At 69.0% G+C, this 101,883-nt stretch carries 89 protein-coding genes and 13 pseudogenes; 63 read left to right on the top strand and 39 right to left on the bottom strand.

What is annotated here, in order from left to right:
* From EOT10_RS42415 to EOT10_RS38160, 3 pseudogenes are all read right to left on the bottom strand, one after another.
* A pseudogene (locus EOT10_RS42415) lies at window positions 1-319 on the bottom strand (transposase); the annotation flags it as partial.
* 96 nt (window positions 320-415) lie between these two features.
* Window positions 416-654: pseudogene (locus EOT10_RS42965) on the bottom strand (IS982 family transposase); the annotation flags it as partial.
* 70 nt (window positions 655-724) lie between these two features.
* Window positions 725-1,471, bottom strand: a pseudogene (locus EOT10_RS38160) (zinc-binding dehydrogenase); the annotation flags it as partial.
* Between the two features lie 86 nt (window positions 1,472-1,557).
* Here EOT10_RS38160 and EOT10_RS38155 point away from each other — a divergent pair.
* From EOT10_RS38155 to EOT10_RS38115, 10 genes are all read left to right on the top strand, one after another.
* Window positions 1,558-1,851, top strand: a complete 294-nt coding sequence (locus tag EOT10_RS38155) for a hypothetical protein (protein ID WP_127832967.1) — start codon at window positions 1,558-1,560, stop codon at window positions 1,849-1,851.
* Between the two features lie 238 nt (window positions 1,852-2,089).
* Complete coding sequence (locus tag EOT10_RS38150) at window positions 2,090-3,247, top strand: mandelate racemase/muconate lactonizing enzyme family protein (RefSeq protein ID WP_127832966.1); 1,158 nt, start codon at window positions 2,090-2,092, stop codon at window positions 3,245-3,247.
* Window positions 3,244-4,248 carry a zinc-dependent alcohol dehydrogenase gene (locus tag EOT10_RS38145; protein ID WP_127832965.1) on the top strand — a complete coding sequence of 335 codons (1,005 nt, stop codon included), beginning with the start codon at window positions 3,244-3,246 and terminating at the stop codon, window positions 4,246-4,248. The genes EOT10_RS38150 and EOT10_RS38145 overlap by 4 nt, the downstream gene beginning before the upstream one ends.
* Before the next feature lie 93 nt (window positions 4,249-4,341).
* Window positions 4,342-5,310, top strand: a complete 969-nt coding sequence (locus EOT10_RS38140) for a hypothetical protein (protein ID WP_127832964.1) — start codon at window positions 4,342-4,344, stop codon at window positions 5,308-5,310.
* Window positions 5,311-5,430: 120 nt separating this feature from the next.
* Entirely contained in the window at window positions 5,431-6,540 is a 1,110-nt protein-coding gene (gene chvE, locus EOT10_RS38135; protein WP_127832963.1) for a multiple monosaccharide ABC transporter substrate-binding protein, read from the top strand.
* 42 nt (window positions 6,541-6,582) lie between these two features.
* Window positions 6,583-8,133, top strand: a complete 1,551-nt coding sequence (gene mmsA / locus EOT10_RS38130; RefSeq protein WP_127832962.1) for a multiple monosaccharide ABC transporter ATP-binding protein — start codon at window positions 6,583-6,585, stop codon at window positions 8,131-8,133.
* The gene (gene mmsB, locus EOT10_RS38125) at window positions 8,130-9,377 is read left to right on the top strand and encodes a multiple monosaccharide ABC transporter permease (RefSeq protein ID WP_127832961.1); all 1,248 of its coding nucleotides are present in this window, start codon (window positions 8,130-8,132) and stop codon (window positions 9,375-9,377) included. The genes mmsA and mmsB overlap by 4 nt, the downstream gene beginning before the upstream one ends.
* A 54-nt stretch (window positions 9,378-9,431) precedes the next feature.
* Window positions 9,432-10,595, top strand: coding sequence for an aldose epimerase family protein (locus tag EOT10_RS38120; protein ID WP_127832960.1), 1,164 nt, complete (start codon window positions 9,432-9,434; stop codon window positions 10,593-10,595).
* 171 nt (window positions 10,596-10,766) lie between these two features.
* Entirely contained in the window at window positions 10,767-10,964 is a 198-nt protein-coding gene (locus EOT10_RS43325) for a helix-turn-helix domain-containing protein (protein ID WP_223281462.1), read from the top strand.
* Complete coding sequence (locus EOT10_RS38115; RefSeq protein ID WP_223281461.1) at window positions 10,901-11,989, top strand: RNA-guided endonuclease InsQ/TnpB family protein; 1,089 nt, start codon at window positions 10,901-10,903, stop codon at window positions 11,987-11,989. The genes EOT10_RS43325 and EOT10_RS38115 overlap by 64 nt, the downstream gene beginning before the upstream one ends.
* A gap of 59 nt (window positions 11,990-12,048) precedes the next feature.
* On the opposite strand, the gene EOT10_RS38110 is transcribed toward EOT10_RS38115, so the two are convergent.
* Window positions 12,049-12,891, bottom strand: a complete 843-nt coding sequence (locus tag EOT10_RS38110; protein WP_127832959.1) for an SMP-30/gluconolactonase/LRE family protein — start codon at window positions 12,889-12,891, stop codon at window positions 12,049-12,051.
* Complete coding sequence (locus EOT10_RS38105) at window positions 12,888-13,661, bottom strand: IclR family transcriptional regulator (RefSeq protein ID WP_127832958.1); 774 nt, start codon at window positions 13,659-13,661, stop codon at window positions 12,888-12,890. The genes EOT10_RS38110 and EOT10_RS38105 overlap by 4 nt, the downstream gene beginning before the upstream one ends.
* Before the next feature lie 353 nt (window positions 13,662-14,014).
* On the opposite strand from EOT10_RS38105, the pseudogene EOT10_RS38100 reads away from it, so the two are divergent.
* The 3 genes and pseudogenes from EOT10_RS38100 to mptB form a co-directional block, all read left to right on the top strand.
* Window positions 14,015-14,302, top strand: a pseudogene (locus EOT10_RS38100) (SOS response-associated peptidase family protein); the annotation flags it as partial.
* Between the two features lie 155 nt (window positions 14,303-14,457).
* A complete protein-coding gene (locus EOT10_RS42405) occupies window positions 14,458-14,742 on the top strand; it encodes a hypothetical protein (RefSeq protein WP_223281460.1) in 285 nt (94 codons plus the stop codon).
* A 541-nt stretch (window positions 14,743-15,283) separates the two neighbouring features.
* Window positions 15,284-16,735: a polyprenol phosphomannose-dependent alpha 1,6 mannosyltransferase MptB gene (gene mptB / locus EOT10_RS38090; RefSeq protein ID WP_127832957.1), complete on the top strand. Its 1,452-nt coding sequence runs from the start codon at window positions 15,284-15,286 to the stop codon at window positions 16,733-16,735.
* On the opposite strand, the gene EOT10_RS38085 is transcribed toward mptB, so the two are convergent.
* Window positions 16,635-17,690 (bottom strand): lysylphosphatidylglycerol synthase domain-containing protein, encoded by a 1,056-nt coding sequence (locus tag EOT10_RS38085; protein WP_127832956.1) that lies wholly within the window; start codon window positions 17,688-17,690, stop codon window positions 16,635-16,637. The genes mptB and EOT10_RS38085 overlap by 101 nt on opposite strands.
* Window positions 17,687-18,502 carry a PIG-L deacetylase family protein gene (locus EOT10_RS38080; RefSeq protein WP_127832955.1) on the bottom strand — a complete coding sequence of 272 codons (816 nt, stop codon included), beginning with the start codon at window positions 18,500-18,502 and terminating at the stop codon, window positions 17,687-17,689. The genes EOT10_RS38085 and EOT10_RS38080 overlap by 4 nt, the downstream gene beginning before the upstream one ends.
* A gap of 51 nt (window positions 18,503-18,553) precedes the next feature.
* On the opposite strand from EOT10_RS38080, the gene EOT10_RS38075 reads away from it, so the two are divergent.
* Window positions 18,554-19,666, top strand: coding sequence for a glycosyltransferase family 4 protein (locus tag EOT10_RS38075; RefSeq protein WP_189492645.1), 1,113 nt, complete (start codon window positions 18,554-18,556; stop codon window positions 19,664-19,666).
* A gap of 429 nt (window positions 19,667-20,095) precedes the next feature.
* Here EOT10_RS38075 and EOT10_RS38070 read toward each other — a convergent pair.
* The 3 genes and pseudogenes from EOT10_RS38070 to EOT10_RS38060 form a co-directional block, all read right to left on the bottom strand.
* A pseudogene (locus EOT10_RS38070) lies at window positions 20,096-21,267 on the bottom strand (YVTN family beta-propeller repeat protein).
* A pseudogene (locus tag EOT10_RS42400) lies at window positions 21,267-21,395 on the bottom strand (polysaccharide deacetylase family protein); the annotation flags it as partial. The pseudogenes EOT10_RS42400 and EOT10_RS38070, both read right to left, overlap by 1 nt.
* 515 nt (window positions 21,396-21,910) lie before the next feature.
* Entirely contained in the window at window positions 21,911-22,360 is a 450-nt protein-coding gene (locus EOT10_RS38060; protein WP_127832953.1) for a hypothetical protein, read from the bottom strand.
* Between the two features lie 662 nt (window positions 22,361-23,022).
* Here EOT10_RS38060 and EOT10_RS42395 point away from each other — a divergent pair.
* Window positions 23,023-23,250 (top strand): hypothetical protein, encoded by a 228-nt coding sequence (locus tag EOT10_RS42395; RefSeq protein ID WP_223281459.1) that lies wholly within the window; start codon window positions 23,023-23,025, stop codon window positions 23,248-23,250.
* Here the strand turns inward: EOT10_RS42395 and EOT10_RS43385 are convergent.
* The 4 genes and pseudogenes from EOT10_RS43385 to EOT10_RS38045 all read right to left on the bottom strand — a co-directional run bounded on the left by EOT10_RS43385 (window position 23,166) and on the right by EOT10_RS38045 (window position 26,900).
* Window positions 23,166-23,417 carry a hypothetical protein gene (locus EOT10_RS43385; protein WP_488803557.1) on the bottom strand — a complete coding sequence of 84 codons (252 nt, stop codon included), beginning with the start codon at window positions 23,415-23,417 and terminating at the stop codon, window positions 23,166-23,168. The two genes, EOT10_RS42395 and EOT10_RS43385, sit on opposite strands and share 85 nt — an antisense overlap.
* Before the next feature lie 34 nt (window positions 23,418-23,451).
* A pseudogene (locus tag EOT10_RS43320) lies at window positions 23,452-23,628 on the bottom strand (IS256 family transposase); the annotation flags it as partial.
* Window positions 23,629-23,944: 316 nt separating this feature from the next.
* Window positions 23,945-25,117 (bottom strand): ricin-type beta-trefoil lectin domain protein, encoded by a 1,173-nt coding sequence (locus EOT10_RS38050; protein ID WP_189492641.1) that lies wholly within the window; start codon window positions 25,115-25,117, stop codon window positions 23,945-23,947.
* Window positions 25,118-25,421: 304 nt separating this feature from the next.
* Window positions 25,422-26,900, bottom strand: a complete 1,479-nt coding sequence (locus tag EOT10_RS38045; RefSeq protein ID WP_223281458.1) for a DUF6056 family protein — start codon at window positions 26,898-26,900, stop codon at window positions 25,422-25,424.
* A 271-nt stretch (window positions 26,901-27,171) separates the two neighbouring features.
* Here EOT10_RS38045 and EOT10_RS38040 point away from each other — a divergent pair, with 271 nt between their 5' ends.
* Window positions 27,172-28,638, top strand: coding sequence for a glycosyltransferase (locus EOT10_RS38040; RefSeq protein WP_127832951.1), 1,467 nt, complete (start codon window positions 27,172-27,174; stop codon window positions 28,636-28,638).
* 132 nt (window positions 28,639-28,770) lie between these two features.
* On the opposite strand, the gene EOT10_RS38035 is transcribed toward EOT10_RS38040, so the two are convergent.
* Window positions 28,771-29,541 (bottom strand): DinB family protein, encoded by a 771-nt coding sequence (locus EOT10_RS38035; RefSeq protein ID WP_223281457.1) that lies wholly within the window; start codon window positions 29,539-29,541, stop codon window positions 28,771-28,773.
* 308 nt (window positions 29,542-29,849) lie between these two features.
* On the opposite strand from EOT10_RS38035, the pseudogene EOT10_RS38030 reads away from it, so the two are divergent.
* Window positions 29,850-30,356: pseudogene (locus tag EOT10_RS38030) on the top strand (IS701 family transposase); the annotation flags it as partial.
* A 509-nt stretch (window positions 30,357-30,865) separates the two neighbouring features.
* Here the strand turns inward: EOT10_RS38030 and EOT10_RS38020 are convergent.
* Window positions 30,866-31,147, bottom strand: a complete 282-nt coding sequence (locus EOT10_RS38020) for a hypothetical protein (RefSeq protein ID WP_127832949.1) — start codon at window positions 31,145-31,147, stop codon at window positions 30,866-30,868.
* Window positions 31,148-32,145: 998 nt separating this feature from the next.
* Here EOT10_RS38020 and EOT10_RS38010 point away from each other — a divergent pair.
* Both EOT10_RS38010 and EOT10_RS38005 read left to right on the top strand, forming a co-directional pair.
* Complete coding sequence (locus EOT10_RS38010; protein WP_127832948.1) at window positions 32,146-32,334, top strand: DUF6381 family protein; 189 nt, start codon at window positions 32,146-32,148, stop codon at window positions 32,332-32,334.
* A 640-nt stretch (window positions 32,335-32,974) separates the two neighbouring features.
* Window positions 32,975-33,178 carry a hypothetical protein gene (locus EOT10_RS38005; protein ID WP_127832947.1) on the top strand — a complete coding sequence of 68 codons (204 nt, stop codon included), beginning with the start codon at window positions 32,975-32,977 and terminating at the stop codon, window positions 33,176-33,178.
* A 291-nt stretch (window positions 33,179-33,469) separates the two neighbouring features.
* Here EOT10_RS38005 and EOT10_RS38000 read toward each other — a convergent pair whose 3' ends face one another.
* From EOT10_RS38000 to EOT10_RS37990, 3 genes are all read right to left on the bottom strand, one after another.
* Complete coding sequence (locus EOT10_RS38000; RefSeq protein WP_127832946.1) at window positions 33,470-36,178, bottom strand: M4 family metallopeptidase; 2,709 nt, start codon at window positions 36,176-36,178, stop codon at window positions 33,470-33,472.
* Between the two features lie 142 nt (window positions 36,179-36,320).
* Window positions 36,321-37,361, bottom strand: coding sequence for a helix-turn-helix domain-containing protein (locus EOT10_RS37995; RefSeq protein ID WP_127832945.1), 1,041 nt, complete (start codon window positions 37,359-37,361; stop codon window positions 36,321-36,323).
* 33 nt (window positions 37,362-37,394) lie between these two features.
* Window positions 37,395-37,610, bottom strand: coding sequence for an EF-hand domain-containing protein (locus EOT10_RS37990; protein WP_127832944.1), 216 nt, complete (start codon window positions 37,608-37,610; stop codon window positions 37,395-37,397).
* A 420-nt stretch (window positions 37,611-38,030) separates the two neighbouring features.
* On the opposite strand from EOT10_RS37990, the gene EOT10_RS37985 reads away from it, so the two are divergent.
* Window positions 38,031-39,173 carry a replication-relaxation family protein gene (locus EOT10_RS37985; protein ID WP_223281456.1) on the top strand — a complete coding sequence of 381 codons (1,143 nt, stop codon included), beginning with the start codon at window positions 38,031-38,033 and terminating at the stop codon, window positions 39,171-39,173.
* 45 nt (window positions 39,174-39,218) lie between these two features.
* The gene (locus tag EOT10_RS42390; protein ID WP_223281455.1) at window positions 39,219-39,467 is read left to right on the top strand and encodes a hypothetical protein; all 249 of its coding nucleotides are present in this window, start codon (window positions 39,219-39,221) and stop codon (window positions 39,465-39,467) included.
* A 246-nt stretch (window positions 39,468-39,713) separates the two neighbouring features.
* On the opposite strand, the gene EOT10_RS37980 is transcribed toward EOT10_RS42390, so the two are convergent.
* Together EOT10_RS37980 and EOT10_RS37975 are read right to left on the bottom strand one after the other, a co-directional pair.
* Window positions 39,714-40,766 carry a serine hydrolase domain-containing protein gene (locus EOT10_RS37980; protein ID WP_223281454.1) on the bottom strand — a complete coding sequence of 351 codons (1,053 nt, stop codon included), beginning with the start codon at window positions 40,764-40,766 and terminating at the stop codon, window positions 39,714-39,716.
* Window positions 40,767-41,000: 234 nt separating this feature from the next.
* A complete protein-coding gene (locus EOT10_RS37975) occupies window positions 41,001-41,633 on the bottom strand; it encodes a TetR/AcrR family transcriptional regulator (protein ID WP_127832942.1) in 633 nt (210 codons plus the stop codon).
* A 142-nt stretch (window positions 41,634-41,775) separates the two neighbouring features.
* Here EOT10_RS37975 and EOT10_RS37970 point away from each other — a divergent pair, with 142 nt between their 5' ends.
* Genes EOT10_RS37970 through EOT10_RS41560 form a run of 5 tightly spaced genes read left to right on the top strand, consistent with a single transcriptional unit; the run spans window position 41,776 to window position 46,356 of the window.
* Complete coding sequence (locus EOT10_RS37970; RefSeq protein WP_127832941.1) at window positions 41,776-43,332, top strand: acyl-CoA synthetase; 1,557 nt, start codon at window positions 41,776-41,778, stop codon at window positions 43,330-43,332.
* A gap of 58 nt (window positions 43,333-43,390) precedes the next feature.
* Window positions 43,391-44,566 (top strand): acyl-CoA dehydrogenase family protein, encoded by a 1,176-nt coding sequence (locus EOT10_RS37965; RefSeq protein ID WP_127832940.1) that lies wholly within the window; start codon window positions 43,391-43,393, stop codon window positions 44,564-44,566.
* A 45-nt stretch (window positions 44,567-44,611) separates the two neighbouring features.
* Window positions 44,612-45,964, top strand: coding sequence for an MFS transporter (locus EOT10_RS37960; RefSeq protein WP_127832939.1), 1,353 nt, complete (start codon window positions 44,612-44,614; stop codon window positions 45,962-45,964).
* Window positions 45,965-45,991: 27 nt separating this feature from the next.
* The gene (locus EOT10_RS37955; RefSeq protein WP_127832938.1) at window positions 45,992-46,213 is read left to right on the top strand and encodes a hypothetical protein; all 222 of its coding nucleotides are present in this window, start codon (window positions 45,992-45,994) and stop codon (window positions 46,211-46,213) included.
* Entirely contained in the window at window positions 46,207-46,356 is a 150-nt protein-coding gene (locus EOT10_RS41560; protein WP_189492638.1) for a hypothetical protein, read from the top strand. Before EOT10_RS37955 ends, EOT10_RS41560 begins: the two co-directional genes overlap by 7 nt.
* 112 nt (window positions 46,357-46,468) lie before the next feature.
* Here the strand turns inward: EOT10_RS41560 and EOT10_RS42960 are convergent, their stop codons facing one another.
* Entirely contained in the window at window positions 46,469-46,954 is a 486-nt protein-coding gene (locus EOT10_RS42960; protein WP_317617388.1) for a hypothetical protein, read from the bottom strand.
* 813 nt (window positions 46,955-47,767) lie between these two features.
* Between EOT10_RS42960 and EOT10_RS37940 the strand changes: the two genes are divergently transcribed.
* The 7 genes from EOT10_RS37940 (at window position 47,768) to EOT10_RS42380 (ending at window position 54,848) form a co-directional block, all read left to right on the top strand.
* The gene (locus EOT10_RS37940) at window positions 47,768-48,448 is read left to right on the top strand and encodes a response regulator (protein WP_127832937.1); all 681 of its coding nucleotides are present in this window, start codon (window positions 47,768-47,770) and stop codon (window positions 48,446-48,448) included.
* Window positions 48,449-49,433: 985 nt separating this feature from the next.
* Window positions 49,434-49,928 (top strand): hypothetical protein, encoded by a 495-nt coding sequence (locus EOT10_RS37930; RefSeq protein WP_189492635.1) that lies wholly within the window; start codon window positions 49,434-49,436, stop codon window positions 49,926-49,928.
* 694 nt (window positions 49,929-50,622) lie between these two features.
* Window positions 50,623-52,443, top strand: coding sequence for a glycoside hydrolase family 15 protein (locus EOT10_RS37920; protein ID WP_223281453.1), 1,821 nt, complete (start codon window positions 50,623-50,625; stop codon window positions 52,441-52,443).
* Window positions 52,444-52,975: 532 nt separating this feature from the next.
* Entirely contained in the window at window positions 52,976-53,467 is a 492-nt protein-coding gene (locus EOT10_RS37915) for a DUF2975 domain-containing protein (RefSeq protein ID WP_127832935.1), read from the top strand.
* Entirely contained in the window at window positions 53,467-53,688 is a 222-nt protein-coding gene (locus EOT10_RS37910; RefSeq protein WP_127832934.1) for a helix-turn-helix domain-containing protein, read from the top strand. Before EOT10_RS37915 ends, EOT10_RS37910 begins: the two co-directional genes overlap by 1 nt.
* A 3-nt stretch (window positions 53,689-53,691) precedes the next feature.
* Complete coding sequence (locus EOT10_RS42385; RefSeq protein ID WP_223281452.1) at window positions 53,692-54,279, top strand: transposase family protein; 588 nt, start codon at window positions 53,692-53,694, stop codon at window positions 54,277-54,279.
* Complete coding sequence (locus tag EOT10_RS42380) at window positions 54,219-54,848, top strand: ISAs1 family transposase (RefSeq protein ID WP_223281451.1); 630 nt, start codon at window positions 54,219-54,221, stop codon at window positions 54,846-54,848. Before EOT10_RS42385 ends, EOT10_RS42380 begins: the two co-directional genes overlap by 61 nt.
* A 159-nt stretch (window positions 54,849-55,007) precedes the next feature.
* Here EOT10_RS42380 and EOT10_RS37900 read toward each other — a convergent pair whose 3' ends face one another.
* The 4 genes from EOT10_RS37900 to EOT10_RS37885 form a co-directional block, all read right to left on the bottom strand.
* Window positions 55,008-56,267 (bottom strand): glycoside hydrolase family 5 protein, encoded by a 1,260-nt coding sequence (locus tag EOT10_RS37900; RefSeq protein WP_127832933.1) that lies wholly within the window; start codon window positions 56,265-56,267, stop codon window positions 55,008-55,010.
* Window positions 56,264-56,605, bottom strand: coding sequence for a response regulator transcription factor (locus tag EOT10_RS37895; protein ID WP_127832932.1), 342 nt, complete (start codon window positions 56,603-56,605; stop codon window positions 56,264-56,266). The genes EOT10_RS37900 and EOT10_RS37895 overlap by 4 nt, the downstream gene beginning before the upstream one ends.
* A gap of 288 nt (window positions 56,606-56,893) precedes the next feature.
* Window positions 56,894-57,886 (bottom strand): glycoside hydrolase family 6 protein, encoded by a 993-nt coding sequence (locus EOT10_RS37890; protein ID WP_223281450.1) that lies wholly within the window; start codon window positions 57,884-57,886, stop codon window positions 56,894-56,896.
* A 164-nt stretch (window positions 57,887-58,050) separates the two neighbouring features.
* Entirely contained in the window at window positions 58,051-59,205 is a 1,155-nt protein-coding gene (locus tag EOT10_RS37885) for a S8 family serine peptidase (protein ID WP_223281449.1), read from the bottom strand.
* 709 nt (window positions 59,206-59,914) lie between these two features.
* On the opposite strand from EOT10_RS37885, the gene EOT10_RS42375 reads away from it, so the two are divergent.
* The 10 genes from EOT10_RS42375 to EOT10_RS37835 all read left to right on the top strand — a co-directional run bounded on the left by EOT10_RS42375 (window position 59,915) and on the right by EOT10_RS37835 (window position 69,464).
* Window positions 59,915-60,277: a GtrA family protein gene (locus tag EOT10_RS42375; RefSeq protein WP_223281448.1), complete on the top strand. Its 363-nt coding sequence runs from the start codon at window positions 59,915-59,917 to the stop codon at window positions 60,275-60,277.
* Window positions 60,271-61,566: a glycosyltransferase gene (locus EOT10_RS37875; protein WP_127832930.1), complete on the top strand. Its 1,296-nt coding sequence runs from the start codon at window positions 60,271-60,273 to the stop codon at window positions 61,564-61,566. The genes EOT10_RS42375 and EOT10_RS37875 overlap by 7 nt, the downstream gene beginning before the upstream one ends.
* Window positions 61,556-63,232 (top strand): ArnT family glycosyltransferase, encoded by a 1,677-nt coding sequence (locus EOT10_RS37870; RefSeq protein WP_189492632.1) that lies wholly within the window; start codon window positions 61,556-61,558, stop codon window positions 63,230-63,232. The genes EOT10_RS37875 and EOT10_RS37870 overlap by 11 nt, the downstream gene beginning before the upstream one ends.
* Before the next feature lie 24 nt (window positions 63,233-63,256).
* Entirely contained in the window at window positions 63,257-64,867 is a 1,611-nt protein-coding gene (locus tag EOT10_RS37865; protein ID WP_189492629.1) for a hypothetical protein, read from the top strand.
* 64 nt (window positions 64,868-64,931) lie between these two features.
* Complete coding sequence (locus tag EOT10_RS37860) at window positions 64,932-65,369, top strand: hypothetical protein (RefSeq protein WP_127832929.1); 438 nt, start codon at window positions 64,932-64,934, stop codon at window positions 65,367-65,369.
* Window positions 65,366-67,252, top strand: coding sequence for a PAS domain S-box protein (locus EOT10_RS37855; protein WP_127832928.1), 1,887 nt, complete (start codon window positions 65,366-65,368; stop codon window positions 67,250-67,252). Before EOT10_RS37860 ends, EOT10_RS37855 begins: the two co-directional genes overlap by 4 nt.
* Complete coding sequence (locus tag EOT10_RS37850; protein ID WP_127832927.1) at window positions 67,249-67,950, top strand: response regulator; 702 nt, start codon at window positions 67,249-67,251, stop codon at window positions 67,948-67,950. Before EOT10_RS37855 ends, EOT10_RS37850 begins: the two co-directional genes overlap by 4 nt.
* Window positions 67,951-68,231: 281 nt before the next feature.
* Window positions 68,232-68,621 (top strand): RNA polymerase sigma factor, encoded by a 390-nt coding sequence (locus tag EOT10_RS37845; RefSeq protein ID WP_262985470.1) that lies wholly within the window; start codon window positions 68,232-68,234, stop codon window positions 68,619-68,621.
* Window positions 68,618-68,920 carry an anti-sigma factor family protein gene (locus EOT10_RS37840; protein ID WP_223281446.1) on the top strand — a complete coding sequence of 101 codons (303 nt, stop codon included), beginning with the start codon at window positions 68,618-68,620 and terminating at the stop codon, window positions 68,918-68,920. Before EOT10_RS37845 ends, EOT10_RS37840 begins: the two co-directional genes overlap by 4 nt.
* Before the next feature lie 223 nt (window positions 68,921-69,143).
* Window positions 69,144-69,464 (top strand): zf-HC2 domain-containing protein, encoded by a 321-nt coding sequence (locus EOT10_RS37835; protein WP_127832925.1) that lies wholly within the window; start codon window positions 69,144-69,146, stop codon window positions 69,462-69,464.
* A gap of 131 nt (window positions 69,465-69,595) precedes the next feature.
* Here the strand turns inward: EOT10_RS37835 and EOT10_RS37830 are convergent, their stop codons facing one another.
* Window positions 69,596-70,336, bottom strand: a complete 741-nt coding sequence (locus EOT10_RS37830; RefSeq protein WP_127832971.1) for a phosphatidate cytidylyltransferase — start codon at window positions 70,334-70,336, stop codon at window positions 69,596-69,598.
* Between the two features lie 86 nt (window positions 70,337-70,422).
* On the bottom strand, window positions 70,423-72,186 hold the full coding sequence (locus EOT10_RS37825; RefSeq protein WP_127832924.1) for a pyridoxal phosphate-dependent aminotransferase: 1,764 nt from the start codon (window positions 72,184-72,186) through the stop codon (window positions 70,423-70,425).
* A gap of 350 nt (window positions 72,187-72,536) precedes the next feature.
* On the opposite strand from EOT10_RS37825, the gene EOT10_RS37820 reads away from it, so the two are divergent.
* Window positions 72,537-73,115, top strand: coding sequence for a TetR/AcrR family transcriptional regulator (locus tag EOT10_RS37820; RefSeq protein WP_127832923.1), 579 nt, complete (start codon window positions 72,537-72,539; stop codon window positions 73,113-73,115).
* A 202-nt stretch (window positions 73,116-73,317) separates the two neighbouring features.
* A complete protein-coding gene (locus EOT10_RS43315; RefSeq protein ID WP_223281445.1) occupies window positions 73,318-73,470 on the top strand; it encodes an MBL fold metallo-hydrolase in 153 nt (50 codons plus the stop codon).
* A 318-nt stretch (window positions 73,471-73,788) separates the two neighbouring features.
* Here EOT10_RS43315 and EOT10_RS43310 read toward each other — a convergent pair whose 3' ends face one another.
* A complete protein-coding gene (locus tag EOT10_RS43310) occupies window positions 73,789-73,884 on the bottom strand; it encodes a putative leader peptide (protein ID WP_431313365.1) in 96 nt (31 codons plus the stop codon).
* Between the two features lie 253 nt (window positions 73,885-74,137).
* Here EOT10_RS43310 and EOT10_RS37805 point away from each other — a divergent pair.
* The 3 genes and pseudogenes from EOT10_RS37805 to EOT10_RS37795 form a co-directional block, all read left to right on the top strand.
* Window positions 74,138-74,419, top strand: a pseudogene (locus EOT10_RS37805) (GmrSD restriction endonuclease domain-containing protein); the annotation flags it as partial.
* Window positions 74,420-74,595: 176 nt separating this feature from the next.
* Entirely contained in the window at window positions 74,596-75,201 is a 606-nt protein-coding gene (locus EOT10_RS37800) for a dihydrofolate reductase family protein (protein ID WP_127832921.1), read from the top strand.
* 496 nt (window positions 75,202-75,697) lie between these two features.
* On the top strand, window positions 75,698-76,363 hold the full coding sequence (locus tag EOT10_RS37795) for a hypothetical protein (protein WP_223281444.1): 666 nt from the start codon (window positions 75,698-75,700) through the stop codon (window positions 76,361-76,363).
* 206 nt (window positions 76,364-76,569) lie between these two features.
* Here the strand turns inward: EOT10_RS37795 and EOT10_RS37790 are convergent, their stop codons facing one another.
* Window positions 76,570-77,238: a class I SAM-dependent methyltransferase gene (locus EOT10_RS37790; protein ID WP_127832920.1), complete on the bottom strand. Its 669-nt coding sequence runs from the start codon at window positions 77,236-77,238 to the stop codon at window positions 76,570-76,572.
* A gap of 426 nt (window positions 77,239-77,664) precedes the next feature.
* A pseudogene (locus EOT10_RS37785) lies at window positions 77,665-77,904 on the bottom strand (GNAT family N-acetyltransferase); the annotation flags it as partial.
* Window positions 77,905-78,094: 190 nt separating this feature from the next.
* Between EOT10_RS37785 and EOT10_RS37780 the strand changes: the two are divergent.
* Window positions 78,095-78,397, top strand: a complete 303-nt coding sequence (locus tag EOT10_RS37780) for a hypothetical protein (RefSeq protein WP_127832919.1) — start codon at window positions 78,095-78,097, stop codon at window positions 78,395-78,397.
* Window positions 78,398-78,466: 69 nt separating this feature from the next.
* Entirely contained in the window at window positions 78,467-78,598 is a 132-nt protein-coding gene (locus EOT10_RS42730; RefSeq protein WP_262985468.1) for a hypothetical protein, read from the top strand.
* On the opposite strand, the gene EOT10_RS37770 is transcribed toward EOT10_RS42730, so the two are convergent.
* Genes EOT10_RS37770 through EOT10_RS37760 form a run of 3 tightly spaced genes read right to left on the bottom strand, consistent with a single transcriptional unit; the run spans window position 78,577 to window position 82,332 of the window.
* Complete coding sequence (locus EOT10_RS37770) at window positions 78,577-79,584, bottom strand: 1-aminocyclopropane-1-carboxylate deaminase (protein ID WP_127832918.1); 1,008 nt, start codon at window positions 79,582-79,584, stop codon at window positions 78,577-78,579. The genes EOT10_RS42730 and EOT10_RS37770 overlap by 22 nt on opposite strands.
* A 37-nt stretch (window positions 79,585-79,621) precedes the next feature.
* Window positions 79,622-80,911, bottom strand: coding sequence for an MFS transporter (locus tag EOT10_RS37765; RefSeq protein WP_127832917.1), 1,290 nt, complete (start codon window positions 80,909-80,911; stop codon window positions 79,622-79,624).
* Complete coding sequence (locus EOT10_RS37760) at window positions 80,908-82,332, bottom strand: M20 family metallopeptidase (protein ID WP_127832916.1); 1,425 nt, start codon at window positions 82,330-82,332, stop codon at window positions 80,908-80,910. Before EOT10_RS37760 ends, EOT10_RS37765 begins: the two co-directional genes overlap by 4 nt.
* 136 nt (window positions 82,333-82,468) lie before the next feature.
* Here EOT10_RS37760 and EOT10_RS37755 point away from each other — a divergent pair, with 136 nt between their 5' ends.
* The gene (locus EOT10_RS37755; protein ID WP_189492626.1) at window positions 82,469-83,368 is read left to right on the top strand and encodes a LysR family transcriptional regulator; all 900 of its coding nucleotides are present in this window, start codon (window positions 82,469-82,471) and stop codon (window positions 83,366-83,368) included.
* A gap of 498 nt (window positions 83,369-83,866) precedes the next feature.
* Here EOT10_RS37755 and EOT10_RS37750 read toward each other — a convergent pair whose 3' ends face one another.
* Window positions 83,867-84,628 carry an IclR family transcriptional regulator gene (locus tag EOT10_RS37750; protein ID WP_127832914.1) on the bottom strand — a complete coding sequence of 254 codons (762 nt, stop codon included), beginning with the start codon at window positions 84,626-84,628 and terminating at the stop codon, window positions 83,867-83,869.
* Between the two features lie 65 nt (window positions 84,629-84,693).
* On the opposite strand from EOT10_RS37750, the gene EOT10_RS37745 reads away from it, so the two are divergent.
* The 5 genes and pseudogenes from EOT10_RS37745 to EOT10_RS37720 form a co-directional block, all read left to right on the top strand.
* Window positions 84,694-85,728: a 2-dehydro-3-deoxygalactonokinase gene (locus EOT10_RS37745; RefSeq protein ID WP_127832913.1), complete on the top strand. Its 1,035-nt coding sequence runs from the start codon at window positions 84,694-84,696 to the stop codon at window positions 85,726-85,728.
* Window positions 85,725-86,411 (top strand): 2-dehydro-3-deoxy-6-phosphogalactonate aldolase, encoded by a 687-nt coding sequence (locus EOT10_RS37740; protein WP_127832912.1) that lies wholly within the window; start codon window positions 85,725-85,727, stop codon window positions 86,409-86,411. Before EOT10_RS37745 ends, EOT10_RS37740 begins: the two co-directional genes overlap by 4 nt.
* Window positions 86,408-87,556, top strand: a complete 1,149-nt coding sequence (gene dgoD / locus EOT10_RS37735; RefSeq protein WP_127832911.1) for a galactonate dehydratase — start codon at window positions 86,408-86,410, stop codon at window positions 87,554-87,556. The genes EOT10_RS37740 and dgoD overlap by 4 nt, the downstream gene beginning before the upstream one ends.
* A 7-nt stretch (window positions 87,557-87,563) precedes the next feature.
* Complete coding sequence (locus tag EOT10_RS37730) at window positions 87,564-88,937, top strand: MFS transporter (protein WP_127832910.1); 1,374 nt, start codon at window positions 87,564-87,566, stop codon at window positions 88,935-88,937.
* 602 nt (window positions 88,938-89,539) lie between these two features.
* A pseudogene (locus tag EOT10_RS37720) lies at window positions 89,540-89,755 on the top strand (integrase core domain-containing protein); the annotation flags it as partial.
* A 333-nt stretch (window positions 89,756-90,088) separates the two neighbouring features.
* Here the strand turns inward: EOT10_RS37720 and EOT10_RS42955 are convergent.
* Window positions 90,089-92,008: a DUF742 domain-containing protein gene (locus tag EOT10_RS42955; protein ID WP_317617387.1), complete on the bottom strand. Its 1,920-nt coding sequence runs from the start codon at window positions 92,006-92,008 to the stop codon at window positions 90,089-90,091.
* A gap of 205 nt (window positions 92,009-92,213) precedes the next feature.
* Here EOT10_RS42955 and EOT10_RS37705 point away from each other — a divergent pair, with 205 nt between their 5' ends.
* The 3 genes from EOT10_RS37705 to EOT10_RS37695 all read left to right on the top strand — a co-directional run bounded on the left by EOT10_RS37705 (window position 92,214) and on the right by EOT10_RS37695 (window position 94,295).
* The gene (locus tag EOT10_RS37705; RefSeq protein WP_127832908.1) at window positions 92,214-92,396 is read left to right on the top strand and encodes a hypothetical protein; all 183 of its coding nucleotides are present in this window, start codon (window positions 92,214-92,216) and stop codon (window positions 92,394-92,396) included.
* Window positions 92,397-92,517: 121 nt separating this feature from the next.
* Window positions 92,518-93,078: a hypothetical protein gene (locus EOT10_RS37700; protein WP_127832907.1), complete on the top strand. Its 561-nt coding sequence runs from the start codon at window positions 92,518-92,520 to the stop codon at window positions 93,076-93,078.
* Between the two features lie 389 nt (window positions 93,079-93,467).
* On the top strand, window positions 93,468-94,295 hold the full coding sequence (locus EOT10_RS37695) for a pentapeptide repeat-containing protein (protein ID WP_189492623.1): 828 nt from the start codon (window positions 93,468-93,470) through the stop codon (window positions 94,293-94,295).
* 306 nt (window positions 94,296-94,601) lie between these two features.
* Here EOT10_RS37695 and EOT10_RS41550 read toward each other — a convergent pair whose 3' ends face one another.
* A complete protein-coding gene (locus tag EOT10_RS41550; RefSeq protein WP_189492621.1) occupies window positions 94,602-94,769 on the bottom strand; it encodes a hypothetical protein in 168 nt (55 codons plus the stop codon).
* Between the two features lie 572 nt (window positions 94,770-95,341).
* Here EOT10_RS41550 and EOT10_RS37690 point away from each other — a divergent pair.
* The 3 genes and pseudogenes from EOT10_RS37690 to EOT10_RS37680 all read left to right on the top strand — a co-directional run.
* Window positions 95,342-95,777, top strand: a pseudogene (locus tag EOT10_RS37690) (transposase); the annotation flags it as partial.
* Between the two features lie 167 nt (window positions 95,778-95,944).
* On the top strand, window positions 95,945-96,313 hold the full coding sequence (locus EOT10_RS37685) for a CU044_2847 family protein (RefSeq protein ID WP_127832905.1): 369 nt from the start codon (window positions 95,945-95,947) through the stop codon (window positions 96,311-96,313).
* 104 nt (window positions 96,314-96,417) lie between these two features.
* Window positions 96,418-100,521 carry an nSTAND1 domain-containing NTPase gene (locus tag EOT10_RS37680; protein WP_189492618.1) on the top strand — a complete coding sequence of 1,368 codons (4,104 nt, stop codon included), beginning with the start codon at window positions 96,418-96,420 and terminating at the stop codon, window positions 100,519-100,521.
* Between the two features lie 325 nt (window positions 100,522-100,846).
* On the opposite strand, the pseudogene EOT10_RS37675 reads toward EOT10_RS37680, so the two are convergent.
* Window positions 100,847-101,035: pseudogene (locus tag EOT10_RS37675) on the bottom strand (helicase associated domain-containing protein); the annotation flags it as partial.
* Between the two features lie 219 nt (window positions 101,036-101,254).
* On the opposite strand from EOT10_RS37675, the gene EOT10_RS41545 reads away from it, so the two are divergent.
* Window positions 101,255-101,419 (top strand): hypothetical protein, encoded by a 165-nt coding sequence (locus EOT10_RS41545; protein ID WP_189492615.1) that lies wholly within the window; start codon window positions 101,255-101,257, stop codon window positions 101,417-101,419.
* A gap of 189 nt (window positions 101,420-101,608) precedes the next feature.
* Here EOT10_RS41545 and EOT10_RS37670 read toward each other — a convergent pair whose 3' ends face one another.
* Complete coding sequence (locus tag EOT10_RS37670; RefSeq protein WP_127832903.1) at window positions 101,609-101,812, bottom strand: DUF6207 family protein; 204 nt, start codon at window positions 101,810-101,812, stop codon at window positions 101,609-101,611.
* Window positions 101,813-101,883: the final 71 nt, after the last annotated feature.

Genomic DNA, 101,883 nt, shown 5'->3' with positions numbered 1-101,883 from the left:
CCGCCCGCGACCAGTCCAGCTGGTTCTTCGACCGCAGTTCCTTCAGCAGCACCGCGTGCAGTTGGTCCCACACGCCGGCCTCGTTCCACGCGGCCAGACGCCGCCAGCAGGTCATGCCTGATCCGAACCCCAACTCCTGTGGCAGTTACTCCCATTGGATGCCGGTGTGCAGCACGAACAGGATCCCGCACAACGCTTGCCGGTCCGGTACCCGCGGTCGGCCCTCGACCAGCTTCCGACCTGGCTTGGGCAGTAACGGCTCGATGAGCGACCACAGTTCGTCCGACACGATCCAGGGCCGCGACTGACGTTTCCCCATGAACAGACCAACGACCCGACAAGCCAACAGCCACATGATCAACAGCTTTTGTTAGAGCCAGTAAGTGCTGTCCGAAGTCGTGAGTGTAGCCACGGACTGCTTGGGCAGGTAGGGGAACAGGTACCGCAGGTGGGCATGAGCGTGCCGCAGCCACCGCGCTTCAAAGGTGAAGCCGAGCATGGCCTGCATCATCGCCAGGGTCACCAACTCGGCATCGCTGAGCTGCGGGCAATGCCCACGGCTGGCCGCCGTGGCCCGAGACGCGGCGAACCCTTCAACAGATCATCGGTCTTCACGTAGAGCGCGGTTGCGAGGGAGTCCAAGTCTGTCTTCACGCACCGACATTGGACTCCCTCGCCTCGACTGCGCAGGGGATCGCGGTAATCCCGGCGTGGATACCTTCGACTACGGTGTCAGCACGATCCTCCCGAAGACCTCACCCGCGGCCATCTTCTGGTGCGCCAGCACGGCTTTGTCCAGTGGCAGCACCTCGTGCACCACTGTTTCGATCTCGCCGCGATTGGCTGCGGCGAACTGCTCGCTGCGCACGGCACGCAAGTCGGCTTGGGCGACGGTGGCTGCGCTGAAAGCGGCGAAGGACATCGACTTCTGGAACGCCGCCATGATCTTCGTGCCGAAGTCCGCGGGCGGCTGGCCTGCGACAGCGCCCACGGCCACCATGCGGCCGTTGGGGTTGAGCCTGTCGAAGAACGACGGCATGTCCTTGCCGGCCACAATGTCGATGATGACGTCATAGCCCACTGGAGCCTCCTTCCCTCCGTGGCCGGAGCGATCCAGCACGTGGGTCGCGCCGAGACAGCGCAGTCGCTCGCCGCGCTCGGCCGACGATGTCGTGACCGCCACCGCGGCGGCACCACCGCGAGCCGCGAGTTGCACTGCCATGATCCCGATGCTGCCGGCCGCGCCACGCACCAAGACCGTCTCCCAGGGAGCGAAATGGGCGTGGCGAAGCCCGAAGTGGGCCACCGCACCGGCACTGCCGAGCGTCACCGCGGCGACGGCGGACAGGCTGCTGGGCAAGGGAAGGATCTGCTCGATCGGCGCGACGGCCTGTTCGACGTAGCCTCCGCGGGTGGCGAGGTGGCGGGCACCGATCGCGTGCGTGCAGCTAGCCCCGGCACCCGCCGCTACCTCCCGTTCGAGGTCCTCGACACCGTCTTCACGAGCTGGGCATCACACTCGTCGACTCCATCGCCGACAACGCGGCCTGCGCCCGCGTGATCACCGGCACCCCCGTTGCCTTTCATCCGGCCTGGGACCTGAGAGCCGAACAGATCACGACGACGGCCGACGGAGCAGTGGCCGCGATGGGGCAGGGACGCGACATCCTCGGTGACCCGCTCAAGGCCCTGGTCTGGCTGACGCACCGCCTGCCCGCCCAGGACATCGCTCTTCGGGCCGAAGGCATCGTCCTGGCCGGCTCGGTCCACGCCAGCCTCCCGCTCACCCCAGGCACCGACTTCTGCGCAACCTCCACTCGGCTTCCCGGCGTCCTGCTGCGGGTCCTTTGACCTGCCGTACACACCGGGACCACACCCAGTTGTGCAGGGAATGTCGTGTTCCGGCGCGCCGCGCAAGCGATTCGGCGTGCCACGCGCGAGAGGAGCAGCGGCATGCCGCCAAAGTCCATCGAGGGCGGTTCCGTTCGACCCATTGACACCCCAGGGGCGACATCCTTACTGTCACGCCAGCTTTTCGAACGGGTGACGAAATTTCGAACAGGACCGAAGAGCACAGGGGGCAACTGCCGTGCGCATCACGGGAATCAGCACACACGTGGTCGGGACGCCTTGGCGCAATCTGACCTACGTCCAGGTGCACACCGACGAAGGGCTCACGGGAGTCGGCGAGACCCGGATGCTGGGCCACACCGACGCACTGATCGGCTATCTGCGGGAGGCGGAGGCCCATCACATTCTCGGCTCCGACCCGTTCGCTGTCGAGGACCTCGTCCGCCGTATGAAGTACGGCGACTACGGGCGGGCCGGCGAGATCGTCATGTCCGGCATCGCCGTCATCGAGATGGCCTGCTGGGACATCAAGGGCAAGGCCCTCGGCGTACCGGTGTGGCAGCTGCTGGGCGGGAAGGTGACCGACAAGGTCAAGGCCTACGCCAACGGCTGGTACACCACCGAGCGCACCCCGGAGGCGTACCACAAGGCCGCCCAGGGGGTGATCGAGCGCGGCTACAAGGCCCTCAAGATCGACCCCTTCGGGACCGGTCACTTCGAGCTGGACCACGAGCAGAGCCTGTATGCCGTCTCCCTCATCGAGGCCGTGCGGGACGCGATCGGCCCCGAGGCCGAGCTGATGCTGGAGATGCACGGCCGCTTCTCCCCGGCCACCGCCGTTCGTCTGGCCCGCGAGCTCGCGCCCTTCAAGCCCGCCTGGCTGGAGGAGCCGGTCCCGCCGGAGAACCTGAAGGCCCTGGAGAAGGTGGCCGCCAAGGTCGACATCCCGGTGGCGACCGGTGAGCGCATCCACGACCGGATCGAGTTCCGCGAGCTCTTCGAGAGCCAGGCGGTGGACATCATCCAGCCCGACGTCGGCCACATCGGCGGCATCTGGGAGACGCGGAAGCTGGCCGCCACCGCCGAGGCGCACTACGTGCTCGTCGCGCCGCACAACGTCGGCGGGCCCGTCCTCACCGCCGCCTCCCTCCAAGTCGGCTTCGCCTCCCCGAACTTCAAGATCCTTGAGCACTTCAACGACTTCGCGGACGCAGAGATCAAGAAGGTCGTGAAGGGGGCACCGCAGGTCGTCGACGGGTACTTCCAGCTCTCCGAGGCGCCCGGACTCGGCGTCGAGCTTGACACCGACGCGGCGGCCGAATTCCCCCAGCAGCAGGCCCGGTTCGACCTGTGGGCGGACGGCTGGGAGCAGCGCAAGCCGAAGGGCACGCAGTGAGCACGGCCGTCGTCATCGAGGGGCCGGGCGAGCACCGGATCATCGCGCACGAGCCGACGGCTCCGGCCGCCGGTGAGGCCCTGGTCCGCGTCCACGCGGCGGGCATCTGCGGCAGCGACCGCGAGGTCTACCAGGGCAACCGGCCCGATGGGTACGTCCGTTACCCGCTGACGCCCGGCCACGAGTGGTCCGGGACCGTCGAGGAGGTCGGCGCCGGTGTGCCCGCGGCGCTCGTCGGCCGTAAGGTCGTCGGCGAGGGCTTTCGCAGCTGCCAGGTCTGCGACCGCTGCCACGCGGGCGAGACGACGTTGTGCACGGCGGGATACGAGGAGACCGGATTCACCCGGCCGGGCGCGATGGCCGCCACGCTGACGCTTCCGGCGCGGCTCCTCCATGTCCTGCCGGACGACGCCGACCTGACGGCCGCCGCCCTCCTCGAACCGGGCGCCTGCATCGCGGCCGCCGCGCTGAAGGCGAACGCCCGGCCGGGCGAGCGTGTGGCCGTCGTGGGCACCGGCACGCTCGGGATGTTCGCGGTCCAGTTCCTCAGGGCGGGCTCTCCGGCCGAGCTGCTCGTGGTCGGCACCCGCCCGGACCGGGCCGCACTGTCGCGGGAGTTCGGCGCCACCGACTTCCGTACGAAGGACCAGGAGCTCCCTGACGACTTCGACGTGGTGATCGAAACCGCCGGGTCGGCCTCGGCGGCCCGTACCGCGGCCTCGCTGCTGCGGCGCGGCGGGCGTCTGGTACTCACCGGTATCCCCGCGCCGGGCGCCGAAGGGCTCGACCCCACCGATCTCGTCGTACGGCAGCTGGAGGTGCACACCGTGTTCGGGGCGCCGCCGAAGGCCTGGGCGCACACGGTGCGGGTGTTCGGCGCCGGGTTGCTGGACCCGTTGCCCCTGGTCACGCACGAGCTGCCGCTCGCCGAGTTCCCCGAGGCCATCGCACTGGTGGGGTCCGGCGATCCGAAGGTCGGCAAAGTCCTCCTCCGCCCCTGATCAGTACGCCGGTACGAAGACTCCTGACGCTTCGTACCGGCGTATACCCAAAGTCACGAACCTTGTCCGAAATATCGAACGTGAAGGACAGCTGTGACCGACGCTCCCCCTACGGCAGCCCGCCGACCCGGTCAGCAGGCGCTCGCCGCGCTCGGCCTGGGCGCGCCCGATCCCTCTCCCGCCGACGCCTCGCCGCACACCTTCCCGGGCGGCGGCCGCTGGCGCACCGAAGTGCCGTCCGTCGAAGGGCCCGAGGCCCTGGCCGTGGTCCTGAAGGAGTCCTCGCGGCTCGATGTGCCGATCCACCGGGTCAGCCAGGGCAGCGGTGTGTGGATGCTGACCGACGCCGAGATCACCGAGATGGTCGAGGCCACCGGTGAGCGCGACATCGAGCTCTGCCTGTTCACCGGCCCGCGCGGCACCTGGGACATCGGCGCCTCCGTACGTACCGACTCACGCGGCGGCGGGCTGCGCGCCCGCGGCCACGACGCGGTGGCCGGCTGTGCCGAAGACGCTGTCCGGGCAACGGAGCTGGGCGTCAAGTGTCTGCTCGTCGCCGACGAGGGCGTGCTGTGGGCCCTGCACCGGGCGCGTGAGGCCGGCATCATCCCGCCGGACACGACCCTGAAGGTCTCCGCACTGATCGGGCCTGTCAACCCGGCCTCGTACGCCGTGTACGAACACCTCGGCGCCGACTCGCTCAACGTGCCGAGCGATCTGACGCTCGATCACCTCACCGAGATCCGGCGAGTCTCCGCCGCCCCCATGGACATGTACATCGAGGCCCCCGACGACCTCGGCGGCTATGTCCGGATGTACGAGGTCGCCGAGCTGATCCGGCGCGGCGCACCGCTCTACCTGAAGTTCGGCCTGTCCAAGGCGCCCGCGATCTACCCGTACGGGCACCATCTGCGCGACGTGACGCTGGCGACCGCCCGGGAGCGGGTGCGGCGCGGCCGGCTCGCCCTGGACCTGCTCGCGCGGCACGGAGCGGACGGCGAGATGGCACCGCTCGGCTCGCGGCTGCCGGGTGCGCTCAAGCGGTTCGCCACCTCCTCATAACGCTCCGGACAAACCCCCGAACACGTCACAAAAGTCGATGTCGCCGCACACAATCCCCCACCTCTTTGCCGGTCGCCCCTCGCGAGACCGAGCCCCGCACACACATCAAGGATGATGATCATGCGTAATCGCAGAGCAGCCCTCGCCGCCATAACCGCAGCCGCCTCCCTCGCCCTCACCTTGTCCGCCTGCGGCCAGAGCGGCTCGGGCGGCAGCAAGGAGAAGTCGGGCAGCGCCAAGGGCGGCACCATCGGCATCGCGATGCCCACCAAGTCCTCGGAGCGCTGGATCAACGACGGCAACAACGTCGTCAAGAACCTCCAGGCCAAGGGGTACAAGACCAAGCTCGTCTACGGCGAGGACGACCCGAGCACTCAGGTCTCGCAGATCGAGAACCTGATCACCCAGGGCGTCAAGGGCCTGATCATCGCGGCCATCGACAACAAGTCCCTCAACAACGTCCTCCGGGAAGCCGCCTCCGCGAAGATCCCCGTCATCGCCTACGACCGGCTGATCCTCGGCACCAAGAACGTCGACTACTACGCCTCGTTCGACAACGAGAAGGTCGGCGTGCTGCAGGGTACGTACATCGCGCACAAGCTCGGTCTGGACAGCGGCAAGAAGGGCCCGTTCAACATCGAGCTGTTCGCCGGGTCGAACGACGACAACAACACCAAGTACTTCTTCGGCGGCGCGATGAGCGTGCTGCAGCCGTACATCGACAAGAAGGAGCTGGTGGTCAAGTCCGGGCAGACCCAGCTCAACCAGGTCACCACCCTGCGCTGGGACGGCGCCACCGCGCAGAAGCGCATGGAGGACATCCTCACCTCCACGTACTCGAGCGCCAAGGTCGACGCGGTGCTCTCGCCGTACGACGGCATCTCGATCGGCATCCTCGCCGCCCTGAAGTCGGACGGTTACGGCTCCTCCGGCAAGCCGCTGCCCGTCATCACCGGCCAGGACGCCGAACTCGCCTCGGTGAAGTCGATCATCTCCGGCCAGCAGACACAGACCGTCTACAAGGACACCCGCAAGCTGGCCGACGTCGCCGCGACCATGGTCGACGATTCCCTCAACGGCAAGAAGCCGCAGGTCAACGACACCAAGACCTACAACAACGGCACCAAGGTCGTCCCCGCCATGCTGCTGCAGCCGGTGAGCGTGGACAAGACCAACTACGAGGACGTGCTGGTCAAGGGCGGCTACTACACCGACGCCCAGCTCAAGTAACCGCCGCAGCCCACCGACCGCAACCGACTGGAAGGCACGACCATGGCGGGACCCGTCCTGGAAATGCGCTCGATCGTCAAGACCTTTCCCGGCGTCAAGGCGCTGTCGGACGTCACTCTGACCGTCCGTCAGGGCGAGGTCCACGCCATCTGCGGCGAGAACGGCGCCGGCAAGTCCACCTTGATGAAGGTGCTCTCCGGCGTCCATCCGCACGGCACCTACGAGGGAGAGGTCCTCTTCGAAGAAGAGGAATGCCGCTTCAAGGACATCCGGGCGAGCGAGAACAACGGCATCGTCATCATCCACCAGGAGCTGGCCCTGGTGCCGTACCTCTCCATCGCGGAGAACATCTTCCTCGGCAACGAACACGCCACGCGCGGGTTCATCAACTGGAACGACACCCTCAAGCACGCCACCGAGCTGCTGCGCCGGGTGGGCCTCGACGAGCACCCCGAGACCCGCGTCACCGACATCGGCGTGGGCAAGCAGCAGCTGGTGGAGATCGCGAAGGCGCTGTCGAAGTCGGTGAAGCTCCTCATCCTGGACGAGCCGACGGCAGCACTGAACGACGAGGACAGCGGCAAACTCCTCGACCTGATCCTGGAGTTGAAGAACCAGGGCCTCACCTCGATCATCATCTCCCACAAGCTCAACGAGATCCGCAAGGTCGCCGACTCGGTGACGATCCTCCGCGACGGGAGGTCGATCGAGACGCTCGACGTGAAGGCGGCGGAGACCACCGAGGAACGGATCATCTCCGGGATGGTCGGCCGCGACCTCGACCACCGCTTCCCCGAGCGCACCCCGCACGACGGGGAGCCGGACGCGGCCCCGGCCCTGGAGATCCGCAACTGGACGGTGCACCACCCGATCGACCGGCAGCGCAAGGTCGTCGACGACGTCTCGATCAACGTGCGGCGCGGCGAGATCGTCGGCATCGCGGGGCTGATGGGCGCCGGCCGCACCGAACTCGCGATGAGCGTCTTCGGCCGCACCTACGGCCGGTACGCGGCGGGCACGGTACTCAAGGACGGCACGGAGATCCGTACGAAGTCCGTCGCCGAGGTGGTCGGGCACGGCATCGCGTACGTCACCGAGGACCGCAAGCACTACGGCCTCAACCTCATCGACACCATCAACCGCAACATCTCGCTGACCGCGCTGCACAGGGTCGCCAAGCGGGGCGTGGTCGACGAGCACGCGGAGCGGCAGGTCTCCGAGGGTTTCCGCAAGTCCATGAACATCAAGGCGCCGACCGTCTTCGAGCCGGTCGGCAAGCTGTCCGGCGGCAACCAGCAGAAGGTCGTACTCAGCAAGTGGATCTTCGCGGGTCCCGACGTGCTGATCCTGGACGAGCCCACCCGCGGCATCGACGTGGGCGCCAAGTACGAGATCTACACGGTCATCGACCAGCTGGCCGCCCAGGGCAAGGCGGTCGTCTTCATCTCCTCCGAGCTGCCCGAGCTGCTGGGCATGTGCGACCGCATCTACACGATGGCAGCGGGACGGCTGACCGGTGAGGTGCCGCGGGCCGAGGCCACGCAGGAAGTTCTGATGCGCCAGATGACCAAGGACAAAGAGGTAACCCGATGAGCACGGATGTAACCGCCAAGAGTCCGGCCCCCGCGCCACCGGACGGAAGCGGATCGGCCGCAGGCGGCGGGGGCCTGCTCCAGCTGATGCTGAACGGCCTGCGCCGCAACATGCGGCAGTACGGCATGCTGATCGCGCTCGGCCTGATCGTCGTCCTCTTCCAGATCTGGACCGGCGGGGACCTGCTGCTGCCGCGCAACGTCTCCAACCTGGTGCTGCAGAACAGCTACATCCTGATCCTCGCGATCGGCATGATGCTGGTGATCATCGCCGGGCACATCGACCTGTCGGTCGGCTCGCTGACGGCGTTCGTGGGCGCGTTCGCCGCCGTACTGACCGTCAGTCACCATGTCGCCTGGCCCATCGCCCTGGTGCTGTGCCTGCTGGTGGGCGCGGTGGCGGGCTCGGTGCAAGGGTTCCTGATCGCGTATCTGGGCATACCATCGTTCATCGTCACCCTGGCCGGGATGCTCCTCTTCCGCGGTCTGACGGAGATCCTGCTCAAAGGACAGACCCTCGGCCCGTTCCCCAACGGGCTGCAGAAGATGGGCAACGGCTTCCTGCCCGAGGTCGGCCCGAACACGAACTACCACAACCTCACACTGCTCCTCGGCATCGTGCTCATGGTCGCCGTGGTGTGGCAGGAGGTACGGGCCCGGCGCCGGCAGCAGGAGTTCACGCTCGCGGTCCTGCCCGCGCGGCTGTTCGCGCTGAAGCTCGTCGCGCTGGTCGCCGCGATCCTCACCCTCACGATGCTGCTCGCCAGCTACAACGGCGCCCCGATCGTCCTGATCATCCTCGGTGTCCTGGTGGTCGGCTACGGCTACGTGATGCGCAACGCGGTCTTCGGCCGCCACATCTACGCGATCGGCGGCAACCTGCCGGCCGCGAAGCTGTCCGGCGTCAAGGACAAGCGGGTCACCTTCCAGGTGTTCCTGAACATGGGCGTGCTCGCGGCCCTGGCAGGTCTGGTGGTCGCCGCCCGTCTGAACGCGGCCTCGCCGAAAGCGGGAGTGAATTTCGAACTCGAGGCGATCGCCTCGTCGTTCATCGGTGGCGCGTCCATGAGCGGCGGTGTCGGCACCGTCCTCGGCGCGATCATCGGCGGTCTCGTCCTCGGTGTGCTGAACAACGGCATGAACCTCCTCAGCGTCGGCACCGACTGGCAGCAGGTCATCAAGGGCCTGGCCCTGCTGGTGGCGGTCGGCTTCGACGTGTGGAACAAGCGCAAGTCCGGTTCGTAAGTCAGATCGGGCCCCGCCGGAAAGGCGGGGCCCCTCCTTTTGCAGGAGCCGCTCATGGAACTGAACAGACGTACGGTCATTGCAGGCGCCGCAGCCGCTGGCCTCGCCGCGACCACCCTCGGCACGGGCACGGCACAGGCGGGCACCTCGGCCCCGGAAGGCAGGAAGCCGGCGAAGGAGCTCTTCGGCACGCTCGCCGACGGCACCAAGGTCTACCGCTGGTCGCTGGAGAACGGCGGCACCCGATTGAAGGTGCTGTCCTACGGCGGCATCATCCAGTCCCTGGAGATCCCGGACCGGCACGGCCGGTACGCCAACGTCTCCCTCGGCTACGACAACCTCGACGCGTACATCAAGGGGACCACCTTCTTCGGCGCCACCATCGGCCGCTACGGCAACCGCATCGCCAAGGGCCAGTTCACCCTCGACGGCAAGAAGTACCAACTGTCCGTCAACGACGGCGCGAACAGCCTGCACGGCGGCGCCAAGGGCTTCAACACCAAGGTGTGGGACGTCGAACCGTTCGCCGCCGGCTCCGACGTCGGCCTGCACCTGTACTACACCAGCATCGACGGCGAGATGGGCTACCCCGGCACCCTGAAGACGAAGGTCACCTTCACGCTGAACAGGCACGGCGACTGGCGCATCGACTACGAGGCCACCACCGACAAGCCCACCGTGGTCAACCTCACCAACCACACGTACTACAACCTCGCGGGCGAGGGCAGCGGCAGCATCTACGACCACGAACTCCGGCTGGCGGCAGGCCGGTTCACCCCGACCGACTCGGGCCTGATCCCCACCGGCGAGCTGGCGAAGGTCAAGGGCACCCCCTTCGACTTCTCCCACCCCAAGCCGATCGGACGTGACATCCGCATCGGCCATCCGCAACTGGTCACCGCCAAGGGCTACGACCACAACTTCGTGCTCGACAAGGGCATGACCGCGAAGCCCGAGCACGTGGTGACGCTGCGCGACCCCGGCTCCGGCCGCACCCTGAAGATCTTCACCGACCAGCCCGGCGTGCAGTTCTACTCGGGCAACTTCCTGGACGGCACCCTGGTCGGCCCGTCCGGCCACACCTACCGGCAGGGCGACGGACTGGCCCTGGAGACCCAGCACTTCCCGGACTCGCCGAACGAGCCGTCGTTCCCGTCGACGGTGCTGCGGCCGGGGCAGACGTACCGCACGACCACGGTGCACACGTTCGACTGCTGAACAGCTGGAACCTGGGCAAGTACATCAGTGACCGGAATTCTTGAGCGCAGGCCCCTCCCTTCGGGGAGGGGTTGGCTCATCCTCGTGCCGGAGCCGCGCAGCGGCGGAGTTCGCTGCGTTGTCAGTGGCGGGCACTATGTTGATCACATCAGTTGGAGGGGGGTGTTTCTCATGCTGTCGGGCCGCAGGTATCGGCTTGAGTTGACGGCCGAACAGGCGGAGATGTGCGAGGAGTTCGGCAACGTCTGTCGGTCGGTGTGGAACACCGGCCTCCATCAGCGCCGGGAGTACCGGCGCCGTGGGGCGTGGATGAACTCGCGCCGCAGTGCGCCGAGCTGGCCGAGGCCAAGCGGGAACACCCCTGGTTGAAGGCCGCGCCGTCGCACGCGCTTCAGCAGACACTCAAGGATTTAGACCGGGCGTGCCGGGATCACGGCACCTTCAAGGTGCGGTGGAGGTCGAAGGTGCGTTGGTCGCCTTCGTTCCGGTTTCCCGATGCCAAGCAGATCAGCGTGGAGCGCTTGGGCCGTAAGTGGGGCCGGGCGAAGCTGCCGAAGCTGGGCTGGGTCCGCTTCCGCTGGTCGCGCCCCCTGGGGGGTGAGATCCGGTCCGCGACCGTGTCGAAGAAGTCCGGGCACTGGTTTGTGTCGTTCCTCGTGGACGACCAGGCCGTCACACCCGAGAAGCATGCGATGCCCGGCACAGCGGTCGGGATCGACCGGGGCGTCAAGGTTGCGGCGGTCACCTCCGACGGCGACTTCCACGACCGGGAGTTCATCACCGCCGATCAGGCTGGACGGTACCGGCGGCTTCAGCAGCAGTTCGCCCGCACCAAGAAGGGCAGCGCCAACCGGTCCAAGACCCGGGCGGCGATGAACCGGATCATGGGCCGGGTCACGGACCGGCGTGGCCACTTCTGTGCCCAGACCGCTTCCCGGATCGTCGCGAAGAACGCTCTGGTGGTGCTGGAAGACCTGCGGATCAAGAACATGTCCGCGTCCGCCTCGGGCACGATCGAGGCGCCGGGTTCCCGCGTCGTCGCTCAGAAACGGGGCCTGAACAGGGCCGTCCTCGACAAGGGATGGCACCGCCTCGAACTCGCCCTCGTGGGCGCCGCCCGGTACACGGGCACGACCGTGGTGAAGGTCAATCCCGCGTACACGTCGCAAAGGTGTTCCGCCTGCGGCTTCGCCTGCGAAGAAAACCGAGAGAGCCAATCGGTCTTCGTGTGCAAAGCCGAAGGCTGCGGACACACCGCACACGCCGACGTGAACGCGGCCGTCAACATCAAACACGCGGGCGGGCAGCCCGTGTCAGCCTGTGGAGACCTCGGCGCCAGCGGGTCCGCGAAGCAGGAACCCGTAAGCCGGGCGACCGGCCGAACCCCCTCATAGGGGAAGCCCCCTCCCTTCAGGAGGGGGAGGAAGTCAATTCGCACGTGCGGAGGATCGGGCTAACCGCCGAACACGGGCTGCGGCAGCCCCTTCCCGGCGTTGGGCAGCACCAGTACCGAGCCGGAGAGCGGGTGAGGCGCCTCCAGGCCCGTACGGGCTGTCGTGATGTACAGGTCGGCCAGTTCCGCTCCGCCGAAGGCGCAGGCCGTGGGGCGGCGCACGGGGAGCTCCACGACCCGGTCCAGCGCGCCCGACGGGGCGTAGCGGCGGACCGCACCGCCGTCCCACAGCGCGACCCACACACAGCCGTCGGCGTCGACGGTGAGCCCGTCCGGGAAGCCTGCGGCTTCATCCACAACCGCCAACACCCTTCTGTTGACGGGCAGTTGGTCATCGCCCACATCGAAGACGTCGATCCGCCGGGTCGGCGTGTCGATGTAGTACATCAGCCGGCCGTCGGGACTCCAGCCGGTGCCGTTGCTCACCGTCACGTCGGCGAGGAAGGTGTGGGCGGTGCCGTCGGGCGCGAACCGGGTCAGCGTGCCGCCGCCCGGTGCCTCGTCGTAGCGCATGGTGCCGGCCCAGAGCGCGCCGTCGGGTGCGACAGCCGCGTCGTTGCCCCGGCGGCCCGGGGCGACCTCCCGGTGCAGCCAGCGGAAGCCGTCCGCGCCGTAAAGCCCCACGCCGTCACGGAGGTTGACCACCAGGCCGCCGCCCTCGCGGGGTTTCGCCGCGCCCACGTGCTGCTCGGTGGTCATGACCGTACGGCGTCCGGAGCCGGGATCGTACGTGTGGACCCGCGAGCCCAGGATGTCCACCCAGATCAGCCGCTGGGCGGCAGTGTCCCACGTGGGCCCCTCCCCGAGCGCAGCCTCCGCGCGGACGGCCACGTCAAGAGTCATCCCACGCTCCGGTGGCCCAGCCGCTCCGACAGCTCGGCGGCACCCTTGGCGGCGAGCTGCTCCAGCTCCCCGCGCCGCTCGTCGCTCCAGCGGATCATCGGCACGGAGATGGACAGCGCAGCGACGACCTGTCCGGTGCGGTCGCGCACCGGGGCGGCGACGCAGCTGACGTCCGGGTTGGACTCGCGGCACTCCACGGCGATGCCGCGGCGGCGGATCTCTGCGAGGGCCTCGCGCAGGGCGGACGGTTCGGTGATGCTGTTCGGGGTCATCGCGACCAGCTCCGCGCTGTCGGGGATGCGCGAGGTCAGCTCTGGCTCGGGGAGCGAGGCAAGCAGCATCTTGCCGACGGAGGTGCAGTGGGCGGGCAGCCGGCGCCCGGCGGCGGACACCATGCGCACCGCGTGAGTGGAGTCCACCTTCGCGATGTAGATGACGTCGGTGCCCTCCAGGATCGCCACGTGTACGGTCTCGTCGCAGGTCACGGCAACGGAGCGGGCGACCTGCTGGCCCTCGGCAGCGAGGTCCAGCTGCTCGGCGTACCGGCTGCCGAGTTGGTACGGGCGGACGCCGAGCCGGTAACGGCCCGGCTGGCCCGGCACCTGGACGATGTAGGAACGAGCGGTGAGCGTGGTGACCAGCTCGTGCACCGTCGTGCGCGGCAACTGTAGCTTGCGCAAGATATCGGGGGCTGAGAGCGTCCCGTCCCCGTCGAGGAAAAGCTCGAGAATGTCGAGAGCTCGGGTCACGGCAGGTACGAGTCGTCCCACAACCGACCCCCTCCCTTGTGTTCGAAATTTCAACAGTTGATCGGCATGGCGAACACAGGCTACTCACAGTGCTCTTGGACGGGCAATGGGTGTGCGTTGCCGTATGTATCTCCGTGGCGAGCGGTGACTAACGTCGTCGGCCTCTGCGGTCGCCGAGTTTCCCGGCCTCCGTGCCGCTGCCCGACCGCAGGCTTGCTTCGCACCCTGACCAGCTGGGTTTTCGTTCGTGGGAACGCTGGTGCCCGGCCGCTGTCATGCCCCGAAGCCGGCGGGCTCATGGGACCTGAGGGTTCGCCTGTCAGGAACCCACTGGTGGGGTGTGGGTTCTGGGGTGGGGAGGCACATGGTGTCGGCTGTACGAATACTGGCGCAACCCGGAGGTCCAGCGGGACGACAACCCTGCGGCCTGGTTGATGACCTGCACCATCCTCACCACCGAGGCCACCGACGCGGCCGGCCGCGTGCATCCCCGTATGCCGCTTTCCCTCACGGTGGACCACTACGACGCGTGGCTCGACCCTCACCACCAAGACCCGGACGAATTGCGGACGCTGCCCACCCAGCCCGCCGGCGGGCATCTGGACGCCCGGCCGGTCTCCCCGGCCGTCAACAACGTCCGCAACAACAGCCCTCAGCTCCTAGTACTCCAGCCGGACTTCTCCATTACCGCTGGTCAACGGCTTGAGTGTGGGGAGTGTAGCGGGGTGGGGATGACTGCCGGACGGTCTTGGCGGACCGTCCCGCGAACGTGTGCCCACGCCGCATGTAGTGGCAGTGGGTTGAGCAGCCCATAGGCGTGGTCAATGACGTGCCCACGAGCGCCTGGGGCGATGAACTTGAGAAGCTCTTCCTGCGGGTCGGGGCCTGCTTCGGCCGGGTGGAACCCCGACGCCGGATGCGGGACTACGTGCGTGGACTGCTGGTGATGGTGCTCTTTGAGCTACAACATCCGCTTGGCCATGACGCCCAGTGCTCGCCACAGCTCATCCGCTGGCACCGTGCCGTCGTGCACCATCCGGTCGAGGGCCGCCCGCACAACGGCCGCCGTCTCCACCGGCAGATCCCGCACTCCGAAAACTGATCCAGCGGTGCCGACCCCACCCTGGTCGCCTCCCCGGACGCTGCGTCGAAACAGCCATCCTCCAGCTCCGACAGGTGCCGCTCGAACACATCGAGAATCACACCGAGCGCCGTCGCGCTGTTCCCGATCTTGTATGCAGCCCGGGACGTCTCCAGCGCATCAAGCACCGGCTCGTACTGCGCAAGTCCCGCCACCCCCGCTCATCGGCCGTCGCTGTCGAGCGCGCCGCGTCGAACGCCGCTTCCGCCCGCTTCAGCTCGTCGGGCAGGAACATGAGGCTCGTACTGGGGCGCGTCCCAGGTGCCACCATGACCCGCAACGAAGCTCCTCGACTACCTGGTTGGTCTCGACAATCACCAGTCGTAGCCGAGGAGCTTCGTCACGTCCGGCGGAACACGGCACGGGCGCGGCCGGGGCCGCGCGGCGGGCGGGCGCCTGAGTAACGGCACGCTGCGCGCATAGGCGCCGATGTCAGGCCATTCGTAACGGACACAGAGGAAACTGTGCGAGATCTCGGGGCGATCTTCCTTACGCTCACTCCGTGACGATCAATGCTCCGGGCTGGCTGCTGCTCGGCACCGCGGGCTCCGTGCTGGTCGCGGCCGGCAGCTGGGGAGCCGGGGCGCTGCCGCTGGGCGTTCCTGACGGGGTGTGGGGACGACCCGGCCAGGTGGAGATGCTGCTGGGCTTCGGTCTCTCGTACGCCGGCCTGGTGCTGCTGGTGGCCGGGTGGTGGTGGCTGGGCCGCCTCCTGCGCGACGGGGCCGAGGTGAGCCGCGGGCAGCAGCGGGCCGCCCTCGTGTGCTGGTCACTGCCGTTGCTTCCGTGCCCGCTGCTCTTCAGCAGCGACGCCTACAGCTATGTCGCCGAGGGCGCGTTGGCGGCACGCGGGTGGGATGTGTACCGGCTGGGCCCGGATGCGCTGGGCGGGGCGCTGTCGGCCAATGTGCCCGGGGTGTGGCACGACACCCCGGCTCCGTACGGGCCGGTGTTCGTCGCCGCCGCACGCGCGGTGGTGACCGTGACGGGCGAGGGCCACGTGGTGGCGGCTACGGTGGGGATGCGGTTGCTGGCGATGGCCGGACTGGCATTGGCGGTCGTAGCGGTGCTGCGGCTGGCGGCCGACATCGGTGGGGCGGGGGCCCGCGAAGCGGCGGGGGCGCTGTGGGCCACCGCCCTCAGCCCGCTGGTGCTGCTGCACTTGGTGGGCGGTGCGCACAACGACGCGCTGATGCTCGGCGCGATGATGGCGGGCTTCGTGGCGTTCCGCCGGGACCGGTGGGTGACGGGCACCATCCTGCTGACGACGGCGGTTCTGATCAAGGCGCCGGCCGGGGTGGCGCTGCTGTGCGCCGCAGTGGCGGCGGTAGCGGGCCGGACCGGCTGGGCGCGCCGGGCCCGGCTGGTGGCCGGGATCCTTGTGGTGGCCGCCGGCGTAGGTCTGCTGGAAGTGCTCCTGTGCGGACAGGGCTTCGGGTGGGTGCGCACGCTCGGCACCCCCGCCTCCGTGCCGGCGATGCTTTCGCCGAGCACGGACGTGGGCGCGCTGCTGGATTGGCTGGCCTCGGCGGCCGGCTGGCGGGCCGGAACGGGGACGTTGATGGCCGCGGCACGGGCGGCCGGCCTGCTGGCTGGTGCGGTGGCCGTGGCCCACTGGGCGCGGCGGGCCCCCCGGACGGGAGCCGAGTACGCCGCGGGAATGTCGCTGCTCACGGTCGTGGTGTGCGCGCCGGCGGTACAGGTGTGGTACTTGCTGTGGGGCCTGGTGCCGCTGGCTGCGGTGGGGTGGCGGACGTTGGGGCACCCGGTCGCGAAGACCGCGACCATGGCGACGTTCCTCGTCGTGATGCCGATCGGTTTGGGCCCCACCTGGCCGTCCGCGCTCGCCGCCGTCACAGGTGGGCTGGCGGCTCTGACGGGTCTCGCGGTGTGGTGGCTGCTGCGGGGCGGCGGGCGCGCCGCCCTTCGTGCAGCAGGAAGAAGGCTCCGGTGAGACAACCCAGAGGGATCTCCAGCAGGTGGGTGAAGGCGGCGTACAGCAGCATGCTCGAGGCCACGGCGGCGGGCGCTCCGCCGAGGGCGACGAGGGCGAACGCGGCTGCGCTCTCGGTGATCCCGATGCCGCCGGGCGTGATGCCGATCTGGGTGAGCAGTCTGCTGGCGGCGAAGACCGCCACCGCCGGCCCGAGTCCGCTACCGGCACCCGTCACCCACAGGCAGGCCAGGAAGAGCAGACCTTGCGCAGTCAGCGTCCCCGCCATCCCACCCACCAGGCGCGGCCACGACCGCAGCCACACCTCACGGCAGTCACGGCGGCACCGCCGCGCGAACCTGCGCATCCGCACCACGGCCCTGGCCACGGACCCCCGGAACAGCCGTGGGGGAGTACGGCGTCTGACGGCCCGTCGGAGCGGCTGCCGGAGCAACCAGAGGCCGCCGCCGGCCAGGCACGCCACCGGCAGCGCGGCGCCGGCGACCCAGCCGGTGCCCGGTACGGACAGCCCGGCCAGCACCAGCACCCCGGCGACGGAGACCACCAGCCGGGCCAGGACGTTGCAGACCCCGGTCACGACGATGCACGCGGCGACGGCCCGCGGCGGGTGCCCCCAGCGACGCGTCATGGAGTAGGTGACGGCCACCCCGGCCGCACCTCCTGCGGGCAGGAGGTTGCTGACGGCGCTCCCCGTGCAGTTCAGCACCAGCGCCCGGGAGCGGGTGAGGCCCGGCAGCGAGGCGCTGAGGACGTACGTGTAGGCCCACAGGCACACGCCCGCCAGGGCGCCGAGGATCGCGAGGTGGGAGCCGTCGATCTGTCCGAGGCTGGCTCTGACCGCCGACCACTGTGTGCCCGCGGCCCGCGGCACGGCGAGTACCAGCAGGGCGGTCCCCGCAGCCGCCGAGGCGAGGCCCAGCAGCCGTGGCACGGAGGGCCGACGGGGCGTCATCATGCCCGGTTCCCACCGTCGTTGAACGCCGCCAGGGGGTGGTGCAGGCGGGTGCCCGGCGGGAGGCCCCGCTGGATGTACCACTCCGTGCCCAGCACTTGGCGGAACACCGGAGCGGGCAGACGGCGCAGCGCGGCAAGGGTCCGTACGGAGTCGCCGCCGCCCGCCTGGCTCACGTGGGCGGCCATGCTGGCGCGTTTGGCGGCCCAATGCTGCCCGACCCGCACCCTGTGCGTGATCTGCGCACGGGGTGCGTAGGCGCGGTGGAAGGCGTCGCGGTCGAAGCCGGGCGGGAGGCGGTGGATCCAGGAGGCCCACCGGATCCCGCGCAACAGCAGGTCGCGGTCGACGGTCGCCTCCAAGACCACGGGGGTCCCGGCGAGGCGGGCCGCCCGGTAACCGACGCGGTGGACCTGCACATGGTCGGGGTGGCCGTATCCGCCGGCCGGGTCGTAGACCGTCAGGACGGCGGCGCGCTCCCCGGCCAGCAGGTCCGCGAGGCGCCCTGCCGCCTCGTCGGCGTCCGCCGCGGCGAACGACCCCTCGGGGGGCGGGGAACCGTGCCCGGAGTCGCCGTAGCCGAGGAATACCACCCGGGCGCAGCCCAGGAGCCGTGCCGACGCACGGGCCTCCGCGCGGCGCAGGCCGCCCAGTCCCCGGGCGAGGTGCTCCGGCGCCGCGAGGCCCCCCTCCCCGGCGGTCGCCAGCACGAGTACCACTCGGTGGCCCTCGGTGGCCAGCCTCGCCATCGTTCCGGCGGTCAGCAGCGCCTCATCGTCCGGATGGGCGTGAAAGAACACACACGTATGAGTCATCACCAGGTGCCCTCCCGTCAAAGGACCGGGATAAATCGGAATGTATTAGGCATGATTCTGCACATCTCGGACTGCTTCGCGCCGCGCACCGGGGGCATTGAGAGCCAGGTCGTCGCCTTGGCGGAAGCGCAGCACCGGTCCGGGCAGGACATCGCAGTGGCGACCGCCACGCCTGCCGCCGGCCAGGGGAAGGAGCCATGGCCGTACCCCGTGTACAGGATCACCGCACGCATCCCGTACCAGCTGCCTGTCCACCCGAGGGCCGGGCGGGAACTGGACCGGCTGTTGACCGGCCTCGCGCCGCGGGCCGTCCACGTGCACGTGGGTGCGGTGTCGCCGTTCGCCTGGTCGGCGCTGGCCTGCGTCCGACGCTTGCGGATCCCGGCGGTGGTGACGGTGCACAGCACCTGGGGCCCCGTGGTGCGCACCCTCTACCGCTGCCTTTGGCGGACGGCGAACGGGCCGTCCGCCCCGCTCGCCGTGACGGCTGTCAGCCGGTTGGCCGCCGGGCTGATGGGCCAGGCCCTGCCGCACCTGACGCCGCTGGTGGTCCCCAACGGCATCGACCCCGGCCTGTGGCGCGGCCCGGCACGAGACAGCCGCCACGACGACCGCGTCCATGTCGTCTCGGTCGGCCGGCTCGTCCCCCGCAAGCAGCCGATGGAACTGCTGGCGGCTCTGCGGTCGGCGCAGCCGCGGCTGGCGACCCGCAACGTGGCGCTGCGCGCGACGGTCGCCGGGGACGGGCAGTGCATGGCGGCCATGCGCCGCTATGTGCACCGGCACGACATGGCCGACTGGGTGCGTCTCGCGGGCCGGATCGACCCGGGCGAGGTACGGCGGCTGCTGGCCGACGCCGACCTGTTCATCAACGCCTCGAACCACGAGGCGTTCGGCATCGCCGCCCTGGAGGCCCGTACCAGTGGAGTGCCGATCCTGGCGCGCGCCCACACGGGCGTCGCCGACTTCGTCCGGCACAACCGCGAGGGGGTGCTGTGCCGCGCCTCGACGTCCGCGCTCTCCGACGACTTGGTTTGGCTGGCCCGCACCCCCGGCGCCCGCCGCCGCATGGCGGACCACAACCGGGAGACCCTGCCGACCCCCTGCACCTGGCCCGTGGTCACCGGCGCGTTCGCCCACTGCTACGACGCGGTCGCCCCCTGACCCTGTTCCGGGACGCGGCGGGAAACCCCCAAGGCCGCCAGGGTTGGGACAACGCGCCGGGTCAAGGCCCCAACTTCCTGCCGGCGCACACAGTTCCAGCAGCTGGTGCCATTCGCGGCCGCTGCGGGCCGGGCCGGTCCACCGGACCAGAACCCGCTGTCGGCCAACCGATCGTGCAGCGCGCCCGCCATCATGTCGATGGCCAGCTCCGCATCCCGATCCCCTCCGCGTGCTGAGCGAGCCCCACCGGCTCCGACGAGCACACCGCCACCTCGGGCCGCGCCTTCGGGAACGTCGCGTATGAGCGGCGCTCCTCGTGCGGCTTGCACACCACCAGCACCGCCTTCGGCACGATCCCCACCGGACACGGCCGCAGCTCGGATCGTGGTGTGGTGCATCTGGTGGTAGTCCCGGATCAGCGCCCGTGCATCAGCGGAAGATGCCTGTGTGACCCAGCGAGTAGCGGCCCGGCTGCGGATAGACCGCGAGGCCTTGCGGGCCCCTGCCCACGCTGATGCGGGCGAGCTGTTCGCCGGTGGCGGTGTCGATGGCGTACATCTCGGAGTTGTAGCGGCCGGACAGCCACAGGACCCTGCCGTCCGTGGAGACGCCGCCCATGTCGGGGCTGCCGCCGTTCGGCAGGCGCCACTTCTTGGTCAGCCAGTCCTCCTTGAAGTCGAACACGGAGATGGTGCCCTCGCCCCGGTTGGAGATGTACATCTCGCGGGAGGCACGGCTGACGTAGAGGCCGTGCGCGCCCTTTCCGGTGGGCAGGAGGGACGGTTTGGAGAAGGTGTCGCCGTCTAGGACCCACATGCCGTCGGCCATAATGTCGGCGATGTAGAACTTCTTGCCGTCCGGGGAGATCTTCACGTCCTGCGGCATGACACCGTGCAGGGGCAGCTTCTGATGGCCGATCACCGCCATCTTCTCGGTGTCGACCTTGAGCAGCTCGCCGCTGAACTCGCAGGAGACGATGAAGTAGCGGCCGTCCATGGAGAAGTCGGCATGGTTGACGCCGTGACAGCTGACCGGGACAGCCTTGACCACCTTCATGGTGTGGGCGTCGCGGAAGACCAGCTGCCGGTCGTTGGAGGCCATCACGACCGCGTACTTGCCGTCCGGCGTGAAGTACAGGTTGTACGGGTCATGCACGGCGACCGGCTTGCCCGCCTCGCCGGTCCTCGGGCCGATGGGAGTGAGCGAGTTGCCCCGGTCGTCGTTGACCCACAGCGTCTTCAGGTCCCAGGACGGCACTATGTGCTGAGGCTGCCTGCCGACCGGGATCGACTTGATGACCTTGTACGTCTTCGGGTCGATGACTGACACGGTGTCGGAGTTGGTGTTGGGGACGTACACGCGGGACGGGTAGTCTTTGACCGCCGGCGAGAGCTGGTTCGGGCGGTCGGCCGCGTAGAGGTCGTTCGGGTCGAGCACAGGCGGCATGCCCCTCAGGACCCGGATCTTCTGCTGCTGGGCGGGGTTGAGGGGGTCCTGGAGGCGAGGGCCTCGTCCTTGTGTGGGATTGCGCTGCTGCAGCCGGCGAGTGCGGCGAGGACGGTGCCGGTAATCAGTAGGCGGGCGACGGTCGTGGGATGCATCAGCTCAGCAGCTCCCTGGTGGTCACCGCGCGCAAACCTCGTCGGTCGAGTTGGCGGAGGAAGTCGGGTAGGGCGGCGGCCGTATCCGCGTACCCGAAGTGGATGTTCACAACGGATCCGTTGCGGATCTGTAGGCGATGGAGCCGCCTGGGGACAGGCGGCGGCGAACGCACCGGCCATCGCGAGTCCCGCGCGCAGCGCCGAGCGACGGTCGGACACCGCACACGCGCTGCCCGTCAGGTGGGAGGGACGGGCGTGCTACCCCTGACAAGCTAAGGGCGGACCGACAGAAAAATCGGTCAATTGATTTGGAGAGTGTGCAGGGCCGCAAGGACGGGTGACGAACTCCCCCGGCCCACAGACCCCTTACGGCCATGGTTCCGTGAACGTGCCCGCACCCGAGAGACCTGACCACCAGGCTGGTCTACTGGACGATGGCAGACGCGCCGCAACGGCCGTTCTGCCGTCGGCAGCGAGGATGCGCCGGCCCCGCTCAATCGCCTGGAAGCGTGCAGGCCACGCGACCGGCCGCTCCGACCCGTGCTACGCGCGGGAGTGGGAGCGGCCGGAGATCGCGGGCGCGCGCCGGGCGGCCCTCTACCTGCTGCGGGTCTGCGGTTGTGTGCTGCGGCCCCGGCCTCGGTCAGGACACCTTGATGGACACCGTGGGGGAGTGCGTCGTGCCCGACGTCGAGACCCGGACGTGCTGCGTGCCCTTGGTGCTGAACTTGTGGGTCAGCCTGTAGGTGTGACTCTTGGTCACTGTGGTGCTCGAGCCCAGGGTGGTCCACTTGCCGTTGTGCTGCTTCTGCAGAACCAGCTTCGTGCCGGACTTCAACCCCTTGGTCCGACCGGTGAACGTGACGCTCTGCCCAGCCTTGACGGACGTGTGGTTGGCCTTGATCGTGATCGAGGCCTTGGTCTTCGGCGTCTTGCTGTGCGTGGCGCTCGGCGTCGTCTTGCTGTGCGTGGCGCTCGGCGTCGGCGCGTTGCCGGCGGCGAAGGCTCCGGCCGATCCGGCCGATATCAGCCCGGCGGACAGAGCGCCCGCGGCCAGCGCACGGACACAGCGGCTGCGGAAAGTGGTAGGCACGGTGGTCTCCCGTAGGTTGACGGATTTCCCCCTGCAGCGCGTACGGCCCACAGGGCCGATCACGCACCCCCACAGGCTCGCCCAGGATCGTCCGCGCGGCGACTCGGAAGTGGTCAGAATCGCTTCAGAGAGGGACCTGTTTGACGCAAAGCCGCAGCTCACCCGGGCGGGAGGCCAGTGACTTTTTCTTACCTTGCTTTTTTCGCTTCCCGCTGGCGCTCGCCTCCGTCACGAGGACACGTGTCAGAAGTCGCGCACCAGCCAGGTCGAGGGCGGGGTGGCCATCTGCCGGGCTTGCCTTGAAGGAGCTCGCCCACCAGGAGATCGGCGCGGGGCCTCTGGAGACGTTCGCGGACCGTCCTGAACGTGCGACCAGGGCTGCTGTCAGCTCAGTACCGTGTCCACTTCACCAGCCAGGTGATGGTGGCGAGCGTGGTAGCGATCGCAACGAGCTACTCGCATCGCCGAGTTCGCGTCCGATTTGCGATGCAGCCTGCGGCCCACGCCCACACCGCGACGGCAAGAGCGTGGCATGGCCACGGGCAACGAGATCTCCCGCCAGCACCTGCTCCGCCGGGGCCTCGTCCTGGGGTACGCCACGCTGGACTGGAACGTGGTGGGCATCGTGGTGTCGGCCATCGCCGCGGTCTCCGCCCCGCTCCATGGCGCCGGCCGGCTTCGGTCTGGACTCCCTGATCGAGATCGGCGCGTCGACCGTGGTGATCTGGAAGCTCTCCGGCACGGGCGGAGCCCGCCAGCGCCGGGCCCTGCGCCTGATCGGCGTCGGCTTCGTCCTGCTCGGCCTCTACCTGCTCGTGCAGTCCACTCTCGTGCTGGTTTCTGGCTTCCACCCGCACCACTCGGCTCTCGGTATCGCCTGGACCGCGTGACTGCTGCCGTAATGTTCACCCTGGCAGCGTGCAAGGCCCGCGAGAACGGTCTGGACAAGCAGGATGGTGGAGAATCCGGCGACACCGACCACGACGGCGGTGGCGGCGATCCGGTAGCGGGGACTGTTGGCCGCCGCCGGGAGCAGGGAACGGCGGTTGGTGAGCACCAGCAGGTAGACCAGCACGATCGGGCTGATCAGGCCCTGCAGAACCTGGGCGCCGATATCCGAGATGCTCGATCATCTCCGCCTCGAGCGCGCCCTCCAGAACCAGTTTCACCAGCCGCTTGAGCAGCCCATTCTCCCCGACCAGATTCAGGCCCTCGCTGCGCGCCCTGTTCACCAGCTGCACGGCCAGCTCCCGGTCCGCCTCGGTCAGTCTCGCCAACTCGGCACCCTTGCGTACGGTGTTCGAACTGTCGCGGGACCGCTCGTCCTTGCCGCCCATCCGTGATCCTTCCCGGCGATGAGCACAGCTCACGCCAGACCAGTCACACCGGGGCATGCGCAAACTTCAGGACGGTCCCCGCACACATCCAGCGTCGCGGTCCCAGCGGGCGCCTTGCGCCCGGGTGAGGAACGGGGTCCTGCGTGTGCGGCCGGCGATCGGGCGAGGCAGGAGCTGGGGCGGTGCCGAATGGCGGACCGGCGGATCCAGCCGGATCGCACACCGTGCGGCCTGTACCGCCGGCGGGTCACGGCCGCCAGAGCCAGGAGTTCTCCGGTGCCGCGGGCAGGCACGGCCCGAGGTGGAGACGGGGCACGCGCCGTGCCGGGTCATCCTGGATCAGACATCGATCGCCCGAAACCAGTTGTCCGCCGGAAGCCATCCGCCACCGCTGGTCGGGGGCGTTGCTGTCGCACGGCGAGACATGCGGAAACGACGCGGCGGCCAGGCAGCTTCCGTGAGCCGTTCGGGACTGCCACTGGCCCGCGGCAGAGCGGTGCCAGAACTGTGGGGCCCTGCCGTCGCAGCGTGCGGTCCGCACGGCGCGTTCTGCGGTCCCCGGCTGCTTGTTCGTCACCTCGAGGCAGAGCTCCGGGGTGCCCGTCGCGGAGATGAGGGTGCCGGGGCGGGCATGTTGCTGGGGGCGGGGGTACTGCCGGTGCATCCAGTGCCGGTATGTGGCGGTGATGGAGTGGGTTGCGCTGCAGTGCGGGCCAGGACAGCGCACCGTGCGCAGGTACGTCTCGAAGATCTGTTGTTTGGCCCGGGCCTGCTCCGGTGCGAGGTTCTCCGGCAGGAGCGACATGGGGTATCCGCGGTAGGCGATGATGCCGCCGCGCAGTTGCAGAGGGAAGCCCGCCATCCGGAAGTACCGCGCGGTCACTCCGTGGTCGCTGTGGTCCGCGCCTTGTGTACCTGCGTGGCCGAAGAAAGCATTGTCGAAGTCCAGGGTACGAATGCGCTCGGTCTTCCACCGCCTGGCCAGGCCGGCGATCGTTGCGATGAGAGATCGTTCCGTGTACTGGCTGGAGGAGTTGACTGCGGTGATGCTGGAGATTTCTCCACGGAAAAGTTTCAGGAGGCTCTCGTGCCGGTCGGTGGAGCTTCCTTTCCCCGTAGGAAGCCCGTCGGGCAGACGGAAGAATGACAGCCGGATCTCGGGTCGTTCACGCAGGGAGAAGGAGGTGATGTGGTGACCATCGACCGTGAGGGTCCGGGTGACCGTGCGCTGCCCGGTCCCCGCCATGGCCGCATAGGCGGCGATCATGCCGAGTTCGCGGCTCCTCGCGTAGGGGCTTCGGTTGTAGGGGTGCCCGCCGTCCCCCGAGGTCAGGTAGACCACGTCGAGGGGGCATCCGGCAGTGATGAGCTCCTGAATCTGGGGATTGATAAAGAGGAGGTCATCGTCCTCGTGAGCCACGCCGATCATTTCTCGCATACAGGAGTGCGACGGCTTTTCGTACCCGTTGTGCCGGGGAGCCGATCCGGAGTGGAGGGCTTTTTCGGGCGGCTGGAGGGGCAGCGTACCGAGAAGGGCTGCCACTGCGACGAGAAGGAGACAAAAGACGGCCACGGAAAAGGGAGTTGGTGCGGAGATTCTGCTCTGCTTCCCAGGGCTTTTGCTCACGTGTCGTACCTCCCCGGCCGCGGGTTCCGCCGTCGTCTCCGGTTACCCACAAGGACGCTGGGATGTGGGGCCTCCCGTTCACCCGTTCCCCGTCCGTTCAAGGCTTGCCGGCCGCATTGGTGATGTCCTGGACCCCGTAGTAACGGGCTACGCAGTACGCCGGCCACTTCTTGTGACCATCGTGGCCGAACGGCTCGGTCATCTTGCTGATGGGAAGCACCCGATACGGAATCACCCGGGCCCCCGCCGCGGCCTGGGCCCGCATCCGCGCATCCTGTCGGTCCCATGCGCTGGCGCGTGCGGCCATGTCGGACTCCAGGCCCGCGAGCGATACCGCCAGCCCGAGGCAGACGACGCAGTACACAGCAGTTCCTGCGGCGAGGGCGGTGCGGGTCCGCCGGCCGCGACGGTGCCATGCGCGGGCGGCGAGCGCACCTGCGTAGACGAGGAACAGGACGTACAGCAGCAGGTAGTCGTTCCACAGGCGCGTCGACGTCATCACCCCGGTGCGGAAGGCGGGGTAGGTGATGACAGTGCAGGCGTAGCCGCCGATCACGAGGACCAGGATGCATGACCCGATCAGCAGTACCTCGTTCTTCGCGCGGGTGACACGTTCTGGAGAGGCACGTACGAGAAGACATCCGAGGATGACGCCGCCGGCGAGGGCTCCCAGGTACGGCCAAGACGTCAGACACTTCGCAGTGATGTGGGCGAATCCGTTGAGGGACTCCCACAGGGACTTGGGGGCGAGCATGATTGATGAGTTCTTCGACTGGCGCCTGTGCAGTGCGCCGGGCGACGTGTAGAGAATCAACGATCCGGTCACGAGGCCGGTGATGGCCGCCGCGCACCACAAGCGGACGAAGCGTCGTCGCGCGGCAGGGATGACACTGCGGCTGATCACCACGGTGCACGCCAGGGCGACCAGTGCGACCACGGTGGTCTCCTCCGACAGCAGCCCCAGCACTGCTCCCGTCGTGACGGCGGTGAACAGGGCAAAGGCGCGGCCCCGTGGTGAAGCGGCCCTCAGGACGGGGACGATGGCGGCACAGGCGAACACGGGGGGCAGCGTGTGCGAGACGGATGCCGCCGGCCAGTAGAACGTCTTGTAGGTATTGAGGGAGCCGAAGAGGAAGACGGCGGTCACCGTGGCCGCCGTGAACATCGCTGTCCCGCGCGGTGGCCTTTTCCCTGTGGCGTGCAGAGCGGCGGCACAGAACGCCCACAGCAGCAGAAGGATCAGCACCCCGCTGGCCGGCGCGAACCATTGCTGTCCCGGGACGCCGAAGCGCGCGTAGGTCCATACGAGCACGGCGTTGACGACCCGCCCGTTGTCCCTGAAATAGAACTTGTCCACCATGGCGGTCAACCCGCCGTCACGGACTACGGGCAGGAAGCACCAGTCGTCCCCACCAGGACGTACCAAATGGGCGGCCCAGGCTGCATAGGCGAACAGAGCAAGCGACATGGCGCAGAGGATTGGCGGCCACCGGCGTGCCCGTCCCACCAGAATGTTCGCGTCCGGGCCATCGCCGGTCTGCCGTCCCCGGACGGCACTCTCCGGTAGGCGTTTCACGCCCATTCTCCTTCCCGGGGGTGGCGCACGGGGTGGCGCACCCAGTACGCGACAGAGCTTGCCGCCCGGTACCGGGGAGCGCACCTTCCGCATGTCACACGGGTGATAATCAGATGATTCACTCGCTCGGCCTCGATGAGTCGTGAAGCTGCCCTGCAGAGTGCATGGTCGTTTACGGCAGCGACTCTTACGAGGCGGGTCTCCACTCGAGACGCGTCAGACGGGGCGCGGGCAACGGTCGGGAAACTGCCCCGATAGGCGGGAAATCCGTATGACAGGGTGCCAGATCTCCATTGTCGTCCCCTGCTACAACGAGGACGAGGTGATCGACACTTTTCATGCCGCTGTGGTGTCCGTCCTGGAGACAACGAAGCAGACCTTTGAGATCTGCTACGTAGATGACGGCAGCAGCGATACCACCAGACGACGCCTTTGCACCCTCGCCGGTCCGGACCGGCGAGTCCGCTACACCTCCTTCAGTCGTAATTTCGGGAAGGAAGCGGCGATCCTCGCCGGACTGCGCATGTCCCGCGGCGACGCCGTGGTCATCATGGACGCCGACCTCCAACACCCGCCCAGACTGATCCCACACATGCTGCAACTACGGCAGCACGGTTACGATCAAGTCGTAGCCCGCCGAGACCGCGCGGGAGACGGCGTGGTGCGGAGCCTCCTCAGTTCCGCCTACTACCGGGTCATGGGCCACGGCATGGACGTCGAAATCATCGATGGCGAAGGAGACTTCAGACTGCTGTCGCGATCGGCTGTCAAGGCCGTCCTTGCCATGCCGGAGACCAACCGGTTCTCAAAAGGAATTTTCGCCTGGATCGGTTTCGATACCGTCAGCTTCAATTATCACAACGTCAGTCGCGTGGCCGGCCGGTCAAAATGGGGCGGCAGGCGACTTCTCAACTACGGGATCGACGGTCTCATTTCGTTCAATAACCGTCCGCTGCGGCTGGCGGTCTACGCCGGTCTCACATTGTGCTTCACCGCGGTCGTCTATGCGCTGTGGACCATCACGAACGTCGCCTTGCACGGCGTAGAGGTGCCCGGGTATACCACCCTGCTGACTGCCACCGTCGCGCTCGGCGGGATTCAACTCGCGACGTTGGGAATCGTTGGCGAATACGTCGGACGCATCTACTACGAGACGAAACATCGCCCCCCATACATTGTGCGGGAAACGTCAGACTCCCCGTCCCTCATGCCACCGACACAATCCGACGACACACACGACATGTGGAGCACAGGGGCACATGGACGGGGATCCGGATCTGCACCGGCCGGGCCGACCGAGCACAGCCGAGCGCGCACGGTGCGCCAATTCCTCACCTTCGCGGCGATCGGGATCGTCAACACTCTCGTCTACCTGGCCGTGTATGTCACCCTTAACCGATGGCTGCCGTATCTCGCCGCCCATGTCATCGGTTTCGCAGTCAGCGTCCTCGGATCGTTTTTCCTCAACACGTTTATCACCGTCCGCACCACACCGACCTGGCGCGCGTTTGTCCGCTACCCCCTGTCGAGCATCGCCAATATGACGGCCAGCGGAATCCTGCTGGCCCTTGGCGTGGAAGCGCTGGGACTCAACAAAAACACAGCCGCGGTGATCGCCGGGATTCTGGCCACCCCACTTTCCTTTCTCCTCGCCCGTTGGGCGATCGTCTCCGGTACCCGGGACCGCCGGGCCCCGGAGACACCGTACGGCGCAGCGGCCGAGACGGAACACGAATGAACCGGCCCGTACGCAACGTGACCAGCAGGGCCGTCCCAGGGGGAGGAGATCAAACAGGTTCTTCAGCTTGACCCTGGCGGGGATCCTGGAAAAGAGTGACCACGTGACCGGGCCCAATGTTGAGGATCTAGCTCAGCGTTCCTGCAGGTTGAGGTCACGGACGCAGAACCCGTGGTGTGCCCAGTCCTCGTTCAGCACCACCCGCAGGCACTCGACCACCGACTTGCCCACGGCGTACGGCGGCCAGCCTGGTCCTGCAGGAACGGGAGCGACTGCGGACAGCTCGTCGAACGTCACGGTCGCCAGCCAACGCTCCAGCTCGGCGGACTGCTCGTCTCGCACGGCCAGTACCTCGTCGAGGCCTGGGGTCGCCGCTCGATCGAGGCCCTGTTCCTCCTGATCGGGCAGGAAGTCGGACGCCAACCCGATCCCGGTGAAAGGCTGGGTCGATCCCAGGCAGCAGCGGCGGAACCACGAGTCGTGCACGAACACCAGGTGGCGCATGGTCTCCACTGCCGACCACTCGCCGGCGACACGCCGGTGCTCGGAGCCCGCGGGCATCGCGCGGAGACGTTCGACCGTCCTCGCCCAGTCATCCCGTAGCTGTCGATGGGCTTTCCGCAGATCGGCCGGGTCATCTGAGCGCATCAGCAACCGAACTGGATATCGCCGGTCGAGCTCGGCCTCGACGTAGGGCGTCACCTCCACGCCGTTGACCACCAGGTTGCTGACCAGCCCGTCGATCACGACGTCCCGCATCACCACGCCGATCAGCCGGGCGCGGGTCAGGTCGCACTCGCGAAACTCGGCGTCGGTCAGATCCTGATCTTCAAAGCTCACCATGCCGAGCATTGTGTACCGGCGGGCCGACACCAGGCTGGCGTCCAGAAGAAGATGGGCCATGCGCGGAGCGTCTGAAACGTCGTTCGAGGCCAGAGGTTAAGGAACAAGCTCAGGCGTCCAACACAACAAGTCGCAGCACCGACGCGCTGTTACGACATTCGCTTTGCCATGACGTCCAATGCGCGCCACGGCTCATACGCTGGCACCGTGTCATCCTGCACCAGGCGGTCGATGGCCGCCCGCACAACGGCCGCCGTCTCCACCGGCAGATCCCGCACCCGAACACCGTCTCCAGGGGCGCCGTCCCTGCCCTAGTACTGCAACGGTCTTTGGCGTGGCTGGTTGCCAGGGAGGTCGTTGGTCTGGTTATGGGTGGGGAGCTTCGTGATGTCAGGACGTGGGCGTCGGTTCTGGGCGAGGTGCATGGGCGTATCGTGCACCGGTTTGCCCGGTCGGAACCGCGGGAGTCGGCGCTTGCGTATATGCGGGGATTGATATCTCCGTTGGAGCGGAAGAACGGCTGGACGCTGGCCGAGGAGGCCGGTCACGCGGCTCCCGACCGGATGCATCGGCTGCTGAACCGGTGCGACTGGGACGCCGACGAGGTCCTCGACGACGTCCGCGACTACGTCGTCGAGCATCTCGGCGACCCTGAGGCCGTCCTGATCGTGGACGACACCGGCTTCCTGAAGAAGGGTGTCCGTTCGGCCGGGGTCCAGCGCCAATATTCCGGGACGGCGGGGCGGACGGAGAATTGCCAGGTCGGAGTCTTCCTCGCCTATGCCGGCGCTCGTGGCCGCACGCTGATCGACCGCCGCTTGTATCTGCCCACGTCATGTCTGCGCCGCGGTGGCGGGGATCGCTGTCACCGTTCGGCCGGCTCTGGTCGTTCCCGTCGGCGTCGTGGCGACCGTCTCGCGTCGGCCGCGCTCGCGCTGAGGCTCTGACCGTGTGGACCGCGCTTGCTGAGGCGTACGGGTTGGGGCACTTCGGGCTGCTCCGGCCGGGGAGACCCGAGACCTGGTCGACGTCGTCGACCTAGCCGAGGCCCAAACCGCCCGCTGCTCGCGGGACGTGCAGCGCTGTGTGTTGGGGGTCAGTGTTCGGGCCAGGGGCACCAGCAGGTGAGTCTCGTCCACTGCTCATCCGGTCGTCCGGGGACGGGGCGGCCGTCCGTCTCCCATTGCCGGGCGAGCTGGGTGTAGATCGGCTCAAGCCCGGAGCGGAGAACCGCTTCTTCGCCGCTGCGTTGTTGCGTGCCGATCGTGGGGGCGCGTCGCTCTGTCGTTGTGGTCACGTGGGTTCAACGGCTTCTGGCTCTCGCGGGTTACCAACGCCAGACCCGCCCAGATCTGCGCAACGAACGTGCGGCAGGGGAAGACGTTCAGGCGGTGTTCGTGGCGAACAGGCGGCGCGCCGCCATCGTGGCTCCGGTCAGGTCAAGGGGAATGTCGAGGCCCTTACACATGCGATGCGCGCGGACGACGACGCTGAGCGTGGCGGGCGTCGCTTCCCCGGCGAGGACCTGGACGGTGACGTGGCGGGGCTTGTGGGTGTGGACGAGGGCCTCGATCTGCACGGCGGCCGAGACCCGGGTGTTGACGTCGAGATTGTGGTGCAGCGTCACGTGCAGGGCGTCGCCGTCGACGCTGTGACTGATCAGCATGATGGCCTCCGCACGTCATGTCCTCAGGACTCCGTCCCGTCGGTTGTCCGGGGCCTTCCAGGATGACAGTCGGGCGGCGTCACGGCAGCTCACGGCCGCCTCGGCAGGTCGCGTCGCACTCCCTGGCCACACCAGGGCCAGCATTCCGGACGCCGGAGGAAACGGTTCCTCGCCCGCTGGAGTGAGCAGGGGCGTGTCGTGCCCGGGCAGGAGGACCGGGAATGGGTCAAGCTTCCAGGCATCTGCCCGTGGCCCAGCCCCATGACCAGCGTGGTGCGGTCTCTCCCCGTTCCCGCACCCGCTGTACCGGCCGGCAGCCTCGACGCCCGCCCGGCCACTCCGAGGCTGCTGGACCGGCCGGTCAGAGTTGGCCCCTCCGGTCCGGCAGCCCTTCCGAGAGGTCAGGCGCGGCGGGTGCGAGGGCTCAGACCGTGACCGGATCTGGTCCCTCGGAACCACAACTTCTGACGTGGTGTCAGTGGTGGCTGCTTTCCTGGTGGGTCCCGTGCGCGAGGGCGCATCGGGCCTGGGCGGGGGAGCAGCCAGTGGTGCACGTGAAACAGTACGTACGCGCGGACGGCACGAAGGTGAAGGCGCACTCGCGATGGGCGGCCGGCGCGCGGCGGGAGATGAGCGTCCTGGCCATCATCGCCTTGGTGGTCGGCTTCTCCGGCGCCAGTGGCGCCGGCAGTGCGGACGGCTCCGGAAGTGAGGTGCCCCGGCCTCGATCGACCGCTGTGTATCCAGTGAAGTTCCCGGGTTGGCACAACCCGGCGCCGAGGCCGAGGCCGACGCCGAGCGTCTCGTATCCGATCCCCTGGGACCGGGGCCACCGAGCGAGAGCCCCCCTGCAACGTGAGCAGGGCCTGGCACGCAAGCCGTTCCGCGCGGGCTTCCAACTGCGCAGATAGCAGTGGGTGATTGATCGAGATGCAGAGGGTGACGGGGCCTGTTTCGCTGGTGTGGCCCGCTCTTCCCTCATCACCCAAGGAGTGATCATGAGCGCTGCAGGCGAGTCCGGCCGTACCCAGCAGATGCGTGCCCGGGCCCAGGACCTGGAACAGGCCGCGGAACGGGCGACTGACCCGCAGGAGCGTCAGCGTCTGAAGGACCAGGCCCGCCAGCTCAAGGAGCAGAGCGAGCACGCAGGCGGCACGGGCAAGCCGGACATCGACCCGACGATGTAGTCCCGGTAAGTCCCGGTAGTCCCGAGCACAGGCACCGGCCGGTGGCCGGCCTCCGTGGCTTTCTGTCACGCGAGAGGTCCCCGGCCGGTCACCGCTGTCTCTGCTCAGTCGCCCGCTGCCCGGCGGGCGCTACCTATGGGCAGGCAATTTCGTTGTGCCAGGTAGGGCAGCCGTTCTCGGGGCTCCGCGGGTTCGTCGACGGCACATGTGGACGGACAGCGGGGCGGCGGTGCGCACCTCTGGCGTCTGCCCGGTATCGGGGCCCCTCTGCGCCTTCCTCGACGTAGGCGCAGAGGGGCCCCTTCCTCAACCTCCTGCCTGCGTGGCGGGAGGAGCCCTGCGGCGCTCGCGCGGGGCCGGGAGGGCGGCTGGGTTACAGGGGGAACGAACAGATGCCCCCGGGCGGGGGGATAGGCACCCGAGGGCATCGGCCAGCCACTCCAAGGGGAGCGCTTGGAGTAACCGTGCCAATGTGCCCGTCCCGGCGATGGCAGCGGCGCTCCCGGCGCGGCGTGTCACACGGGCGTGCCCCCTTTGGCCGCCCGCGCGCAGGGTCTGCGGCCCTACTCCATGCCTCCTCCGGCCCAGTAGCACCCGAACGAGTGAGCCGCATTGGGGTCAGGGCGGGTACAAGTGGGTGATGGACAACTCCAGCGGCAGTGTCCCGGCATCCGTGCGCGAGACGATCTCTGGCATCGTCACGGCCGTCCACGACGGCGACGACGCCCGCATCAAGGCCCTGCTCGAACGGCTCTCGAAGGACGCGGACCCGGCTGTGCTCCTCCTGCTGCACAGCCGTCTGAACGAGGACCTGCGCGGGCCCGGCGCCCGCTTGCCACTCTGACCCGCCGTGGCGAAGTGGACGCAGTGTGTTCGGGCGCCCGCCGAGGCGACTGTCTTCGCGGCCGAGGCTCTTGCACATGCGATGGGCGCGGACGGCGAGGAAGCGACGACGTACGCGCAGTGCCGGATCGACGGCGTGACGACGTGGGGCGCGGGCGGTGACCCCTCGCCGTTGGTGGCGTCGGTCCGGGCGGTCCTGACGGCCGTGAACCGGGCGGTGGCGGTCGCCTGGCGAAGCGGGGGCGTCCACCGGGACTCCGGTGGACGCCCCCGCGGGGACGGTTGGGCCGGGCTACTCGCAGGTGCCCGCGAACGTCTTCCGGGTCACGACATCGGTCGTCGCGGCGCTCGTGTCCAGCCACGCGGCGCGCTGGCCGTCACCGAGGGACGGGGCCAGCTGGGCGCCGGAGGAGCAGGAGACCCGGCTGAAGGCGCCGGTCCCCGCGACCACGTCGGCCGTGCCGGCGGCCAGGACCTTCACCTTCTCCGGGCCGCTCCAGCCACCGAGGCCGCTCCAGGCGTCGTACGTGGAGTACGCGAAGTAGTCGTCGGTGACGGAGAACTGGGCGAAGTAGGCGCCCGTCGGCAGGCGCAGCTTCGCCGCCTTGGTCAGGTCGTCGACGGGCGCGGACTGGAAGCCGGTGCTTCCGAACAGGCTGCTGTTCTCCCGCCAGAAGACGCGGTCCGCGGCGAACTGGATGTCACCGATGGAGTTGAAGAGGAAGCCGCCGATCCGCTTGTTCTGGGTGGTGCCGGTGGCGATGTCGTAGAGGCGTACGTAGGTGTGGTCGGCGCCGCCGGCCCACGCGATCTGCCCGTGCTTCATCGCCAGTCGGCCCGCCTTGGTTCCGGCCTCGGGCGTCACGTCGACCGTGGTGCCGTCGGCCTTGCGGAGCATGACGTCCTGCTCGCCGTCGGCGGTGGTGCGGATGTAGGCCAGCGCGCCGTGGTCGGTGACCGGCTCGGTCTCGTCGGCGTCCGGGGAGTCGACCAGCTTCTCGATCGCGCCCTGGCCCTTGTCACCGGCCTGGTAGATGCCGATGCCTGTGGCGGAGATCCGGGTGAAGACGACGCGCTCGTCGTCGAGGGACGGGTCCATCAGGTAGGCGTCCCGCTGCGCCAGCTCGTGCTGGGGGTTCTTGCCGAAGCGTCCGACCGTGATGCCGAATTCCGCGCCGCCCTGGCCCCAGGAGATCGCGTCGCCGTGGCCGATGGCGTAGACGTCGCCGCTGATCTGCGCGGCCTGCTCGTCGATGCCGGCGTAGACCTCGTATGCGGGCAGGACGTCGGCGCCGATGGTGGTGCCGTCGTGGGTGCCGGCCTTCTGCTCCCAGCCCTGCTCGATGCCGTGGTCGTCGAAGGCCTTGGCGATGACGGCGAGGTCGCCGCCGGAGACCTTCAGGGACTTCGCGGCGAGGGTGACCGCGTTGCGCATGTCGGTGAAGCCCGAGAGCGGGGTGAGGTAGTTCTGGGCCGCCCGGTAGGTGATCTGGTCGGCGAGGTCGGCACCGAGGTTCTTGCGCATGTCCCACAGCGCGCCACCGACGATGGTCGAGTTGGCGTGCACACCGCCGTTGTCGAAGTCGAGCGTCATGGGGTCGTAGTCGCTCTGCGCGTTGCGGCCGTCGTTGAGGTCGCGCAGAGCGCACTCGTCGAGCGGCTTGGTGCCGTTGCAGAGGTACTCGCCGACGAAGCCGGAGGTGGGGTCACTCATCGCGATGCCCTTGTCGGCGGTCTCCATGGCGTTGCCGAAGTAGTCGGATATCGCCTCGTTGAGGGCGCCCGACTGGTTGAGGTAGACGAGCCCGGCGGAGTGTTCGGTGACGCCGTGCGTCATCTCGTGGCCGACCACGTCGAGGCCCACGGAGAGCGGTACGCCCTTCATGTGGCCGTAGACCATCTTGTCGCCGTCCCAGAACGCGTTGGCGTAGTCCTTGCCTTTGGAGGCGACGTTGACGACGGAGTAGATGCTGCCGCCCTTGCCGTCGATGCCGTCACGGCCGAGCTTGTCCTTGTAGTACTCGTAGACCTTGGCGGCGTTGAGGTGGGCGTCCACCGCGCCCGACGACGTGTTGGCGCCGTCGAAGCGGTCACCGGCGGACTTCACCAGCGGGATGTCGTCGGTCACGGGGCCGCCCGCGACGTCGGTGTAGTTCTTGCGCTGCGCGTCGTAGGTGCGGATCTGTCCGCCGGTCCGCGCGTACATGGCGCGCGTCGAGTCGACCAGTGTGTACGAGCCGTCGGACTCCTTGTTGACGTTCAGTTTCGCCTCGCTGCCGTCGACGCGTACGCCCGTCCCCTGTGCGGGCGACGCGTCGGCGGCGTCGACGTTGTTGTACGAGAGCGCGATGCCGCCCACGCGCGCGTCGACGTACACCTCCTGGCGCACGGGGCTGCCGTCGGACCGGGCGCCGGTGACGGTGAAGTGCCAGGCCAGCTTGCCGCCGGCGGCGTCGGGCAGGACCGTCAGACCGTGTGCGGCGGTCTTCGCCCCCTCGACGCGGGACAGGTCGCGGTCGAGCGTGAACATGCGCTGCTCGGCGGCAGCCCGCGACACCTTCGGCGTGGTGGAGACCGTGAGGTGGGTGTAGAGCGTGCCGGTCGCGGAGGTGACGCGCCGGCCGCCGTCGGCCGCCTCGCTCTGCACCGCGTACTCGGCGCCGAACACCGGCACACCGTTGTGCTGCTGGCGGAAGCGGACGGAGGACTGCTTGCCGGACGTGGTCGTCCCGAGCGTCTTCAGGTCGGAGACCGGGATCTTGTACGTGTCCCTGTGGGCCTTCAGATGGGCGCGGGCGGCCTCGGCGGGCGTGCCCGACCGCGCGGCGTCGTCCAGGCCCTGCGTCATCGCGGGAGCGACCGGCACCGGGTCCGCCGCCTTGGTGGCCGGGGGCGTGGTGGTGTCGCCGTCCGCCCACGCCGGCGCGGCCAGCAGCGCCGATCCCGTGGCGGCGACGACCACACCGGTCGCCAGAATCCGCCGGATCCTCGTTCGTCTCACAGACCCTCCCCATCACACACCGGTAAGCGGGGCGCGTGCGCCCCACTCGGTTGACGGGGTCGATGCTTCGGTATGGCGCGTTCCGCGAACAGGGGATGTCGGTGGCGCGAACGTGCCGTGGCGTAAACACGCCTCAGGAGTCCTACGGTGAAACGGAGTTGGTGGCTTCCCCGTCCAGCCAGCCCGCGCGGGCCGCGTGCCAGCCGAGCTGGAAGCGGGTCACGGCGCCGGCCTCCTCCATCAGGGCGCGCAGCCGCCGCTGCACGGTGCGGTGCCCCATGCCGAGCTGGCGGGCCATGGCCGTGTCGGTGAGGCCGATGTGCAGGAGCGCGACGATCTGCCGGTCGGTGGCGTCGAGTTCACGTCCGCCGCCGCCTGACCCCTCGGCGCCGTGCGCGCCCAGCAGCCTGCCTTTGTCGAAGTGCTGCTCGAAGAGCGACTGCAGGCCGGTGAGCAGGCCGCTGCGGTGCACGACGAGGGCGACGGGTTCGACCTCGTCGCGCTCGGGGTCGAGCGGCAACAGGGCGGCCTTGCGATCCACGAGGACCATCTTGATCGGCAAATCCTCGACGACGGAGATCTGCTGGCCGTGCGCGACGACGTCGGCCAGGGTGCGCGCGGTGTCCGGGTGATCGAGGCAGCCCCGCTCCACGACGGCGCGCAGGGCGACGCCGCGGTCCATCGCCTCGCGCTCGGCCTCTTCGAGGTTGTCCTGGAAGGTGAGCACCTGGGGTACCGGCATCGCCGGCACGAAGGAGCACACCTCGTGGCGCGCCCGGCGCTGCATGGCGAGGAGCCTGCGCCGGATCGCGACCGTGCCGGAGAGCACCTCCACCGGCACGTACGACTGGGCGGAGCGGTGCCGTTCCGCCAGCTCGCCGACGAGCGACTCGACGCGGTGCAGTGCGGCACGGCGGGATTCGAGGAGCGGCCCGAGGGCGAGGACGGGTGGGGCGGCACGGTAGCGGACGGTGCCGTCGCGGTGTTCGGCGCTGACGAGGCCGCGTTCCACGAGGCGGCCGAGGACGCGGTCGATGTCGTCCGGTCCGGCCCCGGAGTCGGCCAGGGCGGCCGGGTCGCTGTCGGGCCGGTCCACCAGGAGCCGGTAGACGGCGTCCTCCTCGGAGCCGAGTCCGAGGAGGGTGAGCAGCGAAGCGTCCGCGAGTGCCGGCGCCTCGGGCACCGGGACTCGCGGACGTGGCTGGGGTCTCAGGGCTCAGGCCTTGTTCAGGTTCGTCCAGAACTCGTCGAACGAGAGGACCTTGTCGCCGTTGGCGTCCTGCCGGGCGATGAGGGCCTCGGCCACCGACTCGGTGACGTTGAAGTCGCCCATCTGCGCCATCGCGCTCTTGTACTCGGCCGCTGTGATGAAGCCGTCGCCGTCCGCGTCGAACCGCTGGAACGCCTTGCGTGCTCCCTCGATGTCCGCCACCGGGTCCACCCCTTCTTGCTGTAACACTGACGGAGGTCACATTAACCGGCCGTACGAGCGCGCAGTGCGGCGACCACCCAACACCGCGCCGCCGCCCGGTCCGTGTCGCCCGCGTACTGCGCGCCGCAAGCCCCGGTGAGCTCCTGCCGCCGGCGCTTCCGGTCCCACTGCCGAAGCCACTTCCGTGCCCGACATCCACGTACTCCGCATCTCCCCTGGTCACCACGGGTTTCCGGAGGCCGTACCGGATTGTCACAACCCTCTTCTCTCCCCTTGTTGTTGAGTTGGTTGTCAGTGGTGGAGGAGATCATCGGGTTCGGGGGGCCGGATCCCTCCGCGGCCGGGGGCCGGTGCCCGGCCGGTGGCCGGACGCGATCGGGGAAGCGCCCGGTGGGGCGCGGGTGAGGGAGTGCGGGTCTGATGGCGGGCAAGCGCAAGGCGAACGAGGCGGGATCGTCGAACGGGCTGCGCGGCGACGTGCTGTGCGTGCTCGGGGTGCTCAAGGTCGCGACCGCCGACCAGATACAGCGGCTGGCCTCGCCGCACCTGACCTACCGGCACACCCTGAAGAAGACTGCGGCCCTGCGGAAGGAAGCACGCACCGCCTCCCACCGTGGTGCGGCGAACGACCTTCGCAGGCATGGCCTGGCCGTCGACGGCGGCCGGACCCGGGGCGGTGAAGAGGTCCGGCTGCTCACCAAGGACGGGCTGGCCGCCGCCGCGATCGACCTAAACCGCGAGCCGGAGGAGATGGGAGGCATGCCCAAGAGCGCGGACCGCTCCGGTGCCTCTCACCCCATGACGGTGAATGAGACGGTCATCGCGCTGATCCGCCCGAAGCTCGACCTCGACCTGGTTGCGGGGGAGCCGGCCGAAGCGGTCGCCGCTGCGCAGGCTGCCGTCGACGCATCCAAGGGGATCGGCGCCAACGCCTCCTACGCCACCGAGGCCGCGCTTCCGGTGAAGGGGACCTGGAAGAATCCCGCGATCGGCAGTGCCCGCGCCGACGTCGTCGTGATTGCCCCGGACGACGATGTGCCGCTGCTGTTCATCGAGGTCGACAACTGCACCGAGGAAGCCGTCCTCGACGCCGCGAAGTTCGACAAGTACGCGCGGTTCTTTAAGCGGAAGGAGAAGGACACCGACGGCATCGAGAAACCGACGTGGCGCACCCGCTGGTCCGCACCCGCCTGGGAGGGATACGAGCGTGTGCACCCGCCGGTCCTGCTCGTCTTCCACCAGGTCGGCAAGCGCTCCGCGAACAGCCAGATGGCGAAGGTCGCCGACCTCACCCGCCACCACTGGCAGGGCCGGTGGCATCGCGAGGGCGGCTTCCACTCCTACGACGGCTGCATCCCGATCGTGGCGACCACGCTGGAGCTGCTGCGCGAGCACGGACCGGCCGGGCCCGCGTTCTGGCGCTTCGGCCGCAAGGAGCGACAGCCGCTGCTGGACGCGATCGGAAACCCCCGCCGGGAGGCCGCCCTCGCCCGCAGCCGCCAAGCCGCCCGGGCAGAGCAACAGCGCCGTGCGGAGCGGGAAGCCGCGGAGCGGGAGGCGTAGCGGCCGGTGTGCGCGGACTGTGGGCGGAAGTTCACCGACGACCGGTTGGAGGCAACCGACTTCCGGCACTGGCAAGACCCCGAGTCGCACCCGCACCTGTGCGAGGACTGGCAGAGCCGAGCCGTCGCAGACGAGCAGCAGGCCGAAGCCGACGAACGCGACCGGCAGGAGCAGGAGCAGGAGCAGGAGCAGGAGCAGGAGCAGGAGCAGGAGCAGGAGCGCCTGCGCCAGGAGCAGGAAGCCGAGCAGTCAGCGCAGAAGGCCGGCGGCTGGCTCTCCCGCTTCCGCACCTGACCCGACCTGACCCGGGCAAGTCGCGGCGACCGACCATGCGGGCAAGTCCAAGGCGGCCCTGGGCGAGCCCGCGTTGTCGGTGGCGGCTGTGAACTTCGGCGCAGCGGAGTGCCTTACGGTGCAGCGGCAACCCCGGCCCTCATGCTCGGGACGGGAGTGTGCCACTGAACCCGCTGATCGGCTGGTCACCGCACGATCGGCCGCTAGCACCGAATCAGGTTCAAGTACCCGTCCTCGAGATCGAATTCAGCCCTGGAGGTGGGTGCCGATCTCGAGGAACGCCTGGACGAGGGGTGGGTAGGGGGCCGCCGGGGAGACGACCTGGGAGGCGTAGTGGACGATGACCAGGTCGAGTGTGGGGGAGATGAAGAGGCGCTGGCCGTGGATGCCACTCGCCATGAAGGAGCCGTAGGGGTCGTTCGGGATCCACCACAGGTCGTGGTACGAGAGGGTGGCGGGTGCGCTGGGGGGTGCTGCGGGGAAGCGGACACGGCGCCCAACACCGTCCGGCACGCCGGAGACGATCGTGGAGGCGACGACCTCGGGGACGATCTGGCGGTCACCGAGCGCGCCGCCGAGTCGGATCATCTCGCCGAACCTGGCCAGATCCCGGGCGGTGGCGCTGAAACCACCGCTGGCGGCCTCGGCGCCTTCCGCGTCGAGAACGTAATAGGCGTCCTCCTCTGCGCCGATACGAGACCAGATCATTTCGGATAGCAGTGCCGAGGTCGTGGTTCCGGTGATGCGCCTCAGGACTTCGGCGAGTGCTTCGACGTTGCCGTTCTCGTAGCGGAACTCGACTCCCGGCTCACCGGTCGCGCTTGCAGTAGCGAGGTGTTCGCGGATGGTTGCGGGGCCGGTATAGCCGTACGGACGCAATTGGGGTGCGAGGACGGCGAAGTAACGCTGGGCTTCCAGGGCCTTGTCGTACGGGCGGCCCGCGTAGTTCATGCGGGTGCCCATGTGGAGCAGGTGGTCGACCTGCGCTTCGCCGAAGGCGGTGCCGGCGAGCTCGGGGACGTACTTCACGACCTGGGCGTCTCGGTCGAGCAGCCCTTCATGAACCAGGACTGCGACGACGAGGCCCAGATAGGACTTCGCGGCCGAGGCGTTGAAGTGCAGGCCGTGGGGCTCGTATCCGTGCAGATACTGTTCGTGGACGAGCGTCCCGCGGTGCACTACGAGCAAGGCGTCGGTCTCGGCTGCCGCGAGCAGCTCCGAGAGCGTGAGCGACTGCCCGTGCGGCCCGTCGAAGGCCAGGTCGTCGAGGGGGCTCGTGCCGGGCGGCCTTGCAGGCAAGGGTGAAGGTGTGCCGGAGCCCCGCCAGACACGGCGACTCGGAAGCAGTTCCCGCCCCGACGTCGTGTGCCGTCGAGCCCAGGCCGGATCGGTGTACCCCCGGGCCCAGACGAGGTCGGTCAGAGGAGGCATGCCGGTCATGTATCCGCTCCACTCGTGATCGTAGCCAGCACTGAGCTCGATACCGTACACGGTGTCTGATAACTCGGCCAGAGGGGCTGCACACACACCTCCTCACGGGGCGAGGTCGAGGGCCCCAGGGGCGTCGGACGGGGTCAGTCCCGTCGCCCAGACGCGACCGTAGACGGACAGGTCACGCAGGTGAGCGGTGATCTCGGCGGCACTGTATCCGGTGTCGTTCTCGACCCACCAGGTGAGCAGGCCGATGAGTTCGCCGGTCCACGCTCGGGCGATGACATCGAGAGGGATCCTCGGAGCGACTCCGAGTTCTTCGGCGCGCGCACGGAACGCGGACTCGGCGTGCGCGCAGACGAGGTCGGTGAACTCGCGCAGCGCCCGCCCGTCCCCCTCGCCCCGCAGGACGACCCGGTACACGGGTTTTTCCTGCTCGGCGTGTTCGAAGATGTACTTCACCGGCAGCCCGGTGAAGCCCTCGGTGCGCGCCTGCTGGAGCGCCGGCAGAAGGCGTTCGCGGTCCTCTGCGAGATCCCGGACGATGCCGATCAGCAGGTCCTCCTTGTCGCGGTAGTGCGCGTAGAAGGTGGCACGGCCGACGTCGGCGCGTTCGGCGATCTCCTCGACGGTGATCGCCTGAAACCCCCTGTCCAGGACCAGTTCGACCAGGGCGTGACGCAGTGCGGCCCGCGTCCTGCGGACGCGGCGGTCTCCTGCGGGCTTCGTGTCCACTTCGCTTCCTTCTTCTCCAGGCCGTCCGGGCCGTTTCGGCCCGTCCAACCCTCCGGACCGTTGACCTGACCCTAACGCCACCCTTACGTTGCCAAACGTAAAGCTTGTTACTGGACACACTGTTCGACAACTTGGAGATGCGATGAACCTCGGGCGGTACGTGCGCCGGACAGCCGGCCACCACCCTGATGCCGAAGCCTTGGTCTGCGGCCCCGTCCGGCTGACCTACGCCGAGCTCGACGACCAGAGCGACCGTCTCGCCGCCGCGCTGCGCCGCCTGGGCCTGGACCGGGGCGACCGCGTGGCCACCCTCGCCGCCAACCGTGCCGAGCTGGTCGTCACCGAAGCCGCTCTCTACAAGGCGGGGTTGACACGCGCACCCATCAACGCACGGCTCGGCACCGGCGAGGTCAACCAACTGCTCACGGAGTCGGACGCCCAGGTCCTGCTCACCGACGCCGCCCACCTGGAAGCCGCCCGTGCCGCGGTCCCCGGCACCGGAGTGAAGTCGGTCCTCGGCTACGACGGGCCGAGCGATCTCGGCCCCGGCTACGCGGAAACGCTCGCGGCCACCGCCGCCGAACCCGTGGAAGTGGACTGCTCCGAGACCGACATCGCGGTCCTGCACTTCACGTCCGGCTCCACCGGCAGACTCAAGGCCGCCATCCAGACGTACGGCAACCGGCTGGCGCTGCTGCGCAAGTCGGTGATGAGTCCCGCCACCCGGATCGGCCCCGGCGACCGGCAGATCCTCGCGGGGCCCGTCACACACGCCTCGGGCATGCCGCTCCTCGGCATCTTCTTCGCGGGCGGCTGCGCGGTCGTACTGCCGCGCTGGGACGCTGAGGAGTTCCTCGCGACCATCCAACGCGAGCGCGCCACACACGCGTTCGTCGTGCCGACGATGGTCAACACCGTCCTCGCGCTGCCGACAGCACGGGACTACGACGTTTCCAGTCTGCGGCAACTCATCTACGGCGCTGCTCCCATGTCGCCGGCCCGGATTCGGGCGGCATGGGAGCTGTTCGGGCCCGTGCTCTCCCAGGGCTTCGGCTGCGGTGAGACCACCTCGGGCGTCCTCTTCCTCTCGACCGAGGACCACCGGCGCGCGATCGAGGACGGAGACGAGGAGCTGCTGCTGTCCTGCGGCCGACCACTCGCCGAGGCGGAGGTGCGGATTGTGGACGAGAGGGGCACGCCTGTCGCCGACGGGGAGATCGGCGAGATCGCCGTACGCGGCCCCGACGTCGTCCCCGGCTACTACAACGCACAGGACCTCACAGCCGAGTCCTTCCGCGACGGCTGGTTCCACACCGGAGACCTCGCTCGCCGCCGCTCCGACGGCTACGTCTTCATTGTCGACCGCAAGAAGGACATGATCATCTCCGGCGGGTTCAACATCTACGCCGTCGAGGTCGAATCGGTCCTGCACCAGCACCCCGACGTATACGAGGCCGCCGTCGTCGGCGTGCCCGACGAGCAGTGGGGCGAGGCCGTGAAGGCGGTCGTCGTGCCGCGCGCGGGCGCGGTCCTGGATGAGGCCGAGGTCGTCGACTTCTGCGCCGAGCGCCTGGCCCGCATGAAGAAGCCCCGCTCCGTGGACGTCGTGGACGCCCTGCCGCACAACCCCAACGGCAAGATCGACCGCCGCGCGATCCGCGAGCGGTACTGGACGGGCGTCGAGCGCCGCGTCCACTGACTCCCCGCCTCGACCTTCAGCCCGAGCTCCGGGCACAGGACCAGAAGAAGGAATCGCCTTGCCCTACACCCTCGAACCCTCCTACGACGACAATCCCCGCCTCAAGGAACTCGTCGGCCGACTGCGCGCCTATCTGACCGACGAGCTCATCCCATACGAGCGCGAGCACGGCATCACCGCCGAGAGTGCTCTCGACCGCCGCACGCTGGAGCACGTCTGGAAGCGAAGCGCGGAACTCGGCTTCTACGGCATCAGCCTGCCTCCCGAACTCGGCGGTCAAGGGCTGAACTTCACCGAGCTGTGCGCACTGAAGGAGGAGCTCACGGCCTCCGGGGCCGCCCTGTCCCACTCGGTGCTGGGCGATATGGGCGGCCCGCTGCGCGTCGGGGCGATCGTCAAGTACGCGACCGAGGAGCAGCTCGAGAGTTATCTGCTGCCCGTCATCCGAGGCGAGCGCGCCTGCTGCTTCTCCATCACCGAACAGGACGCGGGCTCCGACGTACGCCGTATGACCACCACCGCGACGCCGTCCCCGGACAGCGAGTCGTACGTCCTCGACGGGCACAAGGTGTTCTCCTCCGCCGCGCCCTTCGCGGACTTCGCGATCGTCGTGGCGCGGATGGCGGGGACCGAGGAGGCCTACAGCGCGTTCCTCGTCGACCTCGACACCCCCGGCTGCCGCGTACTCGACGGCGAAGTCCCCATGTCCGGGCAGCAGATGGAGGGCGACCTGGTCTTCGAGAACTGCCGGATCCCCGCCGCGAACCTCCTCGGTGAGATCGGCCAGGGCCTGCGCATAGGCATCGGGCGCATCACCCTCAACCGGCTCCTGCACTGCCCGTCCCTGATCGGCGCCGCCCGCCGCGCCTGGGACCTCTCCGTCGCGTACGCCAAGGAACGCGAGGCCTTCGGGCAGCCGCTGCTCGCCCTCCAGGCCATCCAGCACAAGCTCGCCGACATGGCCACTGAACTGTACGCGGCCCGCTCGATGGTGACGGCCACGGCCGCGCGCGCCGACCGGGGCGAGAACATCGCCGTCGAGGCCAACATGTGCAAGCTCTTCACCTCTGAGGCCTGCTTCCGCGTCGCCGACCAGGCCGTCCAGATCCATGGCAAGGCGGGGCTCACGCGCGGGCACGAGGTCGAGCAGATCTTCCGCAGCCTGCGCATGTTCCGCATCGTCACCGGCACGACCGAGATCCACAAGAACGCCATTGCCAAGGCACTCGTCTGAGTCAGCCCTTCGTACGGAGTCAGGCCCTACCCGCAGGAGTCACCCATGGCTTCCCAGCCTTCCGCGCCGCCCTCCGATGTGCTTGGCGATGAGGCAGTCGCCCCTCCGCCGTACGACCGGGCTCGGGCCTGGCTCATCACCACCATGATCGTCATGTTCATGGTCGTCAACTTCGCCGACAAGGCGGTCCTCGGCCTCGCCGCCGTCCCGATCATGGATGAGCTGGAGATCAGTCACGGCACCTACGGACTGATCTCCAGCGCCTTCTTCCTGCTGTTCAGCCTCGCCGGCCTCGCCGTCGGCTTCGTCTCCTCCCGCGTCACCAGCCGCACCCTGCTCTTCGTCATGACGCTGACGTGGGCCGTCGCCCAGCTGCCCGTACTCGCCGTGGCGACCGTCCCCACGCTGATCGCGGGACGCGTCCTCCTCGGGGCCGCCGAAGGCCCGGCCGCCTCCATGTCTATGCACGCCCTCTACAAGTGGTTCCCGCCGCACCGGCGGGGGCTCCCCTCCGCCCTGCAGATCAGCGGCGCCGCGTTGGGCACCCTCGTCTCCGCCCCCGTACTCACCTGGCTCATCACGGCCCACGGCTGGCGCTCCGCCTACGTCGCGCTCGCCGCCGTCAGCGCGGTCTGGGCGTTCGTCTGGTGGTACGTCGGACATGACGGCCCCTTCGATGACGCGCCCGCGGCACACACGAAGAAGCGGGGAGAGCGCAGTCCGCAAGCGGCCGGAACTCCACGCCTGCCGTACCGGAAACTGCTGCTGACCGGCACGGTCCTCGGCAGCGTCTCCAGCGCCTTCGGCGCCTCTTGGGCGCTGTCCCTCAGCCAGGCCTGGCTGCCGTCCTACCTCCGGACCGAGCTCGACATGGCCCCCGGGGCCGCCGCGAGCACCATCAGCGCCATCGCCGGCTTCAGCCTCGTCCTGCTGCTCACAGTGTCCCCACTCATGGACGTGCTCAAGAGCCGGGGTGTCAGCAGCCGTTGGTCCAGCGGCGCCACGCAGGGGATCGCGGTCTGCGTTGCGGGCAGCGCGATGGCCGTGCTCCCCTTCACCGACGGGACCGTTCCCCGGCTCCTGCTGATCGGACTGGCCTTCGGTACCGGAGCCGTCGCCGTTCCCCTCCACTACATGACCGCCGCCCAGGTCGTCCCAACTGTGCAGCGTGGTGCCCTCTTCGGCATCGTCGCCGCCACCGGCACCCTCCCCGGCCTGGTCACTCCCGCCCTCACGGGCTATCTCATCGACGCGGCGGACACGACGACCTCCGGCTACACGGCCGCCTTCCTCATCAGCGCCCTCGTCATGATCCTCACCGGTCTGCTCGCCGTCGCCTTCATCCGACCGGAGCGCGACGCCGAGCGCCTCGAGGTCGGTGTCCCCCACGGGAGTTGACCAGCTCGTGAGGGTCTCTCCCCTCGTATGCCGATACCCGACTCCGTCAGCGGGCCGAAGTTCCCGGCCGAACTCCATCGGCCTGGACTCCAGCCAGTCTTCTTCGCCCTGTTCAACCAGCGTCATGAGCGGCCAGACCCGCTCGAATCGTGGCTGGTCCGCTCCGGAAGCGAGGACAACTTCTCCGACGACGGGAAGTCCGTCATCAACGGCACCGAGCAGGCCGTCTACACCACAGGGGCGTGGTAGGAACCGCGCACTACACCGCCGACCTGACCATGAGCGGCGCGCACGAGGGCACGCTCACCGCGGACCTCTACGCCGATCCCGGTGCCGGCGACGGCCACGAGCCCAAGCTCGGTGACGCCAAGCTCGAGGGAACCGTGGTCTGACCTCCACGCGCAACCATCTCCTCGAGCGGCAAAGCGGCAACGAGAAGGGCCCCAGCACCACTACTGGCCTGCTGGGGCCCTTCCCCTTTTGCGCCGGCCCGCTCGCCGACGGTCACGTCAGAACGCAGCGCGTCCCCGAGAAGTTGGTCGGCATGCACTTGTTGCAGTGCACGCACAGCGAACGCGCCGCGCTCTCCTCCCGTACGCGGTTGACGAAGTCCGGCTCGCGCAGCAGCGCGCGGGCCATCGCGACTAACTCGAAGCTCTCCTCCATCGCCAGGTCTATCGCGGCCCCCTCGGCGTGCACTGCCTCGGTGAGCCGCCGCAGCCCCGGCACGGCCTGGGGCCGCATCCAGATCTGGTCGTACTGCGTACGCCCCTCGGGCGCGACCGCGCAGTACGCGACGGTGGTCATGCCCACGCCGCCCCACGCTGTCGCGACCAGGGGTGAGGGTGAGCACGCGCACCACATGGCCCAGATGACGCTCGTAGTTCCGTATCTGTTCGACAGTGGCCGCGTGCTGGTCGGCCAACTGCGCCCCAGCTCGTGCATGTAGAGAGTGTCGCCCTGCGCGGCGCGCTGTTCGGCTGTCCCCATACGAGATCGCCGAGATCGTCCCTGGCTTCCTTCACGGTCTGTCAGCCTATGCCCCGCGGACCCCAGGCGCTTAGCGCGTGGATCTCTGGTCACGGGTCAGGCGAGAGTGCGGCCGACGCGGAGTTCGGGGCGTATCGCGGCTGGACGGGGGACCGGCAGGTGTGCCGCACGTCTGGCCGCCAAGGAGGCGGTGATCGCTCGGTACCTCCAGGACTACCCGCGGCCGGTCGATGCCGGTCGTGGCCACCCTGCCCTCCGCGGGAGGGCGTCCGCTGATCCCAGTCTGCGAGGCGGCGACCGAGGTCTTGTCGTGCCGAGCCGGCGGACCTCGTGCCGGTGTGGCCCCGTTGCAGGCTGGATTCGAGGGCCGCGCCTCGATCCGGTCCTGGCTCTACAAGATCGCCACCAACGTCTGCCTGAGGGTGTTGCAGCCGCGCCCAATCCGGGTGCTGCCCTCAGGTCTGGTAGGCCTGTACGACGGACCCGATCGCCCGCCGAGTTCCGTTGCGCCGGGCGAGGTCTCGTGGGTGGAACCGTTGCCGGACGCACGGATCGCCCCGCCCGCCGACGATCCGGCTGCGGTGGTGGTCGTCTCGATGCCGGGGTGGTGGGGGTCGGGTGTGGTGGTGTTGTCCGGTGGTGGGGGTGTGGGTGGGGTTGTGGGTGTGGTGGGGGTGGGTTTTCGTTGTTGGGTGTGGAATGTGCGGGGGCCGCCGGGGGGTTTCCGGTATGTCGTGTATGTGTTGCGTTGCGTTGCGTTGTGTGGTGGGGGTGGGTGTGGTGGGGTCGGTGCCTCGTTGACGGAGTTGGCCTGTGGCTGTTCATGTGTTGATTGCGGAGGGTCACGCGGTGGTGCGGCAGGGTCTGCGGGATTTTCTTGGTGTTGATGAGGACATTGTGGTGGCGGGTGTGACGACGAATGGGCGGGAGGCTGTGCGGCTGGCTCGGGAGTTGAGTCCGGATGTGGTGTTGTTGGATCTGATGATGCCGGTGATGGATGGTATTGAGGCGACGGAGCAGCTTCGGCGGGAGTTGCCTGAGGTGCGGGTGGTGGCGTTGACGAGTGAGCTTGATGGTTCGGGGGTGATGGCGGCGGTGAGGGCGGGTGCGACGGGTTTTTTGTTGGAGAGTACGGAGGCTGATGAGTTGCGGCATGCGGTGAAGGCGGCGGCGGCTGGGCGGACGTATGTGTCCAGTGCTGTGGTGGCGCGTCTGGTGGATCAGGCGACGGCGGCGATGCGGCCGGAGCGGTTGACGGGGCGTGAGTCGGAGGTGCTGTTGATGCTGGCGCGTGGTAAGGCGAACAAGGAGATTGCGCGTGAGTTGCGGATCGGGCAGCAAACGGTGAAGACGTATGTGAGTCATATTTTCGACAAGTTCGGGGTGCATAGCCGGACGCAGGCGGTTGCGCATGCTTTGCGGCTTGGTTTGGTTCCTGCCGGTGAGCTGGCGCGTGGTGGTGCTGCGGCGGACGAGTACCGGTGGTCGGCCTGAGAGACCTTCCTTCTGTCGCGCCTGTCGCGCCTGTCGCGCCTGTCGGGCCTGTCGGGCCTGTCGGGCCTGTCGGGCCTGTCGGGCCTGTCGGGCCTGTCGGGCCTGTCGGGCCTGTCGGGCCTGTCGGGCCTGTCGGGTCTGTCGGGTCTGTCGGGTCTGTCGGGTGGGTGTCTGGGTGTTGGGTGCCGGGTCCGTTCGCTGCGGGGTAGCGGGCGGGGGGGGTGTGGTGGTGGCGGTCTTTGTACGCGGCAGGGGGGGTTGGATTCCACCGCGTGAGGCGGACCGTGGCGGGCGGACCGCGGACCGCGGCGGGTGGTGGGCGGCTGGCGGCGGGTGGCCGTTGGCGGGCGGGGGTTTTGGTCCTGGGTGAAGCCCGCCTGCTGTCCTGTGAACAGTTCGATGCCGTTCGGATGCTGACGAACACGCCCAACACGGATTCGCTGCTGTCCTGCTTGGTGGTCGGCCAGCCGGGTCTGCGGCGCATCATGAAACTTGCGGTCGTGGCCGTCGAACAACGGAGCGTCCTGCGTTACGCGATGCCGGGTATGACGTCGATGGAGACCGCCAGTTGCATCGAGCATCATCTCGGTCTCGCCGGCCGACGTGACCAGTTGTTCACCGACGATGCGGTCATCCTGATCCACACCGTATCGCGGGGCTTCCCTGTGCGGTCAGCAACCTCTGCCTGCAGTCCCTCGTGGCCGCATTCGATGCTGGTAAATCCCTCGTCGAGGAGAAGGCCGCACAGTCCGCGGTCGCCGAAGTCCTCGACTGAGCTTCTACTCCTCGAAAGTCGATGTCGGTGGCGCTGGATGCCTTGCATCCGATGATGCGCAGCGCTGGGGGAGGCCTGCCGTCTGAAGCAACGGCTCTCGCCGTCACTCGCGGCGGTGATGTCGCTGCAAGACGGCGCCGATGAGGAGGTGGACTGGGATGCGATGCGGCGGGCTTGGGGAGTCGTTTTCCCTCTGGCTGCATTGCCTTCATGAGCACATGCGGGGCCGGAGGCATCGGCGACGTGCTGGGCGTCCTCACGCCCGAAGCGGGCACGCAGTCACCGGACGGTCCGGGATTCGCAAGCATGGCCGGTGAGACAGTCGTCGTGCGGCAGACAGGGGAGTGCGAAGGAGGATCGGACGGGGTTGATGCGGGTCCTGGCCGCGTTCTTGTGTGGGGTGCCGGCTCGGGAGCCGGCTACGTCGGCTGGCTCATCGTCGGCGACGACCCCGACAAGTGGCCGGTGATCGTCTGGGAACGGCACGGCTGGCTCTACTGGAAGATCTACGGCGGTGGAGTGACGGAGTTGCTCCGGTGTCTGTTCACCATGGGCTTCGACGAGTGCCCGCTCAGCGGCGCCTCTCTTTGGGGAGAAGCCACTCCGCATTTCCTTCACTGGCGGGAGGGACAGCGACGCTGGGATTCCGGCATCGACCCCTGCACAGGTGAACCCGACCCCTGCTTCGGCATGGAGTTCGACTGAGCCCTCCCGACACCTTGCCGATGACCGCGGCACCTCGCCGACGATCGCCCCGCTGGGACCACTCCGGCGGGGCGATGCCGTCTTCCGCCGTCGGCACCTTCAGCGCCGGACTGGTCGGCATTTTCAGCGTCGCCCAACAGACGTGTGTGGCGGTTCTGCCGGAGGCGTGGTGGCGGGCCGGACGGTGCGTCCTTCTCCGCTGTCCGCGGGTGGGCTGTGATCCGCTACGTGTTCGGGGTGGGGCCTGTGTGGGGGTTCTGCGGGGAGGTCTGGTGGCGGGCTTCCGTGTTCGGGGTGGGACGTGTGTCGGGGTTCTGTTGGGAGGTGTGGTGGTGGCGGTGTTTGTACTCGGCAGGGGGGAGGCGGTCCAGCACGTGAGGCGGATCGTGGCGGGTGGCGGGTGGCGGGTGGCGGGTGGCGGGTTGCCGGGGTGGTGGGGGGGCGTTGGGGGGTGGCCGTTGGCGGGTGGCGGGGTGCTTTGTGGGGGTTGGTTGCTCGTGTGTGGGGGGTGGGTCTCAGGTGAGGGAATGTGTGTGCTGGGTCAGCGGGTTTCCTTCCCGGTCGGCCGGTGCCGCTTCGTGTTCAGGGAGGTGCCGTGACTGAGATCCCTCAATGGACGAGGGGCCCTGCTTCGGTAGCGTTCTCACCGGGTTCTGTGGTGAATGGGCGCCCTGTTCGTTCGCCGGTTTCTGGCGTGGTGGGTGTGCAGGAGCGGCCGATCGCGGATTACGCGTTGTTGTCGGATTGCCAGGGTGCGGCGTTGGTGGCGCGGGACGGGTCGGTGGACTGGTTGTGTCTGCCTCGTTTCGATGCGCCGTCGTTGTTTGCGCGGTTGCTGGATCGTTCGGCGGGGCACTGGTGGATTCGTCCGGTGGGTGTTTTTACGGTGCGTCGGGCGTATGTGGGGCCGACGATGGTGTTGCGGACGGAGTTTCGTACCGATTCGGGGACGGTCGAGGTCACGGATGCGTTGGCTGCGGGGCCGAATGAGGGTGGCCGGGTGTTGGGCCGTGTGGTGCCGAATGTGTTGGTGCGGGTGGTGGAGTGCACGCGGGGGTCGGTGAGGCTGGCGGTGGAGTTTGCGCCGCGGCCGGATTACGGGGCGGTGCGGCCGTTGCTGGCGCCGGCTGATGGCGGGTTGTTGTGTCCCTTTGGTTCGGGTTCGTTGATGCTGTCGTCGCCGGTGCGGCTTGAGGGGCGGGCGACGGCGCGGGGGCAGTTGAGGCTGGATGCGGGGGAGCGGGTGGGTTTTGCTCTGCAGTATGTGCCGGTGGGTGGGCGGCGGCGGGTGTGGAGTCAGGAGGATATTGAGGGGGCGTTGGGGGTGACGCTGGATGCCTGGCGGTCGTGGGCTGCGTTGAATCAGCGCTATGAGGGGCCGTGGCAGGATGCGGTGCATCTCAGTGGCCGGGTTCTGCAGGCGCTCACGTATGCGCCGACGGGTGCGATTGTTGCGGCGCCGACGACGTCGTTGCCGGAGGCTGTCGGGGGGGAGCGGAACTGGGATTACCGGTTTTCGTGGGTGCGGGATGCGTCGTTCACGCTGCGTGCGTTGTCGGTTGCTGCCTGTCCGGGGGAGGCGGAGGCGTTTTTCACGTGGATGGCGCGTACGGCTTCCGCGGAAGGGCCGGCTGACGGTAATCCGCTGCAGGTGTTGTATGGGGTGGGTGGTGAGCGTGAGCTGACCGAGCACACGCTGGGGCATCTGTCGGGGTGGGGTGGCAGCCGTCCGGTGCGTATCGGTAATGATGCGTGGCGTCAGCGTCAACTCGACATTTATGGCGAGTTGTTGGATGCGGCCTATCTGTTTCGCGGCCGGGTGAGCCGGCTGGATTCTCATGGCCGGGGGTTTTTGATGAGTCTGGCCGATGCCGCGGCGGCGCACTGGCGGGAGCCGGACCACAGTATCTGGGAGGTTCGTGGCCGGCCGCAGCACTTCGTGTATTCCAAGCTGATGTGCTGGGTGGCGCTGGATCGGGCCATTGCTCTGGCTGATGAGCTGGATGCGGGCGGCCGGGTGCCTGCCTGGACGGTGGCCCGGGCGGAGGTCCGTACGGCGATCGAGGAGCACGGCTGGAGCAGGCGGGCCGGGTCCTACAGTCAGGCGCTCGGTTCCGATCTGCTGGATGCCTCGGCGCTGATGCTGCCGATCACGGGTTTTGTCCTGCCGGACGATCCGCGGGCGCGGGCCACGGTGGCGGCTGTGCGGGAGCGGCTGACGGGCCCGCGCGGGCTGGTCCACCGTTATGAGCGGGTGGACGACGGTCTGGCGGGTGAGGAAGGGGCCTTTGTGATGTGTTCCTTCTGGCTGGCCCATGCGCTGGCCCTGACGGGGGAGGTGAGCCAGGCGCGCGAGGTGTTCGAGCGGGCCGCCGCGTGTGCCAACGACGTCGGGCTGTTCTCCGAGGAAGTGGATCCGGTGGGAGGGCAGTTGCTGGGCAATTTCCCGCAGGCGCTCAGCCACATCGGCCTGGTCAACGCGGCCTGGGCGATCGGCCGCGCGCAGGCCGCGTAGCACGGCGCGGGCCGCTTACGGCTGGGGCCGCGTACGGAGAGGCCGTGTACGGCTGGGGCCGTGCACCGGAGAGGCTGTGTAGTACGGCGCGGGCCGCGTACGGCTGGGGCCGCGTACGGCGCGGGCCGTGTATGGCTGGGGCCGCGCCGTACGGAGCAGTCCGCGTACGGCTGAGGCTGCGTACGGCGCGGGTCGTGTATGGCTGGGGCTGTGTACGGCTGGGGCCGTGTACGCAGGGGCCGCGTAGTGCGGCGCGGGCCGTGTAAGGAGGGGCCGTGCACCGGAGGGGCCGTGTACGGAGGGGCAAGGCTTCGGCGTAGTCGGATGGCGTCCGATTTGTGGCTGAGCGAGGCCAACTTCGACAAGAGCAAGAACCTTCGCGTGTACGCCATGCCATGGGAGGGGGCGGCGGCGGTACCCCGCCATCGTGCGAGACCGCCGCGCACCTCCCTCTCAGCCCTTCCCTGTCATCCCTTGCTCAGCCTATCGAGATTCGATAGATTTCCATCGTAACTCGATGGGAGGATGGGTCATGGGAAAGCTGACAGTGGGTGCGCTGCGCGCCGTGCTCGTGGTGATGCTCGCCGGCACCGTGTTCGTACAGGCCGGGATGGTGTGGGCGTTGGTCACCGGGAGCGATCCGGAGGACGGGTCGCTTCCGCTGACCCCGCTGCGCGTGATCACGATCCTGGGCATGGTCTCGGTCCAGGTCGCCGTGGTCTGCGTATGGCGGCTGGTATCGATGGTGCGACGCGGAACCGTGTTCTCCCACGCCGCCTTCCGGTACGTGGACATCGTGATCGGCGCGATCGTCGCGGCTGCCCTCGTGTGGTTCGCGGTCACGGCACTCAATGCGCCGGGCCAGCGGGACGACCCGGGCGTCACCCTCATCATGGGCGGGGTCGGCGTGGCCATCCTGGGGGTCGCGCTCATCGTGCTTGTGCTGCGGATGCTGCTCGCCCAGGCCGTCGCGCGTGACGTCGAAGCGGCGCAGATGCAGGCCGAGTTGGACGAGGTGATCTGATGCCGATCGTCGTCGACATCGACGTGATGCTGGCCAGGCGGAAGATGTCCGTGGGCGACCTCGCGAACCGCGTAGGGATCACGCCCGCCAACCTGGCGGTACTCAAGAACGGCCGCGCCAAGGCGGTGCGCTTCACCACGCTCGCCGCCCTCTGCGAGGTGCTCACATGCCAGCCAGGCGACCTGCTGCGCTGGGAGACCGAGGACACCGCGGGCGAATGAACCGTGCCTGCCGACGCGTCATCGCCGATCCCGCTCGCCTTTGACCAACTCCGCGAGCATCCCGGGGCCGTACCTGAGGAGATCCCGGGCCTGCGGGAGCGACTGGCCGAGGTGCCAGACCCTCGCGATCCGCGCGGCGTACGGCACGCTCTGGTCGCGGTGCTTGCGCTGACCGCGTGCGCGGTTCTGGCCGGAGCGACCTCCCTGCCGGCGGTGGGTGAGTGGATCACCGACGCCCCGCCGTCCGTCCTGGAGCGCCTTGGCGTACGGCCCGATCCGCTGTCCCCAAAGCGGTGCGTGCCAGCGCAGGCGACGGTGCGACGGCTGCTGGGCCGCATCGACGGCGACGCGTTGGGCCGGGCGGTGGGCCGCTGGCCGGCCGACCGGCGCGCTGGGGCCGACGGTCAGATGCACGCAGTGGCGGTCGACGGCAAGACCCTGCGCGGAGCGGCCAGGGCCACGGGCCGCAAGATTCATCTGCTCGCCGCCTGCGACCACCTTCTGGCGGGCGTGATCGTGACCCCGACGCCATGCACACCCAGCGCGAGCCCGCCAGCTACCTGCTCGGCCGGGGCGCGCACTGCATCGTGATCGCGAAAGGGAACCAGAAGAAGCTCCACAAGCAGCTCCACAAGCAGCTCCACAAGCAGCTCCACAAGCAGCTCCACAAGCAGCTCCACAAGCAGCTCAAATCCCTTCCCTGGAAGCGGATCCTGCTGCAGGGCCGCACCCGCGACACCGGCCACGGCCGCGGCGAGATCCGCCGCATCAAGGTGTGCACGGTGAACAGCCTGCTCTTTCCCGGTGCCCGCCAGGCCATCCAGCTCAAGCGCCGCCGAATGGGCCGCAAGACCGGCAAGGTCAGCATCAAGACCGTCTATGCGGTCACCAGCCTTGCTGCGGAACAGGGCACACCCGCCGAGCTCTCCCGGCTGGTCCGCAGTCACTGGAAGATCGAAGCCCTGCGTCACGTCCGAGACGTGACGTTCGCCGAGGACGCCTCCCAGCTGCGAACCGGCTCCGCACCCCGCGCCATGGCGACCTGGCGCAACCTCGCCATCGGCGCCCTTCGCCTCGCCGGAAAGAGCAGCATCGCCGCCGGCCTCCGGCGCAACGCCCGCGACGCCATTCGACCGCTCGCCCTCCTCGGACTCACGTGATCACGAAACGGACGTCACACGACTACGCCGAAGCCCTGTACGGCGCGGGCCGTGTACGGCTGGGGCCGTGTATGGCGCGGGCCGGGTGTGGCTGGGTGTGCGGCTGAGGCCGCGGGCGTGTGGCCCGCGGCCTCAGCCGTGTGTGGGGGTGGGTGGGGTTTACTGCGAGGCCTGGCCTGCAGTCTTCTTTGCCTGGGGCAGCGGGGTCTGGTAGGTGGAGACCAGTGCCTGCTTGCCGTGGTCCACGGTCGTCCAGTCGTCCTTGAGGACGCCGCCGGTGTCGCCGGAGTCGGGGTTCCAGGACCAGTAGGTGTAGCTGATGCTGTTCTTCTTCAGGTACTGCATCAGGCTCTTCTGCCAGACGGCTTCGGTGCTGTTGCCGGTGCTCTTCTTGCCGCCGAACTCACCGAGCAGCACGGGGGCGGTGTTGCTCTTCTTCATGAAGCCCCAGTGCTTGTCCCAGAAGGCGGGCATGTTGTTGGGGAAGCTCTTGTCCATGAACCAGTTCTGGTTGTAGACGCCGGGGCCGTAGTCGTGGGCGGAGTAGACGACCTTGTCGGCTTCCTTGAGCTTGACGGGGTGGTCCTTGGCGCCGCGCAGTTCGCCGCCCCACCAGGTCGACTCGTCCTTGTACTTGTCGTTGCCCTCGACGAAGACCAGCCAGTTCTTGTTGACCGAGTGGATGGTGTCGCCGGCCTTCTCGGCGGCCATCTTCCAGTCGGTCTTGGGGTTGCCGTCGCCCCAGGTGGCCTGGCCGCGCGGCTCGTTGTGCAGGTCGGCGCCGATGACCTTGTCGTTGTTCTTGTAGCGGGCGGCCAGCGTCTTCCAGTCCGACAGCCACTTGCTCTCGGAGACCTTGTCGGTGTACCAGAGCTCGCTCTGGCCCCACTGGTCGGGACGGTGCTGGTCGAGGATGACCATCATCCCGTGCTGGGTGATGCTCTGGACGACCTTGTCCATGATCTGCTGGCCGTTGAGGCCCTTGAGCTCGGGGTTCTGCTTGAAGTCGATGCCGTTCGGCTTGCTCTTCGCGTCGAACAGCTCGTTGGAGTACGGCAGCCGCACCGTGTTGAACCCGGTGTCGACCATCTGCTGGACCATGGAGTCCAGGTTGCGCTTCCACAGGCCGTGCGGGGCGAACGTGCCGGTTTCCATGCCGAACCAGTTGACGCCGGTCAGGACCACCTTCTTGCCGCTCGCGTCGACGATGTCGCCGCCCTTGGTGTGCAGGGCGCCGCTCACGGGGCTTCCCTTGCCCGAGGCGTCGGCGTTGTTCGCCGTGAGCGCGGTGACGGTTCCGCCGATCGCGGCGATCGCGACGGCTGCCCCCGCGGCACCGAGTACCAGGTGCCGCCGGGTGAGACCTCGCCTCTTCGCGGGCGTGGCCTGGTCGGTGTGGTTCTCCATGGGGGAATTCATGCGCTGAGACTCCTGAGGAATTCGGGGATCGCGGTCTTGAGAATGCTGACGGTGGGTGTTTTCGCCGAAGACTTTGGGCATTCTCTGGGCGGTTCGATCGCGGCGGTGAGAAGGACGAGCAAAGCCGTGGGAAGGAGTTCACCGAACTGCCCGGACCGCCGGTCCGGCGTATCCGCGTCGATCAGAACCACATCCGGGGCTTCACCGCTGACCAGCGACAACGCCTCCGCTGTGGTGGCCACGGCGCCCACGAGTTCACATCCGGGCTCGTCCTGTACGAGGTCGGCGAGAGCCGCCAATACCTGCGGATGAGGCTCCACGATGAGAATTCGTTTCATGGGCGGCGGGCTCCTTCGGGCTTTTTTCTGCGATGCCCACAAATTTAGGGAAGGAGCCGTGATCGAATCGCCGTACGGGCGAGTGATTTCAGCACACATCAAACGGCCGAATTCGGGCTACCTCAATTGAGGTAGCCCGAATTCGGCCGTTAGTGGCGTATATGCGTTATGTGGGGATATAAGGAGGGATGTGGGTGGCGAGAGGGAGGGGGATGTGGGTGGGGCGGGGGAGGGGGGTGCCCCGGCTGCCGGCGCTGTCGTGCGCCCGGGCAAGGGGGTGTGGCCGTGTCACCGGGCCAGCAGGTAGCCGTACTGGGCGTCGAAGGTTCCCGCTGCCGCGGTGCAGCCATCGGTCTGACCGGGGGGTTTCACCCACAGGTAGGCGTCGACGCCGGCGACGCCGGTGCCGGTCGTGGGGGGCTGCCCCAGCCGCCGGCCGGGAGGATCGCAGGCGTGATGGCCCCGGGCCGGGCCGGCGCCGTTGCGGCTGGTGTCGATCACCATGCCCAGGCGCGAGACGCCCAGGTCCCGCAGCACCAAGCGGCCGTAGCGGATCTCGTCGCGGGTCCGGTTGAAGTTCGACACGTTAAGGGCGATGCCGTCCGCGTACCGGGTGGCGCCGGCATGCCTGAGGCGGCCGGCCATGGTGGGGGCGGGATGCCAGCCGGAGTTTCCCGCGTCGTAGTACACCCGGGAGTACGGGGCGCCGTCGTGCAGCATCCGGCCCGCGTAGGACAGCGCCGCGAACCGTTCGCGCCGCTCGCGGCCACTGAGGCAGTCGGTGAGGGCGAGCGCGTCCGGTTCGAGGATCACCAGCGCCCGCGCCGTGCCGATGCCGCGGGTGAAGCCTTCGATCCAGGCACGGTAGGCGGCGGCGCCGCCGGTGCCGCCGGTGCTGTGTCCGGAGCAGTCGCGGCGGTGCACGGCATAGGCGACCAGGACCGGCAGCGCGCGCTGGGCCCGGGCGGCGTCGACCACGGCGTGCACCTGGCCCTCGATCTTCAGCGGATCGGGGTCGGTGAACCAGGACGCCTGCGGCCTGGAAGCGATGCGCCCGGCGAGGACCCGCGCCCGGGGATCCCCGGAGTGCTCGCGTACCCACAGGGCGGCCGGGGTGTCGGGGGCCGCATAGAGGCGGGTGGTGGCGGGGTAGTGCGGCGCGGGCAGGGCGGTCGGTGCGGCGCCGGGGTGCAGGAGGCCCGGCGCGAACGGGGCGTTGGTCACCGCGGTGGTCACGGTCAGCAGGAGCCCGAGAGCGGACAGCAATGCTGCCAGCCGCACCCTCCAGCCACGTTGATGCGCGCGCCCCGGGGCCGGTTTTTCGGGGCGCGCACGCTCAGGGAAGGGACCATTCGAGCGGCCTGCCGTCGCTCCGGGTCCGACGGGGCTCCTCGAGGGGCCTGCCGTCGCTCCTGGTCCGGCGGGGCCCCTCGAGGGGCCTGGCGTCACTCCTGGTCCGAGGGGGTGACGCTGCGGCGGATCAGCAACCATGCCAGGACGGCCAGTACGAGGAGGGCGCCGGTCACGGCCACCACCACGAGTATCGGGCCGGTGTCCGAGGACCGGGGGGCGGTGCGGTGCTGGGGGTCCGCCGCCGGGGAGGCGCTGGCGGTCAGGGCCCGCGCCGGGTCGACGGTCCCGTAGCCGTGGTGGACGTCGTCATGGGCGGACGTCTGGTGGCTCGCCGTGTCCGTCAGCTTCTTGGCGACACCGGCGGCGGTCCATTGTGGATGTTCGGCGCGCACCAGCGCGGCGGACGCGGCGACCCAGGACGCCGCGTACGCGGTGCCGGAGCCCGTCCAGTAGTCGTCGTTGCGGGCCGTGGTGAGGATGTCGACACCCGGCGCGGTGAGGGCGACGTCCCGGCCGTAGTGGGAGTCGGGCCACAGGCCGCCCTTCTTGTCGGTGGCCGCGACCGACAGCACGCCCCGGTAGGCGGCCGGGTAGGACACCGCGTTCCCGCTCTGGCCGGTGTCGCCCGCGCCGGCCACGACCAGACAGTTGCGCCGCACGGCGTAGGCGACCGCCGACCGGAGCTCCTTGCTCGGCCGGCGGAAGGACACGGCGACGTCGATGACCTGGGCGCCCTTGCGTGCCGCGTACCTGATGCCCGCGGCGGTCGCCGCGGCCACGGGTGCGCTGTCCCGGTAGACCCGCACCGGCAGGACGCGGGCCTGCGGAGCCAGCCCGTACACGCCGTCCCCGTGGTAGTTGCGGCCGGTTCCGGCGATGATGCCCGCGGCATGGGTGCCCTGCACGTCCGTCACGCCCTGGTCGCGTGTGCCGTCGCCGCTCGCGCCGTCCGTGAGATCCGCACCCTTGACGACGCGTCCCTTGAGGTCGGGATGCGCGGCGTCGACCCCGGTGCCGATCACCGCGACCGTCACGCCCTGTCCCCGGCTGGTCTGCCAGGCGCGGTCGGCCCTGAGCGCGGACAGGGCCCACTCCGACCCGCGCAGCGACCCCGAACCCGTCAGGACGGTCGAGCTGGGACCGGCCGGGGCCATGGTGAACGAGGTGGTGAAAAGCAGTGCGCAGGCCGCGGCACCGACCAGGGTGCGCCCGGCGAGTACGGCGCCCGCAGCTGTGGGACCTGCCATCATGACGCTCCCTACCCCTGATGAGTGTCAGCAAGACCCGCCCTGGCAGGGGCGGACCGCACTCCCCAGCGTCCACGGCCGGTGTCAGACGTTGCACCCGCCAACGGGGGAGGGGCAGATCCCCTCTTCGGGGGAACCCCACACCCCTCGCCGCCCTCCATTTGGCGGGCCGATCCGCGCCTCCCCCAAAAGGGGGGTATGAAAGTCCTCCCCCGAAAGCGGGAGCCCGGATCCCCCGTTCACGTGATGTCCGCACCCTGCCCAGTCGCGCAGGGTGGTGTGCGGGAGGGCCCGCCGGGCGGGGCCAAGGAGTGCCCTCCCGCTTGGAGGATCCGCGATGCACCACTCCCGAACGGCTCCCGCCCCTCCCCGCGAGCCACCGGCTTCTGCCGGCCACCGCGAGCGACCGGCGTCCGCCGCTCCCTACGAGCGACCGGCTTCTGCCGGCCACCGCGAGCCGCCGGCGTCCGCCGCTCCCCACGAGCGCCCGGCGTCCGCCGGCCACCACGAGCGCCCGGCGCCCGCCCCTCCCCGCGAGCCATCGGCGCAGCCGGAGCCGTCCCCCCGCGCCACACCACGCGCCACACCCCCACACCGCGCCACACCCCCACGCGCCACACCCCGCGCCACCCTCCCACCCCGCGGCGGGCGGGGATGGACCCTGCCCACGCCCCGGGTACTGCCCACGCCCCGGGTCCTACGGTTCGCCGTGGTCGGCGGCATGGGCATGATCGTGAACACGGTGGCCCTGTACGCCCTTCACCGCCTCCTGCACCTGCCGCTGATCGCCGCCTCGGCCACGGCGGTGGAACTCGCCGTGATCCACAACTACGTCCTCAACGCCCGCTGGACCTTCCACACCGACGTGCGTTCGCTGCGGCGGTTCGTGCGGTTCAACGCCTCCATGCTCGCGGGCCTCGCCGTCAACGTGGCTCTCCTGTGGGCCCTGGTGCACGACCGAGTCCCCCTCGTGGTGGCGAACGTCCTCGCGATCGGCGCCGCCTTCGCGGTCAACTACACCTTCAGCACCCTGTGGGTATGGAGCCGGCCCCGGGGGAGCAGCCCATGCTGACGTTCCTCCTGTACGCCGCACTGACCGTGGTCTCCATCCTGCTCACCGTGCAGTCGGCCCACGTGCTGTATCTGATGCTCTACACCTGGGACCAGCCGGAGGCGGAGGCGAAAGCCAAGGCGCCGGACACCTTCCTGCCGCCCGAGCTGTCCTTCACCGTCATGCTCCCGGCCCGGCACGAAGAGAACGTCATCAAGACCACCATCGACCGGGTGGTGCGCTGCGACTACCCGCCCGACCTGCTCGAGGTCTTCGTCATCTGCTCGGCGGACGACACCGGCACCATCGACAAGGCCGAGGAGGAGATCGCCGAAGTCGCCCGCGAGGGCGTGCACAACGTCGAGGTGATCGTCTTCGACGACCAGCCCATCAACAAACCGCACGGCCTCAACACCGCCCTGCCGCACGCCAGTTGTGACGTGGTGACCATCTTCGACGCGGAGGACGACATCCACCCCGCGATCTTCCAGCTGGTCAACACCGTGATGATCAACGACCGGGTCAACGTGGTCCAGTCCGGCGTACAGCTGATGAACTATCAGTCCACCTGGTACTCCGCACTGAACGTCCTGGAATACTTCTTCTGGTTCAAAAGCCGCCTGCACTACCACGCCCTGGAAGGGGCCATCCCGCTGGGCGGCAACACGGTCTTCTTCCAGCGCGAGCTGCTGGTGCGCCTGGGCGGCTGGGACGACCACAACCTCACCGAGGACGCCGACCTGGGCCTGAGAGTGTCCGCCGCGGGGGAGCGGGTGCGGGTGGTCTACGACGACCGGTACGTCACCCGGGAGGAGACCCCGCCCACGCTCGGCCAGTTCATCCGCCAGCGCACCCGCTGGAGCCAGGGCTTCATGCAGACCCTGCACAAGGGCACCTGGAAACAGATGCCCACCCGCAAACAGCGCTGGCTGGCCTTCTACGTACTCGCCTTCCCGCACGGGCAGGCACTGCTGGGCGTGTACCTGATCGTCTCCCTGGCCACGATGTTCCTGCTGAAGGTGCCGGTCCTGGTCGCGCTCGTGTCCTCCCTGCCGGTGCTGATGCTCCTGGCACACTTCGTGACCCAGGCGGTGGGACTGTACGAGTTCGCCGACGCCCACGGACTGCAGGCCACCCCCAGAGCCGTCCTGCGCATGGCCGTTGCCTGGTACCCGTACCAGCTCGTCCTCGCCTACGCCGCGACCCGCGCCATGCGACGGCAGCTGGCCGGCCGCACCAACTGGGAGAAGACCCAGCACGTCGGCGCCCACCGGGCCCACGGCGAGGGGGCGGACATCCATGTCGCATGAGGGCAGGCCACGCCTGGTCGTCGTCCACGACGGGGACCGCCCGCCCGGCGGGCGGGCCACACCGCCCGCACCCCGGCGCCCGCAGCCGGCGATCATCACGGGCCGGTTCCCCCGGCTGAACCGGCGCGGACAGATCGCGCTGGGCGCCGCCGTGTTCACCGGCCTGCTCACCCACGGCTGGCACCTGTTCCAGTACCCGCTGTACCTCACCGACGAAGGCATCTACATGCAGCGGGCATGGTCCCTGGTACGCCAGACCCGCCTGTCGCCGTACACCTACGACTACGACCACGCGCCGGGCGGCTGGATCCAGCTCGCCGGCTGGGCCTTCCCGCTGCCCAACCAGTTCGAGACGTTCGGCAACGCCGTCAACACCGGCCGGTTCCTGATGCTGCTGGTGCACCTGGCCAGCGTCGCCCTGCTTTTTGAGATCATGCGCCGCCTGTCCGGGAGCATCCTGGCGGCATCGGTGGCGGCATTCCTCTACAACGTCTCCCCCCTGGCCATCTACTACCAACGCCAGGTCCTCCTGGACAACCTGATGATGTTCTGGACCCTGCTGGGCATGTACTGCCTGCTGGGCCGCGACCTGAGGATCCGTCACGCACTGGGCGCCGGGGCCGCGCTGGGGATCGCCCTGATCACCAAGGAGAACGCCGTCTTCTTCGTCCCCAGCCTGCTGTACCTGCTGCACCGCAGAATCAAAAGCTCCCCCCAGCGCCGCTTCGCCACCTCACTGTTCCCCTTCGCCGTGGCCATCCCGGTGGGCGTGTACGTCCTGTACGCGATACTGAAGAACGAACTCCTGCCCACCGGCTTCGACTTCGACCTGAACAACCCCCCCGCCGACCACGTGTCCCTGCTCTACACCCTGTGGTGGCAGCTCAACCGCAGCCAGGGCTCCCTGCTCAGCTCCGGCAGCTACCTGTACACCAGCTGGCTCATCAAGGACACACCGTTCCTCCTGTTCGGCCTGCTCGCCATGGCGGCCGCCCTGTACTGGGGCTTCAAAGACCGAGAACACGATCCCGGCTTCCTGATCGTCGCCACGATGACCGCCGCCTACGCCTTCTACCTGGTGCGCGGCAGCGTGGTGCTGGACTTCTACATCGCGCCCATGATCCCGCTGTTCGCGATGTGCATCGGCCTGGTCACCGACCGGCTGCTGGGGCGCTTCCGCCCCCGGCTGAGGATCGCGGTGCCCGCCGTGGCCGCCTCCGTCCTGCTGCTCGTCCCCACCACCCACTACCTGCTGACCATCAACACCGAGGGCCGTGTGGCGGTCGCGGACCAGTACCAGCCCAGACTGAACCTGACCCGCATGCAGGAGCAGCAGGTCGCCTGGATACGCAAGAACGTCCCCGCGAACGCGCGGATCATCATGGACGACGACCTGTGGAGCGCCCTCCACGACGTGCGCCCCTTCTACCCCTCCGCGCACTCCCACTGGAACGCGTCCTCCGACCCTGCCGTGCGCGACAAGCTCTTCGCCAAGAACTGGCGCAACGTCGACTACATCATCATGTCCAACAAGATGCGGCAGGCCATACAGGGCAACAACGGCGACGGCCGCGAGAACTGGATCCTGGCCGCGCTCAAGAACTCCACGATGGTCTGGGAAACAAGTCAGGGCGGCATCAAGCTGCAGATCTACCGGGTCGGTTAGTCCCGGGCCGAGGAGGTGAGCGACATGCCCGACAACCCCGAGAACCGCGAGAACCGCGAGAACTCCGAGAACCGCGAGAACCGCGAGAACCGCGAGAGCCGCGAGAGCCGTGAGAGCCGCATGGACGGGCGCAGGGGCATACCCGAGCAGTCCGACACGAGCGAAGGGCCGCCCGGCACGGACGCCGGCACGGACGCCGGCACAGACGCCGGGGCCACCGGGCAACAGCCGCGGCGGCGGTTCACGTGGAAGAGGGTCGCTCTGATCGCGGTGGCCCTGGTGGCCGTCGGCTCGCTCGTCCAGGTGATCGCGAAGAGCGGCGGTTTCGGCGGCGCGCTCAACACCACCGGCGGTAAGTCCGAACACAACAAGAGCGTGCCCTCACAGATCAAGCAGCCCACGCAGAAACCGAAGACCGTGCGCCTGGGGGGTCAGAAGATCCCCCGGCAGTCCGGGCCGATCATCGTGGTCAACCCCGGTCTGGTCACCCCCGGCGGCACGGCCAGCGTCGAGGGCGCCGGATTCGACGCCAAGTCCACCGTGGACCTGCTGCTGAAGACCTCGGCGAAACAGACCAAGGGCCAGGGCCTGAGCACGGCGAAGACCGACCGGACCGGGTCACTGAACACACAGATCACCCTGCCCGAAAACATCGGCAGGGGCGCCACGCTGGTCGTGCAGCAGCGCAACGCGAACAATGTGGCCGAGGCCCAGCTCGTCTCGGGCGGCGTGGTCGGCTCCCTCAAGATCAACAAGCTGGTCGGCAAGCCCGGCGACGGCGTCTCCGTGAGCGTGCGGGGCTTCGGCGCCGGCGAGAAGGTCGACGTCTTCTGGGGCCGGGTCGGCGGCAAACCGGACGCCACGCTGACCACCGACGGATCCGGCGGCATCGGCCGCGCCGACATCAAGGTCGGCGTCGCCCCCACCGGCACCAGCACACTGATCCTCGTCGGAGAGAAGTCCAAGACCACGGCCACCGCGCCGTTCCAGGTCCTGGGCCTGTACCCGACCGTCAAGTCGTCGCCGTACGCCCTCAAGGCAGGCAAGCAGATCACCGTGTCGGCCGCCGGATTCGCCCCCTCCGAACGCGTCCTGTTCTACATCAACAGCGCCAACGGCATCCCGGCCTTCACCTCGAACGCCGACGCCAACGGCAACGTCGGCTCCGTGAGCTTCGACGTGCCCTTCGGCCTGGAAGGCACTCAGAGCCTGACCGCGATCGGCGACCGGACCCGGGCCGTGGTCCGCGCCGGCTTCGACGTCCTGCCCTACACCCCCACCGCCGATCCCAGCACCTACTCCGGCAAGGCCGGCACCGCGGTCAGCTTCTACGTGGGCGGCTTCGCCGCGAACGAGACCGTGACCCTCTACGCCGGCGGCCCGAACGGCGACGCGAAGAAGATCGCCACCTTCCCCGTCGACGCCAAGGGCGCAGCCGAAGCCGCCGGCTCCTACCTGATCACCAAGGCGGACGAAGGAGGCGTGTCCTTCAAACTCGTCGGCAGCAAGAGCGGTGCTTCCGCGAAGGCCTCCGTCAACTCCCAGCAGGGAGGACAGCAGCAGGGCGGCCAGCAGCAGGGCGGCCAGCAGCAGGGAGGACAGCAGCAGGGGGGCCAGCAGGGCCAGGGGCAGTAGGCCAAGGCGGCGAGCGGGGAGGTGCCCCGCAGCCGCCGGGCGACAGACATGTGAGGAGAACACCGTGAGTGTCGTCTTCGGGCCCAACAGCCGACGGGTCCTGCAGTTTCTCACCCATATCGAGGACCTGTCCCCGCAGCAGATCGACGAGGTCGCCGCCCTGTGGCGGCAGACCTCCAGCCAGACCCGCGCCGAGGCATGGGCACAGGTCCGGCGCACCACGACCGACGAAGAACGCCACCGCATCCTCGTGGCCGCCTCGGTGGCCCGCCGCACCGCCCTGGACGCGGCCACCAGCCACCACCGGCACGACTGGGCGTTCTGGGCAGCGGTCTGGGACGCGGTGATGGCGATCGCCGCCGGCGACCGGATCGGCGGCCACTACGACGTCCTGATCGCCCCCGTCGCCGCCGTCATGCCCTTCCTGGGAGTGTGCCGGCGCGACGAACTCGGCACCCGCCACCTCCCCGACGCCGTACTGGGAGGGAGCGGACAGCCATGACCCACCGCATCCCCGTCATGGTGGCCGACAACGACGCCGAAGTCCGCGAAGCACTCGCCGACCTGGTCGCCTCCCACCCGGCCTTCGAACTGGTCGCCCTGGCCGTCGACCACGCACAGACCATCGCCACAGCCAGCCAGAAACACCCCCGCGTCCTGCTCCTGGACGTACAGATGCCCAAAGGCGACGCCGCCACCACCGTCCGCACCCTGCGCGAACGCGCCCCACAGACACGCATCCTGGCCCTGTCCGCCTACGCCGACCGCGAGGCGGTCACCGACGTGCTGGCCGCCGGGACCGTCGGCTACCTCGTCAAAGGCGCACCCGCCGAAGAGATCCTGGAAGCCATCACCCGCGCCGCCCGCGGCCAGTTCAGCATGTCGGCCGAACTCGCCGAAGCCTGCCTCAAACCCCTCGGACGCCCCCCCACACCCCACACCCCCGACACCCGCCCGACCGTATCGATCGACGAGAAAGCATGCCTGCGCCTGTTCGAACAAGCCCCCTGCGGAGTCCTCGTCACCGGACCCCTGGACCGCATCGAACTCGCCAACACCCAGGCCCGGCGCATGTTCGGCTACAGCGCCGCCGAACTGCGCGGCAGACGACTCGCGGACCTGTTTCCCGAACACACCACCCCCCACGAACAAGCCCTCACACCGGGTACGCAGACACCCGCGCAGCGCAGGGACGGCTCACGCTTCCCCGCCCAGATCGGCGGCGGCCGACTCCGCGGCGGCGGCCACCGCCGCGTCATATACGTCACCGACCTGAGCGAGTCCGCCACCACCGGCGACCGGCTGCGCCAGCTCGTCGAATCCTCCCCGGACGCCATGATGGTCGTGGACACCGAGGGCCGCATCCACCAGGCCAGCCCCCGCGCCGAGACCCTCTTCGACTACAGCCGCGAACAACTGCTCGGCATGCGCCTGGAGACACTCCTGCCCGACCAGCCACTCACGGTCTCACTGCGGGACTGGACCGACCCGCGCCAGGAACCGGCCGGCCACAGCGTGGAACTGGTCGGCCGCCGCCAGGACACCAAACAGTTCCCGGCCGACGTCAGCGTCAGCCCCCTGCGCACCCCCGAAGGCATGTTCACCGTCCTCACCGTCAGAGACATCACCGAGGTACAGCGCGCCCAGTTCGTCCTCGAACGCAGCCTCGAACTCCTGGAGGGCACCGACCGCGACCGCCAGGCCCTGCTCAGCCACCTCATCCACGTCCAGGAGGAGGAACGCAAACGCATCGCCGCCGACATCCACGACGACACCATCCAGGTCATCACCGCCGCCGGCCTGCGCCTGCAGCAACTGCGCAGACGCCTCACCGACCCCAAGGACGTACAGGTGATGGACAAGCTGGACGAGACCCTCAAACTCTCCCTCAGCCGCCTGCGCCAGCTCATCTTCGACCTGCGGCCCTCCAGCCTGGAACACGGCAGCCTGGCCACCGCCCTGCAGACCTTCCTGGACCGGATGCACGCCGAGACCGGCATTCACCCCAAGTTCGAGGACCGGCTCCCCACCACCCTGCCCGTCCAGACCATGGTGCTGGTCTACCGCACCGCCCAGGAAGCCCTCATCAACGTCACCAAGCACGCCCGGGCGAAGACCGTCCGCGTCCAGCTGCTCGGCGTCGACGACGGCTGCCTGATGCGCATCGTCGACGACGGCGTGGGCTACGACCCCCTCGAGGTGGAGTCCCGCCCCGGCCACCTCGGCCTCACCCTCATCCACGAACGCGCACAGATGGCGGGAGGCTGGAGCCGCATCGAGAGCGAACCGGGCGGCGGCACCACCGTCGAGTTCTGGGTGCCACTCGCGGAACCCGGGACGGAGGGCAACGGTGGCGCGAGCGCGCCGAAGGACACCGAGCCATGAACAGCCCACCCGACCTCATCACGGTGCTGCTGGTCGAGGACCACCGGGCCGTGGCCGAGGGACTGTGGGCCCTGCTCGACGACTACGACGACCTGACCGTGGTCGGCTGGGCCGACTCCGTCGCCGAAGCCGAGCCCATGACACAGCAGCTGTCCCCGCAGCTGGCACTGATCGACTACCGGCTGCCCGACGGCACCGGCGCGGACGCGGCAGCCCGCATCCGCGCCCACGACCCCGCCATCGCCGTCGTCATCCTCAGCGCCGACACCAGCGACTCCGCCCTGCTGGCCGCGGTCGAGGCGGGCGCCAGCGGATACCTCCTCAAATCGGCGGGCGGCGACGAGATCGCCGCCGCCATCCGCGCGGCAGCCGCAGGCGAAACCCTCATCCCCGCCCGCACCCTCATGGAAGTCCTCGCCCGCCACCGCGAAAGCGCCCGCCTCACCGACCAGCAGACCGAACGCCTGGAGAGCCTGACCGCCCGGGAACAGGAAATCCTGGCCCTGATGACCCAGGGCCTCGACAACCGGGCCATCGCCGACCGCCTCACCATCAGCTACGCCACCGTACGCACCCACGTACGCGGCATCCTGGAAAAACTCGAGGCACGCTCCCAGCTGGAAGCCGTCGCCAAAGCCGCCGACTGGGGCTTTCGCCCCACCCCGCCCGCCCCACCACCACAGCCACCCGAACCATGACACCCCACCACCCCGGCCCCGACCGGGACCCTCACCACCGCCCTCGCAAAACGGCCGGACGCCGAGGCGAAGAAGAACGCCGCGACCGCCGCGTGCCAGGACGCCACCCCCATCAGCAGCTAGTCTCGGACCACGTCCGTCGTGGTCGCAGGGCAACGGATTGCGGGCTTGAAAAGCGAAGGGTTTCCGTCATCGTGGAGGAACAGCTGCCGCGCACCCGGACGGACCGGGACCGCACATTCGCCCAGTGCATCCTGCCTGAAGTGGAAACACTGCTACGGGTGGCGACCACACTGACCGCGCGACCGGACCACGCCGAGGAACTGGTACGCGACACCCTGCGGCGCGCATACGAGACATGCGACCGCTACGACGGCCACCAGCCCCGCGCGTGGCTGCTGACCCTCATGCGCCAGGCACGCACCGACCGGCAGAACACCGCCGGATCACCCGCGTTTCACGCCGTGGTCGACAACGCGCTGGCGGCCCTGCCCCTCACCTACCGCCAAGTGATCCGCCTGGTGGACATCGACGGCCTCTCGTACGCGGAAACGGCAGGGCTGCTGGGCGTGAGCGAGGCATTCGTGACGAGCCGCCTGCGCCGGGCACGCCGACGCATCCTCCTCCAGCTCAAAGCGGCCGGACTGGTGCCGGGCCGAGGTGAACGGTGAGCAAGCGGCCCAAGGAGGGACAGCCGGCCGAGCACGCGATGAACTGCACACAAGTGACCACAACCCTGCAGGCATACCTGGACGGACAGACCGACGAGGTCACCACCCGCCCGATGGCCGCCCACCTGCAGGACTGCCACCACTGCGGACTGGAAGCCGACACCTACCGCAAGATCAAAGACGCCCTGGCCTGCCGGGCACAGCCCGACACCGGCGCAGCCGACCGGCTCCGCGGCTTCGCCAAGGGCCTGCTGCGCCGTGCCGACAGAACACCACCGCATCAGGCACCCGGCGACTGACCTGCCCCGAGCCGCCCACACCGGCCCCGACCGACGGCAGAGGGAATGTGGCGGCGCTGTCGGCGGGTTTCCTGCATGCGGAAAGGCTGTCGTCGGGCGTCGACCCCGCGTACGTAGCGGTCCGGGACCCCGGCCGGGCGTGCCCGGGCGGGGCGGTCGTGCGCGCCCGTGCCGACGCCGACACGGCGGCCGGTCCGAGACCGAGGCGAGGTAGAGGTAGACAATGAGGCTGTGGCCGGGACGGCGGGACACGGCGCGGTGGACGACGGGCTGCGCCCCGGTGATCCGCGTCCTGCAAGCTCACCTGGACGGCGAAACGGACGAGGCCACCACCCAACAGGTGCTGGCCCACCTGGACGACTGCCACGACTGCCTGCTCGAGGCCGACCTGTACCGCGAGATCAAGAAGTCACTGGCCCGGCAGGAGAGGCCCGACCCCCGGGCGGTGGAGCGGCTGCGCGCATTCGGAGAGTCCCTGCTGGGCCCCGGCCCGGATGCCGAGGACGACCGCTCCCCAGCCGGTGACAGCCACCTGCCTCTGTAGCGATCCGGACACGTCCCCCGGAACACGGCGCTACGAGAACTACGGCCAAGCCGCCACTCGCCACGCACCCCCCACGTCACCGTGAACGTCACCGGCGACAGACCACACCCTTCGCCCTCTTCCCTGGCCGCTCACCCCAGCACCCACAGCACCGGCAGAGCGACGAGGAGGGAGTCGATCCGGTCGAGGAGGCCGCCGGAGCCGGGCAGCCACCGGCCGGCGTCCTTGGCGCGGGCGCCCCGCTTGACCATCGACTCCAGCAGGTCCCCGAGCGGGCCGCCGACCGCCACGGCCACCGCCGTCTGCCACGTCAGACAGGACAGCACGGCCAGCGTGAGGAGACCGGCCGCGGCCCCGGCCAGCGTGCCGCTCCACCGCTTGGCGGGCGACAGCGGGGAGAGCCGGGGGCCGCCGAGACGGGGCCCCACCGCGTACGCGACGATGTCGGCGATCGACACGGCCACGAACAGGACGAGGCCGAGGGCGCCGGACGGTACGAGGCCGGCCAGGGCGCCCAGCCACACGAGCCCCAGCAGGCCCGCCCCCAGGCGGCGCAGCCCGTGCTCCGCGTCGCCCGACAGCAACGGCACCCCGGCGATCGCGAGCGCCCCGGCCGCCGCGACCCGGAGCAGCTGTCCGGGGGCCAGCCAGGCGGTCAGGACGAGTGCGACGAGCGCCGCGCCCAGCATCGCCCGGTCCAGGGGCCCCAGCCGGAGCAGCCCGCCGAACTCCGCCACCGCGACCACACCGACCACGGCCGCGAGCACCGCGATCCCCGGCCGGCCGAGCCAGAACGCGGCGGTCACCAGGGGCACTGCGAGCGCCCACACGCACCAGCGGACCATCAGCTCACGGCGCCGGGTCGCCGCCACCGCGACGCCTGCGACCACAAGTGCCCCGCTGAGGCAGGGCACGAGAGCGGCGACCGTCACCGCCAGACCCGTCCCGGCGACCGTCGTCACCGCCAGGCCCTTCCCGGCGCGCCCGACAGCACCGCGGCCGGCGTGCGCAGCGCGTCCAGGGCGCTCCGGCACGCCGCCACGATCCGCGCGTTCTCCGCCGTGTCGCGGACGGCGATCCGCACGGTCCGCCCCTCGTACGCCGGGGACATCGGTGACAGGTCACGCAGGAACACGTCGTGCCGCCGGCACGCGTGCACCAGCCGCGCCGCGCTCGGTCCGTCCGGCGCCAAGGTCACCGTGAGGAAGTTCGCCACCCCCTCGTCGACCGACGAGAACCCGTCCAACTCCTTGAGGCTGTTGGCTAGTTGGCGGCGCAGCACAGGGGTGCGGGCCCAGCGCTCCGCGTAGTACGCCCCGTCGCGCAGCGCCGTCACGGCGGCCAGCTGGGCCGGCAGGCTCACGGGCCACGGCGGTGTCCAGCGCCGCAGCTCTCCGGCCGCCTCCGGGCAGGCCACCAGGTACGCGGCCCGCATCCCCGACAGCGCGTACATCTTCGACAGCGAGGTGCAGACCACGACCCGGGCGTCGGCCGAGGCGAGAGCGGCCAGCGAGTCCCCCGGATCGACATAGCCCAGGTACGCCTCGTCGATCCACCACCGGGTCCGCGCGGGCGAGGCCTCGATCACCGCGCGCAGCGCGTCGGCCGGGGCGTGGCGGCCGGTCGGGTTGTTCGGGTTGACCACCACCACGAGGTCGTACCGCCCGTCGCCGGTCGCTGCGGCGAGCCGGGCCGGGTCGAGCAGCCAGCCGTCCTCCCGGCGCAGCCGCAGCCGCTCCACCCGGCAGCCGATCACCCGCTCGGTGACATGGGCGTACTCCCCATAACCCGGATCGAGCAGGAGCACCCGGCTTTGGGGCGTCAGCCACCGGCCGAACGCGCGGAAGATCAGATCGGACGAGCCCGCCCCGACCACCAGCGACTGAACCGGCAGCCCGCGGACGGCGGCGATCTGGGCGAGCAGTCCCTCCGCGCCCGTCGGCGGCGAGGTCCGGGCCGCCCACCCCGGATCCTCGGACAACACCGCGCGGACCGCCGGGGACGGCGGGAACCAGGCATCCAGCACATCCGCCGCGACCACCTCGTGACGGCGGGCCAGGGTCCTAAAGTCCGTACCGATCGCGGAGAAGAACGCCCCGCCGTGCTCACAGCCGTCCGCACGCGGCGCGAAGGGCACATCGAGCCGCCAGTGAAGGCCCGCCCGCAACCGCTCCAGGATCCGGCCATGACGCTCCCGCGCCGTCCTCGTCAGCTCGGCCACGGAGCCGGTGAGGACCTCGAACGAGACCGCACCCGAGCGGACCGTGCGCCCCACCGGCCGCAGCCCGGCGGCGAGATACATGTCGAGCAACTCCGTGCGCCCCATCGCCACCACCCGGCGCCCGCCCCGCGCCGCGACCCAGCGCAGCGCCGCGTACATGAGCAGGGGCGCCGCCGCGGTGGACCGCCAGCGCTCCTCGACGGTCAGGACGCGGATCTCGAACGGCGCCTCCTCGGTCAGGACCGGCAGCTGATCGCGCGTCAGATACTTGTCGAGGGAGTAGCGGCCGACCCACGGCGGGGTGAGGCTGACGAACCCGATCCGCGTGTCGCCGCGCGCGGCCACGAGATACACGTTGTCGCCGTCGAGTCCGTCGCTCAACCGCCCGGACGGATGCACCGGATGCTGGCCCAGTTCCTGCGCGTACACCCGATGCCGCAGCTCGTGGATCCAGTCGTGATCACTGGGCGTGGCAGCGCGCAGCTGCAGGGCGTGGTTCATGCGTATGTCCCTCTGAGACGGTCCGGCGTTCGCGCCCCAGCATGGAGGAGTCCGGCAGACGGCACCTGAGTACGCGTACTCAGCCGGACGGCACAGGAGTGGGAAGCGGTCCAGGTCAGGGCCGAGTCCACGGGCAGGCGCCCGAACCACCGGCGCCGGCGGTGCCCCGGCACGGATGGTCGGCCGCACTTTCTTCCAACTCCTTGGGAAGCGCGTCCTGTTGTCGTGAGGGGCCCCAGTGGTGGACGTTCGAGGGGCAAAGCCCGTGGCCGGGCCCAACACCCCGCCGGGCACGCGGAGTTCGTCGCTTCGCCCAGCAACTTACTAGACCAGTCTGTATGTTGATTGTCATGGCACGCCGAACCGATACCAGGGAACGGGTACTGCGCACTGCCGCGACGCTGTTCCAGACGCAGGGTTACCACGCCACCGGGCTCAACCAGGTGCTTGCCGAGGGCGGGGCGCCGAAGGGGTCGCTCTACTTCCATTTCCCCGGCGGTAAGGAGCAACTCGCCTCTGAGGCGGTCTCGCTGGCCGGAGGTGAGATGTGCCGGCTGATCAAGGAAGCCCTCGACGCGGCCGAGGATCCCGCGGCTGCCGTCGAGTCCGTCGTGCACCACCTGGCCGATGCCCTGGTGGCGTCGGACTTCACCGCGGGATGCCCCATCGCGACGGTCGCGCTCGATGCCGCCGGACAGAGCGACACGATCAGGACCGCCTGCGAGAGCGTCTACCAGTCATGGACCGACGTGATCGCCGATTTCCTCGCCGGGCACGGGGCCGGCGCCGACCGGTCGTCGGCACTGGCCGTCGTCCTGGTCGCGTCGATCGAAGGCGGACTCCTGCTGGCCAGGACCCGACGGGACGTCGCGCCACTGCGCGCGGTGGGCGTCCACCTACGACAGACCATCGCGGAGGGCATACGATGAAAATCCACCACCTGAACTGCGGCACCTTGCGACCGTTCGGCCGTCGGCTCGTCAACGGGGCAGGCAGCCCGTTCAGTTGTGGCGAAATGGTCTGCCACTGCCTCCTGATCGAAACCGAACAGGCCTCGTACTCGTCGACTCGGGCATTGGGCACGACGATATCGAGCGGCCGGCGCAATCACTCGGCCGCCGGTTCCAGGCCGTGGCCAGGCCCGTCCTCGACACCGGCGAGACGGCGGTGCGCCAAGTGGCCGCACTCGGCTACGACATCGAGGATGTCCGGCACATCGTGCTCACCCACCTCGACCTCGACCACGCCGGCGGACTGCGCGATTTCCCGCCGGCCGCCTCATAGGTCCGGAGGTGGTCGTGCCGGACACGGTTGTGCCTGTCTCGGTCGTGCCCGACGCAGCCGCAGCCGGTGCGGCCACAGCGGTCAGGGCGCCACCGCCGACGAGCCCGCCGAACAGCCGCCGGGAGATGCCGTCACGGGCGTCGGCGGGCGTGGCGGCCCCGGAGGACAAGGAGGAGGTATCGGGTATACGCGGTAGGGGGAGCGCGCGAGGGCAGGGGCCGACCCGTCAGTGCGCGCGGACGCGCAGAAGTACGGAACGCGCGGCACGAAGGAGGAGGAGCCTGCGAAAGGCCAGAAAGACGAGAGAGATCTGCGGGGTCAGCGACAGATGGCGCTGGACTGCCGGCACAGATCGACATGGCGCCGCTCCACCAGCGCGGAGGCCGCGCACGGGTGATCAGCGGAAGCATTCATGATCAAGACCTTGCCCATGGGGCACTCGGGGTGTCAAGGGGGCGTCCGCACCGTGAGCGAGAAGATGTCTGTGTCCGCCGGTGACATACGCAAAGACGCGCCGCAGGGCCTGATCCTCTCCTGCCGAGGATCAGGCCCCGCCCACCCCGGCAGCGGTGTCACTTCGCACCGACATTTCCCGGCCCTGTGATCAACAAGTGCTGCCCAAACTCGTCAACACATGGTGTCGGTTCTCGGTTACGAAGCCAGGCGTTGGTACTCCGCCTACGACGATCAGTACATCGACGGGTCCGGCCTCGACGTCGACCACCGCGTCCCGCTCGCCGAGGCCTGGGACTCCGGCGCCTCCGCCTGGAGCGCGGCCGAACGGCAGGCGTATGCCAACGATCTCGGCGACGAGCGCTCCCTCATCGCTGTGTCGGCGAAGTCGAACCGCTCCAAGGCCGACCAGGACCCGTCCACCTGGATGCCACCGTTCGAGGGGCCAGATGTCCGGAACTGGTTCCCACATGAATGGCAATGCGTCGAACGTCGCAAGAAGCGTGACCAGATGGTTCCGACAGGGGTGTCCCAGAAGGTCAAGACCACCAGATCACCTCGCCACATCGGTTCCAACTATCGTGTCCCGGCTCACCTCATTGCACAGCGCGGCCGATGAGTTCGTGTCTCGCGGCCGGTCCAAGCTCGTGACACCTCAGGAAGGGAACCGCCATGTCGGAGCTTCTCGTCGACTTCATCACCTCCCTCGACGGCCATGCATCGGGAGAGGGATGGCCCGGGTTCTGGGGCCTCGAGGGCCCGGAGTATCTCGCGTGGCTCGGCGAGCAGCCCGAGGCCATCTACCTGATGGGAGCAAACACCTACCGCCTGATGTCGGGCTTCGCCGCAGGCGAGGTCCCGAATGGCCAAGGCGAGTTCAGGCCCGAAGAAGAGGCATCCGTCGACGAGCTCACGCAAGCGTCCAAGGTGGTGTTCTCCTCCTCGCTCGAGGAGCCACTGAAGTGGGCCAACTCCACGCTCGTCCGCGACGATGCCGTCGAGGCGGTCCGCGCCATGAAGTCGAGTGGCTCGGGGCTCCTCAGCACGATCGGCAGCCTCAGCCTGTGCCGGTCCCTGCTGCGTGCCGGACTCGTCGACCGCTTCCGGGTCGTGATGTTCCCGGTGATCACCGGGGCCACGGGTGAAGAACGCATCTACGACGGCTATCCGGACGTCGCCCTCGAGATGATCGGGCACCGCACCTTCGACGGCCGCATCCAGCTGGTCGAGTACAAGCCCCGCGTGCTCGAGCACCCCCCGCTCGACGTCCGTGCGTGACCTCGCCACGTCCGCCGGTCTGGACGGCCGCCAGGCCGGCGCCGACGGGCGCGAAGCAAGACCTCATAGGGTGCGGACGGTCAACGCCAGGACATCCGGTCCCCCTGACCCCGAGCCGTCGCAGGTCAGCCAGGCCGCAGTCCCTGCAAAGATCCAACTTCCGGATACAGATGCGTCGCTGGACGCTCTCCAGAGCAGAGCCTCGCGCGCTGGGCGCTCTGCATGGCCGATGGGGCCAACTGAAGCGCTCAGTCACACCTGCTGTTGTGACTGAGCGCTGTAGACGGCCCTGAGCGTTCCAGGTGTCCTGCCTGAGTGCCGGATGGCTGGGCTGTCGTCGCTTCAAGAGGGGCCCGAACGTGGGTGGCCAAGGCGACACTAGGCTCCGCGTCATGGCCAGTACATTCGGATTCACCTGCTCATACGGTGGTGCGCATCGCCCTGAACGGGAGATCGCCGCCGCGGTGCGGGCCTCCTCCCGCGAGAGTCAGAAGCCGTGACGACGGACAGCCGAGTGCCGCTGCCCTTTCAGTCGCCTGAAGGCTTGAGCCGACGAGCTCGGTACTTCGTTGAGGCGCACGGGCTGCGTGTTCCCCGCCGCGACCTCACGCTCTGTCGGGCGGTATGGCTTGAACGCGGGATACCCGCTGCGGAGATCGACCGGGCTGTGGCCTTTCAGGAGTGCTGGGGTGGCATCGCTCTGCCCCCCGCCCCCGCATACGAGGGCGGCCCGCGCGTTCTGGAAGCCGATGCGCCCGAAGGCTCGGGCGCGGACGGATGGCGGTTCCCGGCCGGTGGCTGTCGGGTCTCCATGGCTCACGGTTTCATGATCGGGCCGGGAGGCGAGTTCGGGATCGACGCCGACCGCTGGACACCCCTGCACGCCAGCACAGGGGGATGGGTGGAAGCTCTGGCGCTGGCCGATCACGCGGGCTACTGGGCGAAGACCATCACGAAGATCAAGGGCAGTGCCGTCGAAGAGCTGGACCTCGACGGATTCGAGCCGGTATCTGAAGTCCAGGGACTTGCTGACACCTGGTGGCGGGGCAAGGACTCGCTCATCGCCGTCTACCGCGGCGAAGCCTCAGGCTTTGATGCCCCCCACTGCCTAAGGGCCCACATCTACGGTGGACTCGATGCATGGGGCCTGGGCGGCACCTGACTCCCGAAGGCCAGGCTCCTCGTCTGCCCACCCGCTGAGCGCTCTACTTGGCCGTAAGGGCCAACTACGGCGCTCAGTCACAGCTGTGACTGAGCGCAACAGGTATCCAGGGACCTGCGGGAGACAGGTGGGCAGCCCCGGAATGTGGACCAGCTGCCCGCCTCGGCCCTCGGTCCGACCCGCTCCGGCACTCACACTCAGTAACCTCAGGCGGGGCGCTCGGCCATGACGACCAGACCCGGCCCGCTGAACTCATCTGCCGGGAGCCGAAGTTCGGCGACAGGGCGCAGTCCGGCCTGCTCGATCAAGCCGACGAACTGTTCCGGCCGCCATTTGTGCGTCGTCCAGCGGACGGACACACCTCCGTAGGCCTCCGTGCGCACCGCGTCCTCGTCGCCGACGTGCGTTCCGGTGATGAAGTGGCCGCCTGGCTTCAGGGCCCGCGTGAACAGGGCGAGGACCTGGGGAAGGACGTCGCGCGGGAGGTTGAACAGTGACCACCACCCGAGTACGCCGCCGAGGGACGCTTCTTCGAGGCTGAGGTCAGTGGCGGAGGCGACGCTGAAGCGGCAGTGCGGATACAGACGGCGGGCGTTTTCGATCATGCCGGGCGAGAGATCGACTCCGGACACGTCGAGTCCGCGTTCGGCGAGGTAGGCGGTCACCGTTCCGGGCCCGCAGCCGACGTCGAGGACAGGCCCGAGTTCGCTCACGGTGTCGGCGAAAGCGTCGATCGATGCCTTGAGCCAGGGATGGCGACGGATGTCGCCCATTCCTGTCGTCGCCACCATCTCTGCGTAGTTGTCGGCCACCCGGTCATAGGACTCGCGGACCGCGTCGAGATCGGCCGGTCGGTCAATTTGGTGTGTACGCATCAACCAACCATAGGGCGACGAGTTTGCTGGGGTAGGAGGTCAGACAACTCGGTTGGGTAGACAGGGCACCGCTGTGTCGCGGCCGAACGTCGCAGGCAGTGGCTCGGCTGGGGCAGTTGCTGCGCAGGTCGCCCGGAACTCGTTCACTTCGCATCGCAGACCCGGCGGGAAACCGCGGATACACCGGGAACGGACAGGTGAGCGGGAGCCACCTCTTCGGCCGCTACGCCTTCACCCGGCCGGCCACGCGCCCGGTCTGGGGCAGCTGCGTGATCCGCACACCGTTGGCGAGAACGACGACGGCGAGCAGGACTGACCGTCACCGACCAGTGCGCTGATGACCTTGCGCGTCACCACTTGGGTCAGCCGCTTCGCGGCGGTCGCAGCCGGTGCGGGTGGCCGGTGCGTTTGCGTCGGTCATGTCCCTCACCTGGCTTGTGGTGCGCTGTAGGAGAACTTGTACCCGGCGAAGTCAGCGACGTGGACGTACCCGATGCGCTGGTAGAGGGCATTGCTGGTGGGGTTGTCCGGGTCCGTGAACAGGACGACGTCTGTCGCGCCCGCGGCCCGTGCTACCCGGCTCGCCTCGACCGTCACGGCGCCCGCGCAGCCGCGGCCCCGGGGGTGGGCCGGGGTGTAGACGGGGTCCACCCGGACCACGCCGCCGAACTTCCTCCGCTCCGACCCCGCCACGGTGTGACTCACGACCCTGCAGGAGCACGCGCCGCACCTGCGGATGCCAGACGGGGGGCGGACGGACGGTGCCCGACCGCATGACGCCCCTTGAGCCGGGCGACCTCGACGACGCCCTGCTCCCTGCAGCCCGGGTCGGCAGCCGCGCGATGTCGCGGGAGCGTTGGCCGGTCGCAAAAATGCCGTTCTCGTCCGGCTCGGCCACCGTGCGACGGGCACCCCATCGACCGGATCGGCGTGCGCGGCGAACACCATCCGGCACAGCCGCGTCCACCCGCCCGCGTCCTGCGCGAGGAGCCGTGACGCGCCAGCGCGCCTCGACGACGTGCGCGCCGCCGCACACCGGCGTCCGCAGCCGCTCGGCCGGCCGCTGGGAGACGTGCCCGGGGTCGGGGACGGCTTCGACGGCGAGGTCGACGCCGAAGAGCGGCCGGATGCCGATGCTGTCCCGGCTCCCGGCGCGTAGGGCCGGGCGTCTGAGGTCCCTCACGCCTCGCTGCTCATCCCAGATGACCGCCGCGATCGCGGAAGCGACATGCTGCTCGACGCGTGGGGCGCGAGCGACGGGCACCCGGCGTACGTGACATCGACGGTGGCCGATGCCCTCGGGGTGCCCGCGCGGACGTTCCGCGAGTGGGGCACCGATCAGTGGAAGACGCCGCTGTAAGCATTGAGCGCCGGCTGTCCGCCCAGGTGTGCGTACAGGACGTTCGAGTCCTTGGGGATGTCGCCGTCCCGTACGAGGTCGATGAGTCCGGCCATGGACTTGCCCTCGTAGACCGGGTCGAGGAGGACGCCCTCCAGCTCGCCGGTCAGCCGGATCGCGTCCACGGTGGAATCGATCGGGATGCCGTAGCGGTCACCGGCCCAGCCCTCCAGGACAGTGATCTCGTCCTCGCGCAACTCCCGGCCGAGGCCGATGAGTTCGGCGGTGGCGCGGGCGATCTTCGTCACCTGGGCGCGGGTCTCGTCGATCTTCGCCGAGGCGTCGATGCCGATCACCCGGCGCGGCCTGTCCTGGCCGGCGAACCCGGCGATCATGCCCGCGTGCGTGCTGCCGGTGACGCTGCACACCACGACCGTGTCGAAGAAGACACCCAACTCGCGCTCCTGCTGCTGCACTTCGTACGCCCAGTTCGCGAAGCCGAGGCCGCCGAGCCGATGGTCGGAGGCGCCGGCAGGGATCGCGTACGGGGTGCCGCCCGAAGCGCGCACGTCCTCCAGGGCCTGCTGCCAGCTGTCCTTGAAGCCGATGCCGAACCCGGCCTCGACCAGGCGTACGTCGGCGCCCATGATCCGGGACAACAGGATGTTGCCGACCTTGTCGTTGACCGCGTCGGGCCACTCCACCCAGCTCTCCTGCACCAGCACGGCCTTCAGGCCCAACGTGGCGGCGACCGCCGCCACTTGACGGGTGTGGTTGGACTGCACGCCGCCGATACTGACCAGCGTGTCCGCGCCCTGGAGGAGCGCGTCGGGGATCAAGTACTCCAGCTTGCGGGTCTTGTTGCCGCCGAAGGCGAGACCGGAGTTGCAGTCCTCCCGCTTGGCCCAGACGCGCGGGCCGCCGAGGTGCCTGCTGAGCCGGTCCAGCGGGTGCACCGGGCTGGGACCGAACAGGAGGGGGTGGCGCTCGAAGTCGTTCAGGGACATGGGAACTCCTTGCGTGGGCGGGCCCGTCGGGCACCGGTCATCGGGGGTGCAGGGCGCGGCGGCGCAGCACGAACAGGCTGGTCAGGCTCGCCACGGCGGCGAACGCCACCCAGTAGCTGGGGGCCGCGGACTGCCCGGTCGTATCGAGCAGCCAGGCCGCGATCATCGGGGTGAAGCCGCCGAAGACGGTGACACCGATGTTGTAGCCCACCGCCATCCCGGTCGCGCGGGTCTCGGCCGGGAAGATGCCCGCCATGAGTGCGCCCATGGGACCGTAATAGCAGCCCTTGAAGAGCGCCATCACCATGACGACGCCGATCAGCAGGGCCAGCGAGGGCGCGGCCACGAGGAGCGCGAACATCGGGTAGATCAGCAGCAGGACCGCGCCCGCTGCCGGAATCATGATCGCGATCTGGCCCACCCGGTCGGAGAAGTGGCCCGCCACACTCGTCACCGCGAGCAGCACCAGACCACCGGCGAGCGCCGCGACGAATCCCGCGGAGTCCGGGAGGCCCAGGGTCTTCGTCGCGTACGTCGGGATGTACGTGATCAGGTAGTTGAGGCAGGTCGTCACGGCGAGCAGCCCGATGGTGAGCAGCACGCCGGCCTTGTGCTCGCGCAGCAGGGTGCGGATCGGCGCGCGGGTGGCTTCGGGCTCGGGAGCGGCGGCGGGCGGCTCGGGCACGTTGCGGCGGATGTACAGGCCCACGGGCGCCACGAGCAGACCGATGAGGAACGGGATCCTGAAGCCCCAGGAGGTGAGCTGGTCCTCGCTGAGCGTCGAGGTGAGCACGGTGCCGAGGAGGGCGGCCAGCAGTGTGCTGGCGGCCTGGCTGGTGAACTGCCAACTGGCCGCGAAGCCACGCCGGTTCGGCATGAACTCGACCATCAGGGCGGTCGCGCTGCCGAACTCGCCGCCCGCCGCGAAGCCCTGGATGAGCCGGGCGAGCAGGATTCCGACCGGCGCGACCACGCCGATCGCCGCGTACGACGGCATCACGCAGATCAGCAGCGTGCCCAGCGCCATCAACCCGATCGACCAGGTCAGCGCCGCCTTTCGGCCGGCCCGGTCGGCGTACGAACCCAGGACGAGGGCGCCGACGGGCCGGATCAGGAAGGAGACACCGAAGGTGCCCAGGGTGAGGAACAGGGCCAGTGCCGGGTCGTCATGGGTGAAGAAGACCTTCGACAAGTACGTCGCGAAGTAGCTGTAGACCGCGATGTCGTACCACTCCAGGGCGTTGCCGACGCACGCCGCGGTGATGATCTTCCCTGGGCTCGGGGTGGTGGTCGCCCGTGCCGTGGTCCTCGCTGGTGGCGCGCTCATGGGGCGTTCCCGTCGGTGGAAGGGGCGGCCGGAGGCCAGGTGCCGTGACCGGCGAGGTCGGCGAGATCCCAGAAGAGCCCGGCCATCACCTGGAGCGACTCGCGCACGAGCGGGGCGGGCAGATGCTCGTCGGGGGCGTGCTGGGAGCAGCCGGGGTAGGAGTGCGGAACCCACACGGTGGGCAGGCCGAGCCCGCAGGAGAAGGCGGAGTTGGGCAGCGATCCCGCCAGGTTGGGCAGGAGCGCGGGCGTCGTGCCGGTCGTGCGCTCCAGTGAGCCGAGCGTCCAGGGCACCCAGGGGTTGTCCGGGTCGAGCCGGGTCGCTTCCATGCCGTAGTCGGCGGTGACCTCGACCATGCCGAAGCCGTGCTCGTCGAGGTGCTTGCGCACCGCCCGTTCCACGTCGCACGACTCCAGGCCGACGACGAAGCGGAGCTGGCAGTGGGCGCGGGCGGCGCCGGGGATGGCGTTGGTGGGGTTGTCCGGCTGGCCCGTGGTCATGGCGAGGACCTCGATGGTGTTCCAGGCGAAGAGGCGCTCGTTCGGGGTGAGTCCCGGCTCGCCCCAGCCGGGGTCGGGCGTGGGCCCGTCGGTGCCGGCGGGGATGTCGGCGAGGGCCCGGCGCACCTCGTCGGGGATCCCGGCGGGGCGCAGGCCCTCGACGCGGATGCTGCCGCGGTCGTCGACGAGGCAGGCGATGGCGTTGGCCAGGACGGTGCCGGGGTTGCGCAGCAGCCCGCCCCAGTTGCCCGAGTGGTGGGAGCCCTCACGCAGGTCGAGGCGGAGGGTGAAGTTCACGGCGCCGCGGGAGCCGAGGAAGACGGTGGGCCGGTCCGTCGCGACGCGCGGCCCGTCGGAGCCGATGAGCAGGTCCGCAGCCAGCAGGTGGTCGCGCTGCTGCGCGCAGAACTCGGCGAGGCCGGGGGAGCCGAACTCCTCGCCGGTCTCCAGCAGTAGCACCACGTTGTAGCCGAGCCGCCCGCCGCGTTGCCCGATGACATGTTCCAGGGCGACGAGATTGACCAGGTGCTGCCCCTTGTTGTCGGCGACCCCGCGCCCGTACCAGCGCTCGCCCTCGACAGTGAGCCGCCAGGGATCGAGCCCGGTGCGCCATCGGTCGGGGTGGCCCGGCTGCACGTCCGCGTGTCCATAGGTGAGAAGCGTGGGCAGGCCCTCGGCCTCGGTGCGGCGGGCTACCAGGAACGGGTGGCGGGCGGAGACGGGGTTCCCCGCGATGTCGACGGCGAACCCCATGCGGTCGAGGCGGGGCGCGACCTCCTCGGCCAAGTAACGGCGCAGCGCGGGCTCCTGGCCCGGGTCGTGGCTCTCGGTCGGGACCGCGACGAGGCGCGTGAGTTCCTCCAGAAACGTCCCGGAGTCGAAGTGGTGTGCGGCGCTGTCGATCGCGTCCTGTCTGCTCATGGGCCATGACGGTGGCACCGCACGGGAGGGGCCAACAAGGGGCGGCGGGACGTCCGGCGGTGACAATATGGGAACGCGTGCGTTGCCGTCGCGGCAACGCACGCGTCGATGGCGAAGGCGCAGGGAGACACATCCGATGCCACTGGTCGACCCGGCCCTGAAGTACTTCATCGCCGTCTTCGAGACGGGCTCGGTGAACGCGGCGGCCCGCCGCCTCTACGTCGCGGGCTCCGCGGTGAGCCGTCAACTCGCCCGGCTGGAAAAGGAGGTGGGCGCCCCGCTCTTCGAGCGCCTGCCCAGCGGGGTCACCGCCACCCCGGCCGGGCGCGCGTTCGCGGGCTTCGCACGGCGGGCGATCCAGGACGCCGAGGCGTTCACCGAAGAGGTACACCAGCGCCGGACGACGCGGGCGGTCATCACGGTCGCCGCCACGATCGGTGTCACCCACCACCTGCTGCCCGACGTCGCGGCGGGCTTCCACGCGGAGCACCCGGAGGCCCGCGTCATCCTGCACGTGGCACGGCCGACGGAGGCGACGCAGATGGTGGCGGAAGGCATCGCCGACCTCGGCGTCACCTTCAACATCGCGCTGCCGGCGGGTGTCTCGATCCGCTACACGCAGGAGGCCCCGCTCTGCGCGATCGTCCACAGGGGCCACCCGCTGGCCGGCAAGGCGACGGTATCGGTGCGCGACCTCGTCCAGCACCCGGTGGCCCTGCCTTCGACCGACACGACGAGCCGCCTCCTCCTGGAGGCCTCGGCGGCGGCCCACCAGCTCACGGTCGAGGGCGTCTTCGAGTGCACCACGGTGGACGCACTCCTGCGTTTCGTCCGCGCCAGCAGCGCGGTCACCCTGGCCAGCCGCGTCACCCTGGGCCCCTCCGACCGCCGCGCCCTGGCCGCCGTCCCCCTGGAAGAGAAGGAATTTCGCCAGCGCACCCTCCAGGTCCAATGCCGAGCGGGCCGCGAACTACCGCCTGCGGCGGCGGACTTCATGGACCGGGTGATCGACGCGCTGGGGCATCGGGCGGTGTGATGCGCACACCCGCAGCACACCTCTGGCGGCACCCTGACACGGAGGTCCGCCCGTCGCCGGTCGGCGTCGGCGACCAACGACCGCGCCGGCATCGCTCTACACAGCGACGTGTTCGCACTTCCTCATCGGCGGCCGAGTCGTCGTGGGGTGCTGGGCGGCGAAGCCTGCAGAGCCACGAGACAGCAGCCGACCGGCTGATAGCCACACCCGGCACCCCTGGGCGACCCAACCTACGAATGGCTCGATCAACCTGGTTAAGAAGGTAGAGCCGACTGAGACCCCCGCCGCCGGGCGCTTGGAGGTGATTGACAGGCGACAGGGCCATGGACTCTCGCATCGCTGCGCGGAGCGACGATTTGCGCTGGCCGGGCTAGGTGCCCGGTCCTTGCGCAGCCCTTGCCCGCACGTTGACACGGGGTTCTGAAAACACCAGGTATTCGGGCGTGGGGGTTGGGGAGTACGGACCGGCGCACCGACCTGGGGTGGCCGGCGCCGCGTTCACGGTTCCCTGTAGCCCAGCGCCACTGAGATTCGTTGGGCTGCTTTGGTCATCACCGTCGTGAGGCCTTGCATGCGGGCCGGCGGCATGTACGGGCGGGTGGCCGAGATGCTGATGGCGCCGGTGATCGTGGCGGTGACGTCGCGGATGGGGACGGCCACGCAGCGGATGCCGGGCTCGTTGTCCTCGAGGTCCTTGGCGACGCCCGCCTCTGCGTACGCGCGCATGCGGGTCAGGAACGCGTTCAGGTCCTGGGCGTGGACCTGGTCGGGCTGGGCGGGGGCCTCGGCCTGGTAGCGGGGCCGCCACTCGGGTTCGGAGTCCAGGAGCAGGGCCATGCCGACGCCGGTGCGGGTGAGCGGCATGCGGTGGCCGATGCGGGAGCGCATCTCCGCGCCGCGCGTGCCGGGGAGTTTGTCGAGGTAGAGGACGGAGTCCCCGTCGCGTACAGCGAGGTGCACCGTGTCGTGCAGCTGCGCGGAGAGTTCCTCCAGGACAGGGCGGGCAACCACCGGCAGCGGGTTGCCGTGGAGGGCCTGGAAGCCGAGTTCGATGAGCGTGGGGCCGAGGGTGTACCCGTCGCGGCCGCCCCTCAAGTACCCCTCGATGATGAGGAGTTGGGTCAGGCGGTGCGCCGTGCTGCGGCCCAGGCCGGTGCGCTCGACGAGGGTACGGAGGTCGTGCGCGCCGTCCGCGACTGCACGGATGACCGCGAGACCTCGGGCGAGTGTCTGCGTGCCGGGCGCCGGAGTGTCAGCCATGACCCTGATCCTATATATAGGGACGGTGTTCGCATTATTGGGATGCGCCTCCCAGAGTGACGCCCATGACGGACACCGAACCGGGCCTGGTCGCGCTCGACTGGGGCACCACCGGCCGGCGCGCCTGGCTGCTCGATGCCGCCGGCCGCATTCTCGAATCCCGCAGGTCGGGGCGTGGGCTGCTCGCCACGACGGAGGGCATCGACGCCCACGACCCGGCCGCGCGGGCGGCCGCGTACGAGGAGGCGCTGCGGGAGGCTTGCGGCGACTGGCTCACCGCGTACCCGCGCGTCCCCGTGATCGCCTGCGGGATGGTCGGCAGCGCACAGGGCTGGGTCGACAGCGGCTACCGCACCGTGCCGGCGCCGGTCGGCTCCGGCACGCTCGTACGGGTGGAACACCGCGCGGGCGTGCTGCACCTCGTGCCGGGGCTGCGGATCGCCTCGGACGACGCGGCACCCGGCGATGTGATGCGCGGCGAGGAGACCCAACTTGTCGGAATCATCGACGAGTTGGGGCCCGAGCGCTACGGGGAGGCGCTCACCGTCGTGCTGCCCGGGACGCACAGCAAGTGGGTCCGCATCGAGGGCGACGGGCGCGTGACCGGGTTCGCCACCGCGATGTCCGGCGAGCTGTACGGCCTGCTGACCCGCCACGGCATCCTCGCCCGCACCGCCGAGTCTTCCGTACGGGACGACGCCGCCTTCGCGCGCGGCCTCGCCGCCGGACGGTCGCGCGGCCTGGCCGCCGAGCTGTTCGCCGCGCGGCCGCTGGTGCTCGACGGGCTGCTCGATGCGGGCTCGTTGCCGGACTACGTCTCGGGCGTGCTGATCGCCGACGAGGTGGCGCATCTGCTGCCCAGCACGGCGTCCGAGGCCGTCGGCACAGCGCCCGAAGTCGTGCTGTGCGGCGCGCCCGACCTGTGCCGGCGCTACGCCGAGGCGCTCGCCCGGCACGGCGTGCGGACCACGGTGCTCGGCGAGGAGGTCACCGCCAAGGGGCTGTGGCGGATCGCGGACCGGGCGGGCCTCCTCGGCCCTGCCTCCGGCCGCGGCCGCCAGGACGAGGACGTACGGCTGGAAGGGACACCAGGACGATGACAGGGCTGATCGCGATTCTGCGCGGGGTCGAGCCCGCCGAGGTCGTGGGGGTGGGCCGGGCTCTCGCCGAGGCCGGGGTCACCACGATCGAGGTGCCGCTCAACTCCCCCGCCCCGTTCACGAGCGTGCGGCTGCTCGCCGACGCGCTGGGCGAACGGTGTGTGATCGGCGCGGGCACCGTGCTGACCGTGGACGACGTCGCGCGGGCGCGGGCCGCCGGGGCGCGGATCGTCGTCGCGCCGAACTGCGACCGTGCGGTGATCGCCGCCGCGGTCGGGGCGGGCCTCACGCCGTACCCGGGGGTGGCCACGCCCAGCGAGGCGTTCGCCGCGATCGGGGCGGGCGCCCGGCAGTTGAAGGTGTTCCCGGCGGACTCGGTCGGCATCGACGGGGTCAAGGCGTGGCGGGCGGTGCTGCCGCCGGACGTCGGCCTCGTACCGGTCGGCGGCGTCGACGGGACGAACCTCGCCGCGTGGGCCGCGGCCGGGGTGGCGGGGGTGGGGCTCGGCTCCGGCCTGTACCGGCCGGGGGACCCGGCCGAGGTGGTCGGCGCCCGGGCCCGTGAACTCCGCCGGATCTGGCAGGAAGCCGTCGGCCGGGACGCGGACGGCTCCGTTGCAGGAACGAGGGACACAGGCGTGAGGGACACAGGCCTGAGAAACACAGGAGTGAGGAAGCCATGAGAATCACGTCGCTGACGACGTATCAGGTGCCGCCGCGCTGGTGTTTCCTGAAGATCGAGACGGACGAGGGCGTCACCGGGTGGGGCGAGCCGGTCCTGGAAGGCCGGGCGGCGTCGGTGGCCGCCACGGTCGAGGAGCTCTCGGACTACCTGATCGGGCAGGACCCGTCGCGGATCGAGGACCTGTGGACGGTGCTGTACCGGGGCGGGTTCTACCGCGGCGGCGGCATCCACATGAGCGCGCTCGCCGGCATCGACCAGGCCCTGTGGGACATCAAGGGCAAGGCGCTCGGCGTGCCGGTGCACGAGCTGCTCGGCGGCCGGGTGCGGGACCGGATCAAGGTGTACTCGTGGATCGGCGGCGACCGTCCCGCGGAGACGGCCCGGGCCGCGCGCGACGTGGTGGACCGCGGGTTCAGCGCGGTGAAGATGAACGGCACGGAGGAGCTGCAGTACCTCGACACCTGGGACAAGGTGGACCGTTGCATCGCCAACGTGGCGGCAGTGCGGGAGGCGGTGGGCCCGGACGTCGGCATCGGCGTCGACTTCCACGGCCGGGTGCACAAGCCGATGGCGAAGGTGCTGCTGCGCGAACTCGAGCCGTACCGGCTGATGTTCGTCGAGGAGCCGGTGCTGTCCGAGCACGTCGACGGCTTCGCGGAGGTGCTGCGGAACTCGCCGATCCCGATCGCGCTGGGCGAACGCCTGTACTCTCGCTGGGACTTCAAGTCGGTGCTCGCCTCCGGGGCCGTGGACATCGTGCAGCCCGACCCGTCGCACTGCGGCGGCATCACCGAGGCCCGGAAGATCGCGCACATGGCGGAGGCCTACGACGTGGGCCTGGCGTTGCACTGCCCGCTGGGGCCGGTAGCGCTCGCGGCCTGTCTGCAGATCGACGCGGGCTGCTACAACGCGACGATCCAGGAGCAGAGCCTCGGCATCCACTACAACACCAGCAACGACATGCTCGACTACCTCGTGGACCCCGCCGTGTTCACGTACCGGGACGGTCAGGTGGCCATTCCGGACGGGCCGGGGCTCGGCATCGAGGTGAACGAGGAGTACGTCGCCGAGCGTGCCGCGGAAGGGCATCGCTGGCGCAATCCGGTGTGGCGGCACGCCGACGGCTCCGTCGCGGAGTGGTGAGCGGACGATGACGAATCCCACGAATCCTACGAATCCCACGCAGACCACGCAGACCACGCAGACAGCGCAGGCCCGTGCCGGTGTCGGCGCGCGGGCATCGCGCTTCCGGGTGCTGATCGCGGTGATGCTGTTCGTCACCGTCGTGATCAACTATCTGGACCGCTCCAACCTGTCGATCGCGCTGCCCGAGATCGCGCGGGAGCTCGACCTGACGACGGCTCAACAGGGCTTGCTGCTCTCGGCGTTCGGCTGGACGTACGCCGCGCTGCAGATTCCCGGCGGGTGGCTGGTGGACCGGGTGCCACCGCGGGTGCTGTACCCGGTGTGCCTGACCCTGTGGTCCCTGGCGACGCTGTTCATGGGCGTCATCGGCGGTTTCGTGGCGCTGATCGTGCTGCGGCTGCTCGTCGGTGTGTTCGAGGCGCCCGCGTACCCGATCAACAGCAAGATCGCGACGGTGTGGTTCCCGGAGCGGGAGCGCGCGACGGCCATCGGTTTCTACACGTCGGGCCAGTTCATCGGCCTCGCCCTGCTCACGCCGGTCCTGTCGTGGCTGCAGGCGCTGGTCTCCTGGCACTGGGTGTTCATCGCCACGGGCGTGGTCGGCGTCCTGTGGGCGGTGGTCTGGTACGCGGGGTTCCGGGAGCCGCGCGACTCGCGGGCCAACGAGGCGGAGGTCGAACTGATCCGCGCCGGCGGCGGGTTGGTCGACGCGACGCGGGAGCGGCCGCAGCGGGCGCGGATCACCCGCTCCGACCTGGCGACCGTCCTCGGGCGCCGGAAGCTGTGGGGCATCTACCTCGGCCAGTTCTGTCTGACGTCGACGCTGTGGTTCTTCCTGACGTGGTTCCCGACGTATCTGGTCGACTACCGCGGCATGGACTACATCAAGTCCGGGTTCCTGGCCTCGCTGCCGTTCGTCGCCGCCCTGGTCGGCGTGCTGACCTCGGGTGTGCTCTCGGACTTCCTGCTGCGGCGCGGCGTCTCGCTCGGCGCGGCGCGCAAGGGGCCCATCATCGCGGGCCTGCTGCTGAGCACGGTGATGGTCGGGGCGAGCGCCACGGACTCGACGGCGCTGGTCATCGTGTTCCTGTCGGTGGCGTTCTTCGGCAACGGCCTGGCGTCGATCACGTGGTCCCTGGTCTCCGCCATGGCCCCGCAGCGGCTGTTCGGCCTGACCGGCGGGATGTTCAACTTCATCGGCAACCTGTCGTCGATCGCGACCCCGATCGTCATCGGCATGATCATCACCGACGACAGTTTCGCCCCGGGCTTCGCGTACATGACGGGGGTCACGGTGGTGGGCATCCTGTCGTACGTGTTCCTCGTGGGCCGTGTCGAACGGGTCGCGGAGCACGGGGAGTTGAAGGCGACGGCCTGACTCCGGGCCGGCGAGGAGCCCCGCGTGCCTTCGGGTACGCGGGGCTCTCGGCGTTCCCGCGTACCCCTCGAGGCGCACGGGGCGGCGATGAGGTCGGGGGTCCAGCGCAGGAAGCTGTCGGTGCTGCGTAGTGCGGCACTGACGGTGGGGCTCAGTACGCCCTGGCCCCAGTCGTCGACGGTCCACCCGCGGATGTCCAGCTCCCGCGCGACGCGCTGTTCGTGGGCGTCGCCGATGTCCTTCCTTCGTTGAAAGCTCGTCATACCGGGGAGTGTTGCGCAGGGGCGACGTGCCAAAACAACGCAGGTACGGCCGTCGGCCAATGCCGGTCACGGGCGTTGGCGGTCATCGTTGTCCGTTGTGGTCCGCTGGTGTCCCACTGCGTCTCACCCCGGGCGGTGAGAGTTGACGCGAATTCGCCGCCCGGTAGGCCTGGAATCAGGCGGTGACGTGTCGTGCCCTTCTGTGTCGTACTCAAGGCCTTGCTGGGCCACTCTCCCGAGTAGACCCCGGCCTCCGTGCCGGGGGTACCGCGCGGCCGCGCTGCTGTACGTCTTCGGTGACCTCACTGTCCTGACGCCGGCCGAGGTCGCCTACTACACCTGCTGGCGACCATCAACGGCCTCTACAAGTCCCAGTGCATCCGCATCAGGGTCTTCCACGACGGACCCTGGAGAACCGTCTCCGACGTCGAGTACGCCACCGCCGCATGGGTCGAGTGGTACAACAGCCGCCGGCTGCACTCGAGTCTGGGCATGATCAGCCCCACCGAGTACGAGGCAGCCCACTACGCTGACACAGAACCACAAGCCGACTGATCACCGGCCAACAAAACATCGGCAGGAAAGTCGGAACGGTTTACGTTGCCAAGACCAGCCCCCGTGCCAGTGGCGTGCCCATCAGCCTGGCCGAGCCTGTCGATTGGGAGCCATCTTGATGGCTCGGGGTACACCATCCGTCCCGGCGACGGGATCCCCTTCACCTGTGAGTTGGTCCTACAGCGGCTTGCCCGCGTTCCGGCGGCGTCTGGCCGAGGCCGAGGGGTTCGTCCTCTGCGAGATGTCGGGCTTCGGAGGCGAGCGTCCGTGGAACGAGGTGTCGACTGCTCCGTATCGAAGGATCCGTCACTGAGCAGGCTGGGGAGTGACTCCTCAGCGCCCGGCGCGTTGATCCGTATCATCGTCCGCATGGCTGTCAGCCGCCGGAACATGGATCTGTACGAGGCCGGATTCTGCAAGGTCAGCTACGAGGATTCGGGTGACCCCGAGAGGGATGCTCAGTCGGTCAGCGATGGTGGTGACGTCGACGTCGTAGGGGTCTCGGCACAAGTTGCATATGCGCTGGTGTTCCGTTAGGAGGCCGCGGATCTGGTCAGGGCTGGCAGTGGTACGCACGACTGCCTCGTTGGGAAGCGTACGGTGCGGGCGCCGCGGGTTGCCGCCAGCTATCGAGTAAGGCCGCACCAGGGGGTATTCGCCGTTTTCCTCATAGTTGTCCACCAAGAGACTTGTGGGGCGGGGGCCTGGAGCGATTGAAGGCTCACGAGACGCAGCCCTCTTTCGTAGCTCGTACGCCGAGGCGACTTTGCCCGCATCGGCCTTTCTGACGTTGCGGAGGGCTTCTTCAAGGGAAGGCAGTTCATTCAGCGGGCGGTCTCGGCAGGCCGCGTCCACCACCCAGTCGGCGTCGTACACTGCCACTCGCTCCAGGAGCTCTAACACCTCCAAAGGCGGACAATCCCTGCCCGCGGCGCTGAGCACCTGGTAGGCGTCGGAGTCCTGGGCCTCCTTACGCAGCGAGGTGACAACCTCGGTGAGGCCCGATGCCGACCACTGCCGCGCCAACTGATTCAGCAGCTGATACAGCTCAGCATCCTGCCCTCTGGCTCGAAGCGCGCTGATCAGCGCTGGCATCTCAACCGGCCGAGTCCTGCCGATCGCAGCGTCAAGCAGCTGAGTTGCCGCATCGGGAAGGTTGATGTCGCGCAGCATGATGGCTCCTCGCAACACCTCCGTCGCGGGCAGACTCCGCCCCGCCAGATGAAGCAGGCCCTGCGCAGTGTCGTCAGCTCCGTCCTCGGTCAGCAGAGCCTGGACCTTGTCGACGACTTGTTCGGGTGTCAGGTCGACCGCATCCGGTTCGGACATCTGCGAGTTGTCCGGCGTATCGTTCGAGGTGAGCGAGATGTCCAGCGGGTTGTCCTGGTGAAGCTCACCGGCCAGATGGTCGAGCTGTTCCGCCTTCTCGTCCAGGTGCCTAGCCGCCTTGACCAGCGCCGTATCGATGTCGGCCGCAGCCGCTTCAAACGTGTTGTTGTCCTGCTGGATCGGGACAGGTGCCACCAGATGAGACTCGGCTTCTGCAGGTGCCGCATTGCCCCGCAGTTTGTCGATTTCGGCCTGCAGGGTGCGGACTTGCTCGGCTGCCTCCCGGGCCAGGCGATCGGCCCTGCGGCGCTCGGAGCGTGCCCGCTCCAGTTCTTTCTCGGCTGTCTGTCGCTGCTGCTCGCTGCGGGAGAGCTCTGCTCGGATCTGCTGCAGCGTCCTCGTCGGTGCCAGGTCTGCGGAGGTGTCCATGGCCTCGGTACTGAGGTCGTCGATGTCGCGGTGCAGTTTGTCGACCAAGGAGAGGAGGACCAGGACCAGCTGGTGGGTGCCGGAGCGTTCTCGTTCCAGTGCAGCGGCTCGCTCCACGGCCTGCACGAGACGTTCCTGGGTAGCGATGTACTTCTGCTGCACGGCGATGAGGTCGCCGGGGCGGGAGGTAGAGGAGTCTCCCACGATTCCGATCGTGTCGGCCGGGGTAGCCGCGTCGACGGCAGTGTCGCGTAACGCGCGGTCGCGTGCGAGCAGACGCCCCATTTCTGTGGCGTCATCGGAGCAGGCGTCGGCGACGGCCTCGACGAACGCGTCGTCCAGCGCAACTCCGCTCAGCCGCGCCGCGACCGTAGTACGGCTGGGGACGCGACGGTCCTCGAAGTGTTCGGGCAGCAGCCGGCTTCGCAGTGCGTCGATGCTCAGCCCGGCTTCGTCCAGCCATCCACGCAATAACTGAGCTCGAGCATTCGCCAAGCTATCCGCGCCCCTCGGATCTGCCCATGGGCGGGTGCGCCGTCCCTCCGCCAACGTGGCTCTCCTCCTGACAACTCGCGGACAACTGGACCTTGTTCGGCATTGTCCTGCATCACGGCGGACAACGTGGACGCACCCGGACGCCACCGCTCAGCGTGAGGGGCATGCAGCCGGTTTCCCGACTGGCTTTGGACTTGGAGACCACATGCCTGACCTTATGGAAGATGCCCTCGCTGCCCTCGGGCGGGGCCTGCTGACCCAGCTACCGGCCCAGCTCGTGGTGGGCATCGCCGCCGCGGCGGTAACCGGCTGGATCTCCCGCCGGTATACCTGCGACCACGTCAAGACGACCGAAGACAAGAGCCCGGCGGGGCCGGACAAGCCGTGACCGGCTGATCCGCTGGGCTCCACGAGAATTCGGGGCCGCCGCGCTGGCAGAACGTCATGAACCGGACGCCACACGACTACGCCGAAGCCCCTCGGTAGTGGGGTGTGATAGGAAGCGCATTGTGGACGCCGCGTTAACTGGACTGCTCGGGACGACGGTTGGTGCTCTTGCAGGATTCGCGGGAGCGTGGCTTGCCCAGCGCGCGCAGACGCGGATGCAGCGAGAGGAACGCACCCACCAGGAGCAGGTGCGGTGGCTTGCCGACAAGAAGCCGCTGTTCAGAGATCTGCTGGTGGTGTTCCGGCAGTGGCGCGAGGCGCTGTCGGGTGCGGGTACTGGCACAGACGATCTCGCAGGTCTGCGCCGATCGGCGCTGAAGTGGTCAGTGGAGGCTTCTTTGATCGCCTCGGAACCGGTACGACTGGCGCTCGACGAGGTGCAGGCCGCTTTCGCGGCTGTTGAGGACCAACTCCGCGACGGGCGCGTGTCGGTGCAGGAGAGCGGCGTCGCGGCGCGGTTGGGCAACGGGCTGTCTGTGCTGGAGGACGCGATGCGGGCTGAGTTGAAAGAGATGCTGCGCGGGCCACGCAGGAGGATCCGGTTGCAGAACCGGGTTCGCGCTATTGACCCGCGTACAAGCCCACCGGAGTTCTGGCCGACAGCAGCCGGCTCAGACAACTGACTCCAGACCAGCTTCACCACCGTCAATCCTTCTCCGCAGCGGGTCGAGTGGCCTGGCAGGCCGAGGGTGTCCCGCCAACTCGCAGCCGCCCTCCGCCGCAGCCCCCAGCGTGGAAGCGTCCGGCGCCTTCGTGCGCTCTGGTCGTCACGGAAGCACCCGGCTTCTTTGGCTGACGACGAAACAAGTCACCCTGTATGGCGGGCGGTTCACATGGGGCAGGGTGAGGAAACCATCCGCTGAGTCTGGAGCGTGTTACCTGTATGACTTTGCCTCGAAGGCGGCGCGCTCCGCTGGGATCACGCCGACCCGGATCGCGGGGCACGACAGGCAGCGGCCGACCCGGCGACCCCGCCGGTCCCCGGGGGCAGGAGGGGAACCTGCTCGGACGCGTGGAACGAATTGGCCAGCTGGTGGTGAGTCTCTCCACACTGGCCGCCACGCTCCTGGCGGTGGTCTCCATCCAGCAAGTCGGTGACGAGCAGCGCATCAACAAAGAGGCACACATCACCGACCGGTACACCGCCGCCGGGGCCCAACTGGGCAGCACGTCCGTGGATGTCCGTCTCGCGGGCATCTACGCGCTCCAGCGGATCATGCAGGACTCCCCCCGAGACCAGCCCACCATCATCAACCTGATGTGCGCCTACGTCCGCAACCATGCGGCGCTCCCTAGGAAGCAGGCCCCGGCAAGCGAGCACGAACCCGACCCGTTCGCAACGGTCCACAACGACGAAGTGCAGTTGATATCCGAAGCCCCCAAGGCGGACGTGGCAGCCGCGCTGGATGTGATCGCAAAGAGGGACCCCAGATACGACGGCGGTAGCGAGGTCGACCTCTCGCACACAGACCTGTCCTTCGCGCGGCTCGAACATGCCCGGCTGGCCGGGGCGTCCCTGGACGGCGCACGTCTGATCGGTGCCGACTTCCGCGGCTCCGACCTGTCCGGCGCCGAGATCAACTACGCCGACACGCGGCTAGCCAGTTTCGAGGAGGCGGACATGCGGCGTGTGCAGGTGGCGGGCACCGACCTGAAGGGCGCCTCCTTGGCGGCGACCGACCTGCGGGGCGCGATAGACCTCCAGCGCGGTGTAGTGCTGAATGCCATGCCGAATATCCTCACCAAGCTGCCCCGTCGTCTGGCGGTAGATCCGCGGGTCATCAAACGCCAGCGCGAGATCGACTGCCGAGGCGGATGTCCCCCGCAACGCGCTCATTGATCGATTCTCGCCGGGATGCTGCGGTGGCAGGCCCGCTTCGACGGAGAGATGGCGAGATGAGCACGCCTCGGAGACCACATAGCCTGATCTCCTGGTGGTGAACCGACCGCTGCTCCGCCTGGGATTGACGGCAACGCCTGTCCCTGGCAGTTCGAGCGCCAGGGACAGGCGTTTCGCATCGTAGGCCCGCCTGCTCGTACTGCGAGGGGCGGGTTCAAACGGGCCCCGGGCGGCTGCCCGGCGGAGTCCGGCCACTGCTCGGTAGGCCACACTTCGCTGTCGTACGGCGCCTTCACCAGCTCCCGGCTACCTCACAAGACCAAAGCGGACCCGGCCCGCGCTGCTGCCCGGCTTCTCCGGCACCACTACCTCCGCCCGATGCTCCTCGTACGGGAAGTAGGCGTACGTCTCAGCCACCTCCGGGTGCTCCTCGTACACGGCGTTCTCCACGAGACGCGCAGTGCGCTGGTCCAACGCCTTGATTACAACTGATGTTCTGCGGGGGAGTGTTGGTTGAACGTCGTCGTCTGGGCGTCAGTGACGCAGGTGCGGTGGCCTGGTCGTTGACGCTGATGGGTGGTGCGCGCTCGTTGCTGGCATGAGTGACGAAGGGCCGTGTCATTCTCGCGCCGACCACCAGGAAGGAAGCCCCGCTCCCGTGCCCCCATCGTCGTCGCCGTCCTGCAGACCCTCGCCATCAACGCCGCCACGCTCCCGCCGGCCCCCAACGGCCCGCTCAGCGACGCACAGCACACCCAGCCCCATTGCGCGGCCTGCAGCACCCCGGCGCGCTACGCGGGCCATCGACACCGAAGTCGGGTGCCGCTGGCTCGACCTGTGCCGCGCCTGCATGATCACCAGCACCAGGCAGCAGCCGCCTGCCCCGCCAGTGCCGCTCACCGAGTCGGCGCATCAGCCAGGCTCGAGCAATGCTCAAGACCTGTGGATCGGCGCCGGGCCGGACGCGAAGGGCGTACCTTCCCGGGTGATCGATTGACTGGAATCGAGTAGGCCGACGTTGGCCCGTCGGCTGGGAAGGTACGCCCATGCTCACGGTAGTCACCGAGGACGGCTCGGCGCGAGGCGGGTCCCTGATCGACGAGGTCATCCGGGAGGGCGCCAGGCGGATGCTGGCCGCTGCGCTAGAGGCCGAAGTTGACGCCTATATAGCCGAGTTGGCCGATGAGAAGGGCGAGCGCGGGCGGCGGGCTCGTGGTTCGCAACGGACACCACCAGCCCCGGAACGTGACCACTGCGGCCGGGGCGGTCGAGGTCAAGGCTCCACGCGTTGACGACAAGCGCATCGACGAGGAGACGGGCGATCACAAGCGATTCTCCTCGGCCAAACTGCCGCCCTGGGCAAGGAAGTCGCCGAAGATCAGCGAGGTGTTGCCGCTGTTCTACCTGCACGGTCTGTCCAGAGACGACTTCGTGCCCGCGCTCGAGCAGTTCCTCGGCTCCTCCGCCGGCCTTTCCCCGGCCAAGTGAGACTCTCAATCGAGTCTCCAGCCGATGAAATCGAGCCACTTTGGCCACTCCTGTGTAGCCAGTGTGCGATTGCCGCTTGTCTGTGGACTGCGGACTGGAGAATCGCTGGTGGGATGAAGTCCGCGCTGGCGGCAGTGGCTTGGGATGACGCAGGGGGACGAATGAAGCAGTTGGTGGAACTGCCAGTCGACGTCAAGGACGGGAAGCAGCAGACGGTTCAGGTCGAGATCGAACAGGTCGCTGACGGTCTGGCCGACGTGTCGCGCTCGGGGAGGTTGGCCGCGCGTGCCGCGCGATCGCTCGGGGACATGCTGACCGGCATCAGGCCGGTCGCCGCAAGTTTCGTCGAGGGCTTCTCTGGTATGGACCATTCGCCGGACGAGATCGGTCTGGAGTTCGGGCTTTCGCTGACCGCTCAGGCCGATGTCGTGGTGTCGACCACTGCGGCGGCGGCCAACTTCAAGGTCACGCTCACCTGGAAGAAGCCCGCAGCGGATGGCCCTGTTCCCGAGCCGCCCAGCGGGGATTGATGAGGGCATCCGGAGAGGCCAGCGGTACGTCCTTCCCGGACACAGCGATCCTGCGGATTTTCGCGTCTACGCCGGATTCGGACGTCGCGACTGGTCCGCTGGGCGTGGGTTTCCTGGTCGACGACCGCCACGCGATCACCTGCGCGCATGTCGTTGCGGCGGCGCTCGGCCTGGCGCAGGGGAGTGGGCCGCAAGAGAGCGCGCGCCTGCACGTGGACCTGCCTCTGCTGTCCGAGCCGGGCAGCCCGGCGGCGACGGCCACGGCAAGTGTCGTGATGTGGGGCCCCTCGCAGGCCGCAGGTAGCTTGGATGTTGCGGTGCTGCGGCTGGACAGCGTCGTGCCCGGTACCGGGCCAGCGCGGCTCGTGGACATCGAACCGAAGGCGATGCGTGGAAACGCCGCCCAGATCTTCGGATTCCCTGAGGGCCGCGGGCAGGGCGTATGGCACGAGGGTGTCCTGCGCGGACGCCAGGCCGACGGCCAGATCCAGGTTGACCGCGCCGGAAACGGCTATCGCGTCTCCCGAGGCTTCAGCGGCAGCCCTGTATGGGACCAGAATCTCGGCGCTGTGATCGGGATGATAGCCAAGGCCGAACTGGGCGAGCCGGCAGCCGGCTTCATGATTCCCGTCGGTCAATTGGTCGCGGCCTGGCCCCCGCTGGCGGACGTGGCGCGCCCTCCCTCGCCGTTTCGCAGCCTCGAACCGTTCGAGGAGATGCACGCTGCAGCGTTCTTCGGCCGGGACGCCGACAACGACCGGATCGCACAGGTGGTGGCGGAACAGCGGTGGACCACGCTGGTGGGCCCGTCCGGCTGTGGCAAGTCCTCGCTCGCGATGGCAGGAGTGGCGCCACTGCGCCGCGACGCGGGGGACACCGTGGCGATCCTGCGCCCCGCCCACCACACCACAGCCCTCAGGGGCCTGGCCGCCGTGCTGCTGGACCTGCTGGAGCCCGACCGCGCCGAGGCGGAGAAGTTCGCGCGGATCTCCGCGGTGGCCGACGAGATCGCCCGCCACGGGATCCGTGAGGTCGCCGCACGTGTCCTGCACGTGCAGCACGCCAGGCGGCTGCTGATCGTCATCGACCAGTTCGAAGAACTCCTCGACGACGAAGCCTTCGTCCCCGGCGACATTGACGCCCTGGCCGACGCCCTTGACTCAGCCTCACCGCAGACGGTCTCCGTGCTGGCTGTCCTGCGCACGGACTTCCTCGACCCCGTCCTGGACCATCCCCGCCTCGGCCTGCTCGCCACGAAACGGATCGAGGCCCTTGAACCGATGCGAGAGGAGCAGCTGCGGGACATCGTCACCAAGCCCGTCGAGGGCGTACCGGCCATCGGCTACGAGGACGCGCTCGTCAACCGCATCCTGGGCGACGCCGGCAATGCGCCGGGAATCCTGCCCCTGCTCAGCTTCACCCTCGCCCAGCTGTGGGACCACCAGCGTGGTGGACGCCTTACTCACGATGCCTACGACGCACTCGGCGGCGTGAGCGGTGCCCTGGGCAGGCATGCCAACAGGATCTGGAAGCAGTACGTCGGCGACGAGGACGAGGAAGACGCGGAGAAACTGCTGACCCGTCTCGTGCGCACGCCCATAGGGACGGACACGCCCGTCCGTCGCCTCGTGGCACGCGCGGAGCTGAGCGACCGGGAGTGGCAGATCGCCCAGCGCTTGGCCGGCGCCCGGCTCTTGGTCCCCAACCGGGGCCGTACCCACGACGAACCAGGGCACGAGGGCAGCGATCCGACCGACGTAGAAACCGTGGAACTCGCCCATGAGGCTCTCATCTCCAGTTGGGACCGGCTCGGTGACCGGGTCAAGGCAGACCGTGTCTTCCTGGACTGGCGCGAGAACCTTCAACTGGACTTGGACCGATGGGACAAGGCCGGACGGCCCAAGGATCTCCTTCCGACCGCCACCGCGCTGGACGCCGCGCAGCGGTGGCTTCCGGAACGCACCGGCGAACTGGGGGATGCTCAGCAGGACTACCTCCGGCAGGGGCATGCCCACCGCCGCCACCTCACGCGCCGCCGCCGCACCGTGATGGCCCTGTTCGGCGTTCTGCTGCTCGTCGTCAGCGGCACCGCCGTCGTCGCCTTCGAACAGCGGCAGACCGTCGCCCACCAGCGCGACCAGGCCACCTCCGCGCAGGTCGCAGGCCTGGCACAGTCGCTGGGCCGCACCGATCCGCAGCTCGCCCGGCGGCTGGCCGTCGCGGCTGCCCGCCTCGGTAACACGCCCGATTCATGGTCGGCGCTCCTCGCCGTGCGCTACCAGCCAGAGAAACGGGCCGTCAAACTGCCCGACTTCGGCGTTACGACCTCCGACCTTGACAGCACTGGCCGCATCCTCGTCGCCGGGGGCGGTACACACGTCGGCACCTGGGACGTGGACACCGGCAGACAACTCGGCTCGTACCAGGCCTCCGCGAGAGTGCGGAACGCACGCCTGTCCGCCGACGGCACGACGGTGGCGGTGAGCACCGACGACGAACACACCGTCATTCTGGAGGCCCGCGGCCTCCATCCGCGCGGCCACACCTACCCGACCGGGTCCTCGGTCATTTCGCTCAGCCCGAAGGGCACCTTCCTGGTAGCCAGCGGAAGCCACGACGACACGGACCTCGCCACGGTCTGGAACACTCACACCGGGAAGCTGCTGTTCCAGCGCAAGGGCGACAACCCGCTTCATCCCTCCTTCTCCGCCAACGAACGCCTGCTGTCGTTGTCAGGGACCACGGACACCGACCTCACCTGGGTCGACGTGCGGACCGGGAAGGACCTCCACGCGCCGAAATTCGCCCTTAAGCCTCTGGACTTCCCCGGCCGGTTGACGTTCAGCCCGGACGGCAAGTACGCCGCCATGCTGACCGAACGCGGCCTGTTCTCAGCCGCGCTGGACCGCGACCGCGTGGGCTACTACAACGTCAAGAAAGTGCCGCGACCCTACATGGACGGCGACGACGTCCACTTCAGCCACGACGGAACGCTCGTCGCCGTCGGCTTTACCCTGTGGAACGCGACGCTGCCCGACGAACCCGCCTTCACCTACAACACAGTCGACAGCGACTGCGAGTCCGGCACGTTCCGGTTCTCCTCCGACGACTCTGAACTGAGGTGTGTCGGCGGCGATGGGACGTTCCGTTCCCTAGACGTCTCCAGCCTCACCCCGGTAGGCAAACGAACCGCCTTCCCGGGAGCAACGGCGGTGGCCAGCCAGAACGGGTCGACCATCGCGCTCAACAACGGCGACAAGGTGGCTATCTGGTCTACCGCACCTCTGGCCAAGCGGATGGAGCTGGCCACCACGAACGGAAATCACACTCTGCTCAGCCCGGACGGCCGCCTGGCGGCGTTTGAGGACGGCCTGGACAAGGTCCAGATCTGGGACCTGCTCAAGCGCACCCGGCTCGGTACCCTGCCCGGTTCTGTAGGCGGGACCTCGCCACATGTCGCCTTCTCACCGGACAATAAGACGTATGCCACTTACGACATAGTCAAGTACCTCGGGGCGAGAGGCTCCATCTACGCGCTGAGGTTCTACGACCTGAGGACGATGAAACTGATCCGGAAGGTGACCTTCTCCCTCAAGACCGCCCTGGTCAGCTTCAACACGACGGTGGCGTTCCGGCCGGACGGGAAAGCCGTGACCGTCAGCCCGCTCCTGGGCACGGTGGCGGTCCCCTCTGGCAAGGTCCTCGTGCCCGGCACCCCGGGCTTTCACGTCGACGGCTTCAGCCCGGACGGAGCGACGGCCTACAGCGATCCGGACAGCGAACAGAGCAACCTGACCTTCCTCGACCCGCGGACCCTCGGCCCCACGGGCGAGGCGCTGAACGTCGGCCAGCTCACCCTGGACGGCGTCGCTACGTCCCACTCTCCCAACGGCCGCCTGATCGCCCCCGTCTATGACGCCCCGGCGACCACAAACCAGAGCGCAGAGCACCACGAGGTCAAGATCTGGGACGTGCGAACACGCAGGCAACTCGGCCCTGCACTCGCTTTCCCCGCCGAGGACGTCACACTGACGACCTTCACCCGCGACGACTCCACCCTCGTCACCCTGGACGAGGGTGGAGAGTTCCGTACCTACACGGTCTCGCCTACCCAGCTCGTCCATGAGCTGTGCGCCACGTCGGGCGGCCTGACCGAGAAGGAGTGGAAGACCCACATCCCCGACGTCCCCTACCGCAAGACCTGCTGATGACCGCAGCGTCACCCCGACGTGGCAGTGGGCGCAGCCAGCGCCTGGTCCCCGCCTTCCTCTACGGCTGGGGCACGACGACTGGGTCGTCGGCCTAAGGCCGCTCCGAGGGCGGCGCCCTGACCTTGAGGGTCAGGGGTGGTTTCTGCGCATGGTCTGACCGGTCCCACCTCGTTCGACGAAGGCTGCGCCTTGCCGAAATTTCCCGGAATCTAGCGGCGATCACCGGGGCCAGCTGTCACACCCGAAGCCCGAGCGGACGCCAAGCGGCGGGATCAGCAGCGGATCGCGGACGAGGGGCGTGCTGCTGGGGCCTGTCGTTGTGTCAGCTTGCCGCCCACTCGACGCCAAGCTTCTGTAGCGCTGCCAGTTGTTCGGCGGTGAGCTTGTCTCGCCGGGTTTTGGTGTTGGAGACCCATACGCCGAGCTTGACGATCACCGGCTCTGTCTCGCCGTCGACCATGAATTCTTCGCTGTGGCCGCGCGCGACGGGTCGGTCCGTGCCCTCTCGTTCGCCACGGGGTCATCAGCCGCTCCGCGAGGTCCGCACGGCCTCGCATCAGGGCCGACACCGGCTCAGAGGACGGCCCGAGCAGTGCGACCAGGCCCGCGCCCAGGTGCTCACACAGCACCGGCCACCGTGCGACGGGCACCCCATCGACCGGATCGGCGTGCGCGGCGAACACCATCCGGCACAGCCGCGTCCACCCGCCCGCGTCCTGCGCGAGGAGCCGTGACGCCAGCGCGCCTCGACGACGTGCGCGCCGCCGCACACCGGCGTCCGCAGCCGCTCGGCCGGCCGCTGGGAGACGTGCCCGGGGTCGGGGACGGCTTCGACGGCGAGGTCGACGCCGAAGAGCGGCCGGATGCCGATGCTGTCCCGGCTCCCGGCGCGTAGGGCCGGGCGTCTGAGGTCCCTCACGCCTCGCTGCTCATCCCAGATGACCGCCGCGATCGCGGAAGCGACATGCTGCTCGACGCGTGGGGCGCGAGCGACGGGCACCCGGCGTCCTGATCGTGGCGGCGCCTTGGCACGCACGGTGGCTGGTCACGGGTCACCCGCGTGAGGTGACCCGTGGGCCGGGTATCAGCTGGCGTAGTCGACAGCGTCTGTGTGGCCGTAGACGTGGACGCGGACGCCTGGTTCTCCCGGTACACGGAAGGGATCGGTGGGTCCGGTCACGTTGTGGCAGGCGCTCAGGGCCTGGGCGAAGGCGAGGACTGTTGTCTCGTCTGCCCCGGCGATGGTGACGCTGACGTGCCCGGGAACGTTCTGGTGCAGGGTGCTCATGGTGAGCATGACGACGCACGCCCGGTGCGGGGTTCGTTCCGGGGGCGCGCTTCACGCGATCGGGCGCGGTG

It is taken from the genome of Streptomyces antnestii (assembly GCF_004005495.1).
GTDB lineage: Bacteria > Actinomycetota > Actinomycetes > Streptomycetales > Streptomycetaceae > Streptomyces > Streptomyces antnestii.
Note: the sequence above shows the minus strand (reverse complement) of the source record. Positions and strands in the feature narration are given on the sequence as shown.

Excerpts from the sequence above, each read along its gene's own strand:
- EOT10_RS38075 (WP_189492645.1), top strand. The coding sequence starts at position 18,554 with ATGATTCTGCACATCTCGGACTGCTTCGCGCCGCGCACCGGGGGCATT.
- EOT10_RS37875 (WP_127832930.1), top strand. The coding sequence starts at position 60,271 with ATGCTGACGTTCCTCCTGTACGCCGCACTGACCGTGGTCTCCATCCTG.
- EOT10_RS37750 (WP_127832914.1), bottom strand. The coding sequence starts at position 84,628 with ATGGCTGACACTCCGGCGCCCGGCACGCAGACACTCGCCCGAGGTCTC.
- EOT10_RS37760 (WP_127832916.1), bottom strand. The coding sequence starts at position 82,332 with ATGAGCAGACAGGACGCGATCGACAGCGCCGCACACCACTTCGACTCC.
- EOT10_RS37790 (WP_127832920.1), bottom strand. The coding sequence starts at position 77,238 with ATGCGTACACACCAAATTGACCGACCGGCCGATCTCGACGCGGTCCGC.
- EOT10_RS37705 (WP_127832908.1), top strand. The coding sequence starts at position 92,214 with ATGCCTGACCTTATGGAAGATGCCCTCGCTGCCCTCGGGCGGGGCCTG.
- EOT10_RS38020 (WP_127832949.1), bottom strand. The coding sequence starts at position 31,147 with ATGCTGATCAGTCACAGCGTCGACGGCGACGCCCTGCACGTGACGCTG.
- EOT10_RS38010 (WP_127832948.1), top strand. The coding sequence starts at position 32,146 with ATGAGCGCTGCAGGCGAGTCCGGCCGTACCCAGCAGATGCGTGCCCGG.
- EOT10_RS37910 (WP_127832934.1), top strand. The coding sequence starts at position 53,467 with ATGCCGATCGTCGTCGACATCGACGTGATGCTGGCCAGGCGGAAGATG.
- EOT10_RS37755 (WP_189492626.1), top strand. The coding sequence starts at position 82,469 with ATGCCACTGGTCGACCCGGCCCTGAAGTACTTCATCGCCGTCTTCGAG.
- EOT10_RS37740 (WP_127832912.1), top strand. The coding sequence starts at position 85,725 with ATGACAGGGCTGATCGCGATTCTGCGCGGGGTCGAGCCCGCCGAGGTC.
- EOT10_RS38080 (WP_127832955.1), bottom strand. The coding sequence starts at position 18,502 with ATGACTCATACGTGTGTGTTCTTTCACGCCCATCCGGACGATGAGGCG.
- EOT10_RS38035 (WP_223281457.1), bottom strand. The coding sequence starts at position 29,541 with ATGGCCCATCTTCTTCTGGACGCCAGCCTGGTGTCGGCCCGCCGGTAC.
- EOT10_RS37955 (WP_127832938.1), top strand. The coding sequence starts at position 45,992 with ATGCCGATACCCGACTCCGTCAGCGGGCCGAAGTTCCCGGCCGAACTC.
- EOT10_RS37800 (WP_127832921.1), top strand. The coding sequence starts at position 74,596 with ATGTCGGAGCTTCTCGTCGACTTCATCACCTCCCTCGACGGCCATGCA.
- EOT10_RS37985 (WP_223281456.1), top strand. The coding sequence starts at position 38,031 with ATGGCGGGCAAGCGCAAGGCGAACGAGGCGGGATCGTCGAACGGGCTG.
- EOT10_RS37670 (WP_127832903.1), bottom strand. The coding sequence starts at position 101,812 with ATGAGCACCCTGCACCAGAACGTTCCCGGGCACGTCAGCGTCACCATC.
- EOT10_RS37770 (WP_127832918.1), bottom strand. The coding sequence starts at position 79,584 with ATGTCCCTGAACGACTTCGAGCGCCACCCCCTCCTGTTCGGTCCCAGC.
- EOT10_RS42730 (WP_262985468.1), top strand. The coding sequence starts at position 78,467 with ATGCTGCTCGACGCGTGGGGCGCGAGCGACGGGCACCCGGCGTACGTG.
- EOT10_RS37870 (WP_189492632.1), top strand. The coding sequence starts at position 61,556 with ATGTCGCATGAGGGCAGGCCACGCCTGGTCGTCGTCCACGACGGGGAC.
- EOT10_RS38120 (WP_127832960.1), top strand. The coding sequence starts at position 9,432 with ATGGAACTGAACAGACGTACGGTCATTGCAGGCGCCGCAGCCGCTGGC.
- EOT10_RS42395 (WP_223281459.1), top strand. The coding sequence starts at position 23,023 with ATGGCGCCGGCCGGCTTCGGTCTGGACTCCCTGATCGAGATCGGCGCG.
- EOT10_RS42380 (WP_223281451.1), top strand. The coding sequence starts at position 54,219 with ATGCACACCCAGCGCGAGCCCGCCAGCTACCTGCTCGGCCGGGGCGCG.
- chvE (WP_127832963.1), top strand. The coding sequence starts at position 5,431 with ATGCGTAATCGCAGAGCAGCCCTCGCCGCCATAACCGCAGCCGCCTCC.
- EOT10_RS37835 (WP_127832925.1), top strand. The coding sequence starts at position 69,144 with ATGAGGCTGTGGCCGGGACGGCGGGACACGGCGCGGTGGACGACGGGC.
- EOT10_RS37855 (WP_127832928.1), top strand. The coding sequence starts at position 65,366 with ATGACCCACCGCATCCCCGTCATGGTGGCCGACAACGACGCCGAAGTC.
- EOT10_RS38005 (WP_127832947.1), top strand. The coding sequence starts at position 32,975 with ATGGACAACTCCAGCGGCAGTGTCCCGGCATCCGTGCGCGAGACGATC.
- EOT10_RS38085 (WP_127832956.1), bottom strand. The coding sequence starts at position 17,690 with ATGATGACGCCCCGTCGGCCCTCCGTGCCACGGCTGCTGGGCCTCGCC.
- EOT10_RS38110 (WP_127832959.1), bottom strand. The coding sequence starts at position 12,891 with ATGACTCTTGACGTGGCCGTCCGCGCGGAGGCTGCGCTCGGGGAGGGG.
- EOT10_RS37930 (WP_189492635.1), top strand. The coding sequence starts at position 49,434 with ATGAGCACATGCGGGGCCGGAGGCATCGGCGACGTGCTGGGCGTCCTC.
- EOT10_RS37820 (WP_127832923.1), top strand. The coding sequence starts at position 72,537 with ATGGCACGCCGAACCGATACCAGGGAACGGGTACTGCGCACTGCCGCG.
- EOT10_RS38040 (WP_127832951.1), top strand. The coding sequence starts at position 27,172 with ATGACAGGGTGCCAGATCTCCATTGTCGTCCCCTGCTACAACGAGGAC.
- EOT10_RS37970 (WP_127832941.1), top strand. The coding sequence starts at position 41,776 with ATGAACCTCGGGCGGTACGTGCGCCGGACAGCCGGCCACCACCCTGAT.
- EOT10_RS37915 (WP_127832935.1), top strand. The coding sequence starts at position 52,976 with ATGGGAAAGCTGACAGTGGGTGCGCTGCGCGCCGTGCTCGTGGTGATG.
- mmsB (WP_127832961.1), top strand. The coding sequence starts at position 8,130 with ATGAGCACGGATGTAACCGCCAAGAGTCCGGCCCCCGCGCCACCGGAC.
- EOT10_RS37745 (WP_127832913.1), top strand. The coding sequence starts at position 84,694 with ATGACGGACACCGAACCGGGCCTGGTCGCGCTCGACTGGGGCACCACC.
- EOT10_RS37885 (WP_223281449.1), bottom strand. The coding sequence starts at position 59,205 with ATGGCAGGTCCCACAGCTGCGGGCGCCGTACTCGCCGGGCGCACCCTG.
- dgoD (WP_127832911.1), top strand. The coding sequence starts at position 86,408 with ATGAGAATCACGTCGCTGACGACGTATCAGGTGCCGCCGCGCTGGTGT.
- EOT10_RS37865 (WP_189492629.1), top strand. The coding sequence starts at position 63,257 with ATGCCCGACAACCCCGAGAACCGCGAGAACCGCGAGAACTCCGAGAAC.
- EOT10_RS37685 (WP_127832905.1), top strand. The coding sequence starts at position 95,945 with ATGAAGCAGTTGGTGGAACTGCCAGTCGACGTCAAGGACGGGAAGCAG.
- mmsA (WP_127832962.1), top strand. The coding sequence starts at position 6,583 with ATGGCGGGACCCGTCCTGGAAATGCGCTCGATCGTCAAGACCTTTCCC.
- EOT10_RS42960 (WP_317617388.1), bottom strand. The coding sequence starts at position 46,954 with ATGGGGACAGCCGAACAGCGCGCCGCGCAGGGCGACACTCTCTACATG.
- EOT10_RS43325 (WP_223281462.1), top strand. The coding sequence starts at position 10,767 with ATGCTGTCGGGCCGCAGGTATCGGCTTGAGTTGACGGCCGAACAGGCG.
- EOT10_RS37730 (WP_127832910.1), top strand. The coding sequence starts at position 87,564 with ATGACGAATCCCACGAATCCTACGAATCCCACGCAGACCACGCAGACC.
- EOT10_RS37765 (WP_127832917.1), bottom strand. The coding sequence starts at position 80,911 with ATGAGCGCGCCACCAGCGAGGACCACGGCACGGGCGACCACCACCCCG.
- EOT10_RS37825 (WP_127832924.1), bottom strand. The coding sequence starts at position 72,186 with ATGAACCACGCCCTGCAGCTGCGCGCTGCCACGCCCAGTGATCACGAC.
- EOT10_RS37895 (WP_127832932.1), bottom strand. The coding sequence starts at position 56,605 with ATGAAACGAATTCTCATCGTGGAGCCTCATCCGCAGGTATTGGCGGCT.
- EOT10_RS37850 (WP_127832927.1), top strand. The coding sequence starts at position 67,249 with ATGAACAGCCCACCCGACCTCATCACGGTGCTGCTGGTCGAGGACCAC.
- EOT10_RS37900 (WP_127832933.1), bottom strand. The coding sequence starts at position 56,267 with ATGAATTCCCCCATGGAGAACCACACCGACCAGGCCACGCCCGCGAAG.
- EOT10_RS43310 (WP_431313365.1), bottom strand. The coding sequence starts at position 73,884 with ATGAATGCTTCCGCTGATCACCCGTGCGCGGCCTCCGCGCTGGTGGAG.
- EOT10_RS37960 (WP_127832939.1), top strand. The coding sequence starts at position 44,612 with ATGGCTTCCCAGCCTTCCGCGCCGCCCTCCGATGTGCTTGGCGATGAG.